General features: G+C 48.3%; 89 protein-coding genes, 4 tRNA genes and 3 pseudogenes (1 of these 96 cut by a window edge). 39 read left to right on the top strand and 57 right to left on the bottom strand.

Annotated features, from left to right (window positions below):
• The first annotated feature begins 289 nt into the window (after window positions 1-289).
• Genes EA26_RS06975 through EA26_RS06965 form a run of 3 tightly spaced genes read left to right on the top strand, consistent with a single transcriptional unit; the run spans window position 290 to window position 5,707 of the window.
• Window positions 290-922, top strand: a complete 633-nt coding sequence (locus tag EA26_RS06975; protein WP_039426075.1) for a DUF2760 domain-containing protein — start codon at window positions 290-292, stop codon at window positions 920-922.
• Window positions 922-2,841 (top strand): Hsp70 family protein, encoded by a 1,920-nt coding sequence (locus tag EA26_RS06970; protein WP_039426074.1) that lies wholly within the window; start codon window positions 922-924, stop codon window positions 2,839-2,841. Before EA26_RS06975 ends, EA26_RS06970 begins: the two co-directional genes overlap by 1 nt.
• A 58-nt stretch (window positions 2,842-2,899) precedes the next feature.
• Window positions 2,900-5,707, top strand: a complete 2,808-nt coding sequence (locus EA26_RS06965; RefSeq protein ID WP_039426073.1) for an Hsp70 family protein — start codon at window positions 2,900-2,902, stop codon at window positions 5,705-5,707.
• Between the two features lie 65 nt (window positions 5,708-5,772).
• On the opposite strand, the gene leuE is transcribed toward EA26_RS06965, so the two are convergent.
• Complete coding sequence (leuE, locus tag EA26_RS06960) at window positions 5,773-6,414, bottom strand: leucine efflux protein LeuE (protein WP_039426070.1); 642 nt, start codon at window positions 6,412-6,414, stop codon at window positions 5,773-5,775.
• Between the two features lie 196 nt (window positions 6,415-6,610).
• Between leuE and EA26_RS21330 the strand changes: the two are divergent.
• From EA26_RS21330 to EA26_RS06940, 4 genes and pseudogenes are all read left to right on the top strand, one after another.
• A pseudogene (locus tag EA26_RS21330) lies at window positions 6,611-6,784 on the top strand (helix-turn-helix domain-containing protein); the annotation flags it as partial.
• A gap of 77 nt (window positions 6,785-6,861) precedes the next feature.
• Complete coding sequence (locus EA26_RS06950) at window positions 6,862-7,548, top strand: DNA-3-methyladenine glycosylase I (RefSeq protein WP_039426067.1); 687 nt, start codon at window positions 6,862-6,864, stop codon at window positions 7,546-7,548.
• A gap of 183 nt (window positions 7,549-7,731) precedes the next feature.
• On the top strand, window positions 7,732-9,057 hold the full coding sequence (locus tag EA26_RS06945; RefSeq protein ID WP_039426064.1) for a sphingomyelin phosphodiesterase: 1,326 nt from the start codon (window positions 7,732-7,734) through the stop codon (window positions 9,055-9,057).
• Window positions 9,057-10,034, top strand: a complete 978-nt coding sequence (locus EA26_RS06940) for a hypothetical protein (protein WP_052079647.1) — start codon at window positions 9,057-9,059, stop codon at window positions 10,032-10,034. The genes EA26_RS06945 and EA26_RS06940 overlap by 1 nt, the downstream gene beginning before the upstream one ends.
• Window positions 10,035-10,067: 33 nt before the next feature.
• On the opposite strand, the gene EA26_RS06935 is transcribed toward EA26_RS06940, so the two are convergent.
• A complete protein-coding gene (locus EA26_RS06935) occupies window positions 10,068-11,372 on the bottom strand; it encodes a putative bifunctional diguanylate cyclase/phosphodiesterase (RefSeq protein WP_039426061.1) in 1,305 nt (434 codons plus the stop codon).
• The gene (locus EA26_RS06930; RefSeq protein WP_039426058.1) at window positions 11,369-12,376 is read right to left on the bottom strand and encodes an ABC transporter substrate-binding protein; all 1,008 of its coding nucleotides are present in this window, start codon (window positions 12,374-12,376) and stop codon (window positions 11,369-11,371) included. The genes EA26_RS06935 and EA26_RS06930 overlap by 4 nt, the downstream gene beginning before the upstream one ends.
• A 965-nt stretch (window positions 12,377-13,341) precedes the next feature.
• Between EA26_RS06930 and EA26_RS06925 the strand changes: the two genes are divergently transcribed.
• From EA26_RS06925 to EA26_RS06915, 3 genes are all read left to right on the top strand, one after another.
• Window positions 13,342-15,084: an ABC transporter transmembrane domain-containing protein gene (locus EA26_RS06925; RefSeq protein ID WP_039426056.1), complete on the top strand. Its 1,743-nt coding sequence runs from the start codon at window positions 13,342-13,344 to the stop codon at window positions 15,082-15,084.
• Window positions 15,085-15,087: 3 nt separating this feature from the next.
• Window positions 15,088-16,863: an ABC transporter transmembrane domain-containing protein gene (locus tag EA26_RS06920; protein ID WP_039426054.1), complete on the top strand. Its 1,776-nt coding sequence runs from the start codon at window positions 15,088-15,090 to the stop codon at window positions 16,861-16,863.
• A gap of 364 nt (window positions 16,864-17,227) precedes the next feature.
• Window positions 17,228-17,776: an MSHA operon transcriptional regulator gene (locus EA26_RS06915; RefSeq protein WP_039426052.1), complete on the top strand. Its 549-nt coding sequence runs from the start codon at window positions 17,228-17,230 to the stop codon at window positions 17,774-17,776.
• A gap of 56 nt (window positions 17,777-17,832) precedes the next feature.
• On the opposite strand, the gene EA26_RS06910 is transcribed toward EA26_RS06915, so the two are convergent.
• The 4 genes from EA26_RS06910 to EA26_RS06895 form a co-directional block, all read right to left on the bottom strand.
• Window positions 17,833-18,054 carry a hypothetical protein gene (locus EA26_RS06910; RefSeq protein WP_039426048.1) on the bottom strand — a complete coding sequence of 74 codons (222 nt, stop codon included), beginning with the start codon at window positions 18,052-18,054 and terminating at the stop codon, window positions 17,833-17,835.
• Between the two features lie 139 nt (window positions 18,055-18,193).
• On the bottom strand, window positions 18,194-18,670 hold the full coding sequence (locus tag EA26_RS06905; RefSeq protein ID WP_039426047.1) for a Dps family protein: 477 nt from the start codon (window positions 18,668-18,670) through the stop codon (window positions 18,194-18,196).
• A gap of 150 nt (window positions 18,671-18,820) precedes the next feature.
• Window positions 18,821-19,960 (bottom strand): HD domain-containing phosphohydrolase, encoded by a 1,140-nt coding sequence (locus EA26_RS06900; RefSeq protein ID WP_039426044.1) that lies wholly within the window; start codon window positions 19,958-19,960, stop codon window positions 18,821-18,823.
• 357 nt (window positions 19,961-20,317) lie between these two features.
• Window positions 20,318-21,520, bottom strand: a complete 1,203-nt coding sequence (locus EA26_RS06895) for an aromatic amino acid transport family protein (RefSeq protein WP_039426042.1) — start codon at window positions 21,518-21,520, stop codon at window positions 20,318-20,320.
• A gap of 536 nt (window positions 21,521-22,056) precedes the next feature.
• Here EA26_RS06895 and EA26_RS06890 point away from each other — a divergent pair.
• Window positions 22,057-22,752, top strand: a complete 696-nt coding sequence (locus EA26_RS06890; RefSeq protein WP_039428840.1) for a substrate-binding periplasmic protein — start codon at window positions 22,057-22,059, stop codon at window positions 22,750-22,752.
• Between the two features lie 335 nt (window positions 22,753-23,087).
• On the top strand, window positions 23,088-24,353 hold the full coding sequence (locus tag EA26_RS06885) for an HD-GYP domain-containing protein (protein WP_039426038.1): 1,266 nt from the start codon (window positions 23,088-23,090) through the stop codon (window positions 24,351-24,353).
• A 76-nt stretch (window positions 24,354-24,429) separates the two neighbouring features.
• Here the strand turns inward: EA26_RS06885 and EA26_RS06880 are convergent, their stop codons facing one another.
• Window positions 24,430-25,032, bottom strand: coding sequence for a 2OG-Fe(II) oxygenase (locus tag EA26_RS06880; RefSeq protein WP_039426037.1), 603 nt, complete (start codon window positions 25,030-25,032; stop codon window positions 24,430-24,432).
• 204 nt (window positions 25,033-25,236) lie between these two features.
• Between EA26_RS06880 and EA26_RS06875 the strand changes: the two genes are divergently transcribed.
• Window positions 25,237-26,148, top strand: coding sequence for a LysR family transcriptional regulator (locus EA26_RS06875; protein ID WP_039426035.1), 912 nt, complete (start codon window positions 25,237-25,239; stop codon window positions 26,146-26,148).
• Here the strand turns inward: EA26_RS06875 and EA26_RS06870 are convergent.
• The 4 genes from EA26_RS06870 to EA26_RS06855 form a co-directional block, all read right to left on the bottom strand.
• On the bottom strand, window positions 26,131-27,027 hold the full coding sequence (locus EA26_RS06870) for a YjjW family glycine radical enzyme activase (RefSeq protein ID WP_039426032.1): 897 nt from the start codon (window positions 27,025-27,027) through the stop codon (window positions 26,131-26,133). The genes EA26_RS06875 and EA26_RS06870 overlap by 18 nt on opposite strands.
• Window positions 27,028-27,034: 7 nt before the next feature.
• Window positions 27,035-28,585 (bottom strand): YjjI family glycine radical enzyme, encoded by a 1,551-nt coding sequence (locus EA26_RS06865; protein WP_039426030.1) that lies wholly within the window; start codon window positions 28,583-28,585, stop codon window positions 27,035-27,037.
• A 152-nt stretch (window positions 28,586-28,737) separates the two neighbouring features.
• Window positions 28,738-31,491 carry an EAL domain-containing protein gene (locus EA26_RS06860; RefSeq protein WP_039426029.1) on the bottom strand — a complete coding sequence of 918 codons (2,754 nt, stop codon included), beginning with the start codon at window positions 31,489-31,491 and terminating at the stop codon, window positions 28,738-28,740.
• Between the two features lie 126 nt (window positions 31,492-31,617).
• Window positions 31,618-32,823, bottom strand: a complete 1,206-nt coding sequence (locus EA26_RS06855; protein ID WP_039426026.1) for a cyclic di-GMP phosphodiesterase — start codon at window positions 32,821-32,823, stop codon at window positions 31,618-31,620.
• A 344-nt stretch (window positions 32,824-33,167) separates the two neighbouring features.
• On the opposite strand from EA26_RS06855, the gene EA26_RS06850 reads away from it, so the two are divergent.
• From EA26_RS06850 to EA26_RS06840, 3 genes are all read left to right on the top strand, one after another.
• Window positions 33,168-34,037, top strand: a complete 870-nt coding sequence (locus tag EA26_RS06850) for an AEC family transporter (RefSeq protein ID WP_039426024.1) — start codon at window positions 33,168-33,170, stop codon at window positions 34,035-34,037.
• Between the two features lie 290 nt (window positions 34,038-34,327).
• A complete protein-coding gene (locus tag EA26_RS06845) occupies window positions 34,328-36,040 on the top strand; it encodes a putative bifunctional diguanylate cyclase/phosphodiesterase (protein WP_039426021.1) in 1,713 nt (570 codons plus the stop codon).
• 171 nt (window positions 36,041-36,211) lie between these two features.
• On the top strand, window positions 36,212-37,531 hold the full coding sequence (locus tag EA26_RS06840; RefSeq protein WP_039426018.1) for a GGDEF domain-containing protein: 1,320 nt from the start codon (window positions 36,212-36,214) through the stop codon (window positions 37,529-37,531).
• Between the two features lies 1 nt (window position 37,532).
• On the opposite strand, the gene EA26_RS06835 is transcribed toward EA26_RS06840, so the two are convergent.
• From EA26_RS06835 to EA26_RS06785, 11 genes are all read right to left on the bottom strand, one after another.
• Window positions 37,533-38,009, bottom strand: coding sequence for a response regulator (locus EA26_RS06835; RefSeq protein ID WP_039426015.1), 477 nt, complete (start codon window positions 38,007-38,009; stop codon window positions 37,533-37,535).
• The gene (locus tag EA26_RS06830) at window positions 37,978-39,336 is read right to left on the bottom strand and encodes an ATP-binding protein (protein WP_039426012.1); all 1,359 of its coding nucleotides are present in this window, start codon (window positions 39,334-39,336) and stop codon (window positions 37,978-37,980) included. Before EA26_RS06830 ends, EA26_RS06835 begins: the two co-directional genes overlap by 32 nt.
• A gap of 3 nt (window positions 39,337-39,339) precedes the next feature.
• Window positions 39,340-40,758, bottom strand: coding sequence for an SLC13 family permease (locus EA26_RS06825; protein ID WP_039426009.1), 1,419 nt, complete (start codon window positions 40,756-40,758; stop codon window positions 39,340-39,342).
• A gap of 210 nt (window positions 40,759-40,968) precedes the next feature.
• On the bottom strand, window positions 40,969-41,442 hold the full coding sequence (locus tag EA26_RS06820; protein ID WP_039426006.1) for a DUF2947 domain-containing protein: 474 nt from the start codon (window positions 41,440-41,442) through the stop codon (window positions 40,969-40,971).
• A gap of 9 nt (window positions 41,443-41,451) precedes the next feature.
• The gene (locus EA26_RS06815; RefSeq protein WP_039426004.1) at window positions 41,452-42,039 is read right to left on the bottom strand and encodes an HD domain-containing protein; all 588 of its coding nucleotides are present in this window, start codon (window positions 42,037-42,039) and stop codon (window positions 41,452-41,454) included.
• 2 nt (window positions 42,040-42,041) lie between these two features.
• Window positions 42,042-42,617 carry a ribosomal protein S5-alanine N-acetyltransferase gene (gene rimJ, locus EA26_RS06810; RefSeq protein ID WP_039428838.1) on the bottom strand — a complete coding sequence of 192 codons (576 nt, stop codon included), beginning with the start codon at window positions 42,615-42,617 and terminating at the stop codon, window positions 42,042-42,044.
• A gap of 5 nt (window positions 42,618-42,622) precedes the next feature.
• A complete protein-coding gene (tyrR, locus tag EA26_RS06805; RefSeq protein WP_039426001.1) occupies window positions 42,623-44,161 on the bottom strand; it encodes a transcriptional regulator TyrR in 1,539 nt (512 codons plus the stop codon).
• An 86-nt stretch (window positions 44,162-44,247) separates the two neighbouring features.
• Window positions 44,248-45,282, bottom strand: a complete 1,035-nt coding sequence (locus EA26_RS06800) for a YcjF family protein (protein WP_039426000.1) — start codon at window positions 45,280-45,282, stop codon at window positions 44,248-44,250.
• Entirely contained in the window at window positions 45,279-46,655 is a 1,377-nt protein-coding gene (locus EA26_RS06795) for a YcjX family GTP-binding protein (RefSeq protein ID WP_039425998.1), read from the bottom strand. The genes EA26_RS06800 and EA26_RS06795 overlap by 4 nt, the downstream gene beginning before the upstream one ends.
• Window positions 46,656-46,798: 143 nt before the next feature.
• Window positions 46,799-46,984 carry a hypothetical protein gene (locus EA26_RS06790; protein WP_039425995.1) on the bottom strand — a complete coding sequence of 62 codons (186 nt, stop codon included), beginning with the start codon at window positions 46,982-46,984 and terminating at the stop codon, window positions 46,799-46,801.
• Between the two features lie 128 nt (window positions 46,985-47,112).
• Entirely contained in the window at window positions 47,113-48,636 is a 1,524-nt protein-coding gene (locus EA26_RS06785) for a fumarate hydratase (RefSeq protein WP_039425992.1), read from the bottom strand.
• A gap of 163 nt (window positions 48,637-48,799) precedes the next feature.
• On the opposite strand from EA26_RS06785, the gene pabB reads away from it, so the two are divergent.
• The 7 genes from pabB (at window position 48,800) to EA26_RS06750 (ending at window position 58,542) form a co-directional block, all read left to right on the top strand.
• On the top strand, window positions 48,800-50,200 hold the full coding sequence (gene pabB, locus EA26_RS06780) for an aminodeoxychorismate synthase component 1 (RefSeq protein ID WP_039425989.1): 1,401 nt from the start codon (window positions 48,800-48,802) through the stop codon (window positions 50,198-50,200).
• Window positions 50,201-50,216: 16 nt separating this feature from the next.
• A complete protein-coding gene (locus EA26_RS06775; protein ID WP_052079645.1) occupies window positions 50,217-50,849 on the top strand; it encodes a CoA pyrophosphatase in 633 nt (210 codons plus the stop codon).
• Window positions 50,850-51,136: 287 nt separating this feature from the next.
• Entirely contained in the window at window positions 51,137-52,390 is a 1,254-nt protein-coding gene (locus tag EA26_RS06770) for an aromatic amino acid transport family protein (protein WP_039425984.1), read from the top strand.
• A 105-nt stretch (window positions 52,391-52,495) separates the two neighbouring features.
• Window positions 52,496-53,857, top strand: a complete 1,362-nt coding sequence (locus tag EA26_RS06765) for an L-serine ammonia-lyase (protein ID WP_039425981.1) — start codon at window positions 52,496-52,498, stop codon at window positions 53,855-53,857.
• A gap of 162 nt (window positions 53,858-54,019) precedes the next feature.
• The gene (locus EA26_RS06760; protein ID WP_039425976.1) at window positions 54,020-55,207 is read left to right on the top strand and encodes an efflux RND transporter periplasmic adaptor subunit; all 1,188 of its coding nucleotides are present in this window, start codon (window positions 54,020-54,022) and stop codon (window positions 55,205-55,207) included.
• Entirely contained in the window at window positions 55,207-57,171 is a 1,965-nt protein-coding gene (locus EA26_RS06755) for a MacB family efflux pump subunit (protein WP_039425971.1), read from the top strand. Before EA26_RS06760 ends, EA26_RS06755 begins: the two co-directional genes overlap by 1 nt.
• A complete protein-coding gene (locus EA26_RS06750) occupies window positions 57,172-58,542 on the top strand; it encodes an efflux transporter outer membrane subunit (RefSeq protein WP_039425966.1) in 1,371 nt (456 codons plus the stop codon). It begins immediately after the preceding gene.
• 173 nt (window positions 58,543-58,715) lie between these two features.
• On the opposite strand, the gene queD is transcribed toward EA26_RS06750, so the two are convergent.
• On the bottom strand, window positions 58,716-59,075 hold the full coding sequence (gene queD, locus EA26_RS06745; protein WP_039425965.1) for a 6-carboxytetrahydropterin synthase QueD: 360 nt from the start codon (window positions 59,073-59,075) through the stop codon (window positions 58,716-58,718).
• A 292-nt stretch (window positions 59,076-59,367) separates the two neighbouring features.
• On the opposite strand from queD, the gene EA26_RS06740 reads away from it, so the two are divergent.
• Entirely contained in the window at window positions 59,368-60,993 is a 1,626-nt protein-coding gene (locus EA26_RS06740; RefSeq protein ID WP_039425963.1) for a methyl-accepting chemotaxis protein, read from the top strand.
• A gap of 168 nt (window positions 60,994-61,161) precedes the next feature.
• Window positions 61,162-62,562 (top strand): asparagine--tRNA ligase, encoded by a 1,401-nt coding sequence (asnS, locus tag EA26_RS06735; protein WP_039425960.1) that lies wholly within the window; start codon window positions 61,162-61,164, stop codon window positions 62,560-62,562.
• Between the two features lie 61 nt (window positions 62,563-62,623).
• On the opposite strand, the gene EA26_RS06730 is transcribed toward asnS, so the two are convergent.
• On the bottom strand, window positions 62,624-62,833 hold the full coding sequence (locus tag EA26_RS06730) for a hypothetical protein (RefSeq protein WP_039425957.1): 210 nt from the start codon (window positions 62,831-62,833) through the stop codon (window positions 62,624-62,626).
• Between the two features lie 77 nt (window positions 62,834-62,910).
• Window positions 62,911-64,316: pseudogene (locus EA26_RS06725) on the bottom strand (aminotransferase-like domain-containing protein).
• 239 nt (window positions 64,317-64,555) lie between these two features.
• On the opposite strand from EA26_RS06725, the gene EA26_RS06720 reads away from it, so the two are divergent.
• From EA26_RS06720 to EA26_RS06710, 3 genes are all read left to right on the top strand, one after another.
• Complete coding sequence (locus EA26_RS06720) at window positions 64,556-64,855, top strand: hypothetical protein (protein WP_039425953.1); 300 nt, start codon at window positions 64,556-64,558, stop codon at window positions 64,853-64,855.
• Window positions 64,856-65,077: 222 nt separating this feature from the next.
• Window positions 65,078-66,529: an HD domain-containing phosphohydrolase gene (locus EA26_RS06715; protein ID WP_039425951.1), complete on the top strand. Its 1,452-nt coding sequence runs from the start codon at window positions 65,078-65,080 to the stop codon at window positions 66,527-66,529.
• A 334-nt stretch (window positions 66,530-66,863) separates the two neighbouring features.
• Window positions 66,864-68,054 (top strand): amino acid aminotransferase, encoded by a 1,191-nt coding sequence (locus EA26_RS06710; RefSeq protein WP_039425939.1) that lies wholly within the window; start codon window positions 66,864-66,866, stop codon window positions 68,052-68,054.
• Window positions 68,055-68,125: 71 nt separating this feature from the next.
• On the opposite strand, the gene EA26_RS06705 is transcribed toward EA26_RS06710, so the two are convergent.
• Window positions 68,126-68,761, bottom strand: a complete 636-nt coding sequence (locus EA26_RS06705; RefSeq protein WP_039425929.1) for a hypothetical protein — start codon at window positions 68,759-68,761, stop codon at window positions 68,126-68,128.
• 224 nt (window positions 68,762-68,985) lie between these two features.
• Between EA26_RS06705 and EA26_RS06700 the strand changes: the two genes are divergently transcribed.
• Both EA26_RS06700 and EA26_RS06695 read left to right on the top strand, forming a co-directional pair.
• Window positions 68,986-70,869: a DUF294 nucleotidyltransferase-like domain-containing protein gene (locus tag EA26_RS06700; protein WP_039425927.1), complete on the top strand. Its 1,884-nt coding sequence runs from the start codon at window positions 68,986-68,988 to the stop codon at window positions 70,867-70,869.
• A gap of 8 nt (window positions 70,870-70,877) precedes the next feature.
• On the top strand, window positions 70,878-71,591 hold the full coding sequence (locus EA26_RS06695) for a 3'-5' exonuclease (protein ID WP_039425924.1): 714 nt from the start codon (window positions 70,878-70,880) through the stop codon (window positions 71,589-71,591).
• 75 nt (window positions 71,592-71,666) lie between these two features.
• On the opposite strand, the gene EA26_RS06690 is transcribed toward EA26_RS06695, so the two are convergent.
• A complete protein-coding gene (locus EA26_RS06690; protein ID WP_039425921.1) occupies window positions 71,667-73,550 on the bottom strand; it encodes a methyl-accepting chemotaxis protein in 1,884 nt (627 codons plus the stop codon).
• A 196-nt stretch (window positions 73,551-73,746) separates the two neighbouring features.
• Window positions 73,747-75,318, bottom strand: a complete 1,572-nt coding sequence (locus tag EA26_RS06685; RefSeq protein ID WP_039425907.1) for a BCCT family transporter — start codon at window positions 75,316-75,318, stop codon at window positions 73,747-73,749.
• A gap of 389 nt (window positions 75,319-75,707) precedes the next feature.
• Here EA26_RS06685 and EA26_RS06680 point away from each other — a divergent pair, with 389 nt between their 5' ends.
• Window positions 75,708-76,181: a MarR family winged helix-turn-helix transcriptional regulator gene (locus EA26_RS06680; RefSeq protein ID WP_039425905.1), complete on the top strand. Its 474-nt coding sequence runs from the start codon at window positions 75,708-75,710 to the stop codon at window positions 76,179-76,181.
• 5 nt (window positions 76,182-76,186) lie between these two features.
• Here EA26_RS06680 and EA26_RS06675 read toward each other — a convergent pair whose 3' ends face one another.
• From EA26_RS06675 to EA26_RS06650, 6 genes and pseudogenes are all read right to left on the bottom strand, one after another.
• Window positions 76,187-76,825, bottom strand: a complete 639-nt coding sequence (locus EA26_RS06675) for a response regulator (RefSeq protein ID WP_039425903.1) — start codon at window positions 76,823-76,825, stop codon at window positions 76,187-76,189.
• Window positions 76,818-78,174: pseudogene (locus EA26_RS06670) on the bottom strand (cache domain-containing protein). The gene EA26_RS06675 and the pseudogene EA26_RS06670 overlap by 8 nt, the downstream one beginning before the upstream one ends.
• Window positions 78,175-78,273: 99 nt before the next feature.
• Window positions 78,274-79,560 carry a TRAP transporter large permease gene (locus tag EA26_RS06665; RefSeq protein ID WP_039425900.1) on the bottom strand — a complete coding sequence of 429 codons (1,287 nt, stop codon included), beginning with the start codon at window positions 79,558-79,560 and terminating at the stop codon, window positions 78,274-78,276.
• A gap of 9 nt (window positions 79,561-79,569) precedes the next feature.
• The gene (locus tag EA26_RS06660) at window positions 79,570-80,109 is read right to left on the bottom strand and encodes a TRAP transporter small permease subunit (protein ID WP_039425897.1); all 540 of its coding nucleotides are present in this window, start codon (window positions 80,107-80,109) and stop codon (window positions 79,570-79,572) included.
• A 121-nt stretch (window positions 80,110-80,230) separates the two neighbouring features.
• Window positions 80,231-81,319 carry a TRAP transporter substrate-binding protein gene (locus tag EA26_RS06655; RefSeq protein ID WP_039425896.1) on the bottom strand — a complete coding sequence of 363 codons (1,089 nt, stop codon included), beginning with the start codon at window positions 81,317-81,319 and terminating at the stop codon, window positions 80,231-80,233.
• Between the two features lie 393 nt (window positions 81,320-81,712).
• Window positions 81,713-82,126 carry a hypothetical protein gene (locus EA26_RS06650; RefSeq protein WP_039425889.1) on the bottom strand — a complete coding sequence of 138 codons (414 nt, stop codon included), beginning with the start codon at window positions 82,124-82,126 and terminating at the stop codon, window positions 81,713-81,715.
• A 215-nt stretch (window positions 82,127-82,341) separates the two neighbouring features.
• Here EA26_RS06650 and EA26_RS06645 point away from each other — a divergent pair, with 215 nt between their 5' ends.
• Window positions 82,342-83,007, top strand: coding sequence for a DUF2982 domain-containing protein (locus EA26_RS06645; RefSeq protein ID WP_039425887.1), 666 nt, complete (start codon window positions 82,342-82,344; stop codon window positions 83,005-83,007).
• A gap of 16 nt (window positions 83,008-83,023) precedes the next feature.
• Here EA26_RS06645 and EA26_RS06640 read toward each other — a convergent pair whose 3' ends face one another.
• The 11 genes from EA26_RS06640 to gyrA all read right to left on the bottom strand — a co-directional run bounded on the left by EA26_RS06640 (window position 83,024) and on the right by gyrA (window position 95,916).
• Window positions 83,024-83,680 carry an MBL fold metallo-hydrolase gene (locus EA26_RS06640; RefSeq protein WP_039425885.1) on the bottom strand — a complete coding sequence of 219 codons (657 nt, stop codon included), beginning with the start codon at window positions 83,678-83,680 and terminating at the stop codon, window positions 83,024-83,026.
• Window positions 83,681-83,747: 67 nt separating this feature from the next.
• On the bottom strand, window positions 83,748-84,302 hold the full coding sequence (gene mepK / locus EA26_RS06635; protein WP_065819692.1) for a peptidoglycan L,D-endopeptidase MepK: 555 nt from the start codon (window positions 84,300-84,302) through the stop codon (window positions 83,748-83,750).
• Between the two features lie 161 nt (window positions 84,303-84,463).
• Entirely contained in the window at window positions 84,464-86,014 is a 1,551-nt protein-coding gene (locus EA26_RS06630) for a L,D-transpeptidase family protein (protein WP_039425878.1), read from the bottom strand.
• Window positions 86,015-86,102: 88 nt separating this feature from the next.
• Window positions 86,103-87,176, bottom strand: a complete 1,074-nt coding sequence (locus tag EA26_RS06625; protein ID WP_039425869.1) for a DUF1513 domain-containing protein — start codon at window positions 87,174-87,176, stop codon at window positions 86,103-86,105.
• Window positions 87,166-88,203 carry an imelysin family protein gene (locus EA26_RS06620; RefSeq protein WP_039425867.1) on the bottom strand — a complete coding sequence of 346 codons (1,038 nt, stop codon included), beginning with the start codon at window positions 88,201-88,203 and terminating at the stop codon, window positions 87,166-87,168. The genes EA26_RS06625 and EA26_RS06620 overlap by 11 nt, the downstream gene beginning before the upstream one ends.
• 22 nt (window positions 88,204-88,225) lie before the next feature.
• Complete coding sequence (locus EA26_RS06615; RefSeq protein WP_039425864.1) at window positions 88,226-89,608, bottom strand: di-heme oxidoreductase family protein; 1,383 nt, start codon at window positions 89,606-89,608, stop codon at window positions 88,226-88,228.
• 82 nt (window positions 89,609-89,690) lie between these two features.
• Window positions 89,691-90,953 (bottom strand): imelysin family protein, encoded by a 1,263-nt coding sequence (locus EA26_RS06610; RefSeq protein ID WP_039425861.1) that lies wholly within the window; start codon window positions 90,951-90,953, stop codon window positions 89,691-89,693.
• Between the two features lie 179 nt (window positions 90,954-91,132).
• Entirely contained in the window at window positions 91,133-91,732 is a 600-nt protein-coding gene (locus tag EA26_RS06605) for a GTP cyclohydrolase II (RefSeq protein WP_139045649.1), read from the bottom strand.
• Window positions 91,733-91,957: 225 nt separating this feature from the next.
• On the bottom strand, window positions 91,958-92,134 hold the full coding sequence (locus tag EA26_RS21970; RefSeq protein ID WP_039425858.1) for a hypothetical protein: 177 nt from the start codon (window positions 92,132-92,134) through the stop codon (window positions 91,958-91,960).
• A gap of 579 nt (window positions 92,135-92,713) precedes the next feature.
• A complete protein-coding gene (locus tag EA26_RS06595) occupies window positions 92,714-92,959 on the bottom strand; it encodes a hypothetical protein (RefSeq protein ID WP_039425856.1) in 246 nt (81 codons plus the stop codon).
• A 278-nt stretch (window positions 92,960-93,237) separates the two neighbouring features.
• Entirely contained in the window at window positions 93,238-95,916 is a 2,679-nt protein-coding gene (gyrA, locus tag EA26_RS06590; RefSeq protein ID WP_039425853.1) for a DNA topoisomerase (ATP-hydrolyzing) subunit A, read from the bottom strand.
• A gap of 287 nt (window positions 95,917-96,203) precedes the next feature.
• On the opposite strand from gyrA, the gene ubiG reads away from it, so the two are divergent.
• The 4 genes from ubiG to yfaE all read left to right on the top strand — a co-directional run bounded on the left by ubiG (window position 96,204) and on the right by yfaE (window position 101,154).
• A complete protein-coding gene (gene ubiG, locus EA26_RS06585; protein ID WP_039425850.1) occupies window positions 96,204-96,911 on the top strand; it encodes a bifunctional 2-polyprenyl-6-hydroxyphenol methylase/3-demethylubiquinol 3-O-methyltransferase UbiG in 708 nt (235 codons plus the stop codon).
• A 467-nt stretch (window positions 96,912-97,378) separates the two neighbouring features.
• The gene (gene nrdA, locus EA26_RS06580) at window positions 97,379-99,661 is read left to right on the top strand and encodes a class 1a ribonucleoside-diphosphate reductase subunit alpha (protein WP_039425847.1); all 2,283 of its coding nucleotides are present in this window, start codon (window positions 97,379-97,381) and stop codon (window positions 99,659-99,661) included.
• Window positions 99,662-99,742: 81 nt separating this feature from the next.
• Entirely contained in the window at window positions 99,743-100,876 is a 1,134-nt protein-coding gene (nrdB, locus tag EA26_RS06575; protein WP_039425844.1) for a class Ia ribonucleoside-diphosphate reductase subunit beta, read from the top strand.
• A complete protein-coding gene (gene yfaE / locus EA26_RS06570) occupies window positions 100,876-101,154 on the top strand; it encodes a class I ribonucleotide reductase maintenance protein YfaE (RefSeq protein ID WP_039425841.1) in 279 nt (92 codons plus the stop codon). The genes nrdB and yfaE overlap by 1 nt, the downstream gene beginning before the upstream one ends.
• A 102-nt stretch (window positions 101,155-101,256) precedes the next feature.
• On the opposite strand, the gene EA26_RS06565 is transcribed toward yfaE, so the two are convergent.
• Window positions 101,257-102,492 carry a CinA family nicotinamide mononucleotide deamidase-related protein gene (locus EA26_RS06565; RefSeq protein ID WP_039425838.1) on the bottom strand — a complete coding sequence of 412 codons (1,236 nt, stop codon included), beginning with the start codon at window positions 102,490-102,492 and terminating at the stop codon, window positions 101,257-101,259.
• Window positions 102,493-102,664: 172 nt separating this feature from the next.
• On the opposite strand from EA26_RS06565, the gene EA26_RS06560 reads away from it, so the two are divergent.
• Window positions 102,665-103,576 carry a DUF3943 domain-containing protein gene (locus EA26_RS06560; RefSeq protein ID WP_039425836.1) on the top strand — a complete coding sequence of 304 codons (912 nt, stop codon included), beginning with the start codon at window positions 102,665-102,667 and terminating at the stop codon, window positions 103,574-103,576.
• A gap of 195 nt (window positions 103,577-103,771) precedes the next feature.
• Window positions 103,772-104,284: a glycine cleavage system transcriptional repressor gene (locus tag EA26_RS06555; protein ID WP_039428836.1), complete on the top strand. Its 513-nt coding sequence runs from the start codon at window positions 103,772-103,774 to the stop codon at window positions 104,282-104,284.
• A 94-nt stretch (window positions 104,285-104,378) separates the two neighbouring features.
• Here EA26_RS06555 and nspC read toward each other — a convergent pair whose 3' ends face one another.
• The 10 genes from nspC to uvrY form a co-directional block, all read right to left on the bottom strand.
• Entirely contained in the window at window positions 104,379-105,512 is a 1,134-nt protein-coding gene (gene nspC / locus EA26_RS06550) for a carboxynorspermidine decarboxylase (RefSeq protein WP_039425834.1), read from the bottom strand.
• Window positions 105,513-105,589: 77 nt separating this feature from the next.
• Window positions 105,590-106,834: a carboxynorspermidine synthase gene (locus EA26_RS06545; protein ID WP_039425833.1), complete on the bottom strand. Its 1,245-nt coding sequence runs from the start codon at window positions 106,832-106,834 to the stop codon at window positions 105,590-105,592.
• Between the two features lie 15 nt (window positions 106,835-106,849).
• The gene (locus EA26_RS06540) at window positions 106,850-109,729 is read right to left on the bottom strand and encodes a pyridoxal phosphate-dependent class III aminotransferase (protein WP_039425830.1); all 2,880 of its coding nucleotides are present in this window, start codon (window positions 109,727-109,729) and stop codon (window positions 106,850-106,852) included.
• 541 nt (window positions 109,730-110,270) lie between these two features.
• Window positions 110,271-110,346 (bottom strand) — tRNA-Gly (locus EA26_RS06535).
• A 14-nt stretch (window positions 110,347-110,360) separates the two neighbouring features.
• Window positions 110,361-110,447, bottom strand: a tRNA-Leu gene (locus EA26_RS06530).
• 61 nt (window positions 110,448-110,508) lie between these two features.
• Window positions 110,509-110,584: transfer RNA gene (locus EA26_RS06525), tRNA-Gly, on the bottom strand.
• 3 nt (window positions 110,585-110,587) lie between these two features.
• Window positions 110,588-110,661, bottom strand: a tRNA-Cys gene (locus tag EA26_RS06520).
• Window positions 110,662-110,910: 249 nt separating this feature from the next.
• Window positions 110,911-111,468: a CDP-diacylglycerol--glycerol-3-phosphate 3-phosphatidyltransferase gene (pgsA, locus tag EA26_RS06515; RefSeq protein ID WP_039425824.1), complete on the bottom strand. Its 558-nt coding sequence runs from the start codon at window positions 111,466-111,468 to the stop codon at window positions 110,911-110,913.
• A gap of 46 nt (window positions 111,469-111,514) precedes the next feature.
• Window positions 111,515-113,347, bottom strand: a complete 1,833-nt coding sequence (gene uvrC, locus EA26_RS06510; RefSeq protein WP_081947039.1) for an excinuclease ABC subunit UvrC — start codon at window positions 113,345-113,347, stop codon at window positions 111,515-111,517.
• A gap of 2 nt (window positions 113,348-113,349) precedes the next feature.
• On the bottom strand, window positions 113,350-113,994 hold the full coding sequence (uvrY, locus tag EA26_RS06505) for a UvrY/SirA/GacA family response regulator transcription factor (RefSeq protein WP_039425820.1): 645 nt from the start codon (window positions 113,992-113,994) through the stop codon (window positions 113,350-113,352).
• A 355-nt stretch (window positions 113,995-114,349) separates the two neighbouring features.
• On the opposite strand from uvrY, the gene EA26_RS06500 reads away from it, so the two are divergent.
• A protein-coding gene (locus tag EA26_RS06500; RefSeq protein WP_039425811.1) for a DNA polymerase II crosses the window boundary here: on the top strand, window positions 114,350-115,343 show its 5' portion. It continues 1,370 nt past the right edge of the window; only the first 994 of its 2,364 coding nucleotides appear in the window; its start codon is at window positions 114,350-114,352; the stop codon falls past the right edge of the window.

Raw genomic sequence — 115,343 nt, 5'->3', positions numbered from 1 at the left:
GCGGTTGTTTGCTTATTTTCACCCCAACTGATCAAGATTCTTTGTGCCTCTTGCACGTTGGCGAAAATCCATCGCCAAAAACAGGCCGCTATTTGATGATATTTTCAGCAAAACCGCCGTAAATTCAGGGGTTGCAAGCGGTTTTAATACAATCTCCTCACTTGAATATGCTATTATCAGCCACCATTTTTATGTCTACACTAGGTGCACGTCGCAAAATCGCCCTTGAAATTGCGGCAAATGAGCCAATCCACGCACCTTTAAATCAATCGATTAGAGAAAAAATAGCATGAACATTGATTTAAACCTGATTCCTCAAACATTCGATATGCTGCATGCAGGCCTTGCGGCGTCGAGTGTTTTGCTTCTCTTGGTTGCCGTTTCGCGCAAAAGCAAAGTGATCGAAAAAGTGGTTGAGAAACCGGTTGAAAAGATCGTTGAAGTGGAAAAGCCAGTAGAGAAAATTGTCGAAGTCGAAAAAGTCGTCGAAGTTGAAAAAGTGATTGAGAAAGTGGTGGAAGTGCAATCTAAGCTTGCCACTGCCTCAACCGATTCGGCGATGCAACTGCTCTCAATTATGCAGCAAGAAGCGCGCTTGATTGATTTCTTAAAAGAAGATCTCAGCGCATTTTCCGACGAAGAAGTCGGTGCTGCCGCCCGAGTTATCCATACTGGCGGGCAGAAAGTACTCAAAGAGTACATCACGCTAGAACACATTCGCAGCGAAGAAGAAGAGACGCGCATTACGGTCGCGGAAGGCTTTAACCCTCAGGCGATTCGTTTGGTGGGTAACGTGACGGGCAAGGCGCCGTTTAACGGCACACTGGTTCACAAAGGCTGGAAAGCCAGCGCAATCAACTTGCCGAAACTGGCCGAAAACTACGACGCGACCATCATCGCGCCCGCTGAGGTTGAGCTGTAATGGAAATGCACAATACACCTGCGGCTGAGCAAGCCGCCAAATTCAGTATCGGTATTGACCTTGGCACCACCCATTGCGTGCTCTCTTTCCTCGATACACAAGACGAGCACGCTCGCGTGCAAGTGATGGCGATCCCTCAATTGACCGCGCCGGGAACGGTGGAAGCGCGCAGCCAACTGGGCTCGTTTCTCTACCAGCCGCACGAGCATGAGATGAACCCTGCGTCACGCGTGCTCCCTTGGACCACAGAACCCAAAGCGCTGGTTGGTGCGATTGCTCGTAATCTTGGTAGCAAAACGCCCATTCGTTTAGTCGCCAGCGCAAAATCTTGGCTATGCCATGGCGGCGTGAACCGCCGTGACGCCTTTTTGCCTGCGGGTAGCCCGGAAGAGGTGGAAAAAGTGTCGCCCCTGCGCGCCACCGAGCTTTATCTTGAGCACCTGAAACAAGCTTGGGATCACGCTTATCCGCAGCATCCGCTGGCCGAGCAAGAGGTGACCATCACCGTTCCGGCTTCGTTTGACCCTGCTGCGCGCGATCTTACCGCTGAAGCAGCACGCAATGTCGGCTTTGTGCATCTGACTCTTCTCGAAGAACCACAAGCCGCACTGTACAACTGGATCGACAACAGCAACGACAAGTGGCGCGATGAAGTGAGCGTCGGTGACGTGGTGCTGGTGGTCGATATCGGCGGCGGCACCACCGACCTTTCTCTGGTGGAAGTGACCGAAGAGCAAGGTAACCTGACACTCAAACGTATCGCCGTGGGTGAGCATATTCTGCTTGGCGGTGACAACATGGATCTCGCCCTCGCCTACAGCTTAAAAATGAAATTGGCGCAAGAAGGCAAAGAGCTGCAACCTTGGCAAATTCAGGCCATGACGCACGCTTGCCGTGATGCTAAGGAAGCGCTGCTCAATGATGCCGAGTTGCAAGCCGTGCCGATTGTGGTGCCAAGCCGTGGTTCAAAATTGCTCGGCGCGACGCTGAAAACCGAGCTGACCCAGCAAGAAGTGCAGCAAATGCTGGTGGAAGGCTTTTTCCCCAAAGTGGCGATTACTGAACATCCGCTTCAACGCAATCGCGGCGCATTGACACAAATGGGCCTGCCTTACGCGCAAGATGCCGGAATTACCCGCCATATCGCCGCATTCTTGTCAAAACAAGCCAATGCGATGAATGGTGATGCAACGCCAGCACAAGATTTCAATCCGTTTGTTGGCGGTATACCTGGTATGCCGGGGCACGGCGCTCCTTCGGTGCAATTTATCAAGCCAACCGCGATTCTATTTAACGGCGGCGTATTGAAATCAGCACTGCTCGCCAATCGTTTAGAAGAGACCATCAACGAATGGTTGCTGGACGCCAATGCAGAGATGGCGAAACGGTTGACGGGGGTTGACCTTGATCTGGCGGTGGCAAGCGGTGCGGCCTATTACGGCGCAGTGCGTCGTGGCCAAGGTGTGCGCATTCGCGGCGGTATCGCCTCCAGTTACTACGTTGGTATTGAAAGCGCGATGCCAGCAATTCCGGGAATGGCACCTCCCATGGAAGCGCTGTGTGTGGCTCCGTTTGGTATGGAAGAAGGTTCCAGCGTCGATGTTCCAAGCCAGCAATTTGGTTTGATCATCGGCCAGCCTGTTAACTTTCAGTTCTTCGGTTCGACTGTGCGCCGCGACGATCTGGCGGGCACCCATCTCGACCATTGGGGCCAAGATGAGTTAGAGGTGCTACCTGAAATTCAGGTCACTCTGCCCGTTTCTGAAGGCCGCCGTGAAGGAGAAGTTGTGCCAGTGACACTCGCATCCCGAGTGACCGAGCTCGGCACGCTCTACCTCGAAGCCATTGCCGCCGACAATGGTCAGAAGTGGCACGTTGAGTTTGACGTGCGTGAAGACGCCAAACAAAACGCACAATAATCGTTTCTCGCAACGGCATCCCTATGGATGCCGTTTTTAAATCAATCAAGGACTTGTCATGACATCTCCTCGTTATCTCGTCGGTATCGATTTAGGCACCACCAATACTGTGGTGGCGTTTTGCGAACTGAGTGAGAATCTCCAAGACGCCCACGTGTCTCTTTTCGACATTGATCAATTAATTGGTCCCGGTGAAGTGGTGCGCAAACCGCTGCTACCCTCTTTTCGCTATCACCCCGCAGAGGGGCAAATTGCCCCAAGCGATCTCACTCTGCCGTGGGAGCACCACGCCGTGGCTGGCGATATTGCTAACGTCATCGTTGGTGAATGGGCACGCGAGCTCGGCGCCAAAGTCGAAGGCCGTCAAGTGTCTAGCGCCAAAAGCTGGCTGTCTCATCAGGCGGTTGACCGCCACTCGGAGATTTTGCCGTGGGCAGGCGCGAGTGACGTAGACAAAGTATCGCCGATCATCGCCAGCGCCAGTTACCTCAATCACATTCGCCAAGCTTGGAACCATCGTCATCCGGGCAACAAGCTTGAGCATCAGGAAGTGGTGGTCACCGTTCCCGCATCGTTTGATGAGACAGCGCGTAATCTCACACTTGAAGCCGCGCAGTTGGCAGGGCTTGGCAAAGTGCTCCTTTTGGAAGAGCCGCAAGCGGTGTGTTACGACTGGTACGCTCGCCACCAGCACAATGCGGCCGAGCAGCTCAAACATTTACCACTTATTTTGGTGTGCGACGTCGGCGGTGGTACTACGGATCTCAGTTTGATCGAAGCCAAGTTCAACCAAGGTGAATTGGCTCTGGATCGCATTGGCGTCGGTGAACACCTGATGCTCGGCGGCGACAACCTCGATTTAGCTTTGGCCCATTTGGCCGAGCAACGCTTTAACCAAGGCAAGAAGCTTAACGCCGCTAGCCTGAGCAAACTGATTCAGCAAACACGCAAAGCCAAAGAGCAGTTACTGTTGGCACGAGCACCGGAAGAGGTGAAAATCACCATGCTGGGCAGTGGTTCCAAACTTCTTGGCGGTACACGCAGTGTTGCGCTTAGCAAACACGAGGTGCACCAAATCGCGCTGGACGGCTTCTTTCCTTTGTCTGATTTTGCTCAAACGCCGGATAAACGCCGCAGCGCCGTGGTGGAGTTTGGCCTGCCTTATGTGGCAGATCCTGCGGTTAGTAAGCACGTGGCGGAGTTCCTCAGCCAGCATCAGCAAGTCTCCTATGCTGCGCTTGGCCAAGAAGACACGAGCAAACCCGCCATTCCCGTTGGCCTGCTACTTAACGGCGGCGTGTTCAACAGTGAACTGGTGACGGCGCGCATGAGCGAATTGTTGAACCAGTGGCGCGGCGCACCCGTAACGGTGCTCGACAACCCGCACCCCGATTGGTCAGTGGCACTGGGCGCGGTGGCGTTTGCCAAAGCACGGCGCGGTGCGCAGCTAAAAATCGGCGGCGGCGCGGCACGTTCTTATTTCTTGCATCTGCAAGAGAAAAACAAAATGGGCAAGGCGCTCTGTTTATTGGCCAAAGGCAGTGAAGAGGGGCAAGAGATCCGCCTCACTGGGCGTCGCTTTGCCCTTACGCTCGGAGAGCCTGTCCGCTTTAACTTGCTCACGTCCACCCACGACACCTTGACCAACCAAACCGCGATTCAAAATGGCGTGATAGTCAACGTCGATGCGGATATGTTCGCTCCGCTTCCCCCTTACATCGTGACCTTGCAAAGTGATGGCGCCGATTTGCACGCCAACCAAAAAGAGCGGGTTGAAGTTCAGTTGGCGTGTCAGCTCACTGAAGTCGGTACGCTGAAAATGGAGTGTGTCAGCGTCGAGGATGACAGCAAGCGCTGGGCATTAGAGTTTGAAGTGCGCAATAAAAAGGCGCAAGAGAGCGAACAAGTGGCGCTCAATCCTCGTCTGACCGATTGCAAGGAGCTGATTACTCGCCTGTACAGCGGCAATAAAAAAAGTGGCGAAGGCAACGAAATCAAAATACTGGCCAAGGAGTTGGAGAGAAAACTTGGTAAGCGCGATGAGTGGGATTTCGTTACCTTGCGGCAACTGTTTGATGCCTTTGCCCAAGGGCGCAAACGTCGCCGCCGCTCAGAGCAACATGAGAAGAACTGGCTACGATTGGCAGGCTTTGCCCTGCGTCCCGGCTTTGGCGATGCCACCGATTCTTGGCGGATTGAGCAGGTTTGGAGCCTGTACCAGCAAGGTATTCAATTTCAGAACCACCAAGGTTGGACCGATTGGTGGGTATTCTGGCGGCGCATTGCTGGCGGACTCAACCAAGAGCAGCAAGAGACGATTCTGGCCGACATCGCCAAGTATTTACACCCCGGCGCGATGAAAAATCCACAAACCGCCAAGACGGCACAAGAGATGGGCTACGAGGCGATGGTTCGTCTTGCCGCCTCGCTAGAGCAGTTGGAAGTGGAAGATAAGGTACTGCTGACCAGCTGGTTTTTAAGCAAAGCGCTTAACCACAACCAGTTTGAGCAAGCGCACTGGTGGGCGATTGGCCGCTTAGCATCGCGCACACCGCTGTACGCCAGCCAACATCGGGTGATCCCTCGTGAGCAAGCGGAACAATGGCTGCCAAAACTGTTGGAGCAAAACTGGCAGCAAGAGCCGATGATCGCTTTTGCCGCGGTGATGATTTGTCGTAAAACGGGCGATCGCCTGTTCGACATCAGCGATGATTACCGCCAGCAGGTGTTAAACAAACTCCAGCAAAGTAAAGTGCCCGACTCTTGGCTTACACTGGTCAGTGAAGTCAAAGATCTGTCTGAAAGTGAATCAAAACGTGTATTTGGCGATGCCTTGCCAAGCGGTCTTCACTTGGTCAGTCACTGAGCTGTCGCTTATCCCGCAACTAAAACAGCCAGCAAGATGCTGGCTGTTTTTTTATTTCTAGGAGCTTAACTTAAACTGGCAAGTCGCGCTGCAAACCCCATAAACAGCAGCCCAAGCAATCCGTTGCCTAATTTGCTCAGTGTCTGGTTGTTCTTAAACAGCTGCGTGAGCGAGGTACCGACAAAAATCAACACGCTCAGGTAGACAATGCTGAACACCTCCAAAATCGTGGCAAGGATCAGGTACGAAATCCAAGTGTGTTCATAGGTGTAATCAATAAACTGAATAAAGAAGGAGACGTAAAACAAGATCGCTTTCGGATTGGTGAGGCTCAAGGTGAGCGCTTTGGTAAACACCTTTTCCACTTTGCGCGGACGCGCCACTCCTTGATCATCTAACACTGGCTTTTGCCAATATTGTTGGATCAGTTTGAAGCCCAAATAGAGCAGATAAGCCGCGCCCAGATAACGAATGATGGTAAACAGCAGCGGTGAGGTTTGGATCAAAGACGCCACACCTAAATAAGAGAGCAGGATCAAAATCGCATCACCAACCAGTACACCCATCGCCGCTTTGTAGCCGGTTTTGATGCCAAAGGTTGAGCTAGATTTGAGCACATAGATAGAGTTGGGACCGGGGGCCAAAATGATCATCAGCAGCCCCAGCATATAGGTCCAAATATTAATCACACCAAGACTCTCAAACATGCACTGCCTCGCAAAAACGATTATGGGAAGCATGTTGTATAACGCAAAGTATCATTAAAGTCTATCCACTAATGGTCTGCACTTACCGCTCCGCTCGCCAACAGCGCAGCAAACGCGAATCTCCGGTCAGCCAAGAGACCCAACGTCGCTTGGAATTGAGCACAAAACTCTCTTCGGCCTCAATCCCTTGCACAATAACGAATACCGTATCGAACACGCCAAGCAGACGCTGCACAGCAGCGGTGCTCCGATCACACAAATATTTATGAACTGTGGCTTTCAGACCAAGTCCAACTTTAATCGCGAGTTCTCTCGCCTCACTGGCATGACACCCAGTCAGTACCGAAAAGCGGCGACACTTGCTGAGTAACTCGAGATTTTGCAAGCCTTCGTGAACGGATTGAGGCTCGTCATACCATACGCTCAACATGCAAAGGAGAATCGATTGTGCCTTTAGAAAAATTTGCCGATATTTATCAGCGCGCTGCCGAGCGCAAAGGAGGCGAAGCGCAGCTCGAAGCACTACTGGCCACACCGCTCAATACCGAAGCGATCGCCGCCATCAGTGATGATCGCTGGTTGTCCGCTTTCAGTATGAAGGTTTTCCAAAGTGGCATTTCATGGCAGGTGGTGCGCAATAAATGGCCCAATTTCGAGGAGGTATTTTTCGGCTTTCGGATTGAGCCACTGCTGATGCTCTCCGACGAACAGTGGGACGAAAAAGCCAGTGACACACGTATTATCCGTCACCATGCGAAAGTGATGTCGATTCGCGAAAACGCACAAATGATCCATAGTGTCTCAACGCAGCACGGCTCATTCGGTCAAATGGTCGCCAACTGGCCCAAAGATGACATCACGGGGTTATGGTCGTTTTTGAAAAAACACGGCAGTCGACTAGGCGGCAACACTGGGCCGTACAGCCTTCGTCAACTCGGGGTCGACACCTTTATTCTTTCTGGTGATGTGGAGGCGTATCTGCGCAACTGTAAGGTGATTGAAGGTGGCAAAGAGACGAAAAAGAGCCAGCAAGCCGTCAACCTCGCATTTGCCAAGTGGCAGCAAGAGAGTGGTCGCAGCTTAACCGCTATCAGTCAGACCATCGCCTTTAGCACCGGCGACAACCGCGTTTAGATAGCCCAAGTCATCCCCTCCTAGTTAAGCGCGGTGGCTATTTCGCGCTTAGCTAACACCAACCTTTGTTTTATAAATCACTCCGATTCAAGCAATTATTTATAGTTGTCACAACTTTATAACATAACTGTCATCACTATCTTCTAGATTATCCATCGATTTCAAACAGATAGGATAATGTAAATGGATATTTTCACTTGGCGAACCTTACTGCCTTTGTTGTGCAGCGCTCCTGTTTTGGCCGATACCGATGTCTACCTAACCAATAACAGCGACCAAACCTTGACGATTCAAGTACAACACAGCGGCTCAGATCGCCTCACTTTAGGAGACGAGTGGCTGCAACACACAGACCAAATTGGCCCTTGGGAAACCAAAGCGGTTATCAGTTTTAATCGTTGGACGGGAGTCAAAGCGGGCGAGTACTACCAATTTGATACCGTCGTCACCAACTTGCAAGGTGAAAGCGTCACACTACACCAAACCATGAATGGGCACTGGTACAACTCTTCCATTGAATACGGCGTGAGCGCGGCCGATGTTCCGCTCTCTTTGCAACAGGATAGAGAAGTGCACCGTTTTCGCAGTGATGCCTTTGGCACTGCCAACACCGAATTGGGATTCAAATCCGACGCCACTGCCCGCTATGATGATCTCTACTACACCATCACGCCCGCCAAAGTGGACGAGCAAGTCGAGCCATACGGGCACACCTTAAAAATGATGACCTACAATATTTGGGCGTTGCCCGGCGTGGCATCGCATATCGGCGATCGTTTTTCCATTATTCCCGATCACGTAAAAGGCTACGACGTCTTAGCCTTGCAAGAAGTGTTTGCCAGCGGCCGCAGCGCTTTTTTACGAGAACTGGCCAAAGAATATCCTTATCAAAGCAAGATGCTCGATAAAGATGGCATCAATATCTACGATGGCGGTGTGGTGATCGTGAGCCGCTATCCTATTGTCAATCAAGCACAGTACGTCTTCCCTGATTGTAGTGGCACTGATTGCTTTGCTGACAAAGGGGTAAATTATGTTGAAGTGATCAAAAACGGGCAGGCGTACCATGTGTTTTCCACCCACACGGCTTCGTTTGATACCGATGCCGCGCGCGAATATCGTCAGCGCCAGTTCAAACAGATCCGTGCATTGGCACAATCACTGAACATTCCTACCAATGAAACTGTGGTTTACAGCGGCGATTTCAATGTCAACAAACTGAAGTTCCCGGGCGATTACCAACAGATGTTAGTCAACTTGAATGCGCTAGAGCCCCAATACTCAGGCTACACAGCGTCGACTTTCGATCCGCGCATCAATGATTTTGCTGGTGAAGCACTCTCTGGCGGTGAGAATGTCGAGTATCTCGATTATGTGTTGCTTAGCGCAGAGCATGCGAGCAAAACATCGAATGATAACCGCGTTGACGTGCCACGTTCCACCGATGCCAGATTGTGGAAGCATTACAATCTTTCCGACCATTTTCCGGTGAGCGCGGTGATCAAGTAATGAATCGAACACGTGCTTTTTTCCTGCTCGCCCTTGTGGCGAGCTTGATTGTCGGCTGGCAACTTTGGCCACAGAGCAAAAAACAAAGTGAGCTGCTAGCCTCACCTGCTCTCATTTCCCCTACTGACACCGCGCCGGAAAGCAGCGCAAACTCAGTTCCCCACAACATCGCAGAGACAAATCTGCCTTTGACTTTTGCAGCGAAAGCAGCTCAACCCGCAAATTTGCTGCTTGATCCTCACAAGCTACGCGAACTACAAGGCCGCGTTTTACGTGAACAATTAGAAAGTTTTTGGCGCGAATGTGTACATAAACAGAATTGTGAAAAGCAGCTTGCTCAACTTCAAACCTCGCTCTCTGTCGAGTGGTTTCAACTGCTTCAAAACTTCCGCCAACGCAGCCGACAATGGCAGGATGCACAGGCAAACATGCCACTGGAGTCGCTCGATAACCTCTCACAGCGGATCGAGATGTTTAAGCAAAATGCGCTGGAGATTTGGGGTCCACTGAGCACTGTCCTTTTGGCCGATCAATTTGCCATATTAGAGTTTCGCTTAGACAGTGTGCCACTGACACAAATCGAAGCCAGTCAGTTTGTTGAGCAGTATCAAAGCCTGATCGAGCGCTGGCAACAACAGGGCGACGTGCTTGAGTTTGAGGATAAGCAAACTCATTACGAGCGAGCACTAAGTTTGATTCCTAGCCACTATTCTGCAGACGAAAGAGAACAGATCCGCCAAACTTTGGCCCAAAAGTATCTTAGCGATGAGCAATCAAGCGAGATTGCTTTTCGAGCTCAGCAGGAGCGTGAACAAGAGAAACAAGTGGAAGACTACCAACGAGCCTTGGCACAACTGAAGGCCAGCTTGGAAGAGCAAAGAGCCAGACGCTACGCTAGTTGGGATGAGCCGCAGTGGCAAAACTACTATCAGCAGCAAATCGCCCGTTTCCGCCGTGAGTTTTTTGCTACACCATAACGCTTTACTGTGCAGCAAAGCGCTCTGGCGCTGCTAAGAAATTTGCTTTTCTTCTGGGAAGAGATAACTGCTCCAAATGAGCACCGACTCACTATTTTTGGCGCGGTACATATCTTCATCAGCCAGCTTCACCAAGTGGTTGATGGAGCGGGTTTGATCAGGATAAAAGCTGATACCAATACTTGGATAAACGTGCAGCTTTTCTCCGTTGAAATCGATCGGTTCGCTGACCATGCGAGCAAACTTTTCTGCTTTTGGCAGTACGCCATTGTAGTCTTTCAGTAAATCGAGACACACGACAAACTCGTCCCCGCCAATACGCTCCAAAATGTCGGTATTGCGAAAGCAAACCTCCATGCGGCGCGCCACTTGGCGTAGTATTTCATCTCCCGCATAGTGGCCGAAGGTGCCATTTATCTCTTTAAACTTATTTAAATCAATAAACAGCAAGGCCATTTTTAATCCAGTACGATTCGCTTTCGCTGTGGCATTTTCTACCGCCGCCATAAAGGCACGTCGATTATTCAACCCAGTCAGCGGGTCTTTCTCTGATAGGTATACCAACTGCTCTTTCTGTTCACGAAGCTCCGCCGTTTGCCGCAACACTTCTTGCTCTAAATGTTCGCGAGTAACGGTGCTCTGTTGTAGGGAGTCTTTCATCGAATTGAAACAATTTGCCATGACCGCGAACTCTTCATCCAGTTCTGTTGAGGTGATTCGGCTCTCCATATTTCCGCTGCGCATTTCATCTAGCCCTAAACGCAGTACCTTAAAGCCTTTACGAAAGCGCTTTAACATCAGGTAAGTCACACTGCTGATCAACAGGGTAAAAAAAGCCAGTGAAAAACCACTGGTAAATACCGCTTGGCGCAACTTGTTCAGTCGCTCTTCGAGAACATTACGCTGCAACGCAGATAACTCCTCGTCCATACTCTGCACTATCATGTTGTAACGGGAGTGCAGCAGTTCTTTCGCCTGCTGATTGGCTCCAGCGAGATTTTTTTCATGCAGTAACAGCCTTTCCAAAGTGTTGTTCATGCGTTCTAAATTAGTCATGACCTTTTGAAAACGCTTAGTATTGTGAATTTGCTCCGTCATTTTGTTCTGCGCAAGAGTCAGTTGCGTAAAGCTTTCTTCGTCTTTGTATTGCAGGTAAAGCGAGAGTTGATTGCGCAGAAGTTCCAGGTTGAACTGAGCTTGAGTAATAATCTCCATTTCGTTTTCAATGTTCTTTTGCTCTTCAATCACATTCCACAATGAATGAGTCACCACTCCGACCAACAACACGGTGGAGAAGAAAAGCAAAGTGAGTTTGTATGAAAACGAACCTAACGTCATTGCACTTCTAATCCTTTACGCCTTTGCGCTTGTATTAATATATGCCGATCAACAATCTTACGATAATCGGGCATTGGCCCTGTGACTAAACCTTTTTCAAGCGCCCAACGTGCCTGAACTTGTAAATTAGAGAGTAGCCCATTCCCCAAAGAGAGTCGGTAGATGTAATCATTCCAAGACCAAGACAGTTGTCCAAGAGGGATATTCAAGTAATTGGCCACCAGTTTTTGTACCTCCAGCGGGTGAGCTTGAATCCACTCTTCGGCTTCTTCCAGCGCCAGCAGAATCCTGATGCTCTCATCCTGATAACGGGTAACATTCTCCTTTGTCGTCAATAAGTTAAATGACAGCTGGTAAATGCCGGGAATACTGAGATCGACCACATCCACCCGTGGGTTGTTTTGCAGTTGGTAACCCAGTGGCTCCCACACTGAAACCGCGTCGACCTCACCGCTGATCAAAATGTCATCCAATCTCGTGAAAGGGGCGTACACTTTTTCCACTTTTGTCCCGGGGACATCACTGGACATGAGCATAGAGTCCAAGAAAAACTCACTGGCACTGGCCTTTACCACCCCAACCTTTTTCCCGTTCAAACCTGAGATTTGATAAATGTCGTTTTCAGCTAAGGTGAGAAGTTTAAGATCAAATCCTGACTCAACGAAGCTGGCCAACATGACAAAATCGTCACGTTTAAAGCTTTCGAACATCACTACCGATTCTGACGCCGTGGCAAAATCGACATTTTGTTCAAACAGAAAACGGGCGCACTCCACTCCTCCGTAACAGGGCACCACATCCACCTTCACACCATATTTTGCAAACAGCCCACGTTGCTGGGCAATAATCAAAGGGGCAGATAATGGTGTCTGCGAAACACCGATTTTTAATACCACGGGAGTAGACGAGATCGACTCAGTGTGTTTCCACCGCGCCCCCGCGATAGCCACAACAGCAAGTACAACGAGTAAAACGGCAATGAGCACGTGTTTTCTCAAAATCATCTTTGCAGCCACATTTATACAATTCGTTTAATATAATCCTAGCTGCTTTTTTGTTGCTGTGAATTAAAATTTTTCCCACAGAGGAGAGGCAGGCTCTAAGTATTTAATAATTAACTATCAGATAGATGTAGTAATAGTACTATTTTTAACCTTTTGAAGCGTAAACTTGCAAATGGATAAAATGAGCAAGTTAAGCAGTTTTTTGCTTATCTGATTCACTTTTGCGACATCTTATCAACGAAGTCACCAGCTATTCTGTCGCTGTTGTAAGTATCGGCGGTATCAAATCGATCGCTGAAGTGACCCAAAAAGCAGCGATCATCTCGCTGCTTTTTACTCTCTATTGACTCTCTATCTTTGTGTTTTTTTTGTTGCCTTCCTCAGTTGTCTGTTCGCCGCTTCTCTTCGCTTTCATTATATTTTCCTTAAACCTCATCGATTATCAGCATTTGATCACATATTCTGACCCTTTGATGTTATCAATAAGTAACATTGTGTCGTTTTTTTACTCAGGATAAAAATCATCTTGTATTCGATGGATGAAACACAATAATTGAAGGTTCCAGCCCATCATCCTCAATGGAATTTTTGCTGAGAATGCAAAATAAACCGAACGAGTTACGCCAAAACAGCACATTGTTTCTGTCGTACTGGGCAAAAATTAATTTCAACATAACAATAAATTAGAGACATTTTTGCGCAGAAACTTACTTTCAACGCCATTTCTTGTCTCATAGCCACACAACTCAACATTTTCTTATCCCGGTTTAAAGGCTGTTCGACCTACTTTCAGCTCCGGGTGCAAAGTCCAGACTCTCTGAACGGAAATCAGTAGAGAGTGCCAAGCTCAACGCGATCTTGTACGGCATCGCGTGATCACCAAGCACTCTTTGCAAGACGCCGACGCAAACTTTGCCATTAGGGAAATCTGGTACAAATAACAACAGCAGGTGCAGGAGGCGCAGGTGAAAATTTTCTGGCAATTACGATGGTTCTTTAGGCTGAGGTGGAAACACTATTGCGGCTCAATACTGTTATTTATGCTGATCTCGGCAATGCAATTGATCACCCCAAAAGCGGTGGGCAATATCGTTGACGGGATTGTTGCCGATACCATGTCTACTGATGAGATGATGCAGTGGCTGGGTCTGCTGCTGCTGGTTTGGCTAGCTATTTACGTTTGCCGCATTTTGTGGCGTGTCTGGTTATTTGGCGCCAGCATTGAGCTTGGCACCATATTACGCAATCGTCTTTATCAACATTTATCCACTCAGCCTCCCCGCTTCTTCGAACGTTATAAGACGGGCGACTTAATGGCGCGCGGCACTAACGATGTGAAAAACGTGGTGGTGACCGCTGGTGAAGGGGTGCTCACCGCCGCCGATTCACTGATTACCGGCATCGCCGTATTGATCATCATGATCACCCAGATCAGTTGGAAGCTAACACTGGTCGCCCTGCTGCCTATGCCCTTTCTTGGCATTGCAATTTTCTACATAGTGCGCATTCTCCATCAACGTTTTAAAGTCGCACAAGAAGCCTTTTCCGATATGTCGGATTTAACCCAAGAGTCATTAAACGGCGTGAGGATGTTGCGCGCGTTTGGTCTTGAGAATCAAGAGCAGCAACGCTTTGACGCTGTTGTGGAAGATACAGGCAACAAAAATATTGCCGTTGCCCGTGTCGACGCCCGTTTTGATCCAGCGATCCAACTGACGATCGGCCTCTCTTTTTTCCTCAGTATCAGCGTCGGCGCGTACTTGGTGCATCATCAAGAAATCACGCTCGGCGATCTCACCGCCTTCACCATGTATCTTGGCTTGATGATTTGGCCAATGCTGGCATTTGCTTTCTTGTTCAATATTCTCGAACGTGGTTCCGCCGCTTGGAATCGTCTAGAAGAGATCTTTGCGCAGAAGCCGGAGATCGTGAGCGGTAATGAATCGCTCTCGAAAGAGCCTCAGCCTCTGCATGTCAACATTGAGAGCTACCATTGGAGCGCGGATCTCCCTGCCGCGCTCAGCCAATGCCACTTTACTGTCGCTCCGGGTTCAATGCTTGGCATTGCAGGCCCCGTTGGCAGTGGTAAATCCACCTTGCTTTCGCTGCTGCTACGCCAGCAAGAGATGCAACACGGTGATATTCACTATGGGCAAGTCGCGCTGAAAAACGCAGACCTTGAACAGTGGCGCAGCAAGTTTGCCGTGGTCAGCCAGTCACCGTTTCTGTTTTCCTGCTCTATCTTTGAAAATATTGCCTTGGGCTGCCCCAATGCTTCTAAAGAAGAGGTTTTTCGCGCGGCAAAACTGGCCTGTATCCATGACGACATCCTTAAGTTTCCTGATGGCTATGACACCGAAGTGGGTGAAAAAGGCATCACACTCTCTGGTGGGCAAAAACAACGTATCGCCATCGCTCGTGCCATGTTACTCAATGCGGAAATTTTGATTTTGGATGACGCACTTTCTGCGGTCGACGGGCGCACAGAACATCAAATTCTCCGCAACTTGGAGCAACATTATCGCCACCAGTCGCTGATCGTGATCGCCCATCGTCTGACTGCTTTAGAAAAAGCCAATGAAATTGTGGTGCTAAACCACGGCCATATTGTGGAAAGGGGCACGCATAAAGCACTGCTGGATAATCACGCTTGGTACGCTGAAATGTACCGCTACCAGCAATTAGAACAAGCCATGGAGGAGGCATAAGCAATGAAATCCACTACCTTAAAACGTCTGTTTGCTTATCCGTTGGCTCAGCCCAAAGCGATGCTAACTGGGCTGCTGTTTTTGTTTATTGCCGCGCTAGCCAATGCAGGCGGTCCTTGGTTAATTCAATATTTTATTGATGAACACATCACCAAAGATAACTATAGCCAATCCGTTTTACTGACCTTGATCGCGAGCTATCTCGGGCTGTTGATCTGTTCGGCGCTCTTTCAATATTTGCAAGGTTTGCAATTCAACATTGTGGCCACGCACATCATCAAGACCATCCGACGTCAGGCGTTCAATAAAGTGATTCGTCAGCCGCTGTCAGCGTTTGACTATACACCGACTGGCAAACTGGTTTCCCGTTTAACCAATGACACTGAATCCCTGCAGCAATTTTACGAACTGCTGATCGCCTCGGTGGTGAAAAACTTGGTTATGATTATGGTGATGTTGGCGGTCATGTTTATTTTAAGCTGGAAACTCACCTTGGTGGTTTTAGTACTGCTGCCGATCGTCGTTGCCTTTATGGCGTTATTTCAAAAACTTAGTACGAGTTCATATCGGTTGATGCGCGATTTGCAAACCGACATCAACGGCAACCTCAGCGAATCGATTCAAGGAATGGGCGTGATTCAACTGATGCGCCAAGAGAAGCGTTTTAATCAGCAATTCAACCAGCTGACTGACGCGCACCTGAAAGCAGGTAAAAAAGTCATCACACTCAACGGTGTGCTGCTACGCCCTTTAATGGACTTGCTCTCGGGCATTACTCTTCTTACTTTGGTGGCGATTTTCGGTTACAGCGGCGTTGAAATGATTGGTGTCGGGGTTTTGTATGCCTTCATTAGCTACCTTGGCCGTATCACCGAACCCTTGATTGAGATGACGCAGCAACTTGCACTGCTTCAGCAAGCCTTAGTTGCCAGTGAGCGAATTTTTGAAATGATTGACGCACCGGAACAAACCTACGGCAGTGACAACCAAGCACTTGCTACGGGAAGCATCCAGATCGCAGGGCTCAATTTTAGCTACGATGGCAAACAGCAAGTGCTCAAAGAGATCAATATTGACATCCCCCATCAAAGTTTTGTCGCTTTAGTCGGCCATACCGGTAGTGGAAAAAGTACTTTGGCTTCATTGCTGATGGGATTCTATCCGCTGAGCGAGGGAACATTAAAGATCGATGGACGCCCACTCTCTTCGCTCAGTAAGGAAGTGTTACGCAGAGACGTTGCAATGGTGCAGCAAGATCCGCACATTTTGCCCACATCCGTCCTAGAAAACATTGCCCTAGGCCGCGACGTGAGCGATGAAATGATTTGGCAATCTCTAGAGCAAGTTGGCCTTGCTGAACAGGTGCGACGCTACCCAGCAGGTATTGAAACCCAACTGGGCCAAGGTGAAACCAATCTTTCTGCAGGTCAGAAGCAGTTGTTGGCTATGGCGAGAGTGTTGATTGCGAAGCCAAAAATTCTCATCTTGGACGAAGCAACCGCCAACATTGACTCAGGTACCGAAGCTTTGATTCAACGCAGCTTAGCGGCGCTGCGTCATGATATGACGCTGGTTGTTATCGCTCATCGTCTTTCCACCATACTCGATGCCGATCAGATAGTTGTGCTGCATCATGGCGATTTAGTCGAGTCCGGTAGCCACAAACAACTACTTGCAATGAGAGGTCGCTACGCGCAAATGTACCAATTACAACAAGCAAACCAACACATCAAAGAGATAGAAAAGCAGGAAGAGGAACAACTCGAACAGGCATCTTAAGACTATCCGATTGCGCCAAGAGTCACTTGAGGGCTCTTGGCACCTTGCTTGATGCGCTTGCATCTTTCATCGAAGCGACCGCTTATCTTCGCATTAAAACTGCACCTATTTACTTAAGCCGACGTATCCCAATCCAACCCAACGATACTTGGAAACATCTTTTCTCTCGCCATCTAACAGGCGACTATTGTACAATAGTTGAGCTTCAACGATTTAAACGCGTGGCAATACGGCTTAAGTTGCCACTAAATTTTTGGCTTTAGTCGCGTGAGGCCCAATGTTTTTCGCAAAATACTGACTACAATGAAAAACAGGTTGTTACTCTCATTTTCAATCACATCAACAACTATTGTGTATTGTGTCCATGAACGAAGACAAATTTACTCATATTTATCGCTTGCCTGGCTCACTGCAAATTCGCATTGCTAAATGGCAACAAACTTTCCGCGGCACGTCTGATCTGGTGCTGCATAACGCTCTAACAGTGCGCAACCAGCAGTATCAAAAGCCCGATTTTTTTCCTAAAGGATGGTGTATTCCTTTGGTAGATGAAGCGGAAATCTCCATTACGCATCATGGTAAGTATATTCAAACGGCGATGCGTACTATGGTGGATCGAAAAGTCTCATATAAGCGGGTATTTTTATCACGCTTTCCACTAGATCAGGCACAAGAACTGCTCATCCAATATAAAAAAGAGTGGATCAAGAAACACAACCAAGTTGCGAGAAAATACAATCAGATCAAGAAGAAAGAGTTCATGAGTTTCGCTTGGGAAGAAGTCGAGACGCTCTACCCTTCCATTCCAAAAGAGAAATTCGATAAGGCGCTCTGGAACCGTCTGGTATTAAAAGAGTTCGGACCAGAGAAAAAATACAATAATCCCTATTTTGTCAAGAAAGCCGATTTCTGATAGCCATAAAAAAGCCGCAATTTAATTTGCGGCTCTAGCTAAAGTTAGGGTTGACGTTAATGTTGTTGCTGATGTTCACGATGGCCAAATTCTGTTTGTTGATAAATATCTGCCAGAGATTTCGGTTTGTTTATCCGGCGTTTCGTTTTAGGACAAAAAACTGCCTGCTCTTGTTCACTGATCGCCTGTTCATGCTCTTTTGCAGATTGAACAAAATCAGGGTTAGACATGGCTTGTTGACGCAGCCGATTTACACGTTCTAAGGTTTCCCACAACATAGCGTTACCTCCTCCAAGAACCTGTTCATACATCCAGTATAGTACTTGATGCTATTTCGTCAACCCACACTGACTATTTATACAGTTTTTTGTGCAAGCCGCTTGCGGACAGCTTGCACTGGTTGTCGCTTGCGCTTTTTTATTGCAAGTAAGCATTAAGCATCCAAACAAGTTTTTCTTGCTCACGAATGTAGTCGCTCATCTGCGAGGCGGTCCCTTCGTCATCCGCTTCACTCGCTTGCTTGAGCAGTTCACGCTGCTGATGCACTATGGTCGAAAAACCACTGAGTAGACCCGCGACACACTCCTCACCAGTTAAAGCATTTTTGTGCTCTTTGATCACACTGTACGCAAGGTAGTCACTAAAGCCGTGAACGGGAGTAAAGCCTAATGTCAGAATACGCTCAGCCAGCTCATCGATTTTAGTTTGCAGATCGGTGTAGATCTCTTCAAACTTTGCGTGTAGTTCAAAAAACTGCGGGCCTTTAATGTTCCAGTGATACCCGCGAGTATTCATGTAAAACACCTGATAGTTTGACAATAAGGTGTTAAGTTGTTTGGCTAGTTGAAGCGCTGCTTGTTGTTCAAGCCCAATCAAATTTGTTTTGTCAGTCATAGTAGTCACCTTCTTATCCGTGCTGAATGAGAAATCTCTTTCTCTTTAACAACCATTCTATGCTGACTAATAAAAAAGGCAAAAACGATTAAATCTATTCATTCAATCGTTTTTGCCTATTTAAAGAGCCTGTTTTGCGTGCGCGCTGAATTAATAAAAGCCATCTTTGGGATCGTGCTCAGGAAAACGCGCCACGATCTGCTTTAGTTTATCTTGATGTTCTCGCAAAGCGTTGACACAAGCCTTGTCGAGTTTTCCTTCCGCGACCATTTTTTCCATTTCCAGCAATGCATGGGTGATAGACCAAGCTTGCCGATAGGGCCTATGAGTGGTTAATGCGTCAAAAATATTGGCCACCGACACGACTCGCGCCACTGGCGGGATTTGCTCACCCTGCAATCCAAATGGATAACCAGAGCCATCAAGGAACTCGTGATGATAAGCCATCACTTGCGTCAACAGCGTGATGCTCGGATGGTTTGGATTTCCCAACGATTCAATGATCTTATCCATGATCTCAACGCCGCTTTCGATGTGATTACGCATTTTCGACGTTTCACTGCCATCCAGATTGGCGGTTTTACACAAAAGATCGATGGCGAGGTTGACCTTGCCAATATCGTGGAAACGAGAAAAAAGGCACAAATGCTCGATGGTTTCATCATCAAACCCCCACATATCTGCCGTTTCATTGGCAATAATGCGAGTGTAACGGCTGATCCTTTCTTTATGTGCCAGTGAGTCTTTGTTGTAGGAAGGCGATAAAGCCTGGGTTTTCTCCGCGCACTCAGCAATCGCATGAACGATTTGGTATTCGGAGAAAATGGCAAATTGGATGATGTCAAAATAGGGCTTCATCTTTTCCACCAATTCTGGGGTAAACGCCGCCACCTTTCTCGAGTTGACAAACAGAAAGCCGATAAATTTATCTTGTTCAAAACAGGGCACCGCAATCGAAGAGCGGTAACCGGAATCGATCAAGGCTTTGACATGCACGCTCGGGGAGAGCTCGTTAAGATCATCAATAATGCGGTAGCTTTTCTCGTTGACGCAGCGAGCTAGGGCTGGGAAGTCGTCCAAATGTGCGCGGTAGTGAGCCAGTTCCGTTGAAGCGCTGCTGTCAGCATACGTTTTTAGCAGGCTATGCTCTTGGTCAAAAACAGCAAAGGAGACACGCTCAATACTGGCATCGTGCACTTGCATTCTATGCAGTATGCCTTTGAGCTGATCATTTAATGATGAAGCATGATAAAAATACGCACAGTTGCTTGAGTCACTCCACAGGTCCATCTCTTTGCTCCTTTGCCAGACACAAAATCACCGAGAAACGATTCAAGGCATCAATTTGTGTTTCCCCACTCTGATAAGTTTAGGCGTAAACCACGAGCTTATCCTGATGAAATTGAGCGAAAACAAGAGATATTTGATCATGGTTAAATCAAACAGGTGGAATGGATTGCAATAAGGTCATTTTTATTGCGAATGTAAAAACCAAATAGTGAAGTGCTTCGTCTTACTGCTTAGTGCTTAGTGCTTAGTGCTTAGTGCTATTAAGTGGGGGAAGAGGAAAACTTTTCGCAAGTGCTAAAGATTGGCAAAGAACAAAGCGGTGGTTAAATGTTAACTCAACCACCGCTTTTAGCACGTTTATCCCAGTGAAGGTAAAACGCCAAAACTTATCAAGATTTGCGCTGCCACAATCAGCACACCGACACCACCGGTCAGCAGCAAGGAAACTTGGCCGCCAGCAACGCGATATGCCCGTTGTGGATTCTGTTTTCTCACTTTATTAACCATCGCCACTGGCAGGAAAATAGCCAATACGGTCAGCGCAATCGCGGCATAGCCCAGCGCGGTAATGAACCCTTGCGGATAGAACAGTGCAAAACCCAACGGTGGCGTAAAGGTCACAACCGCGGCTATCACGCGATTGGAATTTTCCTGCTGCTTTTTCAGCGTGTCGCCAAGAAACTCAAACAGACCCAGACTGACGCCAAGGAAGGAAGTCAGAAGCGCAAGATCAGCAAATACTCCCACCAACGTACCTAACTGCGATTGATGTACGGTGATCGCAAGCTGTGCAATCAAGCCACTAAGCGCAGAGTTAGCAAGTAAATCATCTTGCTTTACTACCCCAAGCGTCACAATCTGCCAGAAGATGTAAATCACTAATGGGATCAAAGAGCCAAACAAAATCGCTTTACGCAAAGAGCCTGTATCGCCATCGAGGTAACGAACAATCGCCGGAATACTGCCGTGAAAACCAAACGAAGTGAAAATTACCGGAATCGATGCCACCACTAAACCTTGCTCGATCGGCATACTCAGCAAGTAAGCCTGACTCACGTTTGGCGCTAGGAAAAACAACACGGCTATCATGGCGACAATTTTGAGCGTAAAGAGCACTCGGTTAACTTTATCGACCGTACTGGTTCCGATCGTCACTATGGTCGCAACCAGCAGCGTAAATAGCGTAGTCGCCAGCGCGCCATCAACCTGCACGCCAAACCACTGAGTCACTCGGGTCGCAAATTGTGCTCCGCCCCCTGCAATATAGGCAGCGCAAAGCGCATAGAAGAGAAACAACATCGAGAAGCTTGCAAGCAACTTGCCCTTAGGGCCGAGAATTTGTTTTGCCAAGGTATGCAAGGTCGCATTACTGTGCGCTTCTTGATGAACTTCCACCATCAGTAAAGCAGTGAATGACATCAGCGCCCACAGCGATACCATGATCATCAAAGAAATAGAAAAACCAATCCCCGCAGAAGCCAGTGGCAAGGCCAACATACCCGCACCAATGGTTGTGCCGGCAATGATCAAAGTACTACCAAAAATCTTTGAACTACGCATAGGTGTATTCTTTTATTTACACTTAAAGGATATTTTGCAGAGATTGATTGTATGAAATCGCCATACAGCCTTGCAAAACGCTAGATTGATGGCGATTTTGTAGTATCTATGATTAGAGATCAAGATAAATGTAATGATTTAAAACCATGGGTGTAATTTAATTTTTACACCATGGGATTGCTAAGCAATGAAACGTATGAGGCTGCACATGAATTTCGATGGGCAGATAGCCAGATTATTTGTAAAGGTAGACCAGAATAAGCGTGCAGCGTTTTAAGCAAAGTCGCATAGTCGTGAAACAAGGTTGTCAAATCAGAATGTTAACGGTTTGTGAGCAAGCTCTTTGTTTTCTTTTCATGTCCTGATAAAGAGTGTCAACTCAATAAGTAAAAAAACAGATAACTGCTAGACTCAAATAACCATTTAATCGCTTTTGGATTGGGATATGGCAACTTCTAAGCTCGTGTTCACGAGGTTTATCCAAAATCATGCTACGTAACTCACTTTTAGCCTCACTCGTTTTCTTCGCAGCCAGTATGAGCACAAGCACATACGCCGAGCAGAACGATGTCGTGCGTTTTGCATTGGGTGAATGGCAACCTTATACCTCTGCTGACGACGGCATTTTAGAAAAAATAGTGCTTAAAATTTACAATGACCTGGGCTTGGAGGTTGAGTTTGCCTACAACCCTTGGATGCGCAGCGCCAAACTGGTCGAATACGGCAAAGCCGACGCGACATTCCCTTGGTATGCCACCGAGGAACGAAGAGCAACCTACCTGCTCTCCACTACCCCTTTGCTTCACGCCGACACGGTGATGTTTTACCACAACTCGGTCAACTTAGAATGGAATGAGCTTGCTGATCTCGCTAAGTACCGACTCGGCGCTGTCGATGGCTACACCGTCACGCAACTTATGCAAGAAAACGGATTGACGCCTGTGATCGCCTCTGATCTAAAAGAAAACTTTCTTAAACTGCACCGAGCGCGCGTTGATGCGATTCCTGCGGAAAAGCGAGTTGGCCGCAACATGGTCAACCTTGTAACGGAAGGCGGAACGAGAGCAATTTTGGTCAACCCAAAGCCACTGCTCAGCGACCCCATGCATGTGCTTTTTCAACCCACCGAACGGGGGAGGAAATTGCAAGCCATCTATGAAAAAGGGATCCACGCATTGAAGCAGTCGGGATGTTACGAAATTATGCTTGAAAACAATCCTTGCCCCGAATAGCTCGTTTGCGGCCGCGTCTACACCAAATGCGGCCGCCTTACTTGCGCGACTCATCCAAGCTGTCTATTCTGCGCTTTTCATCCCTTTGCGCTAAGACGCATGACGTTTATCATCTATGAAATCCCGTGCACTATTGCAAGATATGAATGAAATGTGACAACAGAGATACACTTAGCTACTGATAAAACACTACTCATATCAAAATAATCAACAATAGCGCCTGTCAAGGATAATAATTCCAAACACTTCCCTGTATCATCGTTAAGATAAATGCGCAAAGCTTACACGCATTGCTGCGAAAAGAATAATAACTACAAAGTAACGTCGGAAAAACCATGAACGAGACATGCTCCTTAGGCACTGCACACTTCGAAGTAGACCTAAAACAAGCGCTAATCTGGGTCGCCAGGGCCTTAGATTACGTTGGCGTCGATGATACTCATCACAATCATCGTGTTGCCTACATCGCCTACAAATGCGCATTAAAAATGGGCTGGGATATTCGCAAAGCGGAGTTCAGCTACTTCGCTGGAATGGTGCACGATTGCGGTGTCTCAGAAACCAAAGAGCATTTGATGCTGCTAGAAAAACTCATGCCTCAAGATGCACAAGCACACTGTATACGGGGGTATCAGTCGCTGCAGCAATGCAACATTTTGGCTCAGTTTGCCAAACCGATTCTCTACCACCATACCCGCTGGGATGAGTTGGAACAGCTCGATCTTGATCCCTTTGACAAAGATGTGGCCGCACTTCTCTATCTATCCGATCGACTGGATTTTCTACGTGCCCACTACGCGACCGACTGCCATTCTGATCTCGTCACGCTACACGAAGAGATGATCGCCGATAGCGTCATGGCTCACGCAGGAACGCTGTTTAACCCTGATATGTGCCAAGCAATGGTGCCGCTTATCATGACCGATGGTTTCTGGTTTGCCATGGAATCGGAAAACATCGAGACGATTGGCTTGGGTTTTGACCACATTGACTGGTTGCAAAAGCAGTTGACGGTACAAGATTTAATGACGCTCGGGCTATTTCTCGCTCGCATTGTCGACGCCAAAAGTCCGTTTACCTACCAACACTCGCAGAAAGTAGCGGAAGTGGCCCGTTTCCTAGCTGGAAAAAGTGGTTTGACCGAACACGAACAAGAGATGATTTTCATCGCCGGACTGGTGCATGACATCGGTAAACTGAAAACACCAGATGAAATTTTGCACAAGCAAGGGCGCTTAAGCGATCAAGAGTACACTCGCATCAAGCGACACACGATTGATACTGAACTGGCGCTGCACAAAGTTTTCCCAAAATCAAAGATTGCCGAATGGGCTTCTAACCATCACGAACGTTTGGATGGTTCAGGTTACCCATACCATAAAACGGAAGCTGAATTGGATGTGCCATCACGCATTATTGCAGTGGCAGACGTGTTTCAGGCGTTGTCGCAAGACAGGCCGTATCGTGGTCGGATGCAACAAGAGGAAATAGAGGCATTAATGACGCAAATGGTCGAAGACGGCAAATTGTGTTCGGCAGTCTTTCAAACCCTTAAAAAACATATGCATACTTGCTATCAGATTTCGATTCAAAGCTACTAACAAGCCAGATTGAAAAGGTCAAAGACCGCCATTTTACGGTCTTTGACCTTTGTATTAGATTTACTTCACGTTTTGTCTAACGAGAGATATCCAACATATTGTCCCGCACACCGTTTATGCGAAACCAACCAGCAATACTAAAGCGATCAACATGGCTGGTTAGTACCTCGTGTGGAAACTGTTCCGAGAGAAAAACCACCAATCGCCCGCCTTTGGGCTGAACCGTCTGTAAATGTTGATCTTGCAAATCGTACATCACCAACTCACCGCCGTTGCCTTCCTGCCAAGTGTCATTGAGATAAAACACGGTGGTCAGTTTACGGTTTTCCTGCCCGCGAAAGCTATCAAGGTGCTTTTGATAAAAATCGCCTTGCTCATATTTGGCAAAATGCGCTTCGTATTCAAACAAACCAAGATAAAGATAGCGGTTGACCGCGAGGCGGATCTCTTCCATTTTGGCAAGATATTCATCAACGGCTTGCGACTTCCCTGCTTGTAGCCACTGAATTTTGTCGCTGCGAATACGTTCGACTTTGATCAAATCATCGTTTCTCCCGATTCGGGCTTCTTTCCATTTCTCTGGAATGGCGTCTCTTAGACGCAATACCTCTTCACTCTCTAAGAAATCATCCCAAATAAAATAGCCTTGAGTGATTAGCGCATCGATCAACGGGTCCATTTACGCTTTAAACCTACATCATTTCCAGTGCGCTGTTTATAGTCAGTGTTGGGCTGAGAGACAACTGAGCCTTATTGTCGTCTGGGTTAAATTATCTTGTTATTCCAAGCGCTTGACTTTCTGTACTTAGAGAGGAAATTCACGCATTGGCAGCCGCAGAAAATTCTGCTCTAATGCCCGATATCCTATTCAAGCCCCTATTTTATGGATTACATTTCTCTTTCTCGCATCAGTTTGAAGCATTTAACGGTTTTGCATGTGCTGCTCACCACCACCAGCGTGACCTGCACTGCGCAACAATTGTGTGTTACCCCTTCGTGCGTCAGCAAAATCCTCGCTCAGCTTCGCGCGTTACTCAAAGATGAACTTTTCTATCGAGAAGGCACACAGCTGATTGCCACGCCTTATGCGCTAAGTATCGCTCCTGTAGTGCATGGCATTTTAGCCAGCATGAATGGCGTGATTCACCAAGGAACTTTTCAGCCCGAAAGTTACAGCGGCGCCTTTTCACTGGCGATGCGTGAGAGCACTTTCGAAGTATTTGCGCCGCTGTTTAGCGAGATCCTAAGCCAAACTCCGCAAGTGAATATGAGTATCTACGCCAAAGAGCAACACGGTTTTGATTCTTTGCTGCGTGGCCAAGTGGATTTTCTTTTGCTGCCGCATGACATCAGCCAGCCACCAACGATGAATAAAGAACTGGTTTGGCAGGCAATTTTAGACGATGAAATGGTTTGCTTGATGAACTCTGCCCACCCGCTGGTTGGAGAAAATTTGACTATCGGCAGTTACCTAGCCTGCCAACATATTGGTATTCATGAGAAAGAGTTGGCAATTCCCTACTTTGAACACATTTTGACTCAATGCCATCAGCCGCGTGATATCGTCATTTCACTCGCTGACTTCGGCGCGGCAGCGGTCATGTGCCATCACTCTCCGCTGCTGTTTACCTGCTCAAAACGCTGGGCAGAAACCGCTTTGCAGGCAAAAGGGTTAGTGCAAAAAGCCTTGCCGTTTGACTATGGCCAAGTGGCTTACAGTTTGGTGTACAACAAGCAGAGCCTTAATGATCCGGCGTTGGTGTGGCTTAAGCAGCGATTAACGGAGATGGTCTAGCACCGTTTTCGACGGCAAGATAATCGGATGAGCGATGTGCTGACGAAGACGCGCGGCAAAGCGTTCTATCTCTGCGTAATCGCATTTTGCCCAAGCTCGCGCTTCGCCTTTCACCCCGTGAGTTTGAAAGGCATTGAGGCGGATCTGCACATTGCTAGGCAAGGTCTGTAGCAATTCGCACAAAGCGGTTAGCTCACTGTCTAAATCGCTTTTGCCCGGGATGTGCAGCAAACGAAGTTCATGTAGCATGTTCAGTTCAACAAGATGCGTTATCGACTGTATGACTCTATGATTGTTGCGCCCTGTTAACCATTGATGAGTTTCCGATTGCCAAGCTTTTAGGTCAATCATCACACCATCGGTGTAAGGGGCTAACTTTTCCCAGCCATGAGTTGTTAGTGAACCATTACTGTCGATAAAACAGCTTAAATGAGCCAGTGCCCTGTCCGTTTTAATCGCTTGGAACAGCGCTAAAACAAACGGAAGCTGTAAGGTTGCCTCGCCACCGGATACGGTCACACCACTGATAAACAGATGTTGCTGCCGAATCCTCTCCAGCACTTGCGCGACGCTCCACTCTTTGATTTTTGGATTGGAGTGAAAAGAGCAAACGTCGGTACAGGTGTCGCAGTGAATGCATACCTCTTCTCGCCAAACAACTTGGTTGTTGGCATCTTGGGTCAAGGCCCCTGTTGGACAATGCTCAACACACTCACCGCAATGATGACAGTGGTTGATTGTGTGAGGATTGTGGCAACTCTTGCAATGGAAATTACACCCTTGCAAGAAGATCACTAGGCGGTTTCCCGGCCCATCAACACAGGAGAAAGGTAAGATACGACTCACTTTCCCCTTCTTGTTGAACTGAACAGCTGACATGAGTTATTCAGTGTTGCGCGTCGTAAAGTGGCGTCGTTTCCATGCTGACGACACGCGCTTTTCTTTGTAATACCTCAGTGTTGCTTGCCGCTTCGGCACCTAAAAAGGTGGTATTGCTGCGTGAACCCTGTTGGGCATAGCGGGCAATATCTGATAGGCGCACCATATAACCAGTGATTCTCACCAGATCGTTACCTGCCACGTTGGCGGTAAACTCGCGATAACCCGCCGCCAGCGCCCCTTTGCACAGATTAAACATTGCTTCAGGATTATTTTTCACCGTCTCATCAATGGTGAGAATGTCGCTAACGCCCGCAGTATAAAAAGCGTGATGCGCTGCATTGGCCAAAACATAACTGACCGGATCGGGCTCGTGACCATAAGCAATACGTACGCCCGGCGTCACGCCACGGTCTAAACTGATGCCGCCTTGTGCGTGCAGCAACGCTTTCCCCGCCAAACCATATTTGACCTCGCGACTCTCGACCAGCTGCGCTAAGCGCTGAGAAATGGCCAGGCCAAGTGCGTTCGCCTCTTCGCTATGACCATATTTTTGCTCGCGGCCTTGTTTATTGAGCAGAAGTTCTACCGCTTCCGCCATACCATAAATGCCGAACATCGGGGCAAACTTGGCTTCATCAATCAGTGCTTCTTTCACCAAGAAACTATCAAAAAAGCCCGATTGCTCATGCAGATACGAGGATCGCGCATCCATAAGCTCAAACATCAACTCTGCAAACTGGGGCAGTTGTTGAGAGAAGAAATCCTCTGGATCCTCAGAGCGCTGCGCCACCTCTTTCAGATTGAGACGAACCAAGGTGTTCGCTCCACCCGCCAAAGGCAGCGAGTTGTAGCAGCTGACGATGCCAAATTGCCTGTCGCCGTATGCCGCCGCGTGCAAAGGATAGTTGGCGATGTGCGGTTTGCTGCATTGGCAAATGTTGTCCGTTGCCTGTCGCAGCAGATCGTCTGGCGTGACAGCCGGATCGTACAGGAAGGTCAAATTGGGCGCGATCTGCTTAAGTTCGGCGTCCACCTGTAAAATCGTCCGGCAGAGAATGTTGTCTGTTGGTCCTACATTGACATGCATAAACGCATCCGGCAGGGTGCGATCGAGCATAATCCAAAATAATTTTATTTTTTTATACAGCTGAGCTTCACTGAGGTCACCAAGGTAAGGCAGTAGTAATTCATCCAATTGGCCAAGATAAACCGGAATATTGGTCACAGAAGGGACATGATGATACAAGATGGTCAGCATATTGAGTGCATCATCAAAGTCTTGCGCGGGGTCAAGCTCAAGATATTCACTGCCTTGACGCAAAAAGCGAGCGTAGTCGGGCAAAACGTAGCGAGGCTTGAACGGCGCATGCCCTTCAAACATGTCACAAACGACCCCTTGCGCCATCGCCTCTTGTAGCGCGGGCGAAATTGACACGTACTCCAGCATCGCTTCAGCTTCTAAGGCAAGAAACTGATTTTTCTGTTTTACCGACAATTTGGCATCATTGACTATAGTCCGTAGACGCTGGCGCAGACTCGCTTCACTGTGGCTCATAACGGCTTATCCTGTTTATTTTTCAGTAGATTAGCTTTTATTAATAATTTCCACTATTGAAAAACAAACAAAGAGATATTTCCGTTTTGGAAACCTCTCTTGGTTTAGAATGGTTGCTGTGGTCTATCACCAACGACGGCAAGTGAAGCTATTTAACTGGCAACTTGATTTCTTGAGTCACCACAAAATTTCTCCATTGCCTCTTGCTCGGGCAGCGGCTTATAGAAGTAATAGCCTTGAATCTCGTCAATGTTCCACGTTTTCAGTTTGCGCAGCTGGCTGGCCGTCTCTACGCCTTCTGCCACCGTAGTCAAACCGAGCTCTTTGGCCATCCCTGCAATGCTACGGATCAGCGTTCTGGCCCGATCGTTGTTTTCCAACTGGTCGATGTAAGATTTGTCTAACTTCACTATGTCCAGCGGAAAAGAACATAAGGTACTAAACGAAGAGTAACCTGTGCCAAAATCATCCAATGCCAATTGGACTCCCAAAGATTTAATCTCTGTCATTCTATCCAACGTTTCGGATTCAATACCAAGCAGGGTGCTTTCGGTAATTTCGACCACTAACAGCCCTGGGGCGATGTCAAACTCCGCCATAACTTGGCGCAGATAAGCAGGTAACCTCGCATGATAAAAGTGAATTGCACTGAGGTTGACATGTACGGAAAGCGGTAACAGGCCAGCTTCCTCACGCTGACGATTGAGGGTAGAAAGGAAGCGACATGCTTGGCGCACTATAGACTCCCCCAGCTCAACAATCAGTTGGTTTTGCTCTGCTAAGTGGATAAAGATCTCTGGCGAGACGAAACCCAGCTCAGGGTGAATCCAGCGGGCTAACGCTTCGAACCCACCAACTTTGCCACTTTCAGTGTCAACAATAGGCTGGTAGTAGGCGATGATCGCATTTTCTCGCACCGCAGTAACAATATCTCGACTGATCATCAGCGCGTGTTGCGCCTTGTCCGCCGTCGCTTTGGTAATTTGAATCACCTCAGTGACGCGATCATGGTGATAGGTTTGGATGGTATAGGCCGCTGCTTGGAGCAGATAGCCTAATGGCTGATCGCTAAGAGAGGGATCGATGACGGCCACTTTGCTGTTTAAATCAAGTTCAATTCCTGAGACTTCACGGGTTTTGGCCAGAATATCCATGAATCGATTGGCGCCCATTAGCGCCTCATCATACTGTTTCCCCTCAGGGATAATGGCAATGAACTCAAATTCGCTGATGCGACCGACTTCAAAGCCTTTCAGGGCACGACCAAACACAGAGGCGACGAGCTTAACCGCATCATCGAAAACCAAATGCCCGTACACTTCTGAAATCTGTTTGAGTTTTTCAATCGAAATGTACAAAAACGAAAAACGCGTAGGCTCGGTTTCAATCAGTTTATCCAGCGTGGCCAAAATTGCTGGGCGGTTGTACAAACCTGAAAGTGGATCACGTCCAACCAGATCCTTAATCATTCGCTCTTGCTTTTTCTGCTCACTTAAATCACTGAGCGAAATCATCAAGGCTTGTTGATTCTCGTGATGAATTGGCGTCAACTCGACCAAGCATTCGATTTCTCGCTCGCCTTTGGCTTGCATCAAGGCTTCAAAACGGGTCTTGCCATTCTCTGCCGCATGCTTAATCTTCTCCTCACTACATCCTTGCTGATCTTCTGCGCAAATACACCTTAACTCTTGGTTAAGCAGATCCTGCTTGTTGTAGCCGAGCAACTGGGCTGCCGCTTGGTTTACATCGATGATTTCACCGTCCACCACCAACAGCATGCCTATTGAACGATTTTGATACAGGGCATCCAACTTCTGTAATGTGTCATTCAGCTTGCCTTCGGCCAGCGAGGTATTCTCGGCCAATACTTCCACCAGCTGAGTTATTCTCTCTAGCTCGTCACTGCGGCGGCTCGATAGGTCCTCCAACTGATATTTTGAGAACAGTTGCATGACCGTCTGTTCAAAATCAGCAAAACGGGTCGAAATACGATTGTTGAACAGGAAGAAGGTAGCTACAGCGATAAGTCCTGTCACCGACGAAACAACCACAATCAAGTAGACAAACAGATCACTGCCTTTCTGGTAATACACTCTCGGTTGCTGAGTTTTTAGATAGGCAATCTTGTGATTGGCCAAATCCGTCACTGGAGTCCAAGCCGTTAAATACAGGGCGTTTTTTTGCAACCACTTATCCGCGCCAGTCGCGTGAGCTTCGCTGGGAATAGCATATCCCGGCATCACCACGTCTAGCCCATTTTCAGACGATAAGATGTCGGCAAAACCACCAGGGAAACGACTTGAAAGATCTTGCCCCCAGATCAGCCAGCCAGCGACCGCCGAGGATCCTTCGCTATTACGCACCGGAGTTAATGATAGAAGCCAAATTCTGCCAGCGATACGCTCCAGCCCCGCAAGGCTTTTTTGTTTCCCATCGAGTTGGCGGCGCATTTCCCGCAAATGGCTTTGAACGCTTTGATTTTGTACAACTTGCTTTGCCAGCTCTGGCGAGATTACCGCAGAATCATCCCGCACAAGTGATTCAAATAGCTCTCCTTGCACGGTGACAAAGGCCATCAAATCAAGCCCAAGCGTATCAAGCGTATCCTGAAACAGGTTACGTTCGCGATATTCTTCGATATTACGTTCAGTAAAAAGTTGATAGGTATCATCCCAATAGGCCCAATCGTAGGAGCGCTCTTCTAACTGCCGAGTCATCATTTGGATAACGGAAAACGCTTGTTTGTTGGCGCGTTCCAGCTCTAAATCTTCAAGTTCATTGATGCTGTATAGAAAAAAATAACGCGTAATCAACAAGGTACTGAGAATTACCCCAACTAACCCCAAACAAAAGTAAAGAGCGGTGCGACGGCGCAGCGTTAAGTGAAACAAACGAAATCGAGGCATACAAACTCATTGTCATTTAATATGATTCTGTGGTGAGTGTAGGCCAAACATTTCGCGTATGATTTGACCCATATTCAACTATTTAATTAATTGATCCCACTTAAGTTTTGTTACTTGCATAAGAAATCAGTCATAAAAGGGCTTTGCGTCCACTTCTAGCGAAGCAGGAGCCACTGCCCTTTCAATCTTGAGTGTACTGTTTTTAAGATCCACCATTGCAACATCAACATAACGTTTGTATTTGCGCGAGTAGAAACATTTCACTTCAGGTTTAAGTGGCTGAGTCGCATTAGAACCCCAAACAATACCAACACGACCATCACTTAGCTCCACAATCGAGCCAACCGGATAGACACCGATACAGTTAATGAATTTGTATACAAGGTCAGCATCGAGATGAAATGGCGTCAAACTGAGAATGATCTTAAATGCCTCCGCCGAGCTCATGCCTTGCTTGTAGCAGCGATCCGCAGTGAGCGCATCATAGATATCAACAATACAACTCATTCGACCATGCAACGGAATATCATCGCCTTTTAACCCTTTCGGATAGCCTTTACCGTCCAGTTTCTCATGATGCATCAAACAGACATCGCGGCTGATATCGCTCAGCCCCTCAACGTGCACAATGATCTCTTCCGCAAACACCTGATGCAATTTCATGTGCTCGAACTCTTCTGGCGTCAATTTTCCGGGCTTGTGTAAAATGGCATCATCGACTTTAATTTTGCCGATATCGTGAATAATTCCGCCAATCGCCATCTGTTTGAGGGTGTCACGCTCAAGGCCCAAATGCTTGCCAAAGGTAACCAGAAGGCAAGCGACATTGACCGAGTGTTCAAGTAAATAGGTATCTTTTTGCCGCAGCGCTGAAACGCAGTGCAACGCGTCAGAATCAACCAAAGCCGATTCGATCATCTCCTCTGCCCAATCGTCAATCTCATCGACCAGAATTACTTTGCCTTCGAAAGTCTGATTCAGCAGTTTTTGCGCTAGGCTTTTTGCCTCAGCAATCAGCTTTTTGGCTTTCTTCTGTCTTGCATCTCGTCCATGGCGAGTTCGAACGGGAATCGGTGTGGCAGGCTCTTGTTTGGGCAGTTCTTCACGGCTTTCAACGGATGGTGTGATGACACAATTACGCGCCGATAAGCTTTTATCAACCCAGACAAACTTAACGCCACTTTCAAACAAACGGCTAATCGCCGTTTGCGACTGCACCCGCCCAGGATGAGCTAAATTCACTTTTTCACTGTTTTGAATCGCGGTAACAAACATCCCAATACTCAAATTGGCGATATCGATTTTGACTGAATTTTCAGGATTGTACTGCATAGTTGAGGCGATTCTCGCTACTGTCTAACTCACACTTCTGCTGCCAAAAAACAAGCGAACGTTAAGGAGGCAAAATAGAATAGTCGTTGCCAGTTCTGGGTTGTTTATTTTGAGCTTACAAATAAACAAGAGTTTTGCAACCTCAGCGAGAAGAGATTTTGAAGTGGAGATAATCAACTAATTGAAAAGGGTAAATAGCCGCAACGCCAATTTAAGAAAAGCCAATAACCATAAATAAAATAGTGCAATTTATCGTGGTTTTACCTCATGTTTTTTTGCTTTTTCGCATGACGAACAGTATTCAGGCTGTTAGCTTGGTAAAAATACCAATTCGAGAACCTTTCATGCTTGTCAAAGTTTTTAGCATCCTCTTTCCCGTATTCGCCTTAGCTGGCGTTGGGTTCGCCGTTGGTCGTTTTTTAAAACCCGATTTTAAGCCGATCAACCGCATTAACATGGATGTTTTCCTGCCCGCTTTGGTGTTCTCGTCATTGGCGACCATGCCGCTGGATGCAAACCAGCTACCACTGATTTATGCGTCCGTTATCGCCGTCTTGGTTCCAGGCTTGGTGATGATACCTGTGTGCCGCTTTTACCACTTACCTTTTAAAACCTGGGCACCACCGCATATGTTTCGTAACAGCGGCAACTTGGCCATTCCACTGTTTAGCTATACTTTCGGCGCGGCGGCTCAATCCAGTGCCGTGTTGCTATTCGTGATGTCGGCGTGCATCCACATTAGCCTTGGACTAGCACTCTTGAGTAAAGGCAATTCACTGCTGCACATTTTCCGAATGCCGGTATTTATCGCCGCTTTTGCTGCGGTCACTTGTAACCTGAGCGGTGTTATCGTCTGGCAACCATTGTTAGAAGCTTCCGCCTTACTCGGGCAAGCGGCCGTTCCGGTGATGCTGCTGTCACTCGGTGCACAAATGGTCAATCTGAAGCTGGACGGGCTCAAAGTCGGCGTTATCTCCACATTGCAGTCTTTGCTCACTGGCCTCATCGCTTTCTTGCTTATCTACTATTTTGTTCCGCTACCAGCCCTGCAAATGATGGTTCTATTTACTATGCTGCCTGCAGCAGTAATGAACTACTTATTTGCAGAGCGGTTTCATATTGAGCCCGATAAAGTGGCTTCCATTGTGTTGTTTGGTAACTTTTTCAGTCTGTTTAGTTTGCCTGCACTGCTGTGGTTTGCACTGACAATTTAAAATTTAGTGGGTACTTTTCAATTATATTGATAATAAAGTCAGAGAGAACCTGCCACCGATTTAAATTGGCCGTACATTCGTTATTAATCGCTAACACTATTTGAATAGGTGAAATACTCTATTTATAATCGTCCACTTGATGGCTCTTTCATCACCTCGTGCACATTGACACAATTTATAAAAAATTCACTAGTAGTCAGAGCGAGTTTAGTGTAATTAAATCAAGATGAAACGTGATTGAATGCCTTTTACTGTCCTAACGAGAGATCAGACTGAGCAGTACTCAAATTATGGATATAACACCGACCTCAGACAAAATCGGCGACGATTTTGATCACATTCTTGAACGACGCTTTATGCATATTTTTGATGTATTTAGTGAAGGTCTGTTCCATATGGACGAACAAGGCGTGATGGTGTTTTACAATCATCAATTTTATGAGCAGTTCGGGATCAACACTGGCGTGATTGAACTCGAGGCTTGGCTCGAGATTGTTCACCCCTTAGACAGAGCACGTCTCTCATCCAAAGTGGATGAGCATCTAGAATCGGTCGATTCACGTGTAACGACGGAATATCGCGTGCGCAAACCTAATGGTCAATACGTTTGGATTGAAGGCACAGCGGTGACTCGCCACTCCGAGCATGGCAGTTTTATGGTTGGTAGCCACAAAGACATATCAGAGCGCAAGTTGATGGAAAGTTACATCCATCAAGTGGCCTTTCACGATAATGCTTCGGGCATGGCCAATCGCAGTCGATTGCTGCTGGACATTGACGAATTTTCTCGGGCAACCACTCTTCCCTATTCGTTGATCTACATACAAATTGAAGAGATCAAATCGTACTTAAGTCACTACGGTACCGAAATTCTCAATCACGTGGTGCACAGTATGCTCACAGCGGTGAGTCATCTTCCCGGACAAGTCAGCAAGCTTTATCGGGTCAGCGATGATGACTTTGCCATCATGATTGAGGGCAATTTTACCGATCGCCAGCTCACCAACATCTGCGAGAAGATCAAAGCGCGTTATCACGATGCGGTGATGGAACAAGGGCAATTGCTTGGTTGTGGCATCAGTATGGGAATTTATCCCAAATTAAACGCCGTGTTCAGCGCCGAAGAGATCCTGCGCAAAGCCACCCGCACCAGCCAGTTTGCCAGCAAGAAAAAAGCCAATCGCATTGCGGTCTACAGCGCAACCACCCAACAAGTGGTGGATCGCTTTTTCTATATAGAGCAAGGCCTTAAAGAGGCGATTGAGTCGCAATCCTTGACGGTAAAATTCCAGCCGATTATCTGTGCCAATAGTTTAGAAGTCGCCAGTTTTGAAAGTTTGGTTCGCTGGCGCAGCGAAGAGTTTGGCGAAATATATCCAGACGAGTTTATTCCGGTTGCGGAAAACAAGGGGCTCATCGTCGACCTTGGCTATTTTGTCTTGCGCAAAGCGTGTAAATTCATTCGCGATTATAATCAACGCCATCAGCGCAATACTCGGGTTAACGTCAACGTTTCCGTGCTGCAACTGCTTAACAGTAATTTTCCGAGCCGGGTGCACGAGATTGTCAGCGAATATCAAATCGCGCCTAAAAACTTAGTCATCGAACTGACTGAAACGCTGATCCTCGATAACAATCTCTTGGCGATTGAACAGTTAAAACAGCTGGCGGAGCTAGGGTTTAATCTCTCACTCGACGATTTTGGTTCTGGGTACAGCTCGCTCAACACCTTCTTTGACTTGCCAATGAGCCAAATCAAAATCGACAAGTCAATGGCATGGCGAACGGTCACCAACAGTGATTCAAAACAGTACTTGGCCTTTTTAATCAAACTTTGCCAGAAAAACAAAATCGATGTAGTGATTGAAGGGATCGAAACCCCCGAAATGTACAAAGTATTTCGTAAAATGGGCGCAACCTATCTGCAAGGGTATTGGTTCTCGAAACCTCTATCGATTGCCTCAGCCAGCCGCTACACGCTCGCCCCGATGTCTGACAGTTAAGGCGTTATGCCTGAACTGACTCGACGCTGGACACAGAGTTCCGTAACCGATAACCAGCAAGTGAACTCAGTCTAATTTTTCCTTCCTGTCATAAAAACTTAATTCAAAGTGTCTGGATGGCGTTTTTTTCGGCAGATACTATGCCTGTGTTGTGGTTGGTGCACAGGCATTATGATTCTCTATTACTCAGGGCTATCCCCCTCAAAGGCGACGATTGAACTACGAAGTTTGTTACTGATGATCGTGGTGATATTTCTCTTTAACACGCCAATGAACTACATCAAACGAGAGAAACTGCAGAGCCTGTCGAGCCAGCTTGGTGAAACCGCTGAAACATTAATCTTACGTAAGCAGTTGGTATCCAGTTACCTTTCGCTTCGCTATAGCGAAGTGGTAAAGCAATATACAACCTATCCCCATCTGTTTGATGACTTGGCTCAGCACCTACTCAGTGAACAAGATCTAGTGGTCGATATGCAAGTGGTGAGCAAAATCCCAGAGCCAAACTATCGCTATTACGATCGTATTCTTGCTTACAATCGCTTCTATACCAGCAACCTCAATCAGTCCCAGGTGCAGACTTTACTCGAAGCAGAACAAGGCCATTTTCTCGAATTTGCCCCCATCTACGCCGACGGTGTTCTGCAGGGCTATCTCGTTCTGACTGTCAATCTCAATCTATTGGCCAGTGTCGATCAAAAAGACATGCTACTGCTTGGCTTGGATGGCTTTGTCTATTCCAGTTCCTATTTGGGCATTCCCACCTACAGCTATTTGGAGGATGCCCACCCGCTTTTGCTGCAAGAGCTCAATCGCACTCGCAAACATTCCGGTGCGGTGGAGTATGACGACTTTACTGTGGTCTATCAAAATATCGGTGTATTAAATGGTAAGGAAAACTTGCTGCTGAAAGTCGTTCGTAATGAGGATCTGCTCCCCAAATATTTCTATCTGTTTTTGCTGCTCATCACCTTAACACTTGGCGTGTCTTACTACTTGTATCGGCTACGCAAAGACAAATCAGAACTAAAAAAGATCACCTACTTAGACGCTCTGTCAGGGCTGCACAATCGTCACTATCTGCTAGAAATAGAAAAGAAAATCACGCCAAGCAGCCGCTACTTTGTTGGCATGTTGGATATTGACCACTTTAAGTTGATTAATGATCGCTACGGGCATGACATCGGCGATCAGGTGATACGTCGCGTCGCCAACGTGATCAAAAGCCGCATCCGAGTAAGCGACTATGCATTTCGCATTGGCGGAGAGGAGTTTCTCCTGCTGATTCAGACCAATACAGCGGAAGATGCGCGGGTTGTCTTAGAACGTATTCGCACCGATATTGCACAAGCCAACCAAGCACCAAATGTTACCATTTCCGGAGGGTTCTGCTTGCTAAACGGCTCACTGGAAGAATCATTGCGCTTGGCCGACAGTAAGCTTTATGAAGCGAAACACGCCGGGCGCAATAATATTCAACCAGCGACCTAATTCATTGGTGCAAGCGCTGTAACACCACCGCTTGATCGAGCTCCTCCTGCCAAGCGCTGTAATCCAAACCTTGGTCAAAAATAAACTCGGTGACTAACGTGCGCACACAGTTGACCAAATCCGCTTTTTGCCATGGCTTTTCAAAGTAGCGCACTATCCCGGCGGAATTGATCGCTGCAATGGTGTCGCTGTGAGTTGCTTGCCCGGTGAGCAATATTTTTTTTGTCTGCCGAAAGCGCGCATCACTGTGCATTTCCCGTAGCAGTTCTACGCCTGTCATGCCGGGCATCACGTGATCAGAAATCACCACAGCAACAAACTCGCCATCGGCATCCAACTCGTCAATCAGCTCCAACGCTTCACTTCCCGATTCACACTCTTCAATATTCAGCCAAGACGACAGCGTTTCTAGATCTTGCGAGACGGCATTTAATACCTCACGCTGATCATCCACGCAAATGAGATTCAGTTTCTCCATGATTTCCCTCCACTGGCAGTTTCACTCTGAAAATGGTCGCTTCTTGGTTGCTTTTCACCGCAATCGACCCACCTAACCCAGTCACAATTCGCCGCACAATCGCCAGCCCTAGGCCCAAACCAAACGACAGCCCACCTTTCTTCGTGGTGAAATTCGGCTGAAAAATTTTGCGTCGAGTCGCTTCATCCAACTCAGGGCCGTTGTTTGCAATCGTCACCAAAATCTTATTGCCATCCTGGCGAACACGGATGTCAAGCGCAGGCTCTGGCGTCATCGCCATAGCGTCACAGGCATTTTTGATGATGTTGACCCACACTTGCACCAATTCTGTATCGGAGGCCCAAATTGTGTCGACATTAGATGGGCGCAGACGAACGTCTACTCGACGTAACTCACTTTGCAACAGCGCCAATGCCTGGTTAACTGTATCATTCACATTCACTTTGGTGATGCGATCGGCATCAGTACGGCCAAGCTGTTTCACCGATTTAACAATCGCCACCGCATGACGCGAAGCCAAACGCAGATCATGCAAATCACAGCCAATACTCCAGTAACGGATGGCCTCATCGGGGTTGTTTAACCAATGGGCGTTCAGCATGCCATAAGGCAGCGCTTTGGCGAGCGCCTTAGCCTGATTACGCTCAATCGAGTACTTTTGCTCTAACAATTTCGCGCAGTTTCTCGCCTCACTGGTGGGGACACTTTGTCCCTGTAATAAGCCGAAATCAAAAAACTGACTCGCCTCGGGATGCTGCTCTTGCAGTAATTGCATGATGATACTTTCAAGGCGCTGCGACTTACTGCTAACTACGCCAATCGCGTTGTTAAGCTCATGAGCAAGGCCAGCCGCCAACTGGCCTAAGGTGGTCATTTGCTCTGCCATATGCAGCCGCTGCAAGGCTTTCTCTTTAGCCACTGCTTCTTGTGTCAATCGTCTTTGTCTGCGTGACAACTCGTTGACAATCACAGGCATAAATTGGCTGGTTAACGGGCCATGCTGCTCGCTGTCGATGGCCGTGGTGCACCGGTCAATCCACGCCAAGGTCGCGTCTGTCTTTGCGATCACCGTTGAGGAAGCCGTCCACGTCCCTGAGAAAAAACTGTGCACGCCAATAAACGCTCCGGGCGAGGCTGAGAATATCCTCGTCTGTTTATTTTCACCTGGATCGATGTAAAACCCTTCCAGCTCACCGGATTGCACCAGATAAAGTCGATCATTGTGGCCATTTTGCATAATGAGCACCGACCCAGCCCCCACAGTGACCTGACGTAGCGGATCGGTGAAATAGCGTTCTACTAAGGCTTCAAGCTTTGTCATGTACATCGCTTAACCAATGTGCCCTACTGCGTGGAGTACCCACACCATGATAAAACTGAGCAATACCCCCACCACTCCGAGCACCACGCCAACTTTAGCCATTTGATTACTCTGCACATTGCCTGTCGCATGTGCCAGCGCGTTTGGTGGTGTACTGATTGGCAAAGACATTCCCAGAGATGCCGCGAAAGTCACTACCAGAATTAGAGTCACTTCGCCGCCGAGTTCATTGAGTGACGCCATCGACGTGCCAAGCGCCGCCATAATCGGCATCAGTAAGTTAGCCGTGGCGGTGTGCGACATAAAGTTCGCCATTGCAAGACAAAGGAACGCCGCACCAAACAGCACCACCAAGGGTGAGAACAGGTCAAACGGAATGCTCTGCACCACCAGCGCAGCAAGGCCAGTTTTGTCCAATGCGAGGCCAAGCGCGATACCACCCGAGACCAACCAGAGCACATCCCAAGAGATCTTTTTCAGATCTTCTTTATTGATAATGCCCGTGATAGAGAAAATAGCGACAGGGATAAGCGCGACTGTGTATGAGTTCATCCCATGCGCAGAACCCATTAGCCAGAGCAAAATGGTTAGGCCAAAAGTCACGTAAACCACAATCGCTTTCGGCGTTTTCAGAAACTTACCTTTGATCGATAACTCGATTTTTGGCATTTCAGCTGGGAAGAGTCGGCTGATCAAAAGCCAAGCTAACGCCATCATAATCACCACAAAGGGAACGCCAAACATCATCCACTCCCCAAAAGTGATGAGGTTGTCACCAACCAAGTATTTCAAGGCGATGGCGTTAGGTGGCGTACCAATCGGGGTACCGATGCCACCGATGTTGGCGGCGACCGGAATGCACAGCGCAAACGCAACCCGACCCGGATCTTTCGGCCCAAACACGGCGATGACCGGCGTTAAGATGGAGAGCATCATGGCCGTTGTGGCGGTGTTTGACATAAACATCGAGAAAATGGCGGTGATCAGCATGAGCCCTAGCATCACAAACTTAGGATCTTGACCAAAAGGCTTGAGCAGTACCCTTGCTAGGTTGACATCCAAACGGTACTTAGTTGCCGCCATCGCTAGGAAAAAGCCGCCTAAAAACAGCATGATGATCGGGCTGGCAAAGGTCGCCATGATTTCGTTGTAGGAGAGTAGCTTGCCGAACTGCGCGCTCCCTTCACCAGCACGAAACAGGTACAAGCCTTTGTTCGAGACCAGCAACAGTTCTAATACGATGATCACAACCGAGGTGGCATAAATAGGGATCGGCTCAAACACCCAACATAGAGCCGCTAACAGGAAGATGGCAATGACGCGCTGTTGCACTAACGTCATGCCTTCAAAGGGGAAAGCGGAGAGTGGCAAAAGCAAAATAATCGCCGGAATGAGGATCGGAATAATGTACTTAAGATATTGACGCATAAACAACTTCTCTTCCTGAGATTCGACAACCACCGCTAGAGTTTAAACTCTATCAGGACCGAGATTGAATTATCGCCTTTTTCTGACTTAAGGTTTTTGGGGTTAGATCAATGAATAACAAATCCTTGCTAAAAACTTGTTACATATGTGTCAGTGCTCACTATCTGCATAAAAAAAGCAGCGTTTTCACACTGCTTTCTCCTAAAGCTTTTATCTGCGCTCACCCAGTTTGACCGTTCCATCGGTCGAAAACCATAGCGCTTGGCTTCGACGTCGCCCAAGTAAAATTGGGCCATCGTCGTAAAAAAGAAAATTCTTCCAATGTTTACGGAAGGTACTCCACTTAGTCTCGATGATGTTGTGCTTCTCGTAACAAAAATAGACAGTAACGTCATCTTGCCAATCGATATGCTGCAAAATGGCATCGGGTAGCTGAGGATCATCGGCTTCCCAAGTCGCCATCCAATCAATTTCCTCTAGCCAATTACTGGCTTTCATTGGCCAATCTTGGCTACTAAGACGCTCAGCGTCCGGGCTTTGCGGGCTGATATTCTCTTTCCAAAATTGCGCCGCTCTTGCCTGACTCATCGGTCGGATATGCATCAGCTCGTCTTGCGGCACTGGCATCGACTGGTGAGTAAAAATCCATTTCCTTTGGTATTCATCCAAAGCTAAATAAGACATTCATCTTCCTTACGCTTTTAACCACCCGTTTTGGGTCGCTTGTTCAATAATTTCTTGCGCTTTTTCCCACAAAGCGTGAGAACCAAGCTCAATTTTTCGGTTAATCGTCAGGGCTTGCTCGCGTGTAACGCCATGTTCACGCCAACTCTGCCCTTGATTGTGAAAATTGAGCAACATGGGAATCAGCCTATCCAACGCTTTGGCAAATTTGGCCTCTGCACTTTGCGCCTCTTCAAACTCATGCCACAATGCTGAGAGCTCATCGCGCTGATCGTCAGGCAACATGCCAAACAGACGCTGCGCCGCAGCCAACTCTTTTTCGGCCTGCTGCTCTGAAGCTGCGGCATCATAAACAAAGGTGTCGCCCGCATCAATCTCCACCACATCATGCAGCAGCAACATTTTCACCACGCGACTGATGTCCACTGGCTCATTAGCGTGTTCTGCAAACAGCAATGCCATTAGAGCAACATGCCAGCTGTGTTCGGCGCTGTTTTCTAACCGCTTATCCGCGCTTTTCACCCGAGTGCGGCGCAAAACCGATTTGAGCTTGTCTAACTCCATCAGCAGCGCCAACTGTTTTTCCATTCTTTGCATGCTTAGCTCCTTGGCGACCAATCTTGGTGGGTCAGCGACATCAAAACATGATCGCGCCATTTGCCATCAATCAATAAGTAGTCTTGCGCGTACCCTTCTCTGACAAAACCCAGCGCTTTGAGTACCGCTTCACTACGCTGATTGTGAGGCATGTAAGCCGCTTGAATACGATGCATATTCTGTATTTTGAACATGTACTCGCAAGCGAGTTTGAGCCCTCGACGCATGTAGCCTTTCCCTTGCGCACTTTCGGCCAGTGAATAGCCGACCGAACAGGCGTGAAAAGGGAAACGGGAGACATTGCTAAAAGAGATGGTGCCCAGCATTTGCTGCGTTTCAGCATCGATTAACAAACAGTAAAAACCCAAATTCATCCGATGCAGTTCTTCCAGTTTGATGAGCTTTTTTGTCCAACCTTCGACGGTAAAAAACTCCTCTTCTCTCACTGGCTCCCACGGTTTGAGAAATGCACGGTTATTCTGAAAATAGTGGGTAATCATCTGCGCGTCCGCAATCGTCGCCGTGCGTAACGTAAATTCTTGTTCTGTTTTATGTAGACCTAACTGACTCTCTTCCATCATGGTTAATTTTTTCTTATTCCGTAATCCCTGAGTTTGTTGGCAATCGAGGTGTGTGACACATTCAGTCGTTTTGCCAGTTTGCGACTGGATGGGAATGATTGATAGAGGCGCTCAAGCACCTGAGCTTCGTAATCGCGCATAATGTCATCAAGAGAGCCATCTAAGTTCAGTTGTGTCGCCGCCCCGGCCACCGTTTGCGGCTGAGGTAAGTGGAAATATTCCGCTTTCAGCTCTTCCTCTTCCATTTCGGTCAAGGCACGCAGCACCATGTTGTCCAACTGGCGCATATTGCCAGGCCACTGATAAGCCATTAGCTCATCCAATAGCCCCTCTTCATAGCTCGGCTTGCGAATACCCAGTTTTTGCGCATGTTTGGCAACAAACAGATCCAGCAGAGCAGCAATGTCATTCGAACGGCTACGCAAAGGCGGAATGGTCAAGGTGAGGACATTCAGCCGATAGAAGAGATCTTCACGAAACGAACCTGCTTCGGCTAGCACCGACAACTGATGCTTGGTTGAAGCGATGATGCGCACATCCACATGCATTTCATCTTCGGCGCCAACGCGGCGAAAGTTGCCATCTTGCAAAAAGCGCAACAGCTTGATTTGCAAGTGAGGGCTCATTTCACCAATTTCATCTAAAAAGACCGTACCACCGTTGGCTTGCTCGAAAATGCCTTTGTGCCCTTGTTGGTGGTTAAACGAGCCCGGAGCGTGACCGAAAAGTTCGGTTTCTGCGACATCATCGGGCATCGAAGCGCAACTGAGCACGAGAAATGGCTTACCTGCGCGATTGGAACGGTTGTGGCACGCTTTCGCCAGCATCTCCTTACCCGTACCTGTTTCGCCTTCAATCAGCAGTGGTTGGTCGAGCATGGCTAACTTTTTCGCTTGGCTGATGAGCGCCTTGTGACGATTGGACACACCAACAAAATGTTCAAAGCCAAGCTCATTATGCAGCGGTAGCGTATCACCAATGACGGTGTTCGCTTTGACACTGCGGATCATCACGACCGTACTGGCGAAGGTGGACTCTTTGGCTTCATCTTGAATATACACTGGCATAAATTCCAGCATGTAATCCAAGCCATCAATCACCATATTTTCCCGTTGACGGTTACCTTCCGACCAACGACTGAATTTGAGATTGGGCAGCAAAGTGCTGATGGGAGCGCCGATCACCTCTTTTTCGCTTTTGCCAATCAGCGCTAGAGCCGCTCGGTTCGCCATATCCACCGCGCCTTTGACATCCATCGCCAGCACAGGATCGGGCAGATTGTTGACCAGAGAGATCAGTTCCGTGTTGTGCCGTTCCATCGGCATAAACTGGATCTTACGCACGTCTTTCACACCAGAAATGCGACGAATCTCGGCCATAAGCAAGCTGAAAGTATCAAAATCGATGTCGGGGCAATTGAGATAAATAATGCCGCTGATATCAATTTCGATCCCCCGCAGGTCGATGTTTTTTGATACCAGAATATCGAGCAGCTCTCGGGTCAGGCCGAGTCTGTCTTCGCAAAAGACTTCAAGACGCACAGATTATCCTAATTCATACTGTCACGAAAAGTTGACAGTAGTTTCTACCAAGCTTGGTCTACCGTCAAGCTAACCATAAAGAAAGCTTAAGGTTTGAGAGCGAGAGAAGCGACTTTAGTGATAATCTCCTTGCGAATCGCCGATAGTTTCACTTGCGTCTGCGGCTGCCACGGAATGGGCCGAAGCAGCGCCATCGCTTTTAAGCCGAGCCTTGCGGTCAAAATGCCCACACCGACGCCTTGCCCAGCGCGCGCAGATAACTTACCTGCAAGATCCATCGACATCAGATCCACGCCAGCATCAATCGCCAACTCGCTTGCCCCAGCTAAAGCCATGTTTGCCAGCACGAGACGCAGAAGTTGGATGCGAGAGGCGTAGCCCAACTCCACCCCATAAACTTGCGACAAGTTATCAATCATCTTGAAATTGCGCCAAGCCACCAGCAGCATGTCAGCCAAAGCCAAAGGGCTGATCGCCACCAACGCCGCCGATTCAGTGGCGTGACGCGAGACCAGTTGCATTGCCAGCTTGTCTTGCTGGGTAACGACCATCGCATCGTACATCTGCACCACTTCGGCATCGCTATGAGTGGCGTTGATGCTGTTGCGCCAACGATCGTACGCGGGGTTTTCAGCAGGGATACCACTTTGCCGTGCCATCTCCTGACAAAACGCTTTACCCTTGCCCACATCGTCACTGGAAAGCAATTGCTCGGCTTGCTGTTGCGAACTAAAAAGGTGGCGCAGTTTGCGCAGCTTCCATAGCTCTTTCACTATCGCAGACAACCCAAGCCCGGCTAGTAAGGAGAGAAATGCTGACCAGCCTAAGGTAAGCCAATCCCCCGCTTGCAGTGCCGTCAGCAGCGTATCCACCGCCTGCCAGCCCACCAAGCCAGTGAAGGCACTAAATAGCCCGCCAAACCACCAGCGACGCGACGATGACGGACGGATAACCTCGGCCAATTGCAATTCAGCCGATTGCTCTTCTTGCGCCGTTTCATTGGCGGCAGGAACAAATGTTTCTGCCGCGGTAAACTGCTGCTGCGCAGTTAGCTCGGGCTGCTGAGGATCAGCAGAAAAGCGGGTTTGCTCAAAAACGTGTTTGGGTTTGAAATCACTCATTGCAGTTTATCTCCCAGCAAAAACTCTAACGCTTTGTCGAGGCGAATATGTGGCAGCGGCTCTTGCCAATCGGCAGACAGAGGACGAAAAGCGGTGAAATCAAAGCCGCTGCGCTGCCAAAAATCGACATCAGGGATCTTCTTTGGCACTTCACCCGGAAACAGCGTCAGCGAACGTCCATCCAGAGTGTGACCTTGAATGGCGGGCACACTTTCACTGCCATTGGCGATGAAACCCGCCTGCGTGGCACGCACCGACGCCATAGAAATGCAGCTGATTTCAATGTTTTCATAAGCGGCGGTTTGCCAAGCTGGATGCACCATCTGTTGCAGCAGAGAGACTAAATTTGCATGTTGATCCGGCGTTATGTGGTCTGTTTTGGTGGCGGCAAACAGCACTTTGTCGATTTTGGGGGCAAAAAGACGTTTGAGCAGCCCACTTCTGCCGTAGCGGAAACTCTTCATGATCTGCTCAAGTGCCTCGCGCATATCATAAAACGACTCACTCCCCGCGTTGAGCGGCTGCAAGCAATCCACCAGCACAATTTGGCGATCAAAGGTGGCAAAATATTGCTTATAAAAGCCTTTGACGACCTTCTGCTGATACTCTTGGTAGCGCTTTTTCAGCATCTCTAAATTGCTGTTTTTCTTCACCTCGGCTGCTGCGTCGAAACGACAAGGAAAAAACTGCAGCACAGGTGCGCCAGCCAGTTCACCCGGTAAAACAAAGCGTCCCGGTTGCACCCAATGCAGCCCAGCCTCTTTGCAGCGGTGCAAATAGTCGGTGTAGCTTTCGGAGAGTTGCTGCAACTGCTTTTCATTGACGTCGCCCTCAAGATCGAGCTCCGCCAGCTTATTTAGCCAATCTTGCGCCAGTTCAGCACGTCGCCCTTTTAAAGCGGCAAATTGACTGTTTGACCAAGCGTTAAAGTCCAGCTCAAGCAGGGGCAAGTCCAACAACCATTCACCGGGATAATCGATAATATCGAGGTGTAAGACCGAGGTTTTACCGAGTAATTTCCGGCTGCGTTTTTGTGGGCGATACTTGATCGCTAAGCGAATTTCGCTCACATCCCGCGTAGGCTGCGGCCACTGCGGCGTCGTTTGGCAAATGTGCTCCATCGCTTCGTCATAGGCGAATCTGGGCACCATCATGTTACTTTGTGGCTCGCGCCTTGCGCCGATCAGACGTTTGTCTTGAGCGCAACTCAGCAAAGGTAAGTTGTCGTGAGTCGAGGTGTGCAGCAGTTGATTGACTAAGGACGTGATAAACGCCGTTTTGCCGGCACGCGACAAGCCTGTCACGGCGACACGCAAATGTGAATCCAAGCTGCGATGGATGAGATCATTCACTTCGCGGGTAATGTTCTTCATTTTTTCTTTAGCTCCTCGCGATTAGCCGTGGCTTTACGCCGATTAAAATCTGATTGCGCACCATAACGTTATCAATATTAATCGCAAATGAACAAAAAAGCCTCTGATAAAAATCAGAGGCTTACAGGGACAATCACGAAGATTTAGTCGTCTTCGATCAGTTTGTAGATAACAAACAGAGCAATTTCTAAGATCAGCCACAGTACGCAAGTGACGGTAACGTATTTGTCGTTAAAGATGCTGATGCCGTTAAGAATCAGATCGTAACCGATCAAACCACCGACAACGACAGCCAAAATGATTTGTAGAATTTGAATAAAACGAGGCATTGAGCTCTCCTGATCAGATTATGCGGATATCCAAGCCATATGGAACCCGTTTGCTAGTAAGACAAAGTGCAGCTTGCGCTGCACTTGTGTCAAATAGGACCCAGTGAAATCAGTCCTTTGTCACATTCTTACTTGTGCAAATCCATTTCCTGAATTTTCACTTTCCAAGTATCTGGACCGATTTGGTGCGCATTGACACCACTTGAATCAACCGCCACGGTGACAGGCATGTCTTGCACGTCAAACTCGTAAATCGCTTCCATGCCAAGATCTTCAAACGCAACCACACGCGCTTTCTTGATTGCTTTCGCCACCAAATAAGCGGCGCCGCCCACAGCCATCAAGTATACCGCTTTGTGGTTTTTAATTGATTCAACGGTTGCAGGGCCGCGTTCCGCTTTACCAATCATGCCCATAATGCCCGTTTCATCAAGCATCATGTCGGTGAATTTATCCATACGTGTTGACGTTGTTGGGCCTGCTGGGCCAACCACTTCATCACCCACCGCATCCACCGGGCCAACGTAGTAGATAAACTTACCTTTGAGATCAACCCCTTCAGGCAAACCTTCGCCGTTTTGCAGCATGGTTTGAATGCGTTTGTGCGCAGCATCGCGGCCAGTGAGGATCTTGCCTGACAGCAGCAAGGTTTCTCCTGTTTTCCACTGCTGAACCTCTTCTTTGGTTACGGTATCGAGATTGACACGACGTGCGCTGGCACCCGCATCCCAAGTGATGTCTGGCCACTCTTCCAATTTCGGCGGAGTCAGCTCAGCGGGGCCACTGCCATCAAGGGTGAAATGCACGTGACGCGTAGCGGCACAGTTCGGGATCATGCACACAGGCTTAGACGCTGCGTGTGTTGGCGCGGTTTTGATTTTTACGTCTACGACCGTAGTCAAACCGCCAAGACCTTGCGCGCCAATACCCAAGCGATTCACACGGTTGAAAATATCCAAACGCAGCTCTTCTTCGGCATTTTGTGGGCCACGCTCAATCAGTTCTTGAATATCGATGTGCTCCATCAAGGATTCTTTCGCCAGTACCGCCGCTTTCTCAGCCGTACCGCCAATACCAATGCCCAGCATGCCGGGTGGACACCAACCCGCGCCCATCAGCGGCAAGGTTTTCTCCACCCACTCCGCAATGTCATCAGACGGGTTGAGCATCACCATCTTGGTTTTGTTCTCAGAGCCACCGCCTTTGGCCGCGATCTGAATCTCGACTTTATCACCCGGAACCATGTTGATATGCACCACCGCCGGAGTGTTATCTTTGGTGTTGATACGTTTTCCTGCTGGATCCATCAGCACCGACGCACGCAATGGGTTGTCTGGGTTGGTGTAGGCTTGACGCACGCCTTCATCGACCATCTGCTGTACCGTCATTTCGGTGGAATCCCACTGCACACCCATGCCAATGTTGACAAAACAGGTCACGATACCCGTGTCCTGACAGATAGGACGCTTGCCTTCTGCCGACATGCGTGAATTGATCAGAATTTGCGCAATCGCGTCTTTCGCGGCTTGGCTTTGTTCACGGTGGTAGGCTTTTTCAAGGGCTTGAACGAAATCGAGAGGGTGGTAGTAAGAGATGTATTGGAGTGCATCAGCAACACTGCTGATCACGTCCTGCGTGCGAATTACTGTCATTGCATGCCTCGTTATAGTTATGCTTCCGTATAACTTATTTAGTGTTCAACACAGGTTGAGCGGAAAATCGAACAAAATCAATCCGACTTAGTGTTTGATGCTGAGCGAACTAAGTAAGCGAAATTATTTCGTTTTATGATACCCTTGCTTTCCATCACACGCTATGCAGCAATCAAACTCTTTGTCACAAATTAAACAAATGAACAACAGCGATATCAATACCATTGCGGTCAAAGCATTAAGCTATCAATCCGATCTGGCTCAGTCATTGTTTTCGCCAATTCAACACCTCCCTTGGGCGATGCTATTGCGTTCTGCGTCCGAGACGCACATAGATAGCCGCTTTGATATTTTGGTCGCCAATCCGCTGGCCACGTTACAAACCGAAGGGCCGCAAACCGTCGTCTGCATTGATGGCGAAACTCGCTACTATGAAGACGATCCTTTTGCATTGCTCGATCGCTACCAAAGTGAGTTATTGCCTGCGCTGCGCTTTGACGCAGACTTGCCGTTTGTTGGCGGAGCGCTTGGTTATTTTAGCTATGATCTTGGTCGGCGCATTGAGCAGATGCCAACACTGGCCAGCCAAGATATCGCCGCCCCCGACATGGCGGTTGGTCTCTACTCTTGGGCGCTGGTAGTGGATCATCAAGCTCAAACGGCTCAATTGGTTGGTGTCAATCCGCAGGCCGCTTGGCAGTGGCTCAATGAGCAAAGCGCAGCAAAGCAAACGCCGTTTGCCTTGCGCTCTGCATGGCACTCCAATATGAGCCGTGACCAGTACCGCTCCAAGTTTGAGCAAGTACAACACTACTTACTCAGTGGCGATTGCTACCAGATCAATCTCGCACAACGTTTTTGCGCCGAGTATCAAGGTAGTGAGTGGCAGGCTTACCAAAAGCTGGAAAAGAGCAACCAAGCGCCCTTTTCTGCGTTTATTCGTTTGCAACATGCCGCAATCCTAAGTGTCTCTCCTGAGCGCTTTTTGCAGTTAAAAGAGAATGTGATTGAAACCAAGCCAATCAAAGGCACTCGTCCGCGCAGTATCGATGCAACGCAAGATGAACTGGCCGCACAGGAACTCGCCAGCGCAGAAAAAGATCAGGCAGAGAATCTGATGATTGTCGATCTTCTGCGCAATGACATCGGTCGAGTGGCGCAACCCGGCAGCGTGCATGTGCCTAAGCTCTTTGATATTGAGAGCTTTCCTGCGGTGCATCATTTAGTGAGTACAATCCGCGCTAAGCTCAATTCACCCTACACCGCCGCCGATTTACTGCGTGCTTGTTTTCCCGGCGGTTCCATCACTGGTGCGCCAAAAATTCGTGCCATGGAGATCATCGAGGAACTGGAGCCGCATCGTCGCAGTGCCTATTGCGGCAGCATTGGCTATCTCAGTCGTCATGGGCACATGGATACCAGCATCACCATTCGTACTTTAGTGGCCGAGCAAGGCAAATTGTACGCATGGGCCGGCGGCGGCGTGGTGGCAGACAGCCAATGTGAGGCGGAATATCAGGAGACACTCGACAAACTTGGAAAAATACTGCCAATATTAGAGTAACTTCCGTCAAATTTTCATCGAACGATTACCACGAGGTGCGACTTTGCTTGAGCTAAATAGAGACACACTACTGCAAAAGTTTCAGTTGCACCTTCCGGTTGGTTACCATGCCGAAAGTTTAGGCCGCGTGGCCCATCTCAATCCCACTCAGCTGAGAAAAGCCGCGGTCTTGGTCGGTTTTGTCGAGCGTAGCCATGGGCTGAATGTGATCCTCACCAAACGCGCTTCGCATCTCAAACATCATCCGGGGCAAATCAGTTTCCCCGGAGGGAAATTTGAATCCGACGATTCGTCGCTAGTGGCCACCGCGCTCAGAGAGACATTTGAAGAGGTGGGCATTGCGCCATCACAGATCTCCGTATTCGGCCAGATGCCCGAACTGGTGACGGTCAGCCGCTATAAAGTGACCCCAATCTTGGCTTTTGTCGCCGCTGATTACCAAACGCGCATCGACAGAAACGAGGTCGAGGAGGTGTTTGAAGTGCCTGTGCGCCATCTTCTTGATCGCCAGCAGTTGCGAAGTGCCAAATTTCGCGTCAATCAGTCGCATCATCGCGTGTTCGCCATTCCCTACCAGCATCATTTCATCTGGGGAATGACGGCGCAAATCATTCACGCCATGCAGCAGCAATTGGTGAAATTAAGCTAGCCGAAATTACCTCAGCTAATCTTGTTGCCTTAATTTATCTCATGAAAAAATAAAGCAAACGTTTAACGTGAGAAAAATTTATACAAACCGCCCTTCGAATAACTTTTTCTAATCGATTGCATTAGCAATAATCAGGTGTAGCACATCATTTTCGTGATAAAAAACCGGTTTTTGACATATCATTCAATAAGCTCAACCAATACATGATTTAGATCTACTTTTCTTGCAAGAAAAAATTGCAAAATTGCACCCGACTTATTTCCTGTTCCCAAAAATGAGTATTACAAATGAATACAACCTCTAATACGGCTTCTGCCGTACAATCGTCTAGTAAGTTTACTTACCAAGATTTCACTTGGTGCCTATCGCTGTTTGGTACCGCTGTCGGTGCTGGTGTACTGTTCCTGCCAATTAAAGCAGGCGCGGGCGGCTTCTGGCCATTAGTTATGTTGGCTCTGATCGCCGCACCAATGACTTGGTTCGCGCACAAATCTTTGGCACGTTTCGTCCTTTCCTCTAAGAATCCTGAAGCAGACATTACAGACACTGTAGAAGAGCATTTCGGTAAGACTGGCGCAAACCTTATTACTTTTGCCTACTTTTTCGCTATCTACCCAATCGTTCTAATTTACGGTGTTGGTATCACTAACACAGTGGATTCTTTCCTCGTCAACCAAATGGGCATGGCTTCTATTCCACGTCCACTGCTATCTGGTGCGTTAATCCTAGCGATGACCGCCGGCGTGGTGTTTGGCAAAGAGCTGATGCTCAAAGCGACTTCCGCGATGGTTTACCCACTGGTTTTTGTTCTGCTGGCACTCTCTTTCTACCTGATCCCAGAGTGGAACACTTCCATGATGGAAGTAGCACCGGATTGGTCAGCGATGCCTACCGTGGTTTGGCTAGCGATTCCAATCATCGTGTTCTCCTTCAACCACAGCCCGATCATTTCTCAGTTCTCTAAAGAGCAGCGCAAACAGTTCGGTGACGAAGCGGTGAAGAAAACCGACGCTATCACTGGCGGCGCGGCAATGATGCTGATGGGCTTTGTGATGTTCTTCGTTTTCTCAGTGGTACTTTCTATGTCTCCTGAGCAACTGGCGTCCGCGAAAGAGCAAAACATTTCGGTACTTTCGTACCTAGCAAACGTGCACGAGTCTCCGCTGATCTCTTACTTAGGTCCACTAGTGGCGTTTGCAGCGATCACCTCTAGCTACTTCGGCCACTTCCTCGGTGCGCATGAAGGTTTGGTTGGTCTATTCAAATCTCGTTCAAACGCATCAATCAGCAAGATTGAAAAAGCTTCTCTTGTGTTCATCGTGATCACCACTTGGATTGTCGCGATTGTTAACCCAAGCATCCTTGGCATGATTGAAACCATGGGCGCGCCAATGATTGCCGCTATCTTGTTCTTGATGCCAGTGTTTGCAATGCAGAAAGTGCCTGCAATGGCGAAGTTCAAAACTTCAGCGCCTGTACAGATTTTTACAGTTATCTGTGGTCTTGCGTCTATTACTTCTGTAATCTACGGCGCGCTTTAATCTCACGTTACTACGATCAGAATTACGATGAGAATAAAGAGACAAAAATAACCATAAGACCAAGCCTCCCACTCCCTCGGGAGGCTTACTTTTGAGGTAATCAAAATGATTAGTGTATTTGATATCTACAAGATCGGCGTTGGTCCATCCAGCTCACACACAGTTGGACCAATGAAGGCGGGTAAAGAGTTTATTGATGACCTACGCTCAATGGGAAAATTGCGCGACATCACTAAAATCACCGTTGACGTCTATGGATCATTATCACTGACAGGGAAAGGTCACCACACCGACATCGCTATCATCATGGGTCTTGCTGGCAATACCCCTGAGAAAGTGGATATCGACGCCATTCCGGGCTTTATCGCTCGTGTAGAAGAAACTGAACGCCTGCCTGTTGGTATGCACTGTCATACCGTCTCCTTCCCTCGTGAAGGCGGCATGAACTTCCATCGCACTAACCTCGCGCTGCATGAAAATGGCATGCAGATCCACGCTTGGATTGACGATGAAAAAGTCTACTCGAAAACCTACTACTCGATTGGTGGTGGTTTCATCGTAGACGAAGAGAACTTTGGTAAAGAGACTCAAAGCTCGATCAAAGTCCCTTACCCGTTTACCAGTGCGGAAGAGTTGGTCAACCAGTGTAAAGAGAGCGGCCTGTCGATCAGCGCACTCGTCATGAAAAACGAGCACGCTCTGCACTCTGATGAAGAGACACGCACTTACTTTGCCAACATCTGGCGCACAATGCGCGAGTGTATGGAACGCGGCATGAATACCGAAGGCATTCTGCCTGGACCACTGCGCGTACCACGCCGTGCGGCGGCGCTGCGTCAACAACTGCTGACCTCTGAAAAAACCTCCAACGATCCAATGGCGGTGGTTGACTGGGTCAACATGTACGCCTTTGCCGTGAACGAAGAGAATGCGGCGGGTGGCCGTGTCGTCACCGCGCCGACCAACGGTGCGTGCGGTATCATTCCTGCGGTTTTGGCTTACTACGACAAGTTTATCCAAACCGTGACGGAGAAAGATTACATTCGCTACTTCGCTGCATCTGGCGCGATTGGCGGTCTATACAAGCGTAACGCTTCGATCTCTGGCGCAGAAGTTGGCTGTCAGGGTGAAGTCGGCGTTGCTTGTTCTATGGCGGCAGCTGGCCTGGCTGAGCTGATGGGCGGCAGCCCTGAGCAAGTCTGTATGGCGGCTGAAATTGCTATGGAACACAACCTTGGCCTCACCTGTGACCCAGTCGCAGGTCAAGTACAGGTTCCTTGTATCGAGCGTAACGGCATTGCGGCGGTCAAGTCGATCAACTCGACTCGCATGGCTTTGCGCCGTTCATCGGCACCCCGTGTTTCTCTGGACAAGGTTATCGAAACCATGTTGGAAACCGGTAAAGACATGAACGCGAAATACCGTGAAACCTCACAAGGTGGTTTGGCGATCAAAGTGATCTGTTAATTAAGCCCTTCAATAAGAAAGCCCGATGTGAAAACGTCGGGCTTTTTGTTTCTGCTTTACTTTTCTTTACTTAGTTTTACCTGCTAACGACTTGTTTCAATTTGTGATCGGCTTATAAATAGAGCTCACGATTTTTCTACCTCAACGTTGATAAACAAGCCCATGTCAAAAGCCACCCTCAAGAAAAAACTGCTGATATTTCTGGCAATCATCCTGCTCGCCAGCACGGTCGGCTACTTTTTTTATCCGCAGCAAGCGCCTTTGAGCTTTGCGACCGAAACCGTCCGTCGCGGCAACATAGAACAAACGGTGCTGGCAACCGGCATGCTGCAAGCGTCCAAGTTGGTCGCTGTCGGCGCGCAAGTTTCCGGGCAGATCGAAAAGCTCGCCGCCCAGTTAGGAGACGAACTGAAACAGGATGATCTGGTCGCGCAGATAGACAGCCTGACTCAGCAAAACAGCCTTAAAGAAGCCAATGCAGCACTAAACAGCCTCAATGCGCAAATACGCGCCAAACAGGCACAAATCCATCAAGCCCAAGCTGAGTACAACCGGCAAAAAGGCATGCTGGCGGACAACGCCAGTTCACGCTCGGATTACGAAAGCGCCGAAGCGTCGTTAACCATTTATAAAGCAGAGCTGGAGCAACTGAAAGCCGAACTGGAACGCGCCAAAATCAGCGTCGATAACGCCAAACTGGATTTAGGTTACACCACCATTCGCGCCCCATTTGACGGCACAGTTGTTTATAGTGCGGTGGAAGAGGGACAAACGGTCAATGCCAACCAAACCACGCCAACCATTATTGAGCTGGCAAAGCTGGACAAAATGACCATCAAAGCACAGATTTCCGAAGCCGATGTGGTCAATGTCCAACCCGGATTACCCGTCTATTTCACCATTCTAGGCAAACCGAACAAGCGCTATCACGGCACTTTGCGTGCGATTGAACCGGGCCCTACGCTAATGGATGGCGACGATAAAGACCTGTCAGTCAGCAACGATGAAGCCATCTACTATCACGGCCTATTTGAGGTTGACAACCCGGATCGCGTTCTGCGTATTGGTATGACAGCGCAAGTGTCGGTGGTTCTGGACCAAGCCAACGATGCTTTGTTGGTCCCCTCGCAGGTATTGATTCGCCAACCCGGAGCCAAGGATCGTTACCAAGTGCCCGTTTTGGAAAATGGTAAAGAGGTTCTGCGTGATGTCACTGTCGGCATCAACAACAAAGTCAACGCACAAATTACCTCAGGCTTAGCGGAAGGCGAACAAGTGATTCTCGGCATGCCAGGGCAAAGCGCGACCTCATCAGGCCGTCGGATGGGACCGCAGGGGATACGCTTCTGATGTCACAGCCATTACTGCAAATTCGTAACGTCTATCGCCGTTTTACCGCCGGAGAAGAGAGCCTGACGGTACTCAACAACATCAACCTATGCATTGAGCGCGGCGAGATGGTCGCCATTGTGGGCGCTTCCGGCTCTGGAAAGTCAACCTTAATGAACATTTTGGGTTGCCTTGACCAAGCCAGTGAGGGTGAATACTGGATCAATGGGCAAAATACGTCGTTGCTCGGCAGCGATGAACTTGCTCGACTGCGCCGCGAATATTTTGGCTTTATCTTCCAACGCTACCATCTGCTCGGCGATCTCACCGCACTTGGTAATGTTGAAATCCCTGCCATTTATGCTGGCTATGACAAAAACGCTCGTCAAGAGTGCGCAGCGGCACTGTTACGTCGCCTTGGCTTATCTGATCGGCTAGATCACAAGCCCAATCAGCTCAGCGGCGGCCAGCAGCAACGGGTTTCTGTCGCTCGCGCTTTAATCAACGGCGGCGATGTGATCCTCGCTGATGAGCCGACAGGTGCATTAGACAGTAAAAGTGGCGAAGAAATGATGCGGCTTTTACAAGAACTGCATCATCTCGGCCACACCATTATCCTTGTCACCCACGACATGCAAGTGGCTGAGCACGCGGATCGCATCATTGAGATCAAAGACGGTGAGATCTTGAGTGACAACGTCACCAAAAAACAACAAATCAGCCAAAATCAAGACGCACTGGCGCAAGCAGAAAACGCAACGGCACTTGCTCGCAGCCGCAGCCGCAGGCTATTTGACGATATTTGGGAAGCATTAAAAATGGCGCTGCTGGCGATGTCGAACCACCGTCTACGCACATTTCTCACTATGCTCGGCATCATCATTGGCATTGCGTCTGTGGTCTCTGTGGTCGCACTTGGCAACGGCTCGCAAAAGTCGATCCTCGATAGCATCTCCTCCATGGGCACCAATACCATTGATGTGATGCCCGGCAAGGGTTTTGGCGATCGGCGCTCTGGGCGAGTGCGCACCCTCACCGCCGCCGATGCTGATGCCTTGAGTCAGTTGTCTTTTGTTGACAGTGTCACTCCGTCGCTCAATACCTCTGTCACTCTGAAGTATGGCAATCAAGCCGTCACCGCATCGGTGCAAGGCGTCGGGCCAGACTATTTTCGTGTGCGAGGCTATGAGCTCAGCCGAGGCCAATTTTGGGACAAGTCCAGTGTCACCACGATGGCGCAAGAAGCGGTGATTGACAGCAACACGCTGAAATCGCTGTTTGCCAATCAAAACCCGATTGGCGAGGTGATCTTCGCCGGCAATTTGCCTATCCGCATTATTGGCGTCACGAAAGCGAAAGAGAGTGCCTTTGGCAACAGCGATTCTCTTAACATTTGGCTGCCCTACACCACTGTCAGTGCGCGCATGGTTGGTAAGAATTATCTCGACCGCATTTCCGTGCGTGTCAACGATAACACCCCAAGCGATGCCGCTGAACAGGCGATTATCGCCCTACTTAAAATGCGTCACGGCACACAGGACTTCTTTACCATTAACACCGACACCATTGCGCAAAACATTCAGAAAACCACAGCGACTATGACGCTGCTCATCTCAGCCATCGCGGTGATTTCGCTGATTGTCGGCGGGATTGGTGTCATGAACATCATGCTGGTTTCAGTGACCGAGCGTACCCGCGAAATTGGCGTACGGATGGCGGTTGGCGCGAGGCAAAGCGACATTCTACGTCAATTTTTGATTGAAGCGGTTTTAGTCTGTTTATGCGGCGGTGCGATTGGTATCGGCGTGGCGTATTTGATCGGTGTGCTGTTTGCTACCTTCGGCAGCAGTTTCAGCATGATTTATTCCGCGGCGTCGATTATTTCTGCGTTTGCCTGTTCCACCCTCATTGGCGTTCTGTTTGGCTATTTACCAGCAAAAAATGCCGCGCAGCTCAATCCAATCGATGCCTTGGCACGGGAGTAAATGATGATGAATCCACGTTATTGCACTTTGGCGCTTTCTCTGCTGTTGCTCGGTGGCTGCGCTTCTCGTTCAACCTTGCCAGAACAAAATCTGCACATCCCTGAGCAGTGGCAAACTTACTCTCAGCCATCTAGCGTACTTGTAAGCCATTGGTGGCAGCGTTTTCAAGATCCGCAGCTTGAACAGTGGGTAGAGAAAGTACTCGCTAGCAACAATGATTTAGCTTTGGCCACTTTGACGCTGAAACAAGCAAGGTTACAAGCCGGGCTGGCGGTAAGTGACACTCACCCCGACTTATCAGCCAACCTTGCGGCCAGTCGCAGTCAATCCCTTGAAGGCGGAGACAGTTCGGCAAACTACCAAGCCAAACTGGGCGTGAGTTATGAGCTGGACTTGTGGGGTAAACTGGCGGCGGCGGAAGATGCCGCGATGTGGACCGCATTGGCGACGCAAGAGGAGCGCGAAGCAACGGCGCAAAGCCTGGTTGCGACCACCGCTCAGCTTTATTGGCAGATTGGCTATTTGAATCAGCGAGTGGCACTTAGCAGCCATGACATTCAGGATGCACAAGAAACGCTTGCGCTAAGTGAAAGTCAGTATCGTCACGGCTCTGTGTCCAAAATTCATGTGCTGGAAGCCAGACGAACTTTGGCGGGTTTAGAAGCGACCCATCGCAACTATTTGCAGCAACGAAGCGAGGCCGTGAATGCTTTCAGCCTGTTGTTCGACCAGCCGCCACAGGATCTGGCCGCGCAGATCCCCGCGTTACCTGAGTCTGCCCTGCCCGAGATCGCTGCTGGCGTGCCAGCCGATGTGCTCGCCCGTCGCCCCGATGTTAAACAAGCGCTGCTAGAGCTTAAGTCCGCCCTCGCAACAAAAGATTACAGTGACAACAGCTACTTTCCTGCGTTGACCTTGACAGGCGCTTTGGGTGGCTCTTCGACGGAACTGCGTAAACTGCTAAGCGATCCGCTTGGTACGCTTGGGGCCGATCTGACTTTACCGTTTCTCAACTGGAATGAGATGCAGCTCAACCGAGACATTGCAGACGTGAAGTATCAAGCTGCGATCATTGCGTATCGTCAAACCTTGTATGCGGCATTCGCTGACGTGGAGAATGCGCTATCGGCAAAAGAGAATTACCATTTCCAAGCCGAAAAGTTGCAAAGTCAGTATGACAATGCCGCTGAAGTGGCGCGAATTTATCGCAGCCAATACCAATATGGGGCGATTGATATCGCGACGCTACTCGATGCTCAAGAGAACGAGCGCAGCGCTAAGGCTTCCGTACTGGAAAACCGTTACAACCAATTGGTCAATCTCGCCACGCTTTACCAAAGTTTGGGCGGTGCGGACCTCATCAAGGAGTAGAGTTTCTCGAAGTTTCAGGGCTTTTGGCTTAAATAGGCACACACGCCATTACCCAAAAGTACTGAAACTTCATTAACTTGAAATATCAACTCTGTCTGACACACGTAAGCTATGGGTGAGTTGATAAAAAAGGCCTAGCAAATCGCTAGGCCTTTTTTATCAACGTGTCTCAACTATTCTGAGTAGATACAACCTGCGGTACAAGTTTCTTTAATCTCAACTTTACTCAGCAGTGGTAGAGATGGTTTGAGCTGCTGCCAAATCCATTTTGCCAACACTTCGCTGGTTGGATTTTCTAGCCCTTCAATGTCGTTTAAGTAGTAGTGATCCAAGCGATCATAAATGGGCTTAAATGCCGCTTTGATCTCAGCAAAGTCAACCACCCAACCTGTATGCGGATCCACTTCACCTTCCACGTACAAACGAACTAAGAATGAATGGCCATGCAAACGTCCACATTTATGACCTTCTGGAACATGTGGAAGGTGATGGGCAGCTTCAAACATGAACTCTTTGTATAATTCGGTTCTCATCGTAATTCTCGGGCTTTCAAAAGAGACGCAATACTAAGGATTTCTTGCTTGTCAGACAAGAAATACCTCGTGGTTTGACTAAAGCAGCAACAAGCCCTTGTCTGTACAAAATGCCAACGTGCTCACATAGTGTCAAATAACACACACAGTCAATAAAGCATTCACAACGCACTCACATCACATTTACAATAACCACACTTTGTATGGCATCACATTCGTACAATCTCACATTCACGACATTTTCTAATCCCTTCTAAAATAACAGAGTCTTATCCATACATAATTAGAACCTATGCGCTCAACCATTACGTTTAAACTTCTGATAGCCCTCATTACGGTTTTTAGCTGCGTCCTTGCGGTGTCTACTCTGTATCAATACTATCAGCAGAAACTGCTGATAAATTCCGTGTTGAGCGAACAACTGCACGATAAAGCGAGTAACTATTTTGACAGCCTCAACATGATGATGCTAACAGGCACCATGGCACAAAAAGAGACGTTACGGCAAAAAGCCTTGGCGCAAGAAGGCATAGAGCAAGTCAAAGTGCTGCGCTCAGACGCCGTCAGCAAGCTCTATGGACCGGGAAATGCCAATGAGACGCCCACTGATGAAATTGATGCTAGGGCTTTGGCGGGCGAATTGGTCATAGAGCCGATTGAAGCGAGCTGGGGGCAAGGTATTGTGGTGGCGCTGCCGATGAAATCCAGTGAAAACTATCGTGGTACCAACTGTGTTGCCTGCCACATGGCACCGGAAGGTGAAGTATTAGGTGCAATCCGGTTGGAATACAACTTAAGCCATGTTAATTCGCTGATTAACAAGCAAGCACTTTTGGCGATGGCTATCATGTCTTCGATCGCTTTCGTCGGCTTTTTGATTACCATGAGCCTTATCCGACGCATCATAGTGCGCCCTATTCAATTCACGTCGCAATTTATGACCAAAGTCAGTGAAAGCAAAGATCTCTCACAGCGACTAGACACCAAACAAAACGATGAAGTGGGCTTGCTGGCCACATCGATTAACTCCTTCATGGAAACCGTTACAGACAGTCTGCATAAAGTCCAAGAGACGTCACATTCGTTAGCTGATTCTGCCAACCGCTTGACGCGAGTCGCTCAGACTACCGACGATGCGGTTAACAACCAGCAGCGCGAAACCACAGCCGTGCAATCGGCGATCGAAGGCGTTCAGCAGCAGCAATCGGAAGTCGAACAAGCGACCGTTAACACGACCAAACTGGTTAACCACACTGTCGATGTCGCAAGCAACAGTGCTTCATTGGCGCACAACGCCAGTGAAGATATTAAGAACTTGGTGGGTGATATTGATAAAGTGCGCGATCGCTTTACCCAACTCAACGCGCAAACCGATGAAGTTTCTTCTATTTTGAGCGTCATTCACGGTATTGCTGATCAAACCAACTTGCTGGCACTCAACGCGGCGATTGAAGCAGCGCGGGCGGGTGAACAAGGGCGTGGATTTGCGGTGGTGGCCGATGAGGTACGTAACCTCGCCTCTCGCACTTCTGAAGCTACCGGCAACATCGGCGCGATTATCACCAGCTTCCAACAAGGCAGCTCTGAATCGCTGCAAGCAGTGGCGAAAGTATCGGAGAATGCGCATCAACGCTCATTAGAAGTCGAAGCCCTGTCTGATACCATCCGCAACATGGTGGAAGAGATGCACCAAGTGCTCGAACACGCCAAACATATCCAAATGCAAACTGAATCGGCTGGCGCAAGTTGCATGTCGGTACAGACCACGGTCGATACCATCGCCAGACACGCAGACGACACCTCACGCTCTGCCACTGAAGCAAGAAACATTAGTATCGAACTTGAGCAACTGTCTGAGCGTTTAGAGCTTCTGCTCAACCAATTCTCCTTAACAGAGAGCAAAGTCAGAGCAAAATAGCTAATTTCTTTGTTGGAATGAACATTAAAGGTTGATGCTGACGATTTGACAGGTAATATGTTTCGTTGAATCTGTAAAATTCTACCCAACCCAATGTTTCGCTTAATCTTTGAACAACTAAGCAAAGCATTGGGTTGAATGTTTACCTCAATGGAGATTATTTAAAACATGACTTACGCGCCTGTAAAAGACGTATTAAGCGGTAAGCTGGCAGTAGACAGTGAAGTCACTGTACGCGGCTGGATCCGTACACGTCGTGATTCCAAAGCTGGAATCTCTTTTCTTGCCATCTACGACGGCTCTTGTTTCGACCCGATTCAGGCCGTGGTCCCAAATAATCTGAATAATTACAACGACGAAGTATTAAAGCTCACCACGGGCTGCTCTGTTGAAGTAACCGGTAAGGTTGTTGAGTCCCCAGCGTCTGGCCAAGCGTTTGAACTGGCGGCCACAGAAGTAAAAGTGGTTGGCTGGGTTGAAGACGCTGACACTTACCCAATGGCGAAAACTCGTCACTCAATTGAGTACTTACGTGAAGTGGCTCATCTTCGCCCACGTACCAACGTCATCGGTGCGGTCGCTCGTGTTCGCCATACGCTGTCTCAGGCTATCCACCGTTTCTACCATGAGCAAGGCTACTACTGGCTATCTGCCCCATTGATCACGGCATCCGACGCAGAAGGTGCGGGTGAAATGTTCCGTGTATCCACACTGGATCTGGCTAACCTGCCACGTAAAGAAAACGGCGATGTCGACTTTAACGAAGATTTCTTCGGTAAAGAGACTTTCCTAACCGTATCTGGTCAACTTAACGGCGAAGCGTATGCGTGTGCTCTGAGCAAGATCTACACATTTGGCCCAACGTTCCGCGCGGAAAACTCAAACACCAGCCGTCACCTTGCGGAATTCTGGATGGTGGAGCCTGAAGTGGCGTTTGCGGATCTCAACGACATCGCGAAGCTTGCGGAAGATATGCTGAAATATGTATTCGCCGCGGTACTTGAGGAACGTCGTGACGATCTTGAATTCTTCGCCAGCCGTATCGACAAAGATGCCATCACCCGTCTTGAGCAATTCGTTAGCTCTGACTTTGCTCAAGTAGATTACACTGATGCGATCCAAATCCTGCTGGATTCTGGCCGCGAGTTTGAGTTCCCTGTGGAATGGGGCATCGACATGTCTTCTGAACATGAGCGTTACCTTGCAGAAGAACACTTCAAAGCGCCAGTGATCGTGAAGAACTACCCGAAAGACATCAAAGCGTTCTACATGCGTCTCAACGACGATGGTAAAACCGTGGCAGCGATGGACGTTCTTGCCCCTGGCATTGGCGAAATCATCGGTGGTTCTCAGCGTGAAGAGCGTTTAGACGTCCTAGATTCACGTATGGTGGAAATGGGTATCGATCCTGAGCACATGAGCTGGTACCGTGACCTGCGCCGTTACGGCACCGTGCCACACGCAGGCTTTGGTTTAGGCTTCGAGCGTCTGGTTTCTTACGTAACGGGTATGGGCAACGTACGTGACGTGATCCCATTCCCACGTACACCACGCTCTGCAAACTTCTAATTTAAACAGAAGCTTAATACACAAAGGCCTCCAAGTTTGGAGGCCTTTTTCATGGCTGCTGTTAGCCATTTTGATCTGCACGTTGTGCGTACCTTACGCCCACCACACACAGGGCAAGCAGCACAAATGGAATCACCGCCGCGGTGTACTCTGTCCATACCAATTGAGCGAAGGATTTCGCCAAGATCAAATGCGCAAACACCAACAGCAAAGCACTGAAAATGGCGATACCGATCAACCTCACTTCATCTTTCACAGCCTGTTTTGCCATGATTACCTCCTCAGTTTGTGCCTCGATTGAAACACAAAAGGTGGACATCACTCTGGTACAGTTCCGCTTGAAAATCGCTAAACAGTTCTTAGAGAGCAAATCACCTGCGCCATTTTTTCCATGACTGGAATAAAGTCATCACGCTCAGAAAATGAGCTATTTAGCCTTAAATAGTTGTCATGGCGATCGTCACGAGCAAACAATCCACCGTAAGCGGAAGTCATTCCAGATTCGAGTAGCTTTTGGTAGACCTCAAGGCTATTTACCCCATCGGGTAACTTGAGCCATAGAAAATAACCGCCTTGAGGCACAAAAAACTGACCTCTGGTGGAAAAGAGACCTTGATGGCATCGACCATTTTCTGCTGACGCGCTGATAAACTTTTGCGCAATTTTCTCAGGTGATTTTCATAACTGTCATGCTGCAAATAGTGCGCAACACCAAGTTGCACAGGCGCACTGCCTGACAAGGTTGACACCAGTTGCAACTTTTGAATGCGCTCGTGGTAGGTTTGATTCACCACCCAACCGATGCGATAACCCGGGCATAAACATTTGGAAAACGAGCCACAAAGCAAAACACGATCTTGTTGATCATACGCTTTTAAAGGCAGCGGTCTTGGCATGGCAAATGAAAGTTCCGCGTAAACATCATCTTCAATCACCACCACGTCGTAGCGGTTTGCTAAGTCCATGACCGCTTGTTTTTTATCCGCACTCAGCGTAGTTCCAGTCGGGTTATGAAAATTGGTCATCAGCCAACAAGCGCGAACTGGGTGATTGGCAAAGGCTTCTTCAAGGCGGCCTAAACAGAGCCCTGAAGTGGCATCAACTGGCACCTCAATCGCATTTAGCCCCAAACGCTCAAGCGCTTGCAGCGCACCATAGAAAGTCGGGGCTTCGATAACCACATAATCCCCTTTATTGACCACGGCCTGAAGGCTGAGGTTAAGTGCCTCCAACGCGCCTGAGGTGATCACAATGTCGTCGTGTGAGATGTCCATCCCTTGCTGTATATAGCGCTGCGCAATCAGCCGGCGCAACGATTCACAACCGGGCGGTAGGTTGTCAGCCAGCAAATCTACCGACATCTTACGCCCAGAACTGGCCAAGTTGCGATTTAGCGCCGTAAGTGGAAACAAACTCGGGTCTGGAAAAGCCGAACCCAATGGCACCGCAGCTTTATTACTTTGGTGTTTGAGGAAATCATACAGCTCGTCGTCAATGGATTGTCGTATGGCAGGACTAGTCGCTCTCGTATCGGCAAAACGCGCTAAGTCCGGCGTAACAAAATAGCCCGATTGCGGTTTTGCACTGATCCACCCCTGCGACTCTAACAGTTGGTAGGCTTGCAATACCGTACCAGGGCTGACAGCGTGGCTGCGGCTGGTCGCTCGGACTGAGGGCAGTTTCTCCCCCGCTCGCCATGTTTTTTGTTGGATCTGTGTTTTAAATAGCTCCGCAAGTTGGCGGTAACGACTCATAATGTCCTCAGGTAGATTTGTGCTAAAACGTTGCTCTATTAATCAATAAGGCGTGATTTTTTCATAGCTCATGCAAATTCGAGAGAGAAAAATGCTGAATTGAGACCTTCGCAGGTTTAACGTCACCTAGCCTAAAAATAACGAGATGAGCTTCACGTTATTTTTATATTCTTTTGTTACATTTACTGTAATTTGCGTGACAGCAAGCGCAGCTGTCCCTTAACCAAGAGATGGAAAACATGAAGAAATATAACGCAGATGATATCCAATACAAAGGCGAATCGAATGGTGTTCATAGCTGGAGCACACCTTCAGGTCAGCCATACTACTGGCATCCAGATTGGCTGCATATTGCAGAAGATGCGACAGGATCTCACCCCAAACAGAAGCTAGAAATAGAGAGTGGTGTTCAAGCGACCAAAACGCACGCGCTCAAAGCCATTGTAAAACAAGTCAATGATTGGGCGAGCAAAAAATTGGCTGACAACCCAGAGATAGAAACCAACGCCATCGAATCTGAGTTTGATCTGAAAAAATAGCAACCTAGCGGCCCAGCGGAAACGAATCGCTCAAGCTATATGAAAAAACGCCCAAATCACGGGCGTTTTTTCTTCGCTTCGCTCCTAGCTATACGTTATCTGTCAGAGCCATGACGCGATAAAGTGCCCATTATTTGCCATGTCAGGCATAACGGTACGCTAGCGCAATTGGCAGAAGATGCTTTACTCTAAACAGATCCCTTTTCCGTCACGGCCAGCCACATGACCTACTACAACTCGTCTCTTACATTAAAGCTTTACTTTCTCGCTGCTCTCATTTTTGGCACCTACGGTGGCCGAGTCTGCCCAATGTTGGCTTCACTTACACCAATAGAAGTGCTGGCACAAACCGCGTGTGTCTTTGTTGTGATGTATGTCCTGCGCCACTTTGTGCTTATTCATCATCGTTGGAGCCAGGCGCTTCTCTTCGCGCGCTTAGACACCAGTTTGTTTTTTGTTGGCAGCCTTCCTCTAGCCATCTATTACAATCTGCAATATGACTTCACTATCGACAGTAACCTCAAGGTACTGTTCGGTATGACGCTGTTTGGCTTTTTTACTGGCCTTTTGTTGCAATTGGAGGCGAGAACCAAACAATTCGACACTTTATCGTCTGAAAATACTTACCCGTTGGAACTGACCGGACAACGGCAATCTATTGTTAAACAGTTGATTGTGATGATGATTATTTTAATCGGCGCATTAACCATTATGCTGACCATGGTGGCCGTCAAAGACATTTTCTGGCTGGAACACAACCCAGAACGGTTGCTCGATGGCAGCGGAAAAACCAGTATTATCAAAGAGTTTATCTATCTTGCCTTAGTCCTTGGCGGTTATGTTGTTGCGATTTTGCTCCTTTGGAGCAAATTGATGAAGAAAGTCCTACTAAGCCAAGAGCGTAAGTTGCAACTCGTGACGCAAGGCGACATCAGCCAGCGCTTGCCGGTTTTTGAGCACAACGAACTGGGTGCCATGGCCTCGCTCACCAATAAAATGCTCGATAGCTTAAAATCGGCGCAGGATGAAGTGCAAACCACCCGCGACGTTGCCATCGTCAGCCTAGCCGCACTTGCTGAGTCTCGGGACAACGAAACAGGCGCGCACATCATTCGCACCCAAGAATATGTGCGAGCACTCGCCACCTTTTTGGCACAAAGCCCACAACACCAATCACTACTGACAGCCAAATACATTGATCTGTTATACAAGTCCGCTCCACTACACGATGTGGGTAAAGTGGGCATTCCTGATAGCGTGCTACTCAAGCCCGGAAAGCTTACCGATGAAGAATTTGCCATCATGAAAGGCCACCCGCAGATCGGCGCAGATGCACTCTCTATCGCCGAAAAACGTATGGGTTCGAGCTCTTTTCTGCGAGTCGCCAAGGAAATATCCCTCACTCACCATGAAAAATGGGATGGTTCCGGTTACCCTAATAAACTCTCCGGTGAAGAGATCCCACTTTCCGGACGCTTGATGGCACTGGCCGATGTTTATGATGCACTTATCTCCAAACGGGTTTACAAGCCGGCATTTAGCCATGAAAAAGCGCGAGAAATTATCTTAGAAGGACGAGGAAAACATTTTGACCCGCAGGTTGTCGACGCTTTTCTTGCCGTAGAGCAAGATTTCTGCGTGATTGCGGCGCGCTACAAAGATGGTCAAGACTGATAAGACCAGTCGTTTGCTTTTTACACCTTGGAAAGTCGCTGTTTCCAAGGTGTTTTATTATGAAAATTCGCAATTCATTGACACTTCGCGATCAAATCAAAATTATTTTAACTTTTCCTGCCACTAGGTGTTGTCACTGATCTGGCAGAAAGGTATAAATATACACCGTCTGCTCCAATCTTATTCGTCAGCATTCGCTGCTACTTTGCCAGATGCTCGCAGACATATGCGTTTCCAGATAAACGAGCGGGTCTGATTATGTTTCATTGACTTCTGCGCCTTAGCACTGAAACATAAACAGACCTACCCCTTCGATTTAACATGGATGAAGATTATGTTTGAAAAAGTAGTTGCCGCCCCGGCTGACCCGATCCTTGGCCTGACTGAAGAGTTCAAAAAAGACCCTCGTCAGGGGAAAATTAACCTTGGTGTTGGTATTTATAAGAATGAACAAGGTGAAACCCCTGTTCTTGCAACGGTGAAAAAAGCAGAAGCTGCTTTAGTTGAAACCGAGAAAACCAAGTCTTACCTGACTATCGAAGGCACCGCGGAATACGCTCTGGCGGTTCAGAAACTACTTTTCGGTGAGGATTCAGACATCCTCGCTTCTCTACGCGCTAAAACCGCCCAAGCGCCGGGTGGTACGGGTGCATTGCGTGTGGCTGGCGAGTTCATCAAACGCCAACTGGGCGACGTAAAGATCTGGATCAGCAACCCAACTTGGGCAAACCACCACGGTGTGTTTAAAGCCGCTGGCCTTGAAACGACGGAATACAGCTACTACAACGCGCAAACTAAAGACAAAGACTTCGCTGCCATGGTCGCGGATCTAGAAAAAGCCAGTGCTGGTGATGTGGTGTTGCTTCACGGATGCTGCCATAACCCGACAGGTATCGACCCAACCGAACAAGAGTGGGAAGTACTGGCGAAACTGGTGGCCGAAAAAGGCCTGCTGCCGATGTTCGATTTCGCTTATCAAGGCTTTGCTAAAGGTGTCGAGGAAGATGCGCAAGGTCTGCGTACTTTTGCTAAGTACAACAAAGAGATCCTCGTTGCGAGTTCCTTCTCGAAGAACTTTGGCCTGTACAACGAACGTGTGGGTGCGTTTACCCTAGTGGCTGAAAACCAAGACGTTGCGGAAACGGCCTTCTCTCAAGTGAAAGCCATCATCCGTTCTATCTACTCTAACCCACCTGCGCACGGTAGCGCCGTGGTTACATACATCCTAAGTGATGCCGCGTTACGTGCTGAGTGGGAAGCTGAAGTGGCAGAAATGCGTGACCGCATTCAAGAGATGCGTGAGCTGTTCGTGGCGACGCTTAAAGCGGAAGGCGTGGATGCTGATTTCAGCTTTATCGAACGCCAAAACGGCATGTTCTCTTTCTCAGGTCTAAACAAAGAGCAAGTAGCGCGCCTGAAAGAAGAATTTGCCATTTACATCGTCGGCTCTGGGCGTATCAGCGTAGCGGGTATGACCAAAGAGAACATGGGCCCTCTGTGCAAAGCTCTTACACAAGTGCTGTAATCAGCTACGAAAGATGCAAAAGCAAAGGCCGAGTTTCTCGGCCTTTTTAAATTCAATCACTGGGTAAAACGCTAATAGATCACGCGTGCGCTGATACCACCTTCGTTGATGTAATCTTTGCCTGCATCACGATATTTGTAAAAAATGCCAGTGCCAAAGACATCATTCCATTGATAGTTGAATGCCAGTTTGATGTTGTCCTCATCCACCCAGTCACTGCGGGTAAATTCGCCTTCCAAAGTGAGCGTCATTTCCCGGTTAATCAAATAGTTAAACCCTAGCTTTGCGCCTTGCAGCATATCGGATTGCGAATCGAGCAGTTTATCGGTTTTGTTGTCTGTCTGCTCATAGCGCAGTGCACCGATACCGTAAAGTAAGTACACATCTAACGCCGCCGTAAGGTCATAGTGATAACCGCCAGAAAAGAGTAATCGGTCAACTCGCGAAGTAGAATCATCAGGATGAAAAAACTGCGCTGAGTAGTCCACATCCAACAGCCATCCAGAAAACAGTGGCTTACTTAATCGCAACTCAAAAAATGACGCGTTTGCTCCGTTAAACCAGTCTTTGTTTGTCGTGCCAGAACCAGCCACCGCAGAAAAGTGGCGATACACTTGTTTGGACTCTGCTGGCTTTTCGTCACTTTGCTGCGCCCACCCAGTAGCACTGAGGGCAACCAAAAGCACTAACCCATTGTGTCTTACCATTCTACATCCTTCTTCATTGGTAATTTCTCAGCCAAGGTGCGGCAATCCATCATTGCTCTTACCTAAGCTTTACAATCTTAGTTCAAAACAGACTCTTAAGACGAGACCTCGCTCCCTTTCAGTCACGAAAGCAGAAAATGAGCTCGGTTTGAGGTAAGATAACAGTCCACCTGCATATCAATGTTTACGGGTCACCATAGGCTCTAAACCCAAAAGGTTTGAATATGGATGCTGAATTAACCGAAATTCTTAACTTTCTCTCGCAACACGCGCCGTTTAGTGAGCTTCCTGAAGAGACACTGATCAATGTTACCCAGCACATCGAGATTTCTTACTACCGAAAAGATACACCTATTATTCGCAGTGGTGATGAAATTCATGATCTTTTTATGCTGCGCAGTGGCGTGGTGGAAGTCTACCGCCGCAAAGGCGAGCTTTACAATCGTTTAGACGAAGGTACCCTGTTTGGTCAAATGGCTTTGCTCACCAACAACCGAGTCAAATTTCCCGTCACAGCGGTGGAAGATTCGTTGCTCTATTGCATTCCGGAAACCATTTTCCAATCGCTCTACGACCACTTTGATTCCTTCGCGGACTTTGTTGAGGTGGAAAAGAGTACCCGATTGCGCCAAGCGGTACTTGAGACCAAAGAAGCGAACGACCTCACTACCTCAAAAGTTCGTACCTTACTGACCCGTGATGCACCAACCATTGAGAGCACTCAGTCGATCCAAAGTGCCGCGGAGATGATGGCCAATGAACACGTCTCTTCCCTGCTGGTGTTAGATTCCAACGCCCAAGCCTCTTCCTCATTGGCTCCCGTGGTCGGTATCATCACAGACCGCGATTTGTGCACCCGTGTGTTGGCTCAGGGAAAATCACCACAAGATGCAGTTGGTAGTGTGATGACAGATCAAGTGATCTCACTCGATCATAACGCCTATGTGTATGAAGCCATGCTGACCATGCTCAGGCACAATGTGCACCATTTGCCTATCATGCAGGGGAAAAAGCCGCTCGGGATTGTCGAAGCGACGGATATTGTCCGTTATGAATCTCAGAGCTCTCTGCTCTTGGTCAGCCGCATTTTTCAACAGCAGAGCTTTGAGGATCTCGCGCAACTGGCGCAAGAAGTGAAAAACAGCTTTGTCCGCCTAGTGAACGAAGATGCCAACTCACACATGGTCGGTAGTGCCATGTCGGTGATTGGCCGCAGCTTCAAGCAGCGCATTATTGAGTTGACCGAAGAACGTCTCGGCCCACCACCCATTGACTACTGTTTTCTCGCATTGGGCTCTATGGGACGTGACGAGCAATTGTTGGTGACCGACCAAGACAACGCCATCATCCTTGCCGACAGCTACCGTGCCGAAAAGCACGACGCTTATTTCAGCCAATTTGCCGAGCTGGTATGTGATGCACTCAACGAGTGTGGTTACAAATATTGCACTGGCGATATTATGGCGACTAACCCGATTTGGCGCATGACACGTGCGCAGTGGCGTGATTGCTTTGCTGACTGGATTGATGATCCTAACCCGAAGGCCTTGCTCAATGCCTCGATTTTCTTTGATTTGGATGGCGTGTACGGAGAGCTCACATGGGCATCGCAGTTGACCGATTTTATCGTCAACAAAGCCAAACAGACGCCCCGTTTTCTCGCCTGTTTGGCGCGTAACGCTCTGAATCGCACGCCACCTCTGGGCTTTTTTAAAGATTTTGTGATGGAGAAAGATGGCCGTCACAACAATTCGATTAACCTCAAGCGACGTGGCACTGCGCCATTGGCCGATCTCATTCGCGTCCATGCGTTAGCGGTCGGGTCGAGTGCCAGAAACTCGTTTGAGAGGCTCGACGATGTGATTGATGCCGGCATTCTGCCTAAAGGGCGCGCACAAAACCTCAAAGATGCGTTGGAATTTATCTCTATGGTACGCATCCGCCATCAGGCTGTGGATGTGCAAAACGGTATTGAACCTGATAACAATATCGAACCCGAAAACCTGTCGGATTTTGAACGCAGAACACTCAAAGATGCCTTTCAGATCCTAAGCAATGCGCAGAACTTCCTGAAGTTTCGCTATCAAGCTGGCAACAGTTTTAAATAAGGGAAAATATGTCGTTATTTAAACCTGCTCCCCTTGAATGGCAGCAAAAGTTTGCTCAAAAATGCCAGCGTGTGCAAGATGCTCGCTTGCAACGCTTCTATGCTCAGCCACTGCCACTCGCTTGCACCCCCATAAACGAGCTTGAGATGGTGGCGTTGGACTTTGAAACCACCGGATTAGACGCACGCAGTGATGATATTCTCTCGATTGGCTTAGTGCCGTTTGATCTGCAGCGCATTTACCTAAACCAAGCCCACCATTGGACGGTGCGTCCACGGCAAAACCTCAGCGAAGAGTCTATCGTCATTCATCGCATTACTCACAGCGATATTGAGCATGCACCGGATCTCGAGACGATTCTTGACGAGGTATTGCAACAGTTAGCCGGAAAAGTGGTGGTGGTTCATTATCGCCATATCGAACGCGATTTCTTTGATGCCGCATTAAGACAGCGTATCGGTGAAGGGATTGAGTTTCCGCTGCTGGATACATTACAGCTCGAATCAGATTATCTTAGTCAAACCAAGGGCGGATGGTGGCGGCGCTTAAAAGGCGTCAAACTGCCTTCGCTGCGCCTCGCCCAGACTCGGCGACGCTATGGTTTGCCTGACTACAGCGCCCATCATGCATTGACCGATGCCATCGCCACCGCTGAACTGTTGCAAGCGCAATTTGCCCATCACTACGATGCACAAAGCGCCGTCGGTGAGTTCTGGCTTTAGGCTTTAGGCTTTAGGCTTTTAAACCCAACAAAACAAAAGAGGAGCACTTGGCTCCTCTTCACATTAGACTTTGTCTTACAGCTTAAAGCGTCTGATCTCTTGCTCAAGTTCATGAGAAAGATCCGACAACATGCTGGCTTGCGCCGCCGCTTCATGCGCCTCGGCAGCCAGCTCGTTTGACACATCGCGAATGCCTTCGGTATTGCGGGTGATTTCGGTGGTTACCGATGCCTGCTCTTCCGCCGCCGATGCAATTTGCGTCGCCATATCGCTAATACGTACAACAGCCGTATGGATTTGCGTTAAGCTTACCGCCGCCGAGTTGGCATCATCAACGCTGGTCAGCGCCAGTGCACGACTGTCGTCCATAATGCCAACCGCCTGTGACGTGGTGCTCTGCAGCTTCTCGATGGTTTGCTGGATCTCTTGCGTTGACGCGTGAGTGCGTTGACTCAGTACACGAACTTCATCCGCAACCACTGCAAAACCGCGCCCTTGCTCGCCCGCACGCGCCGCTTCAATCGCCGCATTGAGTGCCAGCAAGTTCGTTTGCTCTGCAATACCCTGAATGGTTGAAAGAATGGTATTGATACTGTTGCCGTGCGCTTCCAGCTCTTGAATTACATTGGTCGCCACTTGCACTTCTTGTGACAAGTTCTGAATAGAGCCTTGCGTTTGCGTCACTTGTGAAGAACCGTGAACGCACGCAGACACCGCTTCTTCCGCATTTTGCGCTGTGTGATCAGCATTACCTGCAATCTCTTGTGTCGCAGCCGCCATCTCGTTGACTGCGGTCGCCACCATGTTTATTTCATCTTGCTGCAATGAAATACGTTGGCTACGCTCCTCAGCTTGCTGTGCGGTCATTTTGGCTTGTTCAGACAGTGATGCAGAGACTTCGCTCAACTTGCTGACCATAGTGTGCATATTACCCACAAAACGGTTGAAGTTTTCCGCCAGATTGCCCACTTCATCGTCACTGCGCGGCTCTAGGCGCTGAGTAAGATCCCCTTCACCGGAGGCAATTTCTTCCAACGCATGAGAAACGCGGCCAAGGTCGCGGAACAAAAAGCCCACCAGCCAGTAGACAGCAGCAATAACAGCGGCAGTGATTAGGGTGGCGGTGATGAGCATTTCGCGCATCAGTTGGCTCAAGCTGGCCTCTTCGGTAGCGCGATCCATTTCAATCGCAAACATCCACGGCGTTTGAGGTACTTTGACGAAGTAGAACAGCTTTTGCTGGCCATTGACGATCGCTTCTTCAATCGCGCCTTGTGACGCCGCTCGCTCAATATCCTGCATGGTAAATTGTTTCAGCAGAGTGTTCACAGGCTTAAGCGAAAGCGCTTTGTTTGGATGTGCCAAGAATGTGCCGTCTTGTGTATCAATCAACATTGCATGGGCATTTTTGCCCGCATCTAGACTGATTACGTCATTGATCAATTGATCAATCAGAACGTCTGCACCCACTACACCAACCAGTTTGCCGTTGTGACGCACAGGTTCGGCGATCGTCACCAACAGCGCATTGGTAATCGCATCTTGATAGGCGGTTGTAATGATCTGCTTACCCGCTGCACTGGCATCTTTATACCAAGGACGCACGCGGGGATCGTAATCGGCACGGTTACGCTCTGGATGCGAACGGTACATCTCACCCGCAGGTGTTCCTAGGAAAATATCGTCAAAACCACCCGCTTTGCGCGCTTGCTGTAGATACGGCACAACATCGCTTTCTTCGCTGTAGTCATTAAAAGCTTTGGCAATGTTCTTGCGGATCGAAATCCAATCAGAAATGCCTTGCGCCGCCGCTTCACCGAGGCTTTGCGCGCGGGCATATACGCCATTACGGGTTTGGTTGGATAGCTGTCCTGCGGACAGCCAGGTTAAGGCGGCAGCCATGATCACTACCGCTGACAGACTTGCGCCTATGAGCTTTTGCTTTAGTGTCAATTTCATTGTTGTCAGATTTCAGTTGGGGGAACAAATTTTCGTCCGTGATACTACACATAAAACCCATCACATGCACGTATTATCCGTCGCCAACTAAGCAGTAACCCCTTGTATTCCAGATGGTTACATCGCCATTTTTATACCGTACGACAAAATAAAGCCAGCTTGATAAGCTGGCCTTATAAGCACATAAAAAAAGTGACTACTGTTTTTCGGTACGCATACCTAAAAGCAGGCTGACACACATCGCCAAGAGGATAAAGGTGAAAGGTAACGCCGTCGAAATCGCCCCCGCTTGCAATGCTTGAATTGCTTCTGTACCACCAATCCAAAGCAGTGCCACCGCAATAGCACCTTCCATAAATGCCCAGAAAATACGTTGCAGGACTGGCGCATCCATCTTACCGCCGGCGGTAATCGAGTCGATCACCAGAGAACCGGAGTCAGATGAGGTGATGAAGAAAACCAGCACCAATACCACTGCAATCACTGACAACATAGTGCCGTATGGCAGTTGGTCAAACATCTGGAACATCGCCAAAGGCACGTCGGTTAGTCCTTTGGCACCTAGCTCACCAACGCCATTGATCACTTGATCGATAGCCATACCGCCAAACACCGACATCCAAAGCAATGTTACCGCTGTTGGTACCAAGAGAACCGCAGTCATGAATTCACGAACTGTGCGCCCTTTTGAAACACGCGCAATGAACATGCCGACAAATGGTGACCAAGAGATCCACCACGCCCAATAGAAGACAGTCCAGCCTTGGAACCAAGCTTCATCTTCACGCCCCATTGGGTTACTGAGCGGGATAATATTCTCAACATAGGCCATCAAAGTTGTTGGCACAGAGCCAAGGCTCACCGCCCAACCGATCAAACCCACCAAACCAAGCAGCGCAAAAGCGACCAACATGTTGATGTTACTGATGACCTTAACCCCGCCATCAATGCCACGAATGACTGAAATGGTTGCGAGAAGCGTCACCGCGACGATCACAATGATCTGTAGGCTCAGGCCTGCTTCAATTCCAAACACATGGTGGATACCACTCGCTGCTTGCTGAGCCCCCAAGCCAAGCGATGTCGCTAAGCCAAACAAGGTGGCGACAACCGCCAGAATATCGACAATGTGCCCTGCCCAACCCCAAGCGCGATCACCCAGTAAAGGATAAAAGATCGAACGCATCGAAAGTGGCAGGCCTTTGTTGTAGGCAAAGAAGGCCATTGATAAGGCCACAACGCCATAAATCGCCCAAGGATGTAAACCCCAGTGAAACATGGTCGCACCCAGAGCCAGTTTGGCCGCTTCCGGTGAATTCGCAGCAACATTCAATGGGGTTTCATACCATCCGGTAAAATAAGCCACCGGCTCGGCAACACTCCAGAACATCAAACCAATTCCCATCCCTGCTGCAAACAACATGGCTAGCCAAGATAGAAAAGAGTAGTCCGCTACGGCATCAGAACCGCCCAAACGAATCTTACCCATAGGTGAAACGATCAATGCCAGGCAAAACACCACAAAAATATTACCGGACCAGATAAACAACCAATCAAATGACCCGATAATTTGCCATTTGATGCCATCGAGCACCGTCTTGGCGGTGTGGGCGTCGAGTACCAATGCGGCAATCAGAAACAGCGCAACCAAACCTGCGCTAATGCCAAACACTGGGTTATGGACATCAAAACCCCATCGTTGAACATTGTCCTGACCAACCGTGTAGTCTGTACTATCAATACTGTACTTATCTATACCTGTCGTCATTCTCACTCACTTAAAAATGCTTTTTCTAAAATGTACCAATCAAGGAAATAATTAGAATACAATACATATTTCCAAAATATCGGTTATTAAACTAACAGAAAACATCGTATAAATGCAAATTAACAGCAAAAGAAAGGCTTGAAAATCGGAGTTTACGGCTTTAAATAATACAAAAAACCATAAAAACAAAATGCTCACAAATCATTTGTCATCAAATTATTATTCGATATTCATCCTAAGGTAACATCGCGGTGTAAACCAAACCTGCACTCGCAGCTCAGAGTCGCCGCTGGTTTGTTGGCCTATTCAAGCCTCTGATGCGTTGCAGCGCTTTCAATCACCGATAAATTGCGGTAGTTTTGGGGCCAAATCATCGACGGGCAGACATTTTGGAAAAACACGAAGAAGTTCTCATCGCCATCAGACAGATCATCCGCGCCATCGATTTACATTCGAAGAAGCTCAATAAAATTTCTGGACTGACTGGCCCTCAGCTTATTTTGATGCGTGCAATCAAAGAGTTAGGTGAGGTAACCATTCGCCAACTGGCCAACCATACCAATATGAGCCAAGCAACCGCCACGGCAATTTTGGACCGTTTGGAAAGAAACGGGTATGTAGAGCGAGTTCGCAGCAAAGAAGATAAACGCAAAGTGCACGCCCATCTCACTGCCGATGGAGAGCGCATTCTCAAGCAAGCGCCAATGCCATTGCAGGAAAATTTCATCTCTGAGTTTCAGAAATTGGAAGATTGGGAGCAGTCACTGCTACTTTCGTCTGTGCAGCGAATCTCCAGCATGATGAGCGCAGAGCAAATTGATGTATCCCCCATTCTTGAGCTGGGTAGCATCAAGCCAGAGTAAGGCGTTTACTGCACCAGCCCCTGCTCAAACGCATATTTCGCCAGCTCCGCGGTCGAGTGCAGATCTAACTTATGCTTAATATTGTGGCGGTGGGTCTCCACCGTCCGATAGCTGATATCCAGTAGGGTGGCAATTTTTTTGCTGCTGTGCCCCTGTGCCACCAGCTTGAGTACCGCCTCTTCACGACGACTGAGCGGGTTGGCGCGTTGAGCTGCGGGGACGATCTCCTGAGTAAAAAGGGTTTGTGTCACCGACTCGCAAAAATAGGTCGAACCTTGATTGACGGTTTTGATCGCTTGCACCATTTTCTCTGCCGAAATCTCTTTTAGCATGTAGCCAACCGCTCCTTCCTGCATCACTTTCATGATGTACTCTCGATTGTCCTGCATAGTCAACATCAAGACCTTGCTCTCGGGGAACTCTTCTTTGATCAAGCGAGTGGCTTCAATGCCATTCATAATCGGCATGCTGATGTCCATCAGCACCACATCAGGTTTGTGTCGACGAACAGCATCCAACGCTTCTAAGCCATTGCTGGCCGTTCCTACCACTTCAATCTCGGGTTCTATCTCTAAGCGAGCAATAAAACCATCGAGTACCACTTGGTGATCATCGACGATCACAATTCGGATCGGTTTATCCATAGGTCAACCCATCCAAATTCAGTAACACGGTAATTTCCGTTCCAAAACCGGGTTCACTCATCAGTTCGAAATCTCCGCCTAAGAACTCGGACCCGTTCGCGCATGTTCCTTAGGCCAATTCCTCGTTTGCGCAGTGCATCGGCTACGGCAAAGCCGCAACCATCATCGCGGATCAGCAGTTGCAGTATGTTGCCCATCTGCTGCAGGCTCACCGTGACTTTACGCGCCGCCGAGTGTTTTTCGATGTTATTGAGTGATTCTTGCGCCACACGGTACAAGGTCGTTGCCACTTCTGATTTGAGTTTGTGTGCTTGGGTATCAAAGTGGATATCGGTATCGATACCCGAATGAGCGCGAAAATCTTGTAACAAGCTCGACAACGCAGCCTCAAGACCAATATCATCTAACGCACTGGGGCGTAATTGATGCGAAATGTGCCGCACTTCATTAATGGCCGTCATCAGTGATTGTTGAGACTTTTCCAGATGTTGGCGCAATGAAGGTTGATCGATCTTGTTACTCAATAACTCTAAGTGACATTTACTTGAGACCAGTAACTGGTTAATGCCATCATGCAGTTCACGGGCGAGATGCTTCTTCTCATCTTCTTGAAACATCACGGTTTTATGAGCCAGCTCTTTGAGGTTTTTATCTGCGAGGCGATGCTCATGCAAGTTGATCGCTAAGGTCAGCACAATGATCACCGCCACCGTGACCAACAAAATCACCACCACAGAAAAAAAAGTCGTTTCGATGTTTTTGTTCACCGCTGCCTGCATTTGGGCAACTTCTTGGCGAATGTCTTCGATATACAGCCCGGTGCCAATCATCCACTCCCATTTACTTAGCCAAGCCGCGTAGCTGAGTTTCGGCACTGTTTCGCCTGTCGATGGTTTTTTCCACAAATATTGATGAAAACCGCCCCCTGTTTGCGCTTGATACAGCAGCGCTTCAATCAGATGATCACCATTTTCATCTTGAAGATTGAGGAGATTTTGCCCAACAAGTTCAGGTTGTATGGGGTGAACCAGATTGGTCCCCTGTTTATCGTAGGCAAAGAAATAGCCATCGGAGCCATAGCGCAGCTGAGTCAACATGGCTTTTACTTTCTGCTGCGCTTGCCCCTCACTCAAAGAAGCATCATTGTGGATGTACCCAATCGCGTCAAACGCCAGATCCACGCTGTCTTGCAAGGCATTTTCACGAGATTGGATCAGGCTTTGACGAAATATCTCCACCTCTTTTTGCCCTAACGTTTTCGCCTGATAGATGGAGATCCAACTGATACTCGCTGAGACCAGCAGCAGCGGCAATAGCGTTAGCAAGATCAGCTTCATTTTCAGCGGCATAGCGTGTCCTTATACAGCAATGGCTGCCCATCCTTGGCAGCCATTTACTCTAGCAACTAAGTTTCAAACCTAGCAAGATTTACCTCACTATTGTGCGCCCTAGCCCATGCCATAAAATTCTGGGAACAGCAGCAACGAGGCAAGTACCAATATTTGTAAGCCGATGAATGGCACGACCCCGCGATAAATATCCCGCGTGGTCACTCCCGCTGGCGCCACCCCTTTGAGGTAAAACAAACTAAAACCAAACGGCGGAGTCAGGAAGGAGGTTTGTAAATTCATCGCCACCAGAATAGCAAACCAAGTCATGTTGATGCCCAACGTCTCAGCAACTGGTGCTAAAATAGGCACAATAATGAAGCAGATCTCAACGAAATCGATAAAGAAACCGAGGATTAAGATCACCAGCATAGTGACGATCAAAAAGCCCCATTTCTCACCGGGAATATTCAGCATCCACTCCTCGACTAACAGATCGCCGCCAGTGTAGGTAAAGGCCATGGAAAACGCAGTGGCACCCAGCAAAATCGCAAACACCATCGCGGTTACATTGACCGTTTCTTTGGCCGATTCGTACACCATTTTCCAACTGAACTGGCGATAAAGCAGTGACAGAACGATTGCACCCGCACCGCCCAGCGCCGCCGATTCGGTTGGTGTCGCCACCCCGGCAAAGATCGACCCCAAAACCACCACGATCAGCGCGAGGGGTGGAATGACCGCTTTGAGCGCTTTGATCACTTCCTCGCGGCGGCTGATCGAATCATCACGCTCAATCGGCTGCGCCGCTTGTGGATTGAGTTTGGCGTAAATAAGGATGTAAACCACGTATACGCCCACCAGCACGATGCCCGGCCAAACGGCAGCTTGGAACAAGTCGCCGACTGGCACACCGAGCACATCGCCCAATAAAATGAGTACGATCGATGGCGGAATAATCTGCCCTAAAGTGCCCGACGCACAGATGGTTCCGCACGCCAACCCTTTGTCATAGTTGTATTTGAGCATGACAGGCAACGAAATAAGGCCCATTGCGACCACAGACGCACCAACGACACCCGTCGATGCCGCGAGCAGCGTTCCCACCAACACGGTAGAAATCGCGATACCACCGCGCACACCACCAAAAAGACGCCCCATCGATTCCAGCAGTTGTTCCGCCAAGCGCGTTTTTTGCAGCACCAAGCCCATAAAGACAAACAGTGGCACCGCCATCAATACGGTATTTTCCATGATGGATTGAATGCGGTATGGCATGAAGGCAAAGATCTCTACTCCTTCCGCCCACACACCAAATAAAAGTGCGATACCGCCAAAGGTGAACGCCACAGGAAAGCCGAGCAGCAAAGCAAACAGCGCGACAAAAAACATCACAATTCCGATCATCCTGAGCTCCTACGACTTATCTGATTTGGAAAGGTGCAACAAGTGCGGATTGACGATCTTGTTGAGCGAATGCAGCATCAAACCGACGCCACTGATGGCCATGAAAGCAAATGAGAGTGGGATCATCGCTTTGATTATCCAGCGATAGGGCAGCCCACCCGGATCGCCGGAGGTTTCTCCCAGTGCATAGCTCTCTTTGGCAAAGTCGATACCAAACCAAGTCACTAGAAGACAAAACGGAATGAGGAAAGCGATCGTTCCCAGCAGGTCAATGATCGCTTGAGCGCGATGAGAAAGATTTTCGTAAAAGAGGTCAACGCGAACATGCCCGTCCGCTTTTAGCGCATAAGGGATACCCAGCAGGAAAACAGCGGAAAACAGGTGCCATTCCAACTCTTGAAAGGCGATGGACACATCGTTGAAGGCATAACGCATGATGACGTCGTACACCACATTGGCGAGCAGAACCACAAACAATATGCTGGCAAGCCATCCGAGGAAGTCCCCGAAACGGTTAAACAGACGCTCGATATAGATCAGACTTCTCATTCCCTACTCCATGGAATTTTGAAAAATGGCTCCGCTTGGCAAGCCAGCGGAGCTCTGTTATTAGCTCATCTCAAGATAGAGTGAGCTTTCTTGGGCTCCTCACCAGAAGCACTGGCGAATTTTATTGCGCTTGACCATTTAGGTACGCGCGGGTAGAAATGTCGGTCCAAGGACGAACCTGCTTGATATAAGCCGCTTGCGATTCTTGGATCTCTTTGGCAAGTGCATCTTTCTCAGCATGCTCTTTTAGCAACTTGTCGTTGGCTGCACGCATCGCAGACATCACCGCTGGCGGGAAGTCTTTCACTTGAACATTAGGGTATTCAGATTTGATCGATGCCCAGTTCTTACCATTTTCATGTTTGGACTGGGTATACATGTCGTACGCCGCGGTTTTCATTGATACCAATAGAATTGCCTTCAGGTCATCAGGCAAGCGTTCCCAAATACGCTGGTTGACCAGAAATTGCAACTCAGTCGCTGGCTCATGCCAACCTGTGTAGTAATAAGGGGCGATTTTGTGAAAACCCATGCGTAAATCCAGTGACGGACCAACCCACTCCAGTGCATCAATCGTGCGACGCTCAAGTGAGGTATACAGTTCACCCGGAGCAATGTTGGTCGGTTTCGCGCCAAGCTCGGCTAAAATTTCGCCTGCAAAACCGGGAATGCGCATCTTCAACCCTTGCAGATCGTCCACCGAGTTGATCTCTTTTTGGAACCAGCCGCCCATTTGGGTATCCGTGTTACCCCCCGGGAAAGACAGCATGTTGTGCGGTGCGTACACTTTTTCCATCAACTCCATACCGCCGCCGTAATAGAACCAAGCGTATTGTTCCATCGGCAACATACCAAACGGCATTGACGTAAAGTAGAGCGTGTTCGGCACTTTACCTTTCCAGTAATAAGACGCGGAGTGCCCCATGTCGTACTGTCCTGATTTCACCATGTCGAACACGCCAAGCGGTGCTTTGTGTTTGTTGGCAGAGTCGATACGGATCTGCAAGCGACCGTTGGACATCTCTTCTGCCATTTTCGCCATATTTTTGGTCGCATCACCGAAGATGGGAAAGTTGGGCCCCCAAGTTTCTGCCAATTTCAGGCGGTACACTTTTTCTGCCGCATTGGCCGATGTCGCAAGTAGTGCCAAAGCGGCCGCCACGGCAGTACTTTTCAGCACACGTTTTAGAGATTGTTGGATAAGACTCATGTTTCACGTCCTTGGTTTTATTGTATGTCACATCAATGAACACTTGTTATTCATGTTAAAGATGTAACAAAAACCAACGACATGTAATCGGCAGGAACACGCAAGCTGTATCGTGTTCGGCGAGGCAATTCGACCAAGGTATTACGTATTAATACGTAAGAAAAAAGTCGTCTATCAGTTTAATTATTTGATTAATATAAATATTAAAAATTTATCAACAAATTTAGATCTGAACGGATACTTACGTAGTAAAACAAGTCAAGTATTAACAGTTTTTAGCAAAAATGTGACAAACAAGGCTGATTAAGAGCAACGGAGAAGACGCAAGATTGGGGGAGATGGGATAAAGTGCCCCGGGCAAGCCGAGGCAAAGCAGTATGCTGCCAAGTAAAGTTAAGCGCGCTTGTAGATCACTTTATTACCGCTTAGCTGCTCTTTGGTGACGAGATTTTCTTCAAGCAGTTTTTTTAGCGCTCCAGTGGCCCATGAAGCCGCTTTTGCTTCGTCTTGCCCGGCGGCGAGACCAATACTTTTGGGATTGATGCCATCAACGTTGGCCGCAACAATATCCAGCACTTGCTGCTGTTTTGGGGTCAACATGAGGTTGCTTTTCACCGCTGAAACGGCAACGTTTTTCACTTCAGCCACTTCGCTGGCGGCAACCTTCTTTTCAGCAACCAGCGCAGATACCGTTGCTTTACTCGCCACTGGCTTCGCTTTTCTCGGTGCCGTCGCCAAGTTTGCTACAGCGGCTTGAATGCGTTTTTGCAGTTTTGCCTGCACGTTACGCTTATGAGAAAGTCTCATTGAATTGGTCTCCAGTTCACTGCTTGTCAGCAGGGATGAAAATTTTGAAGCGCGTTTTATAGCAAATTTCAGGGGTAATTTGTAGGCTTAAGCGGCGAAAGGTCATGAAAAATGCGTGGTTTGGGCAGAAAGACTACTATTTAAACAAGTACAAGGCATTGAGTGCTGAGTATAAATACAGTGGTAAGAATCACTAAAAATGCAAAGGGATGAGTATGCAAACGCTGCAATTGTGCAACTACGATTTCAGTCTCAACTCGGCTAAAGGTCGGGGCTTGATTGGCGGATTATTGGCCGCCGCTTTACTGCTTTTGTCTCTCTCAACCAGTTGGTTACAAGCTTTTGTCGCCATCACACTGCTGCTTTTTCTAGCCTTACTTGGCATCTACTTAATGCTGCGCAGCCAAGTGAAATACACCCTTACCGCCACTCACTTTCAACAACACCTATTTAAAGGCGGTTGGGTGGTCAAATGGCGCAATATTGAAAAGATTGGCGTCTGCACTGTTGAGACACAAGGTTGGCATCAGCCGCTACCTTGGATCGGCATTAAACTCAAAGACTATACGCCCTATCTGGATGCGATTTGTCCCCGAGTCGCCAGCGAAATTCTCCTCAGTCAACGAGCCCTACTTTACTTGGGCGCACATCAACATCAGTGTACAAGCCAGTTTGAAGATATGGTGCTCAACTCAGATCCCGTCCACATTGGCGATGAGCGTTTGTACACCGGATTAAAAGCCATGCTCGCCAACCGTATGCGTTATCAGCGGCGTTTTTTTGATTACGACATTTTTATTTCGGCGCAAGATTTGGATCGGGAAGCCGACGATTTTGTCGGGCTGGTCCGGCGCTATTTAGCCGCCGCCGAACCAGATTAAGTGAGAGAAGGGAGACTCAGTAGAGCGGCATTTCGTCAGCGACAAATGGATTGGTTTTGCGCTCATGACCAAAGGTTGACTCTGGTCCATGACCCGGGATAAACGTCACGTCATTGCCTAAAGGCCAAAGCTTGTTTTTAATCGAAGCGATCAAGGTGTTGAAATCCCCTTGTGGGAAATCGGTACGGCCGATGCTGCCGTTAAACAGGACATCGCCGACAAAAGCACGACGAGCTTGTTCGCTAAACAGCACCACATGGCCCGGTGTATGACCTGGAGTATGCAGCACTTGCAGCACTTGGTGTCCAAAGCGGATCTCGTCACCATCCTGTAACCACTGATGCGGCTCAAACGCTTGTGTCAAAGGAAAACCGAACATTTGGCTCTGCCCTTCCAAACCTTGCAGCCAGAAGTTATCGGCTTTGTGCGGGCCAACGATTTCCACTTGGCCTAAGAGTTCAGACAAACGCTCCGTTCCACCAACATGATCCAGATGACCGTGGGTTAAAACCAATTGCACAACCTCAACGCCGAGCTCTTTGATAAGTGCCGCCAGTTGTTTCTCGTCGCCGCCTGGGTCAATCACGATGCCTTTCATGGTTTCATCGCACCAGACAATCGAGCAGTTTTGCGCGAAAGGAGTAACGGGAACAATCTGATATTTAAGTGCCATAGCAACCTCGGACCAAGAAAATCTGGCCGGAACTATGACACTTGAAGAAGGGAAAAACAAGAAGCGGCTACCATTGACGAATGGGCCCGGTGTCGATGTGCACAAAATCACTGCGCGGATAATAACCAACACCACCCGCGTTGAGCGTTAGGGCGGCCTCATGGACCGTGGCGATGGCAACGCCGTCGATACGAAAGTCTATTGCTTTACCCAGCATGTGATAACTTTTCTTAGCGACTGCCGAAGATCGAGCTCTTAGCGCCGCGTTGGTCACAGGTGAGCGATAGCCTGAAATGATCTGCACCTCGTTTTGTGTGCCAATCAGAGCTTGAATTTGCGTAAGTTGATCAAACAGACGTCTGTCCATCGGGTGTGCTTCGTTTTGGCGAAAGTCCCGGCATAAATGGTCAAGGCGAGCCAGCTCTTCTTCAACGTAGCTCACGCCATCGAAGTAACAACTCTCCAACCACTCACCGGTATGCAAATTGTTCATTGCCAATTCCCGAGGTGCATCAGGCAGAGAAGCAAATGCTCGACTGGGCATGCACGAGACCGCTGCAACAGTCGCACTCGCCATACAGATAAAACGCCGACGCGAAAGCGGCTCAAATTTCGACTTCACTCAAATTCCCACACTGATTGATAACAGCGGGGCACCATAGCGAATGCCTTGCTCAGCGTCAAATGGCTTTCTGGTTGGTAACGGGTTCCATTTGCATCAGGGATGAAAGTTAGTGATTGAAGTGACTGCTCTTTTCCACCTATGTAAATTTCTGGCAAATTTCATCCCTGCTGGCGAATCAAATCGAATTGGTAAATATCGTCACGATAATTGATCTCTTCACCATCAAACCAAACCGTTTGATAAATAATGTGCACAGGCACGCGAGTCTTGAGCGGGATCATGTTGTTAGGCTCTTGCCAAGCAGACTGCCGCGTGAGCTCTTCTTCTAGCCCTTGGGTTTGCAGTAATAAATGGGCAAATTGATCGGCATTTTCCACCCGCACACAGCCGGAACTAAACGCCCGATGATCTCTGGAGAACAGACGCTTAGAGGGCGTGTCATGTAGGAAAATGGCCCGTTTATTGGGAATGTTAAACTTATACAAGCCTAAGGCGTTTGTGCTGCCTGATAACTGACGCATTTTGTACGGGAAATTGTGTCGCGAAACACGTGACCAATCGATGCTTTCAGGGTCGATGGTCGTCTCAGAGTCCCACGCTTGTAAAATCTCAATATTTTGTTTTTTAAGATAGTTTTGGTCGCGCTTCAGCTTAGGCAAAATATCTTTAACCATAATTTTGTTCGGCACATTCCAAACCGGGTTAAGCACGATACCGTCCATTTTTCCTTCCATGATTGGTGTTTTGCGGCTGATTTTTCCGACCACCACTTTCGATTCGAATACCTCTTCGCCTTTGTACCAAAATTGCATTTCATAACCAGGCACATTGACCAGAATGAGCAAGTCTCGCTCTTGCGGCCATAAGCGTGAACGTTCCGCATTCAGTGCCATCGAGTGCAAGCGTTGTGCTGGCGAGACATTCAGCCATTTGACGGTGGCAGGACCTATGATTCCATCCTGAGCTAGGCCATGCATCTTTTGAAATTGCTTGATGGCCTTAGCGAGCGACTCGTCATAGAGATCCTCTGTATTGGAGCTTGCGGAGGTATCAATACCGACCATTTGCAAACGCCTGAGCAAAATAGCTTTATCCGTAAGGGAGTCACCGACTTTTTTCAGACCTTGTGGAAGATACTCTGTCGTGGCTTGATGCTGTACATTCCATAACTTGCGATAACGCTGCTCAAATTGAGGATTAAGCTGTAACGGAGAGCGCAAAGAGGCGATGTAATCGGCAAGCGAATCTGAGCGAATTTCTTGTGCGAGATTGCTTAGTGATCGTGGATTAGGCGCGGGCAAACTTTGACTCAACGGCGAAGCAAACAGCCAATCTTTACCATTGCGCGTCAGTTTGTCGAGATAACTCAGGTAGGAAAGCAAGATATCGGTGGCGAGAATGTCATAACCCAACCACTGTTGTTGCGCTTTATAGCGATTGAGTTTAGCGATTTGATGTTCAAAATAAGGACTCACTCCGGCCGTTTTGACCAACTCCAGTTGAAACTCAAATTGCTCAATCGCTCTCGCATCCGTCCAAATTCGTTGGTGCCCGTACTCTCGATACAACTGCTCCACTTGATGAGGATATTGCACATAGGCAAGAGCAGCAGAATTTTCAATACGCCAATGGGTATCTTCCTGCTGGGTTAATGCCCACAAAGGTGGAGCGAGCAACACTAGCAATAAAACTATCAACGACTTAGACACCTTTTTCGCTCCCGAAGATCAAAATTTGCCGTAGGCTAAGTATGGCAAATTTCGTCGGGGTTACGAGCGCAAAAGTGAGAAGTTTTTTTTAAACAATTTGTGACCAGTGATTATCCCATTGAATATTCGACTGGATTTCTCTTCGACCTTGCTCAATCGAAGTGGTCACAACTGTGCCAGCACCTGAACTGACACGAAATTGATCTTGATACACAACCACACCGGACGCGTCAGGCAAAGCCCCCAGCTCCACCAGCTTACCACTCTGTTTGGACCAGATACCATAGCAATTGCCCGGCGGTGAAGTGGCAAGAATCCAATCTGCCGTGGCCGCAATACTGGCAATATAGTGGTTGAACCTCGCCCACTGCTCTGGCTCGGCGTACAACGACACCATCTCCCCCCCGCGAGTGTGCATAGCCAACAATGACGGGTACTCGTCTGGCTCACCACGATATTGCTGTCCACACAGCACCGTATCGCGGCCATCATGCGCAAGATGACGAATGCTCAGTTTGGGATCGGCTAAAGTCACTTGGTCGAGCAACTCACCGTTTTGCGCTAAGTAACTGAGGCTGGGTTGCATACTCGCTAAGTTGAGCGGCTCACGCCCATTGGTATGCACGCCGCCAACGCCGATCACTAAGGTGCCATCAGGCATGATGATCACTTCGTGCGGGCCAATGCCAAACCCACTCAGCTCGTCAACTTTCTGATAATTATGCTGCACATCATAGACACCGATGATACCACGGCTGGTTCCACGCTCTCCTTCGGTGGCAAACAAGTAGTTTCCGTCTAAAGAGTAAACGCCGTGCCCATAATAGTGACGATTTTCTGCTGCCAAACTGAGATGACGCATTTCCCCGCTCTGATAATCGAATACCATGAAGAAACTGCCCGGACGCCTTGCAAAAACCGCCGCGTGCCCCGCCCGATTCGTCGCCACGCCATGTCCGCGCGCCGGAAGGGGCAATTGATGCAAAGGGTAGCCATATTCATCCGCTACCACCGCACTAAACTGCTCACGCCCGGTAATGGCACAGCCAATTAAGGCTGGTTTTGAAGCGGCCAGAGACGCACAACCAAAAGGCAAAACGGGCGTTACTATGCCAGCTAGAGCAGCTTTCAGCAGGCTTCTGCGTTGTAAATCAGTCACCATCTGTTGCGTTAAACCCTATCACTACGCCCAACTCCACCGCCACCTCATCATGAATGACGTACTTCAACTGCTCGAGCTTATAATATTGCGCTAATGCTAGGCGGTAGCCGTCCTTCGTCGCCAATGCACTAAATAGGCTCCGCTCTTGCGGCCAAGTGGCCAACATAGTATTGAACTGATTCAGCACACGATCCGCCAGATCCTGCTTGCCCATTTCGCGCAGCATCGCATCCAAACCATGTCCGTGAGCAACATACAGTTGACGAAGTGCCTCGATGTTCGCTTTCAAGTTGGAAAACGAAGTTTCAGAGCGCCAAGATTCTGCAAAATAAGGTCGCGGCTGACCAATGTTTGCCAGTGGACGCGCCATTTTTTTCATCGCGTATTCGAGCTGATTCGACAGCAGCGAAATGTATTCTGACCGCCACTCTTTATCGTCCAAAGCCACCCACGGATTGCTTTGCCAAGCCGTAGCGATTTTGGCTGCGTTGCGCTTAAGATTACCGGCAATCACCACGCCTGTATCGCAAGTCTGCGGATTTTGCGGCAAGTTAGATTGGCTGTCGTAGAGCAACCATTCCAGCGCCCCCAAGCCCTGCACAGTCACGCTTTGTACCGCTATCTCATCCACCGACCAACTTTGCTCGCGGCGCGTCAAAGCAGACATTTTTACTCCAGTGGTATTTTTCTTGTCGGGCCAAAACTGTACGTTCCAGCTCTGTTCCAGTGCCGCCGCCGGGCCTCTTTCCTGACCTTGCAGAGCCATCCAACTGAGCATGGTTTGATGCCACTGCTGGCGCACTTCGCGGGCTTCCTGCGTCGGCGCAGAACAATAATCAGCAAACGATTGAGAGAGCAGTTCGGTTTGGCGATAAAACTGCTGAGCCGCGGCAAACTCCACTTCGTAAACCGCTTGGCTAGCATGATGCGTTTGCTCCGCTTTCGGTGGCATCTGCGAGTCGAACGACTCGCATCCCGACATGGTGACAAGCGAGCTGGTCATGAGCGCAATTAAAGAATATTTCACAGTAAAATTCCTATAACGATTCCTATAACGAATTGAGGAAAGCGATCAAAGCGTCTCTCTCCGCTTTGCTCATCGCCAATACTTTTTGTTTCGCTGCTTCTGCTTCACCGCCATGCCACAACACGGCTTCAAGTAGATTGCGAGCTCGCCCATCGTGCAAGAAGTAGGTATGACCATTGACCTCTTGCGTATAACCAATCCCCCACAGTGGCGGCGTGCGCCATTCGCGGCCATTAGCCAGAAACTCGGGTCGATTATCCGCCAGCCCTTCGCCCATATCGTGCAGAAGCAGATCGCTGTATGGGTGGATGGTTTGCTGCGATAAGGCTGGTAAATTCGGTCGTTTGGCTGTCTTCACATCCTTTTTATGGCAGCTCTGACAACCCACTCGCTCAAACAAAGCTGCACCTTGCTGAACCTGAGGATCTTGTAAGTTCCTTCGTACCGGGACTGCGAGATGCTGTGAATAAAGTTCAACAAAATCGAGGATATTGTCACTAACCTCTGGCTCACCCCCGTTTGGCATTGTTTCACACAGTGCTTGCTTTGCGGTGCAGTTTTCTTGTGGAAAGAGACGACTGGTTAGGCCAATGTCTCCATTAAACGCGGCGGCATTTTGTTGCATCAGACTGGGTTGCCCCGCCTTCCAACCAAAGCGCCCAATCGCGAAATCTTGCTTTTGTACATCCCAAACTCGGTTGAGTTTACCTGAGATGCCATCATGATTGGCGTCATCCGGATCGGCCCATTGGCGCAGTGTCTCTTCCGGGATGTTTTCCAGCAAGCCAAGACCGATCATGGGCGGCGCAACCCGGGCAGACAGCATGACATCAGGATGCATTGCCCCGTATCCCAACTCGCCGATTGTCACATGGGGTTTACGCAGCACCACCTCACTGCCATCTTGGAACCTGACTGGCACGGGCGAATAGGTGACTATGATCTTGCCCTCTGCTTTTTGATCCGGCAAGGCAAAATCTTGTAATTGATCGCCATAGGTAGGCTCTGGGACCACACCACCTTGGATCAGCGCTTGCTTTTGCTCATCGGTCTGTGCGGGAATGCTGAGCCTAACCAGCATCGATACCGAGTGCGAGTCATGAGGTTCAGCCGGTTGGCCGCGACCATCTTTGATATGGCAGTTTTGGCAGCCATTGGTATTAAAAAGCGGGCCGAGACCATCTCTCGCGTCCGTTGAAGCAGGCGCTTGAACCCAAGGATTGCGGAAAAAACTGTTTCCTACACTAAAATCCAGACGTTCGCTCATCGGCAAATTTGCCGCTGGTAAGGAAAAAGCGTTTGGCCCCTCTTTTCTTACGCTGGTGTCGCCGCCCGATTTTTCGGTATCTGCACACACAGCGCCGGAAATGACCAGCGTCAAAAAGCTAAAAAAATAAGGCTTCATCGGTTAGTTCCTGGAAAACCGGTTGTTATTCTTAAATAGCAAAGGGCTCCAAAGAGCCCTGAAAAACATCACAACATGTTGATTAGAAGTCGTGGTCAGCGGTATCTGGGTTGAGGCTGTTGATACCGACGATGCTTGCCACGCGCTCAATGGCTGAGGTTTGCACCACGAGTGACATGATGGTTTCGTTAACTAACGCATTACCTTGCGTGTTACCAGCCGCAATCAGTTGGTCAAAATGCTGATTATTTTTCTCTGCTGAAGTTACTAACTTGCCGACTTGTGCACGGGTGACATCAAACTGCTTTTGGATCTCTTTTGCCGCTTGAGGATCTTTTTGCTTCACCAGATCATGCAAGCTTGGGCCTGAGAGTAGCGTGCCATCAGCTCGTTTGTATAGACCAGTATAAACGTTGTAGATGCCTTGCTCATTGTAGTAGTGCGAGTTGTGCGTATTGTCCGAGAAGCAGTCGTGCTCATCTTCGGTAGAATTGGCTTCCAGTGCCACTTTCATACGCTCCCCCGCTAGCTCACCAAGAGAGAGGGAACCCATACCAAACAGCATCTTGCGTAAGCCATTTTCGCTCGATTCTGCCAGCAACTCTTGCCGATAGTTTCCTTTGCTTTCTGCAGACCACTGCTTTTCCATCCACTCAAGATCTTGCACCAGAAGCTGTGCTGCGGCTTTTAAGTAAGCACCACGACGGTCACAGTGGCCGTTGGTACATGCCTCACCCACAACAAAATCTGTGTACGCACGTTGACCCGCGCCAGCGTTGGTGCCGTTGAGATCTTGTCCCCAAAGCAAGAATTCAATCGCGTGGTAACCTGACGCAACGTTTGCTTCAGAGCCACCGACTTCGTTTAAATCTGCAATCAACTCTGGGGTGATATTCGATGCATCCAAGGTGCTGTTGCCAATCTTCAGCGTGGTATTGGCAATAATATTGGCTTTGGCGCCTTCATTACCCAGTTCATGTTGGTAATCCGCCGCTACGTAGTCAATCAAACCTTCGTCAAGTGGCCAAGCATTTAACTGACCTTCCCAGTCATCCACGACTGCATTGCCAAAACGGAACACTTCTGACTGCTGGTAAGGAACACGCGCGGCAAACCAAGCTTGTTTTACTTCGTTGAGTTTTGCTTCTGACGGCGCAGAAAGGAACTGTTCTACTTTTCTTTCAAGTACTTGTGCCGTGGTCAGTGAATCGGCAAAAACCGCGTGCGCAATGTCAGCATAGTGTGCAACGACCTGTTGTTGAGTGACATTTGCCGCCAGCGCACTGCCACTAGTAAGCAAGATTGACGCGGTAATAGAGTGGAGCAAGAAGTTCTTGGCATTCATTGAAAGCATCCTTGTTGAGCATTTGTTAATATTATTAGTAGTGCTAACCATTCTCATTTGCACTTTTGTTGCTGATCATACAAATTTACACTTTTTTTGCAAGCCAGAAACGAAAAAAGCCCCAATTTAGTGAGGCTTTTGTTAGAAAGTTGGATATCAATCAATGACCAGCGCTTGTCTCAGTCAACTTTAAGGTTGTGTTTGCCATGCGAGACTTTGGCACGTAAGTAGTTTTCGTTGCCATCTTTAATATGCGCTGAGGTGTTGACTACTTCAACAATCTCAATCCCATACTCTTTCAGTTCACGAATTTTCTTCGGATTATTTGTCACTAAGCGGATCTGTTTCACTCCAAGCGCTTCAAGCATTTGTGCCGCCTCAGTGAAGTCACGCAAGTCATCACCAAAACCTAAATGATTATTGGCTTCGTAGGTATTCATCCCTTGGCTTTGCAGCAAATAAGCATCAATTTTGTTGTACAAACCAATACCGCGTCCTTCTTGGCGCAAGTAGAGAATAATGCCACCAGATTGCCCCATGCGAGTGATCGTTTCTTCGAGTTGCTCACCACAATCACAGCGCGAGGAGTGGAATACGTCGCCCGTCAGACACTCAGAGTGCATTCTCACCAATGGTACCGACTGAGTCTTGTCGGCTGACTTAAAAATCACCGCGACATGTTCTTTGTCGGAGTTAAGACCGCGAAACGATAAAATCTCCGCATCAATATCACTTTTTGCGCCGACTTTAAAATCGACCCTGGCTCGAACTTCCGCCATACCTACACTCACTTGATTTGTTAATTTTTGTCTATCTGATATTGCATACATGATCTGCTCTCACTTATAGTCCAAATATGAGGTCTGATACTGAGAAATTCAACATACGGATCACAAATGAATTTTTTGTTATATTATAACAATTAACCCTCGTGGCAACCCTTAGGCGTAAAAAAACCCCAAACAAAAGTTTGAGGTTCATCTGATGTCTTACTTTCTTTTATCTTAGTGAGTTTGGTTTTTCTTCCAAACCACCAACTCTATCCATGCGGCTTCCAGCTCGCTAAGTTCTTCTTCGGTTAATACCGCTAACGTTGAAGTCGATTGAGACACAGCATTAGACTGCAGAGAATAAATCTGTGAATAGAAATCTTTTTTTAGTTGAGTTTTGACTGTATCCACTGCGACTACCCTATCAGCACACGTACTATTACCAGAAATAAAATCGTTAATTCTCAAAAATAATAACAGCTTGCGTGATAATTGTACAATTAATTATCGACAATGGAATAGTCATCACATTATTTTTCTACTCAGATCTTGATCTTATTCTTCCTACAAATGATCCCTATCTAGCGTGCGATATTATTGATCTTTTGCTGAGAAAAAGATCGCGTCCAACTCTCGATATTTTCCACAAACAAAAGAAATTTTATTGCCACAAGTGCCATTTGAGTTGCTTCTCTGCACTTTGTTAAAGCAATGGCACTGAGAAAAAGTCATTTAATTCAAACAAATAAATACAACCCTAGTGCTCTATTTGGCCGGAATGTTTCTCCCCTTACTGGACGAAGAAAGATCAATCACTCTATTTTCCTAAGTCCCGTTTCATGATCAAGAAGGCGCGAAGAATCGATCATTTCTATCGAATAGAAAGATCTTTGCTCGTTATTTCTTTATTGTATTTCTTATTTAGCGCAGAAAATCAGATTGGATCATCAAATAAGATCTTTCTCGATCCAATAAAATGCCGTGATTGGTTTACTCTGGTTTAAACAATTGCAAAAGCTCAATGGCTAAAAAAGTATCGCTATGAATATACGCGATCATAAAGATCAACAAAATCAGAGCAAAAAAGTAATTAAATCGATTAACCCATTTCTGTTTCGCTACGCGACAGCCACTGTTTGCTAGTTTGACCCCGACCAAACCAAAAGGGTAACCAATCAGCAGTACCATCATCGCTGCCAGATGGATTGACAGTGAGGAAGCAGCTTGCAATTCCATGTGTATGTCTCCTACGCAAAAGCAGTCACTTTCTCTTACTGCTTTTTCCATAAGTACGCAGGGTACCAGATCGTCGGGCGAGCGAGCTGTTTTAAGCTCAAGAAATGTGATAATTGCTGGCTTCGGTTCCAAAATCGAGTTAAAGCATCCAATTGCATAACTATATTTTGCCAGCCAGTTCACTTTTCGCTGGAAAATGGGAGTGAAAATTAAAAAGCCGGATAGAAAACTACCCGGCCTTTATCAACATACGCTTGTTTTCTCAAGAAGAGAGCACGTTATTCCTGCTCGTCTTGAGTATCATCAACAACCACATCAGTCTCTTGCGCTTCATCGCCTTCTAGCAATTCCACCTCTTCGACTTCTTCAATACGTTGTAGACCAACCACCGATTCGTCTTCTGCAGTACGGATCAGAGTCACGCCTTGCGTGTTACGGCCCACTTGGCTCACTTCTGCCACACGGGTACGAACCAGTGTACCGGCATCGGTGATCATCATGAACTCGTCGCCTTCGTCAACTTGAACCGCACCGACGACGCTGCCGTTGCGTTCAGAGACTTTGATCGAAACCACGCCCTGAGTACCACGACCTTTGGTTGGGTATTCAGACAGGCTGGTACGCTTACCGTAACCATTTTCAGTGACGGTTAGCACGTCCCCTTCTGTCTTAGGTACGATGAGCGATACAACTTGGTCACCATCGGCCAGTTTCATGCCTCGTACACCCGCGGCAGTACGGCCCATCGGTCTTACGCCTTTGAACTTGATCTCTGGCTGGCCATTTTCATCCAGTACAGGTTGACCATGTTCATCGACAACCGCTGTTTCTTCTGATTCTTTAAAGCGCACTACTTTGCCGAATTTAGAGAACAGCATAATTTCGCTTTCGCCGTCCGTAATATCCACACCAATCAGTGAGTCATCATCACGTAGGTTAAGCGCGATAAGACCGTTTGCACGGACATTAGAGAACTGATCAAGCGAAGTCTTCTTAACCGTGCCGTCTCCAGTCGCCATAAAGATGTATTTGTCTGCGCTGAATTCTGTTACCGGTAGAATAGCGGTAATACGTTCATTTTCTTCCAGCGGCAACAAGTTAACAATTGGCTTACCACGAGCCGTACGGCTTGCGAGAGGCAGTTGATACACTTTCAAGCGATAAGTTTTACCACGAGTGGAGAAGCACAGAATGTTATCGTGCGTGTTGGCAACCAGAAGACGCTCGATGTAGTCTTCATCTTTCATCTTGGTTGCGCTCTTACCTTTACCGCCACGACGCTGTGCTTCGTAGTCGCTCAGTAACTGGTACTTCACATAGCCTTCGTGCGACAGCGTCACAACCACATCTTCACGAGCAATCAGCTCTTCAAGATCAATGTCATGGCTTGCTGCGGTAATTTCAGTGCGACGAGCGTCGCCAAATGCATCGCGAACCGCTTCTAGCTCTTCACGGATCACTTCCATCAAACGCTCAGTGCTGGCAAGGATATGCATCAGCTCAGCGATTTCGTCAAGAAGTGCCTTGTATTCATCAAGGATCTTCTCGTGCTCAAGGCCAGTTAGCTTGTGCAGGCGAAGGTCGAGAATAGCTTGTGCTTGTTGCTCGGTTAAGAAGTACAGGCCATCACGAATACCGTATTGAGGCTCTAGCCATTCTGGGCGGGCTGCATCGGTACCCGCGCGCTCTAGCATCGCTGCTACATTACCCAGTTCCCAACCACGAGCAATCAGGCCTGCTTTTGCTTCAGCCGGTGTTGGCGCTTGACGGATCAAGTTAATGATTTCATCAATGTTGGCCAAAGCCAGCGCCAAACCTTCAAGAATGTGGGCGCGCTCACGCGCTTTGCGCAGTTCAAAAATGGTACGGCGAGTGACCACTTCACGACGGTGGTCAACGAAACACTTCAACATCTCTTTCAAGTTGAATAGCTTCGGTTGGCCATTGTCCAGCGCCACCATGTTGATGCCGAAGGTCGTTTGCAGTTGAGTGTTGGCGTAAAGGTTGTTGAGAACCACCTCACCCACAGCATCTCGCTTACATTCAATCACAATACGCATACCGTCTTTATCAGACTCGTCGCGCAGTGCACTGATGCCTTCGACTTTCTTCTCTTTTACCAGCTCAGCTATCTTTTCAATCAAGCGAGCTTTGTTTACTTGGTATGGGATCTCAGTAACGATGATGGTTTCTTTGCCATTCTTCTCGACTTCGATTTCCGCTTTTGAACGCATGTAGATTTTGCCGCGCCCTGTTTTGTACGCGTCAATAATCCCTTTACGTCCGCTAATCAGCGCAGCAGTCGGGAAATCTGGTCCAGGAATGTAATCCATCAGCTCATCAATAGTGATGGCTTCGTTGTTGATATACGCCAGGCAGCCATCAATCACTTCCGTCAAGTTGTGCGGAGGAATGTTGGTCGCCATACCTACTGCGATACCGGACGAACCGTTGACCAGCAGGTTAGGAATTTTGGTTGGAAGCACCGCTGGGATCTGTTCTGTGCCATCGTAGTTGGGCACATAATCCACGGTTTCTTTATCTAGGTCTGCTAGAAGTTCATGGGCAATTTTCGCCATGCGAACTTCGGTATAACGCATTGCCGCCGCGGAGTCACCATCGATCGAACCAAAGTTTCCTTGGCCATCGACCAGCATATAACGAAGCGAAAACGGCTGTGCCATACGAACAATAGTATCGTATACCGCACTGTCACCATGTGGGTGATATTTACCGATTACGTCGCCGACTACACGGGCAGATTTTTTATATGGTTTATTCCAGTCATTGCCTAGTACACTCATCGCGAACAATACGCGGCGGTGCACTGGTTTTAGGCCATCACGCACATCTGGAAGAGCACGACCCACGATAACGGACATCGCGTAGTCGAGGTATGAACCTCTCAGCTCATCTTCAATGTTTACGGGCGTGATCTCTTTAGCTAGATCGCTCATAGAGCCATTATCCCTCTATTTTCTGATCGTATGTACAATACGTTTAAGGTGCAAAAATATAACACACAATTCCCCGTTGCGGCATCCCTTTCCCTTTCCTTTTATCAGGTTGTGAGGTTGGTTGTGAATCAATTGCCGAGAAATTGCACATTATTTTTCTATCACGCTGATTACAGGTGATTATTTAGCCATATTCAACCAAAAACGCCTTTCCCTATGGAGGAAAAGAGCGATGGCGTTATAATGCGCCTTCTTTTCACGGAAGCAGCACAGCGCGGACGAAGCATATGAGTAAAACACAAAACGTTGATCCAAATGAAATCAGAAAGTTTGAAGAGATGGCTTCCCGTTGGTGGGACTTAGAGGGCGAGTTTAAACCGCTCCACCAGATCAATCCTCTGCGCCTTGATTACGTGCTGGAAAAAGCGCAAGGTTTGTTTGCCAAGAAGGTATTGGATGTCGGCTGCGGCGGCGGCATTTTGGCAGAAAGCATGGCTCGTGAAGGGGCGATTGTCACTGGCTTAGACATGGGCAAAGAGCCACTAGAAGTTGCCCGTTTGCACGCTTTAGAAACGGGCACCAAACTCACTTACGTGCAAAGCACCATTGAAGATCACGCAGAGCAGCATGCCGGCGAATATGATGTAGTGACCTGCATGGAGATGCTGGAACACGTGCCAGACCCTTTGTCGGTGATTCAGTCTTGCGCTGCATTGGTAAAACCCGGTGGCCACGTCTTCTTCTCGACACTCAACCGCAATATCAAGTCTTATTTGTTTGCGATTGTCGGCGCAGAGAAATTACTGAAGATCGTCCCTGAGGGCACACACGACCATGAAAAGTTCATTCGTCCCTCAGAGCTCATCAAGATGATTGACCAAACCGATCTCTGCGAGCAAGGCATCACAGGTCTGCACTACAACCCGTTGACTGACAGCTACAAGCTCGGACGCAATGTTGACGTCAACTACATTGTCCACACGCAAAAATTCTGATCTCGATGTCGCTATAACTTCATTGGCAGTAGCATAAATCTACTGCCTTTTTTAGTTGCTTACTGCGCCATTTTTGTGCTTTTGCTTCCAATTTAAACAATCCAATGTCGGCTTACAAAATGACTGAAAGATCAAGAAAAATATTTTTGCTGACGGTTAAGATTAAACCGATCCAAAATTGTCATTTTTCTCCACTCAATTGAGCTCTTTTGTCATCGGTAAGTGTTTACTTACTGTTTTTTTCGATTTCGCCACTTATCCACAAGTCATCCCAAGGCTATAACTTGAAATGAGCAGCCAATAGCACTATCTTGTTACCCGCAAACAGTAGTGCCCCTATATGTTGTGTTTGTACTACAATATATAGATAGACTTTGATCACAAAGCCGTAACGATATTTACAATCGTTTCAGAAGAAAGATTCAAAAATGCGGCTTTAATCAGTTTTCTTAGGGAAATAAAGCAGAATGAACCAACAACTTACCGTCACCAAGCGTGATGGCCGTAAAGAAAATATTGATCTGGAAAAGATCCACCGCGTCATTGCTTGGGCCGCCGAAGGCCTGCAAAACGTCTCTGTCTCTCAAGTCGAGTTGCGTGCGCACATCCAGTTTTACGACGGCATCACCACGTCTGATATTCATGAAACCATTATCAAATCTGCTGCGGATCTTATCTCCGAAGAGACGCCAGACTACCAATACCTTGCGGCTCGCCTAGCGGTGTTCCACCTGCGTAAGAAAGCGTATGGCCAGTATGAGCCACCAACGCTGCTTGAGCACGTGACACGCATGGTTGAACTAGGTAAGTATGACAAGCACATTCTGCAAGACTATACCCAAGCAGAACTTGCTGAACTCGATAGCTACATCGATCATAAACGTGATCTCGATTTTTCCTATGCAGCGGTAAAACAGCTCGAAGGTAAGTACTTCGTACAAAACCGCGTAACAGGCCAGATCTACGAAAGCGCGCAGTTCCTGTACATCTTGGTCGCCGCCTGCTTATTCGCTAAATATCCTCACGAGACCCGTTTGTCTTACATCAAACGTTTCTACGATGCGACCTCGACGTTTAAGATTTCGCTGCCGACGCCAATCATGTCTGGCGTGCGCACCCCGACACGTCAGTTCAGCTCATGTGTGCTGATTGAATGTGGTGACAGTCTTGATTCTATCAACGCGACTGCCAGCTCTATCGTGCGTTACGTTTCTCAACGTGCAGGCATCGGCATCAACGCAGGTCGTATCCGCGCGCTAGGTTCTGAAATTCGTGGTGGTGAAGCATTCCATACAGGTTGTATCCCGTTCTACAAGTACTTCCAGACAGCGGTAAAATGTTGTTCACAAGGTGGCGTGCGCGGCGGTGCGGCGACGGTATTCTACCCGCTTTGGCATGGTGAAGCGCAGTCTCTGCTGGTGCTGAAAAACAACCGTGGTGTGGAAGAGAACCGTGTTCGTCATATGGACTACGGCGTGCAGTTGAACAAACTCATGTACCAACGTCTGGTCGAAGGCGGCAATATTACCCTGTTCTCGCCATCCGATGTTCCTGGGCTTTACGACGCTTTCTTCCAAGATCAGGCCGAGTTCGAACGTTTGTACGTAAAATACGAAAACGATGCCTCGATTAAGAAGACTACCGTCAAAGCGATCGAGATGTTCTCGTTGCTGATGCAAGAGCGCGCCTCAACTGGCCGTATCTACATTCAAAACGTTGACCACTGTAATACACACAGCCCATTTGATGCTGAAGTGGCGCCAGTGCGCCAATCTAACCTGTGTCTGGAAATTGCACTGCCAACCAAACCTCTGAGCAACGTGGAAGATGACTCTGGTGAGATCGCTCTTTGTACGCTCTCTGCGTTTAACCTCGGCGCGATTCAATCACTGGATGATTTCGAAGAGCTGTCTGATCTGGTGGTACGTGCGCTAGATGCGCTGCTGGATTACCAAGACTACCCACTCCCAGCGGCGTACAAGTCAACCATGAACCGCCGCACTCTGGGTGTGGGCGTGATTAACTACGCATACTACTTGGCAAAACATGGCGTGAAATATTCCGATGGCAGCGCCAACGGTTTGACTCACCGCACTTTTGAAGCCATTCAGTACTACCTACTGAAAGCCTCTGTGGCGTTGGCCAAAGAGCAAGGTAAATGTCCGTCGTTCCACGAAACCAACTACGCCAAAGGTCTGCTGCCGATCGATACCTATAAGAAAGATATCGACCTTATCTGTGATGAGCCTTTGCATTACGATTGGGATGCGCTGCGCGTTGAGATCATGGAGCATGGCTTGCGCAACTCTACGCTCACAGCGCTGATGCCTTCTGAGACCTCTTCTCAGATCTCTAACGCCACCAACGGCATTGAACCACCTCGTGGCTATGTGTCAGTAAAAGCGTCTAAAGACGGTATCTTGAAACAAGTTGTACCCGATTTCACAGAGCTGAAACACAACTACGAGCTACTTTGGAACATTGGTTCTAATGATGGTTACCTACACCTTGTGGGTATCATGCAGAAGTTTGTTGACCAAGCGATTTCTGCCAACACCAACTACGATCCATCGCGTTACCATAGCGGCAAGGTGCCAATGAAGAAACTGCTGCAGGATCTGCTCACTGCCTATAAGTTTGGTGTTAAGACGCTTTACTACCATAACACCCGTGACGGTGCGAAAGACGAACAAAAAGATGCGGTTCAACCACAAGATGACGATTGTGCTGGCGGCGGTTGTAAGATCTAATCCGCTTAAAAAGCAGCATCCGTAAAGACAGATTATCGAGTACCTCCCTTGAGTGGGAGGTATAAAAGGAAATGAGGCACTATGGCTTACAGTACTTTTAACCAAACAAAAAATGATCAACTCAAAGAACCGATGTTCCTCGGACAGTCAGTTAACGTTGCTCGTTACGATCAACAGAAGTTTGAAATCTTTGAAAAGCTGATCGAAAAGCAGCTTTCTTTCTTCTGGCGTCCTGAAGAGGTGGATGTATCAAGCGATCGCATCGACTACAACAAACTGCCCGATCACGAAAAGCATATCTTCATCTCAAACTTGAAGTACCAAACCCTGCTGGATTCGATCCAAGGTCGCAGTCCGAACGTGGCGCTATTGCCACTGGTTTCGTTGCCAGAGCTGGAAACGTGGATTGAAACTTGGTCGTTCTCGGAAACAATTCACTCTCGCTCCTACACCCACATTATTCGTAACATCGTCAACGATCCGGCAATCGTCTTCGATGATATCGTAGAAAACGAGCACATTCTCAAGCGTGCCAAAGATATCGCGCATTTCTATGACGATCTTATCCAAGCAACGAATGACTACCACCGTTATGGCGAAGGAACGCACACCATCAACGGCGAAAGCGTCAAGGTCAGCCTGTATGATCTGAAAAAGAAACTCTATCTGTGTTTGATGTCGGTTAACGCGCTAGAAGCGATTCGTTTCTACGTCAGTTTTGCCTGCTCGTTTGCTTTTGCCGAGCGCGAACTGATGGAAGGCAATGCGAAGATCATCAAACTGATTGCCCGTGACGAAGCGCTGCATCTTTCTGGTACGCAGCACATGATCAATCTACTGCGTAACGGCCAAGATGATTTTGCCTTCCTACAGATCGCCGAAGAAGCAAAACAAGAGTGTTTTGATCTCTTCAAAGAAGCCGCTGAGCAAGAGAAAGAGTGGGCTGAGTACCTGTTCAAAGACGGTTCTATGATCGGCCTGAACAAAGATATTCTTTGTCAGTATGTGGAATACATCACCAACATCCGCATGCAAGCAGTAGGTTTACCGATTGCTTACCCAGCAGCGACGTCGAACCCAATTCCTTGGATCAATGCTTGGCTCTCTTCGGACAACGTGCAAGTAGCCCCTCAAGAAGCGGAGATCTCCTCCTACTTGGTCGGCCAAATTGACAATGAAGTGAGCATTGACGACTTCGAGGGCTTCGAACTCTAATGCCGCGGATCAAAATCAACAAACTCGTCAGCATCGAGTCGAACCGCTCCAACACGATTTTGGAGACGATGGAAAGCGCAGGGCTGCTGCCGGAATACAATTGCCGTGATGGCCACTGCGGTGCCTGTCGCTGTAAGCTCGACGCAGGCGAAGTCGAGTATGTTGGTTTTGCCATGGCTTACACACAAGGCAACGAGATCCTGCCCTGCATTTGCAAGGCCAAGACCGATGTGGTGCTGAGCCAAGTCAATTACAGCCTCAAAGAGAAACGCGCCTAGTTGAGCGTCCCTTCTCAGCAGCCATGATATTGGCCAGCAACAACACGATAAAAAGCCGGGTTTACTCACCCGGCTTCTTTTTTACATGACGTCTTACTGCGCTTATTTCACCACACTGCTTGGCAAAAACATCTCTTTGGTTTTCTTCAGAGAAAAATAATCACCAAACATGGGTTTGCGTTCTAAATAGCGGCGCAGCAAATCGGCGGCAGCGGCACTGATGATTTTCACCGCCTCTTTGCGTCCATATGGGCGGTTAAACTCCAGTACCATGCCCCATTCACCCCCGTGTGCAGAAAGTGCGATGGTGAATCGATTCTCCTCCATCCGCCCTGTGACTAAGGCGATGTCAGTGGCGCACTTTTCTCGCGTCGCCCCAGCCAATGCAAAGGTGGCCGCCAGTGGGTTACTGTGATCAATCGCTTCACTGTCTCGGGTCGACAAAATCCAGCTATGACCACTTTGCCGGCTGATCTGTTCATCGCTTTGCAGCCAACTGGTTAAATAGCCAAAACTGCACTGTTCTGCCGTTGCCAGCGTCAAACCTTTTTCCACCAGTAAATGTCCTAAATGTTCAAGCATCGGCTCATCCACGCTCACCACATTCGCTTCAAGCAACTTGTAGATAAGTTGCATCACTCTGACGCGCTCTTCCAATGCATCCTGAGGACCAAACAGTTTCACTTCAATGAAGGGCAAGTAAGAGCGGTAACCCAGCTCATAGCCAGCGGGTAGTTTCAAGCTGTCTAGCTTGTCTGATATCGCTGACTCAGACAGGCCGAAGGTGTACAAACGACTGCACTGGAATGCAGTATTGTTTGGCCAATCACGTTGTAGATCAGGCAAAATTTGCTGCTCCACCATGACCTTGAACTCTTTAGGTACGCCGGGAGTGAAATAAAATACCGCGTCATTGATCAGCATTTTAAACCCGCAGGCAGTACCGACTGGGTTGTCAATAATTTGTGCGCTTTCGGGGAGCATGGCTTGTTTTAAGTTGCTTTCTGGCATTTTACTGCCACGCTGGCTATACATCGCCTCCATACGCTGTAGCCACTCCTTGAATAAGACCAGTTTACAATCAGCCGCTTGTGCCGCCGCGGCGGAACTCAAATCGTCCGTAGTGGGTCCCAAACCGCCGTTAACAATCACAACGTCATTGTTAAAGCTGAGCATCAGAAGCTCTTCAGTAAGAGCAGATAACTGGTCGCCAACCGTGGCACGTTTCACCATAGCGAAACCATGCTCATACAAGTAGCTAGAGAGCCAGGCGGCGTTGGTGTCGACAATATCGCCGTGAAGCACTTCTTCACCGGTACTCAACATGGCAATTTTCACGATCTTTTTCCTCTATTCTCGCTGCTTTGTTAAGCAACCCTATGAATTTTCTCTTTTCAGACCCGAAGCTTTGCACTTTGTTTCGGATAAATTTGTGACAGGTGTTTCCATCCCCAAAAGATTCAGGGATAATCGTGCGCTTGATTATTTACAAAAGAAACTGGAGACATTCGTGCCAAAGCCATTACTTCTTACAAAAGCTTTGAGTGGACTTCTTCTTACCGCTTCTGTTTCAGCCCAGGCTAATCAGTTTGATTTCAGTAAGCACACAGAAACTACCTACGCAACGGATTGTCTTCAAGAGTACTGCGTTAACGATGGCTTGTATAGCTTCAACAACGCCCAGCTTCTCTCTCTAGATGAGAGCGAACCCAAGCTCGATCTCGATGCCAACACCCAGCCTAAGTATTTGATCGTCCCGCAAGATAAAGACTGGGATTATCTGATGGGTCAAACCTACACCATCTTGGGTTTAAGCGTCGCCACCGTCGGCTTGATGACCTTATTGCCGCAAAGCATCACCAAATGGGATGACGACTCGCGCGATCTGAGCAATTTAGGAAGTAAGTGGAAAGACAACGTCACCTCTGGGCCAGTCTGGGACAGGGATGAACACGTATTGAACTACATCATGCACCCTTACTTTGGTGGCGTTTACTACACGGCAGCTCGACACGCAGGCTACAACGAATTCGAGTCATTTCTTTATTCCGCCACCATGTCGACTTTTTTCTGGGAGTATGGTGTAGAAGCGTTTGCTGAAGTGCCCTCTTGGCAAGACATTTTTATTACACCCTTTTTTGGCGCGGTCGTTGGTGAAATGATGCTTGAAACTGAACAAAGCATTTTAGCTGATGGTGGCGAAGTGCTCGGTTCCAAAACCGCTGGCGATGTGTCACTTTTCTTCTTAAACCCTGTTGGTCATATTCATCACTGGGCATCGAATCTGTGGGGCGGCAGTGCAGACGTGAGCTTCACTTCCAACCCTTGGTTTGGCAATCAAGACGCGGCGAAGTTCGCCTTAGACGCAGGCTACGCCTATGACAATCAGTTTTATGGACTGGACTTTAAAGTCACGTTTTAACTAAACACTTTGCAAGAAAGCGGCTAACGAGCCGCTTTTTTTGTGCTCTTTTACAGAGTTTTTAGGATGGCTTGTCACATTCATTGGAAAATATGACCTCCATCAAATCAGGCAGGTTGGCAAAACTTCTACACTGAATCTGAAAAGGATTATTTCTGTTAATCAATGAGTTGTTTGATGTATCAGGGGGAAATTATGAACAGTGTATTCATCGTGAGTTTCATCGGCAAAGCGTCACCGATGACCATCAAGCAGTTAGCGGCAATTACTCACGAAAATGGTGGTAAATGGTTGATTAGCAAAGTCAACTTTATTGAAGAGCAAGTGGCAGCAGTGATCAAAGTTGAGTTACCCAAACAAAATGAAACCTTGGTCAAAGAGGCTTTTTCCGCCCATCCAGAGTTGGTTGTGCAATTTGTTGATACAGACCCAGCTACCAACCGGAGTGATACGGTGCATCAATTGCGCATCGATTCCAACGATCGAGCGGGCATCGTCAATGAGATCACTCATGTACTCGACAATCAGGGCATTAGTATTCTCGATATGGACTGTCAACGCGTGTTTATTGCTGGCGGTGGTGGTGTCAGTTCAAGTCTGTTTACCGCAAACCTTGCGATCAAATTACCGGGTGAAGTCGACATTGAAGATGTCGCCAACGAGCTTGAATCACTGAGTGAAGATACACGGGTCATGGTAGAGTCATAATCACTTCGTTCTCTGATAACCCTGCTACAACCTGGTACAAAAAGAGCAGCTCAAAAGCTGCTCTTTTGTTTCTTGAACTATCGGCTTTAATCAGTTAGCTCACCGACCACAACGACAGAGAACGCTTGAAATCTTCATAGCCAAACTCGTTGAGTTTTTCGATCTCACCACTGGTACGTTCACAGTAAACCGAAGGCATTTTCAGACCGTTGAACCAATTCAATTTCACCATGGTGTAACCAGCACTATCGAGAATGTGCAGTCGTTGACCAATTTCGAGTGGCTTATCGAACTTAGCCACACAGAACTGATCGCCAGCAAGACAAGAGCAAGAACCAATCACGTACTCGTGTGAACCCGTTTCCGATGCCTCAAGCACTGACGCTGGCTCTTTGTAAATCAAGGTATCCAGACGGTGCGCTTCGGTGGCTGAATCGACGATAGCGGTTTTCATACCGTTCTCAACGATGTCGACCACGGTCACCACCAGATCGGTTGTTTTGGTAATGATCGCTTCACCCGGCTCCAAATACATCTGCACGCCGTGCTTTTCTGCAAATGCCTTAAGTGCCAAGCCCAGTTTTTCTACATCGTAGCCCGGCCAGGTGAAGAACACACCGCCGCCCATGCTGACCCAATCAAGCTTGTCTAGGTATTGACCGAAACGCTGTGAGATCGAATCCAACAAAGCGATAAACGCATCAACATCTTTGTTCTCACAGTTCATATGGAACATAACGCCGTTGATGTTCTCAAATACCGCCGGATCAATGTGATCCGCTTGTACGCCGAGTCGCGAGAATTGACGTGCTGGGTTTGCCAGATCTTGCCCCGCGTAGCTGACACCGGGATTAAGACGCAGGCCAATCGACGCTTTACCTTCCACAATGTGACGATAGGCCGCCAACTGAGATTGCGAGTTGAAGATGATCTTATCGCACATATCGGCCACTTCACGCACGTCTTCTTCACTGTAGCCAACGCTGTAAGCGTGCGTTTCACCGCCAAATTTCTCATAGCCAAGTTTCACTTCAAACGGACCAGAGCTGGTCGTGCCATCCAAATAAGGCTTGATGATGTCAAACACCCCCCAAGTGGAGAAACACTTCAGAGCGAGAACCAGTTTAACGCCTGAGATCTCTTTCAGTTGTTTGGCAATTTCCAAGTTTCGGATCAACTTCGCTTCGTCAATCATGAAAAATGGCGTCTTCAATTGTTCTTTATTCATTGTTCAATCACTTTAACGGAATAAAGCCGGCGCAAAGCACCGGCTTGAGTTCATTACTGAAGATTCTTAACGCACACTTATTTCAGTGTGTGAATGGTCGGCTGTCCAGGAACCAGTTCCTGAACATCCCAGCTCAAACCAATGCTTGGCATGGTTTCGAGGAATGGATCTGGGTCAAGCTGTTCTAAGTTGAACACACCTGCGTCCGCCCATTCACCACGGAAGAACTGCAACGCTGCGGTGATCGCTGGCACACCTGTGGTGTAAGCAATCGCTTGATGCTCCACATCTTGGTAAGCCACTTCGTGATCCGCATTGTTGTAGATAAACACGCTGCGCTGTTTGCCATCCTTTTTACCTTGTACCCAAGTACCAATACAGGTTAGCCCCGTGTAGCCCGGTGCAAGCGATGTCGGATCTGGCAGCATCGCTTTTAGAACTTGTAACGGCTGAACCACAGTGCCATCTTGCAGCGTTAACGGCTCTGGGCTGAGCAGGCCGATATCACGCATACAGTTGAAGTAGTTCAGGTAGCGGTCACCAAAGCCCATCCAGAACTCGATGCGTTTCGCCGGAATGTACTCTTTCATCGAGCGAACTTCATCATGTGCCATGGAGTACACTTTGAAGTTCCCACATTTCGGAAAATCGAATTCCATCATACGGCTGTGGCATGGTACGCGTTTCCACTCTTCGTTTTCCCAGTAAAACGAGTCACCTTGGATTTCCAAAAGGTTTGTTTCTGGGTCGAAGTTGGTCGCGAACTTCTTGCCATGATCACCGGCGTTGATGTCCATCACGTCAATGGTGTCGATTTCATCAAACAGATGCTTCACCGCGTAGGCAGCAAACACCGACACCACGCCCGGGTCAAAACCCGCACCAAGAATGCCGGTGATACCCGCTTCTTCGAACTTCGCACGGTATTTCCACTGTTCGTCGTACGCTTCAGGGACTTGTTGCCCCTCGCTGCATAGGTCGACGGCCACAGACGTATCAAGGTAAGAAACTTTCGCTTGGTAACACGCTTCCATAATGGTCAGGTTTACCCAAGGAGGCCCAGCGTTGATAACGAGCTCAGGTTGAACTTCCTTGATTAGTGCAACCAGTGCATCCACATCATCAGCGTTAACAGCACGAGCTTGTAGTTTCTTACTCGAATCTTTCAGGTTGTTACGACCATGAATCGATTCAATGATCTTTTCGCATTTGTCTAGCGTGCGAGAAGCGATAGTAATATCACCCAGAACATCGTTGTTTTGTGCTGCTTTGTGTGCAATTACCCAGCCTACGCCGCCTGCACCAATCTGTAAAATTGCCATTGTTTTCCGTTACCTTTATTGCGCTAGCTCTTCCGCTAGAGTGTTGATTTTAGATAGTAAAGCTTCAAAATCTGAAATCTTCAGACATGGGTTAAGAATCGTAAACTTCAGAGCAGTCTTACCATCTACAATCGTTTCACCCAGGACCGCTACACCACGAGTCAGTGCTTCCAGTCTTAGCGTTTTATTCAGTTCATCCAGATCCGTTCCGTTGGTTGCACGGAATAGAACGGTGGACAGAGAAGGTTCTGCCAGTAGCTCAAAGCCTTCATGGTGACGAACCAGATCAGCCACTTCCAGTGTCTGAGCCAGAATGTGGTCGTACATTGCACCCAGTGCTTTCGGACCGACGCTCTGCATAGTCATAAAGACTTTCAATGCATCAAAGCGTTTTGTAGTTGCCACAGATTTGTCAACCAAGTTTGGCAACTCATCATGTTCGCGGTTTAGGTAGTCAGCATGATGAAGCAAGAAAGTGAAGTTTTGCTTATCATTAACCAACAACGCACCACAACTGATTGTTTGATAGAACAATTTGTGGAAATCCACGCTCACTGATTGTGCGCGCTCCACACCTTTTAGACGCGGTTTCTGGCTGCTGAGGATCAGCGCACCACCGTAAGCGCCATCGACGTGCATCCACATGTCGTGCAGCTCTGCCACGTCAGCAATCGCATTAAGATCGTCAATAGCACCGTGGTCGGTGGTACCAGCCGTGCCAACCACCGCAAATGGGATCAATCCTTCTGCTTTGGCTTGCTCAACCGCCTCAGCTAGCTTGCTGACATCCATAGTACCGTTTGGATGTGCATCAACGGTCAGGACTGCTTTTTCACCTAGGCCCATCCAAGAAGCGGACTTTTGTACCGTGAAGTGCGATTTCTTCGAACAAACGATACGCAGTTTATCGGCATACTCAGGTAAGCCAAGCTTTTGGATGGAGTGGTTGCTCAGCTTGTTGGCAATCCAATCGCGCGCCAACATCAGACCCATTTGGTTACTTTGCGTACCGCCACTGGTAAAGATGCCGTCAGCTTTATCGCCTAGTTCATATTTGTCACATAGCCAATCAATCACTTTCTGCTCAACATACGTTGCCGAAGAAGATTGATCCCAAGAGTCCATGGATTGGTTTAGCGCTGCAATCATGCTCTCGGCAGCCACCGCAGGCATCAAAGGAGGCGTATGTAAGTGTGCGATACAGTCTGGATGCTGAGTGAAAATCGAGTTTTTCGCCACCAGCTCCGCCGTTTCGTCAATCACCGCTTTCAATGACGCGTTTTTGTTGTCTAGATCAACGGCATAGATCGCTTGCTCAAGTACTTTCGGATCCATTCCTGAGTAAGGGGCGCTGACTTGTTCAAACACCGACTTCATTGCTGCTGTGGTGTGATTCATCACAGAGGCGAACTCTTTGCTGCCATTGACACCAGTGTGGATAAAGTGTTTTTTCCATTCTGGGTTCTGCTCTGCTTCAACACGTTCACCGCCCGCAGCAAGAATCGCTTCTTCCAGCACGCGCAGAGCAAAATCGATCTGCTCGAAAGAGATGATCAACGGTGGAAGGAAACGAATCACAGAGCCGTCACGACCGCCTTTCTCAACCATCAGGCCGCGCTCCAGCGCCGCACGCTGAATCGCCAACGTCAGTTTGCCATCCGAAACAGGCTCACCAAACTTGTTGAGTTCACTGCCTGGTTTGCGTATTTCCACACCCAGCATCAAGCCTTTACCGCGAACTTCAGCGATACAGTTCACACGTTGTTGGATTTTCTCTAGGCCATGACGCAGGTATTGACCCGCCACGTTGGCATGTTCAACCAGATTATCACGAGTAATGATTTCCAGTGCTTTCGCGCCAGAAACCATCGCGAGCTGGTTACCACGGAAGGTGCCCGTGTGCTCGCCAGGACGCCAGGTATCGTGCTGCTTGTTAATAACCAGCAAAGACATCGGCAGACCGCCGCCAATGGCTTTAGAAAGGCACAGAACATCTGGCACAATGCCCGCTTCTTCAAACGCAAAATTGTAGCCAGACTTGCCGACACCGCATTGAATTTCATCGAAAATCAATAGCATGCCGTGTTCATCACAGAGACGGCGCAGTTCGCGTAGCCAAAATGCAGGTGCAGGGATCACACCGCCTTCGCCTTGAACTGGCTCAACAATGATGGCTGCAGGCTTCATGATGCCCGCTTCATCATCATTGAGAAGACGCTCAATATAACGAATGCTTGCTTTCGCTCCCTCATCACCACCCAGACCAAACGGGCAGCGCAGGCTGTAAGGGAAAGGCATAAAGTGAACATCAGACATCAGACCAGTGCGGCGGGCTTTGGTATTTAGGTTACCCATCATGCCCATAGTGCCGTTGGTCATGCCGTGGTAAGCACCACGGAAAGCAAACATGGTGTTGCGACCTGTCGTCTGCTTCGCCAGTTTGATAGCCGCTTCGACCGCATCCGCGCCCGACGGGCCGCAGAATTGAATGACACAGTTATCACCCAGCTCTTGTGGCAAGAACTCTTTGACGGCTTTAATAAAGTTGGTTTTCGCCGTGGTCGCGATATCCAGTGTTTGGTATGGCAGACCCGAGTCCAACTGCTCTTTTAGCGCTTGATTAATTTCTGGATGGTTGTAACCCAGCGCCAAAGTGCCCGCACCCGCCAGACAGTCAAGAAAGATCTGACCACGCGTATCCTCAACTAAACAGCCGAACGCTTGCTTAATCGCAATTGGGATACGACGAGGGTATGAACGAACTTCAGACTCGTGTGCGGCTTGATCAAGCAGTACTTGATCCGGAGTTAAATCGTAAGTTCCTTCAACAATCGGAACCTGGGAAGAAAAAATTGTAGCGATAGCGTTAGTATCGACTTCAAAGGCGGTGCTCATACATTTTCCCTTGAAACAAATAATGATTCTCGCCCCCTGCGCACTGTGTAACTTTTTAGTACGAGATTGGGACATGACCAAGCCTTCCGATTGGGCCTCAAAAAGACGGGTACGGAATAGCAACCATTACGACGAATGGTAAATGTCGGTGTTAAAAATCAAGGCTCGGTAATGCTTCTGTTTTGTAATACAGGGCATTTAGGAAGTTTGAAGCTGATTAATGTGAGATTATTAAAAAAGTTCAACGTTGGGTTTCCCATTTACATGCCGCTGCTTAAGCAACATTAGTATCCCGTCTATCGACAAAAGGCTCTGCCGATACCTACCCTACGTAGTTTCCCAATCAGCCTGAATGGTCACTACGCGTATCCCCCAGGACTACTGCCCGAGATTGCGCGCGAATTTATCACAACTAGAAAGCAACAGGCAATCCTTTTTGCCAATAAATTTCCGCTTCCGTCGACAAGTCAATGTTTCGATAGAAATAAATCGCAGAAAACGCGCAAACAAAAAACCCAACATTTCTGCTGGGTTCTGTGTTTGGAGCGACACACGAGGTTCGAACTCGTGACCTCAACCTTGGCAAGGTTGCGCTCTACCAACTGAGCTAGTGTCGCATATTGTCTTTTAATGGTGCCCCGGGCCGGACTTGAACCGGCACGACTCGAAAGTCGAGGGATTTTAAATCCCTTGTGTCTACCGATTTCACCACCAGGGCACGCAAATCTTTGCGATGGAGACACCATCTATAAATACCGCTTTCGCCGTATCTTTTAATTTGGAGCGACACACGAGGTTCGAACTCGTGACCTCAACCTTGGCAAGGTTGCGCTCTACCAACTGAGCTAGTGTCGCAAATGGAGGCGCGTCCCGGAGTCGAACCGAGGTCCACGGATTTGCAATCCGCTGCATAGCCACTCTGCCAACGCGCCTTCAAACCTTAAGAGATAACTCTCTCTCGGGTACGGGATGCATTCTACGCAATCATCTCACTGAGTCAACACTATTTTTATTTTTTTGAATCGTTTGAGCAGAAAGTGTGCGAAACACAGCAAATTGCTTATTTTAAAGGCAGTTAGTCTTTAAAAAGGAGCTTTTGACTTCACCACAAATGTGCTTTAAGCGGGCCAGAATGGCTATTTTCAAACATAAAAAACGGGCTTTCGCCCGCTTTCTTAAATTCAGTGATTCTCTTCACTCAGTAAGTCATCTTTGTCCGCCATCAGGTATTGCACCATCGACCAGTAAGTTAAGAATGTCGCAATATAGAGCGCTGCATAACCGAGCCAAATCATCCAGTCATCATAGCGCCAAATCAACACCCACAAGGCAAACATCTGTGACAGTGTTTTTACTTTGCCAATCCAAGAGACGGCAACACTTGCCCTCTTGCCAATCTCCGCCATCCACTCACGTAAGGCAGAAATAATAATTTCTCGCGCAATCATCGTGACTGCTGGGATCGTCACCCAAATCGTGTGGTAATGCTCAGTGATCAATATAAGCGCCGTCGCGACTAACACTTTATCCGCGACCGGATCGATAAATGCGCCGAATCGAGACGTTTGGCCCAATTTTCTCGCCAGCATACCATCGAGCCAATCGGTAAAGCCCGCCACCCAAAAGACCATCGCTGCCGCAAACGGTGCCCATGAATAAGGAAGATAGAATACAACCACGAACACCGGAATGAGAAATAATCTCATTAATGACAGGAGGTTAGGGATATTTAGACGCATATTATTATTCTCTTACACTTTGCGCGTTAATGGTGCTGGATTTTCACTATTGTTTCAATGCTTGATAGATAATTTCTGCTAAAGAATGGCTAATCCCTGGAACTTTGGCGATTTCTTCAACAGTGGCTCGTTTAAGCTCTTGTAAACCGCCCATATACTTCAGCAGTGCTTGGCGTCGTTTCGGCCCAACCCCTTCAATGCCTTCTAAAGCACTGGTTTTACGCGTTTTTCCTCGTTTAGCTCTATGGCCTGCAATCGCGTGGTTATGACTTTCATCACGAATATGCTGAATCAAATGCAAAGCTGGCGCGTCACTTGGTAAGTTAAACTCCTCACCCGACACGGTAATTAAGGTCTCTAAACCCGGCTTGCGCGTCACGCCTTTCGCTATTCCTATCATTTTAGGTCGTTTGGGCCAATCGCCCCAATACTGTTCAATGATCTCGTGCGCACGATTTAACTGCCCCTTACCGCCGTCGATAAAGATCACATCAGGGATTTTTTCCACGTCGAGTTGCTTCGAATAACGCCGTTCTAAAGCCTGCCCCATCGCAGCATAGTCATCGCCACCGGTAATCCCGCTAATATTGTAGCGGCGGTACTCTTGCTTGACGGGCCCTTCGGTGTTGAAGACCACGCACGACGCGATGGTGCTTTCACCCATGGTATGCGAAATGTCAAAACACTCCATCCTTTGAATGGTTTCCTTACCCAAAACTTCGCGCAGTGCTTTGAAGCGTTGGTTGATGGTCATCTTGTGATTGATTTGCGTGGTAATAGCAGTCAGCGCATTGGTATTCGCCAGTTTAAGATAACGGCTACGCGCCCCAGTTGGATTGGCATGAAAAGTGACTTTACGCCCGGCCACCTGACTGAGCGCTTCCTGAATAGCCGCCACATCCACCGCCAGATCCTTATTGAGAATAATGCGCGTCGGAACGGTTCGCGCTTCATTGTGGCTAAGGTAGTACTGGCTTAAGAAGCTATCAAATACCTCTTGCGCTGTGGTGTTTTGTGGAATTTTAGGGAAATGGCTGCGACTTCCCAACACTTTACCCTGCCGAATCATCAAAATATGGATACAAGCTATGCCATTTTCTTGGGCAAAACCCAGTACATCCATATCATCCATACTATCTTCAGAGACATATTGCTGCTCTTGCACTCGACGAATAGCTTGTATCTGGTCGCGAAAACGAGCAGCATCTTCAAAGCGCAGTGCCACACTGGCGTCTTCCATCTTGCTAACCAGCAGTTCAAGTACTTGATTGTCTTTGCCTTGCAAAAACAGGCGAAGATAATTCACCAGCTCAGCGTACTCTTGATCGGAAATCACACTGCTCACGCAAGGCCCTGCACAGCGGCCGATCTGATACATCAGACATGGTCGAGTACGGTTAGCATAAACTGTATCTTCACACTGACGCACCGGGAAAATTTTCTGCAACAGATGCAGCGTTTCTCTTACCGCTCCGGAGTCAGGATATGGGCCAAAATATTCACCTTTACGTTTTTTCGCACCACGATGCAAAGAGACGCGAGGATGTTTGTGGCCACTCACATAGATATAAGGATAGGACTTGTCATCACGCAGCAACACGTTGTATTTGGGTAAGTATTGCTTGATGTAGTTGTGCTCAAGGATCAGCGCTTCTGTCTCTGTATGCGTGACCGTGACGTCGATCTTAGCAATATTGCTGACCAACGCGCGCGTTTTCTCACTGTCGACTTTCTTACGAAAATAACTCGAGAGACGTTTTTTAAGATCTTTGGCTTTTCCGACGTAAATCACCACAGCGTCGGCGTTATACATTCGATAAACGCCGGGCTGATGAGTCACTGTCTTAAGGAAAGATACCGAGTCGAAAGGAAGGGTCACAACTAGAGAGTCTCGGTATCCAGCATTCCATGACGGATGGCAAGGTGCGTCAATTCAACGTCACCGTTAATATCCAGTTTGTTAAACAAACGGTAGCGATAGCTGTTGACCGTTTTCGGGCTGAGATTCAACTGCTCAGAGATGTCGGTGACTTTTTGTCCCTTAGTGATCATCATCATGATTTGCAGCTCACGCTCTGATAAATCTTTAAACGGATTTTCAGAGGCTGGCGAAAACTGGCTCAATGCCATTTGCTGTGCGATTTCCGGAGAAATATAACGCTGTCCGCTATTCACAATACGGATTGCATTGACCATTTCATCCGGACCAGCCCCTTTTGTTAAATAGCCAGAGGCCCCGGCTTGCATCACTTTAGTTGGAAACGGATTTTCCGTATGAACAGTCAAGACGATGATTTTTACATCCGGATTAACACGCAGGATTTTTTTGGTTGCTTCCAAGCCGCCAATTCCAGGCATGTTCATATCCATCAAAACGACATCAGCATGATTCGTGCGACACCATTTTACTGCATTCTCACCGCTATCAGCTTCTCCTGCTACGTTCATTCCACGGACGTCTTCAATAATACGTCGTATCCCTGTGCGAACCAGCTCGTGATCATCTACAAGGAAAACATTGATCAAACTTGTATCTCCACACTATTTAATGGCTCTGCACCCACATAAATGTGGATATCAGTACGCTTGCCTATACTACCGCATTTCCTCAAAAATGCCTGCTAAGAATATGTGCCTAATCGCAAACTTTAGCAAGAACTTATTCAATGCAGACGCGAATATAGCGCGTCACTTTAACAATTTTGTTTTAAAAAGGAGACTGTTAGTTATGACCAATACTCAGTAATTTTACCTACATCATGTTTATCATAGAGTAAATGTTCAAATATCCATCAATCACGGCTTATCTGACGATAAAGTGCTGAACCTTTTGTAGACTTTGCTAACATCAGCAGAGCAATAGCATCTACAGGCAGATATTTTGACCACCACACCTGGGTTCGTTCTAACACGCCAATCTCGCGATAAATTTGCCACAACTCAACTTGAGTTGTGGCTGAGCACGCCACATGGCCCTTACCAGCTGCTGATCGAAGGTGAAAAACCGGTGTTCTTTGTGCTGCAAAGTGATCTGCCTCGTATCGAAAACTTGCTTCTGGAGGGCGGGCATCACGCGCAGCTTACTCCTCTAGCACTGAAAAACTTTGAGTACCGCCCTGTGGCGGCCTGCTATTGTGCCACCATCAAAGAGTCAACTAGCCTCGCGGCTTGGTTACAACAACACGATATTCTGGTGCTAGAGGCCGATGTTCGTCTCGCAGACCGATTTCTGATGGAGCGTTTCATTCAAGGCTCGGTCGAGTTTGTCGGCAAGCCTCAACCACAGGAGAAGTTTGTTCGCATCAAACAGGCCAAATGCCGTAAAGGTGACTATGTGCCGACACTTTCGGTGGTGTCGCTGGATATTGAATGTTCGGAAAAAGGCATCCTCTACTCTATCGGCCTCGACAGTCCAATGGATAGCCGAGTGATCATGATTGGCCAAGCTCAAGATTCACACACGCCCATTGAGTGGGTCGATGACGAAAAGCAGTTGCTTGAGCGGCTGATTCACTGGTTTGAACAGTTCGATCCGGATGTTATCATCGGTTGGAACGTAATTGATTTTGACTTTCGTTTACTGCACAAACGGGCTGAGTGGCACAAGCTAAAGCTCGCCTTGGGCCGAGGCAATCAAAGCAGCTTTTTTCGCTCTTCAACGCAAAGTCAGCAGAGCTTCATCACCATTCCCGGTCGGGTGGTGCTAGACGGCATCGATACACTCAAAACGGCTACCTACCATTTCCGTTCTTGGTCTTTGGAATCGGTTTCCCAAGAACTGCTTGGTGAAGGCAAAGCCATCCACAATGTTCACGATCGAATGGCGGAAATCAACACCATGTTTCGCAAAGACAAACCTTCGCTCGCCAAGTACA

It is taken from the genome of Vibrio navarrensis, from assembly GCF_000764325.1.
Taxonomy (GTDB): domain Bacteria; phylum Pseudomonadota; class Gammaproteobacteria; order Enterobacterales; family Vibrionaceae; genus Vibrio; species Vibrio navarrensis.
This window is presented reverse-complemented; position numbering and strand designations above follow the sequence as displayed.

Excerpts from the sequence above, each read along its gene's own strand:
- EA26_RS06975 (WP_039426075.1), top strand. The coding sequence starts at position 290 with ATGAACATTGATTTAAACCTGATTCCTCAAACATTCGATATGCTGCAT.
- EA26_RS06970 (WP_039426074.1), top strand. The coding sequence starts at position 922 with ATGGAAATGCACAATACACCTGCGGCTGAGCAAGCCGCCAAATTCAGT.
- EA26_RS06965 (WP_039426073.1), top strand. The coding sequence starts at position 2,900 with ATGACATCTCCTCGTTATCTCGTCGGTATCGATTTAGGCACCACCAAT.
- leuE (WP_039426070.1), bottom strand. The coding sequence starts at position 6,414 with ATGTTTGAGAGTCTTGGTGTGATTAATATTTGGACCTATATGCTGGGG.
- EA26_RS06945 (WP_039426064.1), top strand. The coding sequence starts at position 7,732 with ATGGATATTTTCACTTGGCGAACCTTACTGCCTTTGTTGTGCAGCGCT.
- EA26_RS06940 (WP_052079647.1), top strand. The coding sequence starts at position 9,057 with ATGAATCGAACACGTGCTTTTTTCCTGCTCGCCCTTGTGGCGAGCTTG.
- EA26_RS06935 (WP_039426061.1), bottom strand. The coding sequence starts at position 11,372 with ATGACGTTAGGTTCGTTTTCATACAAACTCACTTTGCTTTTCTTCTCC.
- EA26_RS06930 (WP_039426058.1), bottom strand. The coding sequence starts at position 12,376 with ATGATTTTGAGAAAACACGTGCTCATTGCCGTTTTACTCGTTGTACTT.
- EA26_RS06920 (WP_039426054.1), top strand. The coding sequence starts at position 15,088 with ATGAAATCCACTACCTTAAAACGTCTGTTTGCTTATCCGTTGGCTCAG.
- EA26_RS06915 (WP_039426052.1), top strand. The coding sequence starts at position 17,228 with ATGAACGAAGACAAATTTACTCATATTTATCGCTTGCCTGGCTCACTG.
- EA26_RS06910 (WP_039426048.1), bottom strand. The coding sequence starts at position 18,054 with ATGTTGTGGGAAACCTTAGAACGTGTAAATCGGCTGCGTCAACAAGCC.
- EA26_RS06905 (WP_039426047.1), bottom strand. The coding sequence starts at position 18,670 with ATGACTGACAAAACAAATTTGATTGGGCTTGAACAACAAGCAGCGCTT.
- EA26_RS06900 (WP_039426044.1), bottom strand. The coding sequence starts at position 19,960 with ATGGACCTGTGGAGTGACTCAAGCAACTGTGCGTATTTTTATCATGCT.
- EA26_RS06895 (WP_039426042.1), bottom strand. The coding sequence starts at position 21,520 with ATGCGTAGTTCAAAGATTTTTGGTAGTACTTTGATCATTGCCGGCACA.
- EA26_RS06890 (WP_039428840.1), top strand. The coding sequence starts at position 22,057 with ATGAGCACAAGCACATACGCCGAGCAGAACGATGTCGTGCGTTTTGCA.
- EA26_RS06885 (WP_039426038.1), top strand. The coding sequence starts at position 23,088 with ATGAACGAGACATGCTCCTTAGGCACTGCACACTTCGAAGTAGACCTA.
- EA26_RS06880 (WP_039426037.1), bottom strand. The coding sequence starts at position 25,032 with ATGGACCCGTTGATCGATGCGCTAATCACTCAAGGCTATTTTATTTGG.
- EA26_RS06875 (WP_039426035.1), top strand. The coding sequence starts at position 25,237 with ATGGATTACATTTCTCTTTCTCGCATCAGTTTGAAGCATTTAACGGTT.
- EA26_RS06870 (WP_039426032.1), bottom strand. The coding sequence starts at position 27,027 with ATGTCAGCTGTTCAGTTCAACAAGAAGGGGAAAGTGAGTCGTATCTTA.
- EA26_RS06865 (WP_039426030.1), bottom strand. The coding sequence starts at position 28,585 with ATGAGCCACAGTGAAGCGAGTCTGCGCCAGCGTCTACGGACTATAGTC.
- EA26_RS06860 (WP_039426029.1), bottom strand. The coding sequence starts at position 31,491 with ATGCCTCGATTTCGTTTGTTTCACTTAACGCTGCGCCGTCGCACCGCT.
- EA26_RS06855 (WP_039426026.1), bottom strand. The coding sequence starts at position 32,823 with ATGCAGTACAATCCTGAAAATTCAGTCAAAATCGATATCGCCAATTTG.
- EA26_RS06850 (WP_039426024.1), top strand. The coding sequence starts at position 33,168 with ATGCTTGTCAAAGTTTTTAGCATCCTCTTTCCCGTATTCGCCTTAGCT.
- EA26_RS06845 (WP_039426021.1), top strand. The coding sequence starts at position 34,328 with ATGGATATAACACCGACCTCAGACAAAATCGGCGACGATTTTGATCAC.
- EA26_RS06840 (WP_039426018.1), top strand. The coding sequence starts at position 36,212 with ATGATTCTCTATTACTCAGGGCTATCCCCCTCAAAGGCGACGATTGAA.
- EA26_RS06835 (WP_039426015.1), bottom strand. The coding sequence starts at position 38,009 with ATGGAGAAACTGAATCTCATTTGCGTGGATGATCAGCGTGAGGTATTA.
- EA26_RS06830 (WP_039426012.1), bottom strand. The coding sequence starts at position 39,336 with ATGTACATGACAAAGCTTGAAGCCTTAGTAGAACGCTATTTCACCGAT.
- EA26_RS06825 (WP_039426009.1), bottom strand. The coding sequence starts at position 40,758 with ATGCGTCAATATCTTAAGTACATTATTCCGATCCTCATTCCGGCGATT.
- EA26_RS06820 (WP_039426006.1), bottom strand. The coding sequence starts at position 41,442 with ATGTCTTATTTAGCTTTGGATGAATACCAAAGGAAATGGATTTTTACT.
- EA26_RS06815 (WP_039426004.1), bottom strand. The coding sequence starts at position 42,039 with ATGCAAAGAATGGAAAAACAGTTGGCGCTGCTGATGGAGTTAGACAAG.
- rimJ (WP_039428838.1), bottom strand. The coding sequence starts at position 42,617 with ATGGAAGAGAGTCAGTTAGGTCTACATAAAACAGAACAAGAATTTACG.
- EA26_RS06800 (WP_039426000.1), bottom strand. The coding sequence starts at position 45,282 with ATGAGTGATTTCAAACCCAAACACGTTTTTGAGCAAACCCGCTTTTCT.
- EA26_RS06795 (WP_039425998.1), bottom strand. The coding sequence starts at position 46,655 with ATGAAGAACATTACCCGCGAAGTGAATGATCTCATCCATCGCAGCTTG.
- EA26_RS06790 (WP_039425995.1), bottom strand. The coding sequence starts at position 46,984 with ATGCCTCGTTTTATTCAAATTCTACAAATCATTTTGGCTGTCGTTGTC.
- EA26_RS06785 (WP_039425992.1), bottom strand. The coding sequence starts at position 48,636 with ATGACAGTAATTCGCACGCAGGACGTGATCAGCAGTGTTGCTGATGCA.
- pabB (WP_039425989.1), top strand. The coding sequence starts at position 48,800 with ATGCAGCAATCAAACTCTTTGTCACAAATTAAACAAATGAACAACAGC.
- EA26_RS06770 (WP_039425984.1), top strand. The coding sequence starts at position 51,137 with ATGAATACAACCTCTAATACGGCTTCTGCCGTACAATCGTCTAGTAAG.
- EA26_RS06765 (WP_039425981.1), top strand. The coding sequence starts at position 52,496 with ATGATTAGTGTATTTGATATCTACAAGATCGGCGTTGGTCCATCCAGC.
- EA26_RS06760 (WP_039425976.1), top strand. The coding sequence starts at position 54,020 with ATGTCAAAAGCCACCCTCAAGAAAAAACTGCTGATATTTCTGGCAATC.
- EA26_RS06755 (WP_039425971.1), top strand. The coding sequence starts at position 55,207 with ATGTCACAGCCATTACTGCAAATTCGTAACGTCTATCGCCGTTTTACC.
- EA26_RS06750 (WP_039425966.1), top strand. The coding sequence starts at position 57,172 with ATGATGATGAATCCACGTTATTGCACTTTGGCGCTTTCTCTGCTGTTG.
- queD (WP_039425965.1), bottom strand. The coding sequence starts at position 59,075 with ATGAGAACCGAATTATACAAAGAGTTCATGTTTGAAGCTGCCCATCAC.
- EA26_RS06740 (WP_039425963.1), top strand. The coding sequence starts at position 59,368 with ATGCGCTCAACCATTACGTTTAAACTTCTGATAGCCCTCATTACGGTT.
- asnS (WP_039425960.1), top strand. The coding sequence starts at position 61,162 with ATGACTTACGCGCCTGTAAAAGACGTATTAAGCGGTAAGCTGGCAGTA.
- EA26_RS06730 (WP_039425957.1), bottom strand. The coding sequence starts at position 62,833 with ATGGCAAAACAGGCTGTGAAAGATGAAGTGAGGTTGATCGGTATCGCC.
- EA26_RS06720 (WP_039425953.1), top strand. The coding sequence starts at position 64,556 with ATGAAGAAATATAACGCAGATGATATCCAATACAAAGGCGAATCGAAT.
- EA26_RS06715 (WP_039425951.1), top strand. The coding sequence starts at position 65,078 with ATGACCTACTACAACTCGTCTCTTACATTAAAGCTTTACTTTCTCGCT.
- EA26_RS06710 (WP_039425939.1), top strand. The coding sequence starts at position 66,864 with ATGTTTGAAAAAGTAGTTGCCGCCCCGGCTGACCCGATCCTTGGCCTG.
- EA26_RS06705 (WP_039425929.1), bottom strand. The coding sequence starts at position 68,761 with ATGGTAAGACACAATGGGTTAGTGCTTTTGGTTGCCCTCAGTGCTACT.
- EA26_RS06700 (WP_039425927.1), top strand. The coding sequence starts at position 68,986 with ATGGATGCTGAATTAACCGAAATTCTTAACTTTCTCTCGCAACACGCG.
- EA26_RS06695 (WP_039425924.1), top strand. The coding sequence starts at position 70,878 with ATGTCGTTATTTAAACCTGCTCCCCTTGAATGGCAGCAAAAGTTTGCT.
- EA26_RS06690 (WP_039425921.1), bottom strand. The coding sequence starts at position 73,550 with ATGAAATTGACACTAAAGCAAAAGCTCATAGGCGCAAGTCTGTCAGCG.
- EA26_RS06685 (WP_039425907.1), bottom strand. The coding sequence starts at position 75,318 with ATGACGACAGGTATAGATAAGTACAGTATTGATAGTACAGACTACACG.
- EA26_RS06675 (WP_039425903.1), bottom strand. The coding sequence starts at position 76,825 with ATGGATAAACCGATCCGAATTGTGATCGTCGATGATCACCAAGTGGTA.
- EA26_RS06665 (WP_039425900.1), bottom strand. The coding sequence starts at position 79,560 with ATGATCGGAATTGTGATGTTTTTTGTCGCGCTGTTTGCTTTGCTGCTC.
- EA26_RS06660 (WP_039425897.1), bottom strand. The coding sequence starts at position 80,109 with ATGAGAAGTCTGATCTATATCGAGCGTCTGTTTAACCGTTTCGGGGAC.
- EA26_RS06655 (WP_039425896.1), bottom strand. The coding sequence starts at position 81,319 with ATGAGTCTTATCCAACAATCTCTAAAACGTGTGCTGAAAAGTACTGCC.
- EA26_RS06650 (WP_039425889.1), bottom strand. The coding sequence starts at position 82,126 with ATGAGACTTTCTCATAAGCGTAACGTGCAGGCAAAACTGCAAAAACGC.
- EA26_RS06645 (WP_039425887.1), top strand. The coding sequence starts at position 82,342 with ATGCAAACGCTGCAATTGTGCAACTACGATTTCAGTCTCAACTCGGCT.
- EA26_RS06640 (WP_039425885.1), bottom strand. The coding sequence starts at position 83,680 with ATGGCACTTAAATATCAGATTGTTCCCGTTACTCCTTTCGCGCAAAAC.
- EA26_RS06625 (WP_039425869.1), bottom strand. The coding sequence starts at position 87,176 with ATGGTGACTGATTTACAACGCAGAAGCCTGCTGAAAGCTGCTCTAGCT.
- EA26_RS06615 (WP_039425864.1), bottom strand. The coding sequence starts at position 89,608 with ATGAAGCCTTATTTTTTTAGCTTTTTGACGCTGGTCATTTCCGGCGCT.
- EA26_RS06610 (WP_039425861.1), bottom strand. The coding sequence starts at position 90,953 with ATGAATGCCAAGAACTTCTTGCTCCACTCTATTACCGCGTCAATCTTG.
- EA26_RS06605 (WP_139045649.1), bottom strand. The coding sequence starts at position 91,732 with ATGGCGGAAGTTCGAGCCAGGGTCGATTTTAAAGTCGGCGCAAAAAGT.
- EA26_RS06595 (WP_039425856.1), bottom strand. The coding sequence starts at position 92,959 with ATGGAATTGCAAGCTGCTTCCTCACTGTCAATCCATCTGGCAGCGATG.
- gyrA (WP_039425853.1), bottom strand. The coding sequence starts at position 95,916 with ATGAGCGATCTAGCTAAAGAGATCACGCCCGTAAACATTGAAGATGAG.
- ubiG (WP_039425850.1), top strand. The coding sequence starts at position 96,204 with ATGAGTAAAACACAAAACGTTGATCCAAATGAAATCAGAAAGTTTGAA.
- nrdA (WP_039425847.1), top strand. The coding sequence starts at position 97,379 with ATGAACCAACAACTTACCGTCACCAAGCGTGATGGCCGTAAAGAAAAT.
- nrdB (WP_039425844.1), top strand. The coding sequence starts at position 99,743 with ATGGCTTACAGTACTTTTAACCAAACAAAAAATGATCAACTCAAAGAA.
- yfaE (WP_039425841.1), top strand. The coding sequence starts at position 100,876 with ATGCCGCGGATCAAAATCAACAAACTCGTCAGCATCGAGTCGAACCGC.
- EA26_RS06555 (WP_039428836.1), top strand. The coding sequence starts at position 103,772 with ATGAACAGTGTATTCATCGTGAGTTTCATCGGCAAAGCGTCACCGATG.
- nspC (WP_039425834.1), bottom strand. The coding sequence starts at position 105,512 with ATGAATAAAGAACAATTGAAGACGCCATTTTTCATGATTGACGAAGCG.
- EA26_RS06545 (WP_039425833.1), bottom strand. The coding sequence starts at position 106,834 with ATGGCAATTTTACAGATTGGTGCAGGCGGCGTAGGCTGGGTAATTGCA.
- EA26_RS06540 (WP_039425830.1), bottom strand. The coding sequence starts at position 109,729 with ATGAGCACCGCCTTTGAAGTCGATACTAACGCTATCGCTACAATTTTT.
- pgsA (WP_039425824.1), bottom strand. The coding sequence starts at position 111,468 with ATGCGTCTAAATATCCCTAACCTCCTGTCATTAATGAGATTATTTCTC.